Source organism: Nonomuraea sp. B10E15, assembly GCF_039871615.1.
Lineage (GTDB): Bacteria > Actinomycetota > Actinomycetes > Streptosporangiales > Streptosporangiaceae > Nonomuraea.
The window spans coordinates 1,474,007-1,586,904 of record NZ_JBDPMB010000001.1 but is presented as its reverse complement, the minus strand read 5'-3'; the positions used below and the strand labels follow the sequence as shown (position 1 = coordinate 1,586,904).

Genomic DNA, 112,898 nt, shown 5'->3' with positions numbered 1-112,898 from the left:
GCACCGGGACGTCAAACCGGACAACGTGCTGCTCACCAAGGACGGCCGGGCGGTGCTGACCGACTTCGGCATCGCGACCACGGAGGACGAGGCCCCGGTCACCAGGACGGGCATCCTGATCGGCACGCCCGCCTACATGGCGCCGGAACGCGCCGCGGGCGGCCGGGCGGGACCGGCCTCGGACCTGTGGGCGCTGGGCGCGACGCTCTACCTGGCGGTCGAGGGCGGCTCGCCCTTCCAGCGGGAGAACGCCCTGGCCACGCTGGGCGCGGTCATGCACGCCGAGCCGGAACCGCTGTCGCGCGCGGGGACGCTGGCGCCCGTACTGCTCGGTCTGCTGCGCAAGAACCCGGCCGAGCGCATGTCACTGGAGGAGGCCGAGCAGCGGCTGGCCACGATCATCGCGGGCGCGGCGCCCGAACCCACGGGCCCCTTCGCCGCGCCGGAGACGCGCGGGGACGCGCCGCCCCCGACGGTCCCGGGGACGGCGCGACGGACGGCGCGACGGAGGCGCGGGCGGCAGCTGGCCGCGATCGCGGGAGGCGCGCTGCTCGTGGGGCTCGTCACGGGAGGCGCGGCGTGGTTCTCGAACCAGCCGTACAACGTGCCGGCACGCCAGCAGGTGCCCCCCGTGGGGACGACCTCGGGCGAACCGACGCCGGCGGAGGAGCCGTCGTCGGAGGCACCGTCGGAGGAGGCGCCGGAGGAGGCGTCACCAGGGCCGGAACGATCCTCGGAGAGCGGCCCCGACTCCAGACCGGGTCCGTTCTCCGAGCCGGGAGGGAAGACGCCGGCGCCGCCGACGGCCCGTGAGCGGCCGGAAACCCCCCGCGAGGAACGCGGCCGCGGCACGCGCGCGCCCGCACCCACCGAGCCCGCGGAGAAACCGCGCGAGGACGAGAAGGCGGAGCGGCCCAGCCGTACTCCCGGCCAGGTCGAGGGCTCCGGGGACGACAGGGCGGACGACAGGGCGGACGGCGAGAACCAGGAGAGCGAAACCGGGTCCTGATCAGGACTCGGCGCGGACGATGTCGAGGGCCTTCTGCAGGTCCTGCGGGTAGTCGGTGCTGAACGACATCCACTCGCCCGTCGCCGGGTGCTCGAACCCCAGCGCGACCGCGTGCAGCCACTGCCGGGTGACGCCCAGCCTGGCCGCGAGCGTGGGATCGGCTCCGTAGAGCAGGTCTCCGACGCACGGGTGGCGCAGCGCCGACATGTGCACCCTGATCTGGTGGGTGCGCCCGGTCTCCAGCTTGATGTCGAGCAGCGACGCCGCCCGGAACGCCTCGATCGTGTCGTAGTGGGTCACGGACGGCTTGCCGCCCGCCACCACGGCGAACCTGCCGTCACCCGACGGGTGCCGGTCGATGGGCGCGTCGACGGTGCCCCTGAACGGGTCGGGATGCCCCTGGACCAGCGCGTGGTAGCGCTTGTCGACCGTACGTTCCTTGAAGGCCCGCTTGAGGTGGGAGTAGGCGTGCTCGCTCTTGGCCACCACCATCGCGCCGGTGGTGTTGGCGTCGAGCCGGTGCACGATGCCCTGCCGCTCGGCCGCGCCGCTGGTGGCGATCGTGTGCCCGGCCCCCATCAGCCCGCCGATCACGGTGGGGCCCGTCCAGCCGACGGTCGGGTGGGCGGCCACCCCTATCGGCTTGTTGACCACCACGATGTCGTCGTCCTCGTGGACGATCGTCATGCCCGGCACCGGCTCGGCGACCGGCATGGGCGTGGTGATCGGCGGCGGCATCGTCACGTCGAGCCAGGCGCCCGCGTGCACCCGGTCGCTCTTGGCCGGCTGCCTGCCGTCGACCAGCACCTCGCCGGCCCCGATCAGCTCGGCCGCGCGCGTGCGGGAGAAGCCGAACAACCGCGAGAGGGCGGCGTCGAGCCGCTCGCCTTCCAGGCCGTCGGGGACCGGCAGGCTCCGCTGCTCAGTCATCCCCGGCCACCTCCTTGGAGCCGTCGATCTGCACGTTGCGCCAGGCCAGGAGCACGGCGAGGATGCCGCCGCAGACGATCGCGGAGTCGGCGACGTTGAAGACGGGGAAATAGTCGATCACGGGGAAGTGCCCGGGGAACACCTCGATGAAGTCGACGACGTGCCCCTGGAACTGCGTGGGGCGCCCGATGCCCGACGGGTAGCGCAGGAGGCGGTCGGTGAGGTTGCCGAACGCCCCGCCGAGCAGCAGGCCGAGCGTGACCGCCCAGGCCCTGCTGCCCAGCTTGCGGGCGGTGCGTACGATGGCGACCACCACTCCGGCCGCGATGATGGTGAAGATGAACGTCATCCCGGTGCCGATGCTGAACGCGGCTCCGGGATTGAAGATCACCCTGAACTGCAGGACGTCCTGGATGACGACCAGCGGCGCCTCGCCCTCGAGCGTGCGCAACACCACCGTCTTGGTGACGAGGTCGGCCGCGTAGATCACGGCCGCCAGCACGATGAGGACGGCGAAGAGGCGCCGGCGTGGGTTGCCTACCGGCGTTCCTCCTTCTGCTTGCACTTGACGCACAGCGTCGCCCTCGGGAACGCCTGAAGGCGTTCCTTGCCGATCGGCTTGTGGCACGATTCGCACACTCCGTAGGTCCCTGCGTCGATCCTGGCGATCGCACGTTCGTTCTGCGCGACCAGATCGCGCGCATTCAGGGTAAGGGCGATCTCGCGTTCGCGCTCATACGTCTTCGCGCCGGCGTCCGCCTGGTCGTCGCCGGCTCCTTGGGTGACGTCTCCAGAGGCTATCTCGGACTCGTGCCGGAGGATGTCCGCGTTGAGTTCGTCGGTCTCGCTCTGCAGCCTGCCGCGCACCTCGGCCAGCTCCTCGTCCGACCACATCGACGGTGTAGCGGTCTGCGTGACTGCCGCCATGGCTGCCTCCATTGCTGATCAAGGCCGTAATGGTGCGGGCAGCTTAGGATCCGGATAACGGAACGGCAAACGACCCGCCGGACGGTTTACCTCCCCCGTACTATCCCGCCTCGCGCATTCAACTCCTCCTCAGCGGCGTCCATTCCCACAACTTTGTCACCGTTTACGACTTCCGGACTGACATGTCCGAACATCCTTGGCCGTAGCATGCCCCACCAGGGAAACCGGGAAGCCTTCGCCCCCACTCTGCGTTATGGTTTGAATCTGCGAGGCGTTGATGGGGCCCTACTGTGAGGGATATCACCCCGGAGCCGCCGGAAGAACGGCTCGTCCGAGCTCATTAGAACCGGCAGCAGAGCAAAGGAAGAGGGCCCCGCCCAGCGCGGAGCCAAGAAGGGTGGTACCGCGGAGCCGCACGGCTTCGTCCCTTCACGCCAGCCAGCCGGCCGATCAAGCGTGGAGGTCACGCCCGAGATGTCCCCAACATTCCGCTCTCTTCCCGCGCAGGTCGACCTGCCCGCGCTCGAGCGCGAGGTCCTCGACCGCTGGCGGGACGGGAAGATCTTCGAGCGGTCCGTCGAGCAGAACACCGGCAACCCGTCGTGGGTCTTCTACGAGGGCCCACCCACCGCCAACGGCCTGCCCGGCGTCCACCACGTCGAGGCGCGCGTCTTCAAGGACCTCTTCCCGCGCTACAAGTCCATGCGCGGGTTCAGCGTCCCGCGCAAGGCCGGCTGGGACTGCCACGGCCTGCCCGTCGAGGTCGGCGTCGAGCGCGAGCTGGGCCTGTCCGGCAAGAAGGACATCGAGACATACGGCATCGCCGAGTTCAACGCCAAGTGCCGCGAGTCGGTGCTGCGGCACGTCGACGCGTTCGAGCAGCTGACCGAGCGCATGGGCTACTGGATCGACCTGTCCCAGGCCTACCGGACGATGGACCCCTCCTACATCGAGTCGGTGTGGTGGTCGCTGAAGGTCGTCCACGACAAAGGGCTGCTGTTCCGCGACTTCCGGATCACCCCCTACTGCCCGCGCTGCGGCACCGGCCTGTCCGACCACGAGCTGGGCCAGCCCGGCGGCTACGAGACCGTCTCCAGCCCGTCCGTCCACGTCCGCATGCCCGTCACGTCCGGCCCGCTGGCCGAGCTGGGCGCGGCGCTGCTGATCTGGACGACCACACCGTGGACGCTCGTGTCGAACACGGCGGTCGCCGTGCACCCCGACGTGACCTACGTCGCCGCCCGCACCGCCGCCGGCGAGGTGCTGGTGGTGGCCGAGCCGCTGCTGTCCGTGCTCGGCGAGGACGCGACCGAGCTGGCCCGCTACACCGGGCGCGAGCTGGAGCACACCCCCTACTCCCGCCCGTTCGACCTGGTCGACATCCCCGGCGCCCACTACGTCGTGCTCGGCGACTACGTCACCGTCGACGACGGCACCGGCCTGGTCCACCAGGCTCCCGCGTTCGGCGCCGACGACCTGGCCGTCATCAAGCGGTACGACATGCCGGTCGTCAACCCGATCGGCCCCGACGGCCGCTTCCTCGACGACGTGCCCATGGTCGGCGGGCGTTTCTTCAAGGACGCCGACGAGGAGCTGACCGACGACCTGCGCGCCCGCGGGCTGCTCTTCCGCGGCGGCCACTTCGACCACAGCTACCCCCACTGCTGGCGCTGCCACACGCCGCTGCTCTACTACGCGCTCCCGTCCTGGTACATCCGCACCACCGCGGTCAAGGACCAGATGCTGGCCGAGAACGCCAGGACCAACTGGTATCCCGACACCATCAAGTGGGGCCGGTTCGGCGAGTGGCTGCGCAACAACGTCGACTGGTCGCTGTCGCGCTCGCGCTACTGGGGCACGCCGCTGCCGCTGTGGGTGTGCTCGGCCGACGACTCCCACGTGACGTGCGTCGGGTCGCTGCAGGAGCTGGGCGAGCTGACCGGCCAGGACGTCTCGGCCCTCGACCCGCACCGCCCGTACGTCGACGACGTGACCTTCGCCTGCCCCGACTGCGGCGCGCCGGCCCGGCGCGTCCCCGACGTGATCGACGCCTGGTACGACTCGGGCTCCATGCCGTTCGCCCAGTGGGGCGAGCGCGGCAGGCCCGAGGGCGTCTACCCTGCGCAGTTCATCTGCGAGGCCACCGACCAGACGCGCGGCTGGTTCTACTCGCTGATGGCCGTCGGCACCCTCGTCTTCGGACAGTCCTCCTACGAGAACGTGCTCTGCCTCGGCCTCATCCTGGCCGAGGACGGCCGCAAGATGAGCAAGCACCTGGGCAACATCCTCGAGCCGATCCCGCTGATGGAGCAGCACGGCGCCGATGCCCTGCGCTGGTTCATGGCCTGCTCGGGATCGCCATGGGCGTCCCGCCGGGTGGGACACAACACCCTCGAGGAGATCGTCCGCAAGGTCCTGCTGACGCTCTGGAACACCGCGTCGTTCTTCACCCTCTACGCCAACGCCGAGTCGTGGTCGCCGTCCCGGCTGCGGGAGGCCACGCCGGCGGCCGAGCGCCCGCTGCTCGACCGCTGGGCGCTGGCCGAGCTGCACCGCACGGTGGCCGAGGTCACGGCGTCGCTCGACGACTACGACACCCAGCGGGCCGGGCGCAGGCTGGCCGACTTCCTCGACGACCTGTCCAACTGGTACGTCCGCCGCTCCCGCCGCCGCTTCTGGCAGGGAGAGCAGGACGCGTTCGCCACCCTGTACGAGTGCCTGGAGACGGTGCTGCGGCTGATGGCGCCCGTCACGCCGTTCGTCACCGACTACCTGTGGGACATCCTGCGGCCGGGGGACGCCCCCTCCTCGGTGCACCTGGCCTCGTGGCCCGAGGCGCGTGACGACCTGCTCGACCCGGCGTTGCCGGACCAGATGGCCCTGGTCCGCCGGCTGGTGGAGCTGGGCCGCTCGGCCCGTGCGTCGTCGGGCGTGAAGACCCGGCAGCCGCTCCGCCGGGCCCTGGTGGGCGCGCACGGCTGGCCGTCGTTGCCCGCCGAACTGCGCGGTCTGGTGGCCGACGAACTCAACGTCCAGGCTCTGGAGGACATGTCCGGCTTCAGCGCCGATCTGGTGTCCTACTCCGTCAAGCCCAACTTCCGCGCCCTGGGCAAGCGCTTCGGCTCCCAGACCAAGCTCGTGGCCGCCGCGGTGGCCGCCGCCGATCCCACCCACGTGGCCAGGGCCCTGCGCTCGGGCTCCACGGTCACGGTGGAGGCGGGCGACCTGGGCGAGGTCACGCTCGGCCCCGACGAGGTGATCGTCAACGAGCAGCCCCGCTCGGGCTGGGCGGTGGAGACGGGAGCGATCGGCACGGGCACGGGCGAGACGGTCGCCCTGGACCTCGAGCTCACCGACGACCTGCGCCGCGCGGGTCTGCTGCGCGAGGTCATCCGCCTGGTCCAGGAGGCCCGCAAGTCGAGCGGCCTGTCCATCACGGACCGGATCGAGCTGTGGTGGACCGTGTCCTCGCCTGACCTGGCCGCGGCGTTGCGGTCGGACTGGCAGGTCGTGGCGGAGGAGGTGCTGGCGACGTCGGTCGCGGAAGGCACCATGGCAGATCTGCCGTCCCACACCGACGAGGACCTGGGGCTGACCTTCCAGCTCCGCCGCACCTGACACAGGGGCCGGCCGGGCCGTCCACGGCCCGGCCACGCCCGTCCTTCCCAGAGCCCTCGGCAATGCGCGCAAGGAAACCGGCCGGACCGGCCAACGCCCGCCTCTTCCAGAGCCCGCACCACTCGCTCAACCGCAGGTGGGCGCGTACGTCCCCGCCCCTTCCAGAGCCCGCTGCGCTCGAGGACCGTGGCAGTGCCGGTCAGCTGACCGATTCGCGGTCGTGCTGGCAGACCGAGCAGCTCGTCAGCCCGGCCGCCTCGGCCGCGGCGGCGGCCATGGTCTCCACCCCGGACTCGCCCGCACCTCTGATCAGCGGGCAGTTGGTGCTGTGGTAGCGGCGGGTGCCGACGATGACCTTCACCGTGCGGCTGTCGCCGCCCTTGGGTTCGTCGCCCGTCTTCTTCTCGGCGCCCTCAGCCGTGGGATCGGGGGCCGGAGTCTTGGAGCCGGCAGCCTGAGTCTTCGCGGGTGTGCCGCCGGAAGGCTCAGAACCCTGCCGTGGCCTGCCCTGCTCCTGGTCGCCCTGCCCTTGCTGGGGCTTACCGGAATCCTGCGCGCCCTGCCCTGGGCGAGACTTGCCCGGCCCTTGGGCGCCCTGCCCTGGGCGAGACTTGCCCGGCCCTTGCGCGCCCTGCCCTTGGCGAGGCTTGCCCGGCTCCTGGTCGCCCTGCCGTTGCTGAGGCTTGCCGGCAGGCTGGGCGCCCGTGCCGGACGGTTGCGGGCGAACAGCCGGCGAGCCGCCCCTGGGCGTGCCGGTGTCATCGTCGGAGGGCTCTGGTGCCGCGGCCGCCTCCCGCGTGCCAGGCCGGGAGCCGGTGCCGGGCGTCGCGTTCTTCGGGCCGGCGCCGGAGGGGCCTTGCGCTGCCGCGGGCGTTCCGGTCTTCGGGGCCGTGCCGGGCTTGGCCGTCGTGCCCGTGGGACGGCTCTCCGCCGCGGACCTGGCCGTCGTGCCCGTGGGCAGCGGCCCCCTGGGCTTGGCCTCCGATTCGGCCGAAGACGCGGGCCGTTCAGGAAGGATGAGGGTCTGCCCCACCGCTGCGGAGGTGTCGGCGTCCCCGGAGGGGGTCTTCGACGGTCCGGACGCTCCCGGACGGCCTGGCGTGGCGGAGGAAGGCACCCTGGGCTGGGGCGCGGTCGCGGGACCCGCGGAGTCGTCGTCCGCCACCCCGCCCGTGGCGCCCTGCGGACGCTTGCCACCGCTCCCGGGCTGCCCGGGCTTACCACCGGACTGCTGCGAACCCGCCGCGGACTGCCCCGGCTCAGCACCGGACCGCTGCGAACCCGCCGCGGACTGCCCCGGCTCAGCACCGGACCGCTGCGAACCCGCCGCGGACTGCCCCGGCTCACCTCCGGACCGCTGCGGACCCGCCGCGGGCCGCCCCGGCTTGGCGGGGGTCCGCGCGGGCGACCCAGCGGGCGACTCCTGATCTTCGGCGGGTCTCCCCGGCCTGCCCGGGGCCTGTGCCGGCTTTCCCGCGGCCTGCCCGGGCTTGCCCGCGGGGCGCTCGGACGCGCCGCTCGGCTGCCCGGATCCGCCGCCGGGCTGCTCGGGTGTGCGGGCCGGCTGGGCGGGCGACTTGCCGGGTGCGGGCCGGCCGGACGGGCCGGTCTGCGCGGACGTGGGCCGGCCGGAAGGACCGGGCGTCTTCGCGGGCGCGGACTGGCCGGACGTCTTCGCGGGGGTGCCTGGCGGGGTCCCGGGCTTGCCGGGAGAGGCCTTGCCAGGGGAAGGCTTGCCGGTCGACGGCTCGGGCGGCGCGCTGGAAGGCGGCGTCTCGGCCCTGAGCGTGTGCGGCCGGAAAACAGAAGTCTGGGTCTCCGCCTGCTCATCATCCGAGTCGGGGGCGGCGGAGGTGGAGTTGCCGAACCACCCGGCGCCTTCCTCGTGGGCGGCGGCGGGCTCCGGGCTGGGGGTGGAAGCCTTCGTGTCGGGCTTCGGCGGTGCGACCGGCGAACGTAGGTCGCGGGTCTCCGCGGAGTTTTCCGCCCGGCTCTCCGCGCTACTGGCGGAGCCGGGTGCGACGGCGGGCTCGGGGTCGGCGGCAGGCGGCAGTTGCCGTCCGCCGAGCGCTGCGTCAGGCAGGCACGTCGTGCAGGGCGTGAAGCCCTCCTCGCGGGCCTCCTCGTAGGTGAGCTCCTCGTTGGTCCGGCCGCTGAGCTGCCGGCAACCGGGCACGTGATATCTCTTGCGTCCCGGGATCACCAGCACGATCGCATCCGGTGAGATGCCCGCGGCCGCCGGGCGGCGCGGGGCGGTGGCGGCGGGAACGGTCGCCGCGCGCTGGGGTGCCCGCGGATGCGGACGCGGATGCGGTTGGGTGTGCGGGGGTGGCTGGTGAGCCATGGCACCGGTCTGGGTGTACGGCATGCCGGGCGGGGTGAGCCCCTTCGGGGGGGTGGCCGGCGCAGCGGCCTGCCCACCACCGGGAAAAAGCTCGTTTCGCCGCAGGAAGGCCCCGATCACCAGGAACAGCGCGGACAGCACGCTGACCACGATGGACCACATGATCAGGAACGGCTTCGCCAGTACGAAGCCCGCGATCAGCAAGACCACTGCCGCGAGCACCAAACCAGCACTGATGAGGATCACAGAGGGCTCTTTCGAGTGACAGGTCCTAGTGACCCTGTACTTTACCGGCGGTCGTTGTGGGGACCGTCACCGCCGGGGAAGGCGCCCTGCGGAGCCGCCTCGCCGCCGAACGGGTTGGGGCCACCGGGCAGGGGCTGCTGGCCACTTCCCTGAGACACGGCGTGCGACATGGCAGGCGCCGCCGCCTGACCCTGCGGACCGCCGGACATCACCGGGAACCCGCCGCTGCCCTCGGCCGCGACGTTGAGCTCGGCGAGCTGGTTCTCCAGGTAGAGCTTGAGCCTGCTGCGATATTCGCGCTCGAAGCTGCGCAGCTCCTCGACCTTGCGCTCGAGCTCGTCGCGGGTCTGCACCAGCGAGCCCATCGCCTGGCGGTGGCGCTCCTGGGCGTCGCGCTCGAGCGTCTCCGCGCGGGCCCTGGCGTCGCCGATGACCTGCTCGGCCTGGCGGCGAGCCTTGGTGAGGATCTCGTCGGCCTCACGCCGGGCGCGGGTCACCGTCTCGTCCGCCTCCCGGCGGGCGTCGGAGATCGCCTGGTCGGCGGTCTGCTGGGCGAGCGCGAGCACGCGGGCCGCGGTGTCCATGTTGTCCTCCGCCGGAGGCATGTTCATGGCCACGGGGACCGGCTGCTGCACCGGAGGCGGCTCGGGGGCCCGCATGGGCTCCGGCTGCGGCGGCGCCATCATCTCGGGCTTGGGCTGTTGCTCCTGGACCGGGGCGGAGGCCATGGGCATGTTCATGCCGCCCGGCACCTTCCCCCGCAGGCACTCGGCCAGCTTGGCGCGGAGCTCCTCGTTCTCTTGGATCAGGCGGTCGAGCTCAGCCTCCACCTCGTCGAGGAAGGCGTCGACCTCTTCCTCGTCGTAGCCCGGCCGCAACCGGGTGGTACTGAACTGCTTGTTCCGCACATCAGCGGGCGTCAGCGGCATTTTTGGTCTCCTTGGCGCGCTTTGGAGTCTGTCCTGAGGACGGTAACCCGAATCACTTCAGCGCGGACACGAGTTGGATCAAGACCGGCACGACATCGGCCCGTTCAGCGAAGCGCTCCCGCGATCTGGATCAGGATCAGCACGACGATGAACAGGACAGTGAAGCTTAGGTCAAAGGCCACCGTACCCAACCGGAGCGGGGGAATGAAACGGCGGAGGAACTTGAGTGGTGGGTCTGTTGCGGTGTATGTGGCCTCCGCCAGCACCAGGACGACGCCCGTAGGACGCCACTGGCGAGCGAAAGCCTGCACCGTCTCGAAGATCATCCTGCCGATGAGCAGCACCAGATAGAGAGACAGGACAACGACCAAGATCTGACTGACGATCCCCACGGCCCGGCCGCGCCTCCACTTCTGATGTGCCCTCCCGGTCTCGGCGAGACCTGGTTGGGTGCGATAGACATACAGAGACTCTAACTCTGGTTGAAGAACCCGCGCTCCGCGATTCGAGCCTTGTCCTCGGCGGTCACCTCGACATTGGCAGGGGACAACAGGAACACCTTGTTCGTAACACGTTCAATGCTGCCATGTAGGCCAAAGACGAGACCTGCCGCGAAATCCACAAGGCGCTTTGCGTCGCTGTCGACCATCTCGGTCAGGTTCATGATGACCGGGGTGCCGTCCCGGAAGTGCTCCCCTATGGTACGCGCTTCGTTGTACGTGCGGGGGTGAAGGGTCGTGATGCGGGCGAGATCGGTCGTGCGGCGCTCCACGACCGCCGTCGCGGGCCGCGGCGCGGGCACCCCGGCCTCCGCTTCCTCGTCGCGGTCCTGGACCGCGACGGGCCGCTCCTCGCCGGTTCGCTGCACGTCGTCCTCGTAGGCGTACTCGTCCGGGTAGGTCTCATACCTCTCGTAGCGGTCGTCCTCCACGAGACCGAGGTAGACCGCCATCTTGCGCATCGCGCCGGCCATCGCTACGTCGTCCTCCTGCTCATGGTCGCACTCGCTCGGGCCCGTCTCCGGGCGCCGAGGCGGTAGGCGTACCCCCCTGGAGCTCACCGCTGATCGACCTCTACTCGGTCATGGACCTGAAGACCCACTTGAGGGGACATTACCTGACGAAGGGCTTGCGACGGCCGAGCAACGCCGTACCGATCCGCAGGTGTGTCGCGCCGTAGGCGACGGCCTCGGTGAGATCTTCGCTCATACCGGCCGAAACCATCGTCGCCCGCGGATGCTGCTCCTGTACGCGGGTCGCCACCTCCCGCAACCGGGCGAACGCCTTGGCCGGCTCCTCCCCCAGCGGGGCCACCGCCATGACGCCGCCCAGCCACACGCCCTCGGCGAGCGCCACCTCGTCGGCGAGCGCGAGCACGTCGCCGGGGCGCGCGCCGCCTCTGGCCGGGTCGTCGTCGAGCGCGACCTGGAGCAGGCAGCCGATGGTGCGGCCCTGGCGCACCGCCTCCTTGCTGATCGCCTCCACCAGCCTGAGGCGGTCGACGGAGTGGATCACGTCGGCGTACCCGACGACGGAGCGGACCTTGTTGGTCTGGAGCTGGCCCACGAAGTGCCACGTCAGCGGCAGATCGGCGAGCTCGCGCGCCTTGGGGGCGGCCTCCTGGTCACGGTTCTCCCCGACGTCGCGTACGCCCAGCTCGCACAGGATGCGTACGTCACCGGCGGGTCTGGTCTTGGTGACGGCGATCAGCGTGACCTCGCCACGGTCGCGCCCGACGGCCTGGCAGGCCGCCCCGATGCGCGCCTCGACCTCGGCGAGCCCGGCCGCGATCTCGTCCCTTCTCACTGCCTCTTCCTCTCGATTCCGATCCTGTGGCACGTCCGCCGTGAACACGACGGCGCCGCTCCCGTTTCCTCTCGGGGAGCGGCGTCAGGCGACCGGCTATTTGAGGAAGTCGGGGACGTCGAGCTCCTCCTCCTGCTCCTCGAAGACCACGCGCGGACGTTTGGCGGGCTCCGACATGCGGGAGGTGATGGGCGTGGGCGGGTTGGCGGGCTCCGGCGTCGGCCGGGGGATGGAGACGGGGCCGGACGGTTCGTCGGCGACGGCCTCCCCGGCGTCCTGCTCGGAGGCCTGCGCGGGCTCGACGGGCCGCACCGGCTCGGGGCGCGGCTCCGGACGGGACTCGGGGGCCGGCTCGGCCCTGAAGTCGGAGCGCGGCTCGGGCCTGAACTCCGTACGCGGCTCGGGCCTGAACTCCGCGCGCGGCTCAGGGCGGAAGTCGGCACGCGGCTCAGGACGGGCCTCAGGACGGACATCGGCGCGCGGGTCGGCCCTGAAGTCCCCGCGCGGCTCCGGACGCTGCTCAGCGCGCGGCTCAGGGCGCGCCGGAGGTGACTCGGACTTCACGCTGGGCGCCGAGACGCTCGGCCGGGCTGGAGACGACACCGGCGGCGCGGCGGGACGTCCCATCGGACGGGCGGCGGGCTTGTCGGCCGCGGTCGGCACGTCGTCGAACCCCGCCGCGATCACCGTCACGCGCACCTCGTCGCCGAGGGCGTCGTCGATGACCGTGCCGAAGATGATGTTGGCGTCGGGTGCGGCCGCCATGGACACGAGCTGGGCGGCCTCGTTGATCTCGAACAGGCCCAGGTCGGAGCCGCCCGCGATGGACAGCAGCACGCCGTGGGCGCCGTCGATGCTGGCCTCCAGCAGCGGGCTGGAGACCGCCATCTCGGCCGCCGCCACCGAACGGTCGTCGCCGCGGGCGTGGCCGATGCCCATGAGCGCCGAACCGGCGCCCGACATGACCGACTTGACGTCGGCGAAGTCGAGGTTGATCAGACCGGGGGTGGTGATCAGATCGGTGATGCCCTGCACACCGGAGAGCAGCACCTGGTCGGCCGCCTTGAACGCGTCGAGCACGCTCACCTGGCGGTCCGAGATGGACAGCAGCCGGTCGTTGGGGATCACGATGAGGGTGTCGACCTCGTCGCGCAGCGTCTCGATGCCGGCCTCGGCCTGCGAGGCCCTGCGCCGCCCCTCGAAGCTGAACGGCCGGGTCACGACGCCGATCGTCAGCGCGCCGAGCGACCTGGCGATGTTGGCCACGACGGGCGCGCCGCCGGTGCCCGTGCCACCGCCCTCGCCTGCCGTGACGAAGACCATGTCGGCCCCCTTGAGGACCTCCTCGATCTCCTCACGGTGGTCCTCGGCCGCCTTGCGCCCCACGTCGGGGTTGGCGCCCGCGCCCAGTCCGCGCGTGAGCTCGCGGCCCACGTCGAGTTTCACATCGGCGTCACTCATCAGCAGCGCCTGGGCGTCGGTGTTTATCGCGATGAACTCGACGCCCTTGAGTCCCTCTTCGATCATCCGGTTGACGGCGTTCACTCCGCCGCCGCCGATGCCGACGACCTTGATGACCGCGAGGTAGTTCTGCGGTGCTGCCACGACGAGGGGCCTTTCCGCTCGTTGACTTGCCATTTCGGTGCGGATCGTCTCCGCTTTCAGTCAGTTCGGGTAACTCTCAACCTCAAGTTGAGATTTAGATTTATGTCAACCTGAGGATTGATACGGACAGTAGGAGTTACGCTCCAGGCGGGTCAACTAACCGCGCCGCAAGCACGTCCGGCGTGTCGCGGGCTGTCCGTTTCGCTCCGAAGTCGCGCCTGGTCGGGACCCTCCTCTGCCGAACGTCCGCTCTACAGGCTCTCACGTCGTACCCCCCACCCCGCACAGGCTCGGCGATGCTCTTGCCGCACGGTTGCCAGACCCTGACGATCACCGTCACTTCAGCGTCACCACGTCCGGGGAGCTCACGTCGTAGCGGGTGGCATCGCGCTCGCGCCGCAGCAGCGAGGTGAGGATGCGCCCCTTCTCCTTGGGCCGGTCGGCGCCACCCCAGACGACGGTGCGCCCGTCGGACAGTTCGAGGGTGACTCCCTCGGCCGTGCCCGCGCGCACCTCCTTGACCCTGACCGCCACCGACCCCGGCACCACCTGGATGACCTGGAGCGCCGCCATCAGCGCCGGATCGCCCTCGGCGGGGCGGTCCACCTTGATGAGCGGCAGCAGGGTCGGCGCCGTCGTCGTGACCTCGATCACCACGCCCTGTTTGTCGACGATGGCCACCTGGTCGCCCACGGGGACGGCCGCCACGGGCCTGCGCTCGACGACCTCGATCTTGAGCGTGCCCGGCCAGACGCGTTCGGCCTTCGCCCCGGCGAGCCGCCTGATGCCCTTGACACGGCTCTCGACGCCCGCCAGGTCGACGGTGGCAAGAGGATGGAGGTCGGCCACCCCGGCGCGCTGCTTGATCTCGTCGCCGTGCACTGTGACATTTCCCACGATCTCGATCGACCGCACGCCCAGCACGGGAGAGAAGAACACCAGCCACGCCGCCGTGCCCACCACTCCCGCCGTCAGCAGCACCAGGAACGCAGTCCGCGCCTTCATCGCCCTCCCCTGCATGTCGGCACAACCTACGCCGCCGGGTGGGTGAACACCGCGCGCCACGCCCAACGGCGGCGGCTCAAGACAGGCGGGCGACGATCTGCGGGCCGAGCTCGGTGATGTCGCCCGCGCCCATGGTGAGCACGATGTCGCCGGGCCTGGCCCGCTCGGCGATCATCCCGGGCACCGCCGCCCGGTCGGGCGCGTACGCCACCCGCTCGGCCGGCAGCGGCACCCGGCCCGCCACCATCGCCCCGGACACGCCGGGCTCGGGGTCCTCGCGGGCGCCGTAGACGTCGAGCACGATGGCCTCGTCGGCCAGCCCGAGCGCCGCGCCGAACTCGTCGGCGAAGAAGCGGGTGCGCGAGTAGAGGTGCGGCTGGAAGACCGCGATGACCCGGCCGGTGCCGGAATAGGAGGCGACCACGTCGCGCGCCGCGCGCAGGTCGGCGGTCAGCTCGGTCGGATGGTGGGCGTAGCTGTCGAACACGGCGATGCCGCCGGCCTCGCCCTTGGCCTCGAAACGCCGCTTGGCCCCGGTGAAGGCCCCCAGGCCCTGCCTGATCTCCTCGAACGGCAGCCCCAGCTCATCGGCCACCGCGATCGCCGCGGCGGCGTTGAGCGCGTTGTGCGCCCCGGGGACGGCCAGCCGCACGTCGCCCTTGCCCTCGATGGCGAACACGGTGCCGAACCCGTCGGGCGCGACCCCGGTGACGCGGTAGTCCTCGCCCCGCAGGCCGTAGGTCCTGACCCGCAACCCACGCTCGCGCGCCCGGCCGGCCAGCTCGGCCGCTCCCGGGTCGTCCGCGCACACGATGAGCAGCGAGCCGACCCGGTCGGCGAACCTGGCGAAGCCGTCGTGCACCGCCCGCGGGTCGCCGTAGTTGTCGAGGTGGTCGGCCTCGACATTGGTGACCACCGCGATGTCGGGCGCGAGCATGAGAAACGAGCCGTCGCTCTCGTCCGCCTCCGCCACGAACACCGTGCCCTGGCCGTCGTCGGCGCCGAGCCCGGTGGTGACGAGCTGGCCGCCCACGCAGTAGGACGGGTCGGCCCCGCACTTCTGCAGCGCCACGGTCAGCATCGAGGTGGTGGTGGTCTTGCCGTGGGTGCCCGCGATGGCCACGCCGGTGCGCCCGGCCATGACGCTGGCCAGCGCGGCGGCCCGCGGAATGATCCGCAGCCCCTGCTTGAGCGCCTCACCGAGCTCGGGGTTGGAGTCGCGGATGGCGGTCGAGACGACCACGGTGCCGACGTCTCTGATGTGGGAGGCGGCGTGCCCGATGTGCACCGTCGCGCCCAGCTCGCGCAGCTCGGTGATCAGCTCGGAGCTGCGCGCGTCGCTGCCCGACACGGGGACGCCCCGCTTGAGCAGGATGCGGGCGATGCCCGACATGCCCGCGCCGCCGATACCGATGAAGTGCACCCGCCCCAGATCGTCGACAGCGACGGGATCGACCAGCTTCACGAGACTCATCGGGCTATCTCCAACACTTTCCTGGCAAGCATGATATCGGCGTCCTTGCGCCCCAGCCGGGAGGCGGCCTCCGACATGCCGGCGACCCGCTCGGGGTCGTGGAGCATCGGCAGCACGTTCTGGACGATCCAATCAGGGGTCAGGCCCACGTCGTCGACCAGGATGCCGCCGCCGCCCCGGGCGATGCGCTCGGCGTTCATGCGCTGCTCGCCGTTGCCGTACGGCAGCGGCACGTAGGCGGCGGGCAGCCCGACCGCGGTCAGCTCCGCGCACGTCAGCGCGCCGCTGCGGCACAGCGCCACGTCGGCGGCGGCGTAGGCCAGGTCCATGCGGTCGAGGTAGGGCAGCAGGACGTACTGCGGATCGCCGGGCGGCGGCTCGTGCTCGACGGTGTTCGTCGGGCCGAGCACGTGGAGCACCTGCACGCCGGCCCTGCGCAGGGCCGGCGCCGCGGCGAGCGCCGCGTCGTTGACCGACCTCGCCCCCTGCGATCCGCCGAACACCAGCAGCGTCGGCCGGTCGTTCTCCAGCCCGAACCAGGAGCGCGCCTTGTCGCCCATGGACAGCCGGTCGAGGTTGGCGATGTCGCGCCGCAGCGGCGTGCCGATGTATTCGGCCTTGGGCAGCAGCTGGGCCTCGGGAAAGCCGGTGAACACGTGGTCGGTCAGCCGGGCGCCCAGCCGGTTGGCCAGGCCGGGGCGCGGATTGGCCTCGTGCACGACGATCGGCAGGCCGCGTCGCTTGGCCGCCAGATAGGCGGGGGTCGCCACGTAGCCGCCGAAACCGACCAGGATGTCGGCCTCGACCCGGTCGAGTATGGCGGCCGTGGCGTTGATCGCTCCGGCCAGCCTGCCAGGAACCGTCAGCAGGCTCGGAGTGATCGACCTGGGCAGGGGCACGGCCGGCACCAGCTCAAGATCGTAGCCCCTGGCGGGCACGAGCCGCGTCTCCAAACCGCGATCCGTGCCCACGCAGGTGATGCCGGCACTGCGGTCAAGATGGCGCAGCGCGTCCGCAAGGGCTAGCGCGGGCTCGATGTGCCCGGCTGTCCCCCCTCCGGCGAGGACCACCCTCATCTCGGTCACTCCCTAACGTGTCACTCGGCCTTTGGTCGTAGCCCCCAGGCCCAGCCAGCTTAGGGCCCGGGCGGCGGGTCCGGGGCCACGAGCCGCCAGGGCCTCACGCGCGCCGGGCTCGCGCTTGGCGAACGACAGCAGCATGCCGAGCGCGGCGAGCGTGGGCAGCAGCGACGATCCGCCGTACGAGACCAGGGGCAGGGGGATGCCGGTGATCGGCAGCACGCCGAGCACGGCACCCATGTTGACGGTGGCCTGGCCGACGATCCAGGCCACCATGGCGGCGGCGGCCAGCCTGATGAAGGAGTCGTTGACCCGCACGGCCACCCGCAGCCCGGCGTAGCCGAGCAGCCCGAACAGCGCCACCACCATGAGCGTGCCCATCAGCCCCAGCTCCTCGCCCAGGATGGCGAAGATGAAGTCGCTCTCGCCGTGCGGCAGCCAGCTCCACTTCTGCCGGCTGCTGCCCAGGCCGAGCCCGAACCAGCCGCCGGAGCCCATCGCGATCTGCCCCTGGACGGCCTGGTATCCGGCGCCCTGCGCGTCGGCCCACGGGTCGAGGAAGGAGCTGATGCGCGCCATCCGGTAGGGTTCCACCTTGATCATGATGAGGGCGGCCAGCACCGCCAGCGACAGGATGCCCCCGAACAACTTGACCGGCGCCCCCACCACCCACAACAACGCCAGGAAGATCATGAAGAGCACGAGCGTGGTGCCCAGGTCGCTGCCCAGCATGACCATGACGGCCAGGATCGCGGTGCCGGGCATGAGCGGGATCAGCATCTGCCGCCACTCGATCTTCCCCTGCCGCGCCCGCCGGGCCAGCAGGTCGGCCCCCCACAACGCGAGCCCGAGCTTGGCGGGCTCGGACGGCTGGAGGGTGAACGGGCCGATGTAGATCCACCGCTGCGCTCCCAGCTCCGACGAGCCGATGAACAGCACCATGACCAGCGCCAGGATGGACAGCGCCATCAGGGGGTAGCCCGCCCAGCGGAAGAACTTCGTCGGCAGCCGCGAGCAGGCCCACATCACCGGTACGCCCACCGCGGCCGACAACGACTGCTTGATGAACCACGAGAACGGGCTGCCGGTCTTCTGCAGCGCCTCGATGCTGGACGCTGACAACACCATCATCAACCCGAGCGCCAGCAGCAGCGCGCTGCACATGATGATCAGGTAGTAGGTGGTGAGCGGCTTGTCGAGCAGCTCCTTCAGCGAGCCGAGCTGCTCACGGGCCCAGTTGCCGGGCCCCTCCTCAGCGGTCGCGCTCACGTCGCAGCCTCAGCTCGCGCACGGCGCGCGCGAAGGCCTCCCCCCGCGCTGGATACCCGGCGAACATGTCAAGGGAGGCCCCCGCCGGGGAGAGCAGCACGGTGTCCCCTGGCGAGGCCAGCCGCGCGGCTTCGGTGACGACTCTTTCCATCACCCCAGTGTCGCGATCGGCGATGTCCACTACAGGGACATCCGGGGCGTGTCGCGCGATGGCTTCGGCGATCGTGACCCGGTCGGCGCCCAGCAGCACCGCGCCGCGCAGCCGTGGAGCCGCCTGACGCACCAGGTCGTCGACGTCGGCGCCCTTGAGCTGCCCGCCGGCCACCCACACGATCGACGAGTACGACGCCAGCGCCGCCGCGGCCGCGTGCGGGTTGGTCGCCTTGGAGTCGTCGATGTAGTCGACCTCGCCGATCCTGTCCACGTGCGACAGCCGGTGCGGATCGGGCACGAAGTCGCGCAGACCCCGGGCCACGGCCTCGGACGGCACGCCGAGGGAACGCGCCAGCGCGGCGGCGGCCAGCGCGTTGGCGACGTTGTGCGGCGCGAAGGGCCGTACGTCGTCCAGCGTGGCCAGCTCTTCCGCGCCCTCCACCGGGTCGGCGACGAACGCCCGGTCCACCAGCAGATCCTCGACCACGCCGATCTCGCCCCGCTTGGGCACCCGCAGGGTGAACCCCACCGCCCCGGGGTAGGGCGCGGCCAGCCTGGTCGCCTCGGGATCGTCGGCGTTGAAGATCACGGTGCCGGCACGTTCGTAGACACGGCCCTTGGCCGCGGTGTACTCCTCCATGGAGCCGTGCCAGTCGATGTGGTCGGGGGCCACGTTGAGCACGGCGGCGGCGTGCGGGGACAGCGTGCCCGACCAGTGAAGCTGGAAGCTGGACAGCTCGACGGCCAGCACGTCGTACGGCTCGGCGACCGCGCGCACGACGGGGACGCCCACGTTGCCGACCGCCACGGCCTTCTGCCCGGCCGCGAGCAGGATCGAGGTGAGCATGCGCACCGCCGTGGTCTTGCCGTTGGTGCCGGTCAGCGCCAGCCACGGGGCCGGCTGCGCCGGGCGCAGCCGCCAGGCCAGCTCCACCTCCCCCACGACCTCGACCCCGGCGGCGAGCGCGGCGGCGATCAGCGGATGGTGTGGCGCCCAGCCCGTGGTGACGAGCCTGGTGACCCCCTCGGGCAACACCATCTCCCCGAACCGGGTCTCGACGCCGAGCCGGGCCAGCTCGGCCGCCGCGGCGAGCTGCCGCTCCCCCTCGGCCGCCTCCACGACCACGACCCGCTCGCCGCGACCGGCCAGCACCCTGGCCACGGCCGTGCCGGAGACGCCGAGCCCGGCGACACAGGTGAGAGTCATCACCTGGGCATCCATTCGACGTAGAAGAGCCCGAGACCGAGCGCCGCGCAGAGCATCGCGATCAGCCAGAACCGGACCACGATCGTGGTCTCCGCCCAGCCTTTCAGCTCGAAGTGGTGCTGCAGCGGCGCCATCCTGAACACCCGTTTGCCGGTCATCTTGAAGGAACCGACCTGGATGATCACGGACAGCGTGATGATCACGCACAGGCCGGCGAGGATGATCAGCAGCAGCTGGGTACGGGTGGCGATGGCCAGCCCGGCCAGCACGCCGCCCAGGGCCAGGGAGCCGGTGTCACCCATGAAGATCCGCGCGGGCGGCGCGTTCCACCACAGGAAGCCGATGAGCGCCCCGAGCACGGCGGCGGCCACCACGGCCAGGTCGAGCGGATCTCGTACCCAGTAGCAGTTGGGGCCGAGCTGGTCGATGCAGTTGTTGCGCAGCTGCCAGTTGCCGATCAGCACGTACGCGCCGAGGACCACCCCGGTCGCGCCGCTGGCCAGGCCGTCGAGACCGTCGGTGAGGTTCACCGCGTTGGAGAACCCGACGATCATGATGAGCACCCAGATGGTGAAGCCGACGATTCCGATCGACGGGCCGATGTCCCGCAGGAACGACACCCTGGTCTCGGCGGGGGTGATGCCGTAGACGTTCGGGTGGCGGACGACCAGGAACGCGAAGACGGCGCCGACGACGAGCTGGCCGAGGGCCTTCGCGCCGCTGCGCAGGCCCAGGCTGCGCTGCTTGTAGATCTTGATGAAGTCGTCGAGGAACCCGACCGCGCCGAGCCCCGTCATCAGGAACAGCACCAGCATGCCCGACACGGTGGGCGTCGAGAGCATGGCCAGGTGCGACGCGCCGTACGCGAGCAGGGCGGCCAGCACGATCACGGTGCCGCCCATGGTGGGGGTGCCCCGCTTGCTGTGGTGGCCGGACGGGCCTTCCTCGCGGACCTCCTGGCCGTAGCCGCGCCGCGAGAACAGCCGGATCGCCAGCGGGGTGCCCAGCATCGAGAGGATCAGGCCCACCGCACCGGCGACGATGATGTTGGTCACTGGGGGGCACCTCCGAGCACGAGCTCGGCCGTCCGCTCCAGACCCATCGCCCTGGGCCCCTTGATCAGCACCGCGTCACCCTGCCGCAGCCACCCCGCCAGCTCGGCGGCGGCCGCCTCGGCGTCGGGCACGTGCACGATCCGCGTCACGTGCTGCGGGCACGCCGCGTCACCGCCCGTGCTCCCCGCCGGTGCGCCCGGAACCCCGGCGGGTGCGCCAGGGACCCCGGCCGGAGGAGCGCCGGCGGGGGCGCCGGCCAGGGGGGCCACCGGTGGACCGCCTGAGGGGGGACCGGCCGCCGGGACACCCTCGGCGGAGTGCCCGCCCGACGGCGGGACAGGCGCCTGCCCCGCTCCGGACCCGTGCCATCCGTGTGCCGGGACGCCGTGCGCGGGCCCCTGCCGTGCGGGCCGGGCCGCGCCACCGCCCTGCCACTCCTGCGCGGCCTCGCCCTGTCCGGGAGCCTGCCGGCCTGGTGCGGGCTCACCTTGTGCCGGAGACTGCCGGCCCTGTGAGGGCCCGGCGGGCGGGTGAGGCCCCGGGACTTGCGGGCCGGCGGACTGCGGCCCGGCAGGTCCGGCCGCCTGGGGACCGGTGACCGGACCGGCGGCCATCTGCGGGAACGTGATGGGACCGACACTTGGAGGCCTCACGGGCCGCGGGCCTGTGACCGGCCCACCGGCTCCCTGCGGACCGGCGGCCTGGGGGGCCACCGCCTGCGGACCTGGACCTGGACCTGCACCGGGACCTCCGGCGCCCTGCGGGCCAGGAGTCCGCGGGCCAGGAGTCTGAGGGCCGGGGGGCGGGGGCAGGGCGCGGGCTGTCGTGGTGGCCTGGGCGGCCGTGTGGGCGCCCTGGAGCACCGGCTCCGCGTCAGGGCCCGCCACGATCAGCCCGGCCAGCCCGGCGCCGCCGGCCAGCCGGCCGAGCTCGGCGTTGAGCGCCGGCCCGTCGTCGCCGAGCTCCCGCAGCGCCGCGATGACGGCGAACCGCCGCCGCCCGCGCCCCAGCACCTCGAACGCCTCGAACGCCGCCCGCATCGAGTCGGGATTGGCGTTGTACGCGTCGTTGACGACCGTCACCCCGTCGGGCCTGTCGTTGACCTCCATCCGCCACCGGCTGCGCGGCGTCGCCTCGGACAGCTCGGCGGCGATGGTGGCGACGGGCAGCCCGAGCTCGTATCCGGCCGCGGCCGCGGCGAGGGCGTTCTCGACCGCGTGCTCGCCGTACAGCTTGAGCGACACGTGCGCGCTTCCTGACGGAGTGCGCAGCGTGAAGGACGCGCGCCCGCGGGCGTCGAGCACGACGCCCTCCGCCCTGATGGCCGCGGACTCGCCCCGCCCGAAGTACGTGACCCGGGCGTCGGTGCGCGTGGCCATCGCTCGGACCAGCGGGTCGTCGGCGTTGAGCACGGCCACTCCGGTGCGCGGCAGCGCCTCGACGAGTTCGCCCTTGGCCCTGGCGATGGCCTCCTTGCCGCCGAACACGCCCAGGTGCGCCGTGCCGACATTGAGCACCACGCCGATCTGCGGCGGCGCGATGCGGGTCAGGTCTTTGATGTGGCCGATGTTCCTGGCGGCCAGTTCGAGGACCATGAACCGGGTGTCGGCGTCGGCCCGAAGCACGGTGAGCGGGTGGCCGAGCTCGTTGTTGAAGCTGCCGACGGGGGCGATGGCGGGCCCGATGCGGCCGGTGAGCCTGGCCAGCAGGTCTTTGGTGCCGGTCTTGCCCGCCGAGCCGGTCACGCCGATGACGGTGACCTGGGGCAGCGCGCGGACCTGCTCGGCGGCCAGCGCGGCCAGCGCGGCGGCGGCGTCCGGGACGATCACCGCGGGCGCCTCGACGGGCCTGGTGGCCAGGACGGCGACCGCTCCTGCCCTGATCGCCTGCGCGGCGTAGTCGTGACCGTCGACCCGCGCGCCCTTGAAGGCGACGAACAGGGATCCCGGTTCTACGGCCCGCGAGTCGATCACGACGGGCCCGCGCACCACGGCGCGGGGATCGGCCATGCCCGACAGGGCGCCCGAGGTTATCTCGGCGATCCTGGCCAGAGGCAACGGGATCATTAGTGCTTCCTGCTTTCCTTGCGTGCGTCGATCGCTTCGGCGACCACTTCGCGGTCGTCGAAGGGGATCACCTCGCCTGAAACGTACTGGCCCTGCTCGTGGCCCTTGCCGGCCACGACGATCACGTCGCCGCGCCCGGCCCGGGCGATCGCCAGGCCGATGGCGGCCGCGCGGTCGGGCTCAATGATCACATGAGCGCGGTCGTGCTGCGGCACGCGGAGCGCTCCCTCCATCATCGTCGCGAGGATGGTGAGCGGATCCTCCGAGCGAGGATTGTCGTTCGTAAAAATAGCGATATCTGCCAGCTGGGCGGAGATTTCCCCCATGACGGCTCGTTTGCCCTTGTCGCGGTCGCCACCGCAGCCGAGCACGATCGTCAGGGCACCCGCCGTGACCGACCGCAGCGAGCGCAGCACCGACTCCACGGCGCCCGGCTTGTGGGAATAGTCCACGAGCGCCTGGAACGTATCGTCAGCGCCCGTGATGCGCTGCATGCGACCGGGGACTCCGGTCAGGGATCCGACGCCGTGCACGGCCGTCTGCAGCGGCACCCCGGCCTCGACCAGGGTCACGATGGCGCCGAGCGCGTTGGCCACGTTGAACGGACCGGGGAGCGCGATCTGCGCGTCGGCCTCGACCCCGCCCGGACCCACCACCCGGAACGCGCTGCCGTCGGCGCCGAGCCTGGCGTCCAGCACCCGCCACTCGGCCTCCGGATCGCCCTCCGCGGAGAACGTGGTCATCGGCACCTTCGCCAGACCGATCAGCTCACGCCCGTAGCGGTCGTCGATGTTGGTCACCCCGGCACGGCTCAGCTCGGGCTGGAACAGCCGCGCCTTGGTGGCGAAGTAGTCGTCGAAGTCCTTGTGGAAGTCGAGGTGGTCCTGCGAGAGGTTGGTGAACAGGGCCACGTCGTAGAAGATGCCGTCGACCCGGCCGAGCGCGAGCGCGTGGCTGGAGACCTCCATCACGGCCGCGCCGACACCCTCCTCGCGCATCAGGGCGAACAGGCCGTGCAGATCGCAGGCCTCCGGCGTGGTGAGGGTGGGCGCGAAGCGCTCGTCCCCCACGTGGATCTCGACGCCGCCCACCAGGCCGGCCTTGTGCCCGGCCGCCCGCAGGCCGGCCTCCAGCATGAACGTGGTGGTGGACTTGCCGCTGGTGCCGGTGACGCCGAGGATCTGGACGTCGTGGGCCGGCTGGCCGTACACCCAGGAGGAGATCTGCCCCAGCAGGGCGCGCGGGTCGGGCACGATCAACACGGGCAGCCCCGTCGCGACGGCCGCGTCGCGGCCGGCCCGGTCGGTGAGCACCGCGACGGCGCCGCTCGCCATCGCCTGGGCGGCGAAGTCGGCGCCGTGCACGCGGCTGCCGGACAGCGCGACGTAGAGATCTCCCCGCCGGACGGCTCGGGAGTCGTTGGTGACGCCGGTCAGAGCCGCATGGGGCGACCGTGACGTGCCGGAATCGGCGTCGATCATGGTCGCGAGCCCGGTCAGCGGGCGAGGCGGGCTGGTCGTGGGACGCATAGACGACGGGGGACGCACGGCGAGAGCGTACCTTCCCTGGTCACTGTCCCGCGCGCGTCCGCACCGGCGGCGCGGCGGAGCCTGTGGGAGGAATCTTCCTGCTCTTGATGGCGAACGTCATCACATCCTTGAACACGGGGGCCGCCAGCTGCCCGCCGAAATGGCCGTTCTTCGGGTTCTGCAGGACGGAAAGCACCACGAGCCGGGGGTTGTCAGCGGGGCTGAATCCCACGAACGAGGCCGTATAACCGTCATAACGGCCGAGCTCGGCATCATAGCGGTTCGCCGTGCCCGTTTTGCCCGCCACCCGATAGCCGGGGATGGCCGCGAGCTGCCCGGTGCCCTCCTCGCCCACCGCGCCCTCCAGCATGGCCGTGATCTCCTTCGCCGTCGTCTGGCTCACCACCCTGGTCCGCTTACCGGGAGGAGCGGGGACGAACCTGCCCGACGGGTCCGTCGTGCCCGCGACGATCTGCGGGTCGATCTTGACGCCGCCGTTGGCGATGGTCTGGTAGACGCTGGCCGTCTGCAGCGCGGTCACCGACACGCCCTGCCCGTAGGCGACCGTGCAGCTCTGGCTGCCGGACCACTTCTTGTAGTCGGGCAGCAGGCCGGCCTCAGCGCCGGGCACGCCGCCACCCGGCCGCGTGCCGAACCCGAACGCCTTGAGCATCTCGTACAGGCCCTCGCTGCCGACCTTGCGCGCGGCCATGATCGTGGCCACGTTGCTGGACTGCGCCATGGCCTGGCGGAACGTCATCGACTCCGTCTTGTGCGCGTGGGCGTCGCGCAGGACCTGGTCGGCGCACCGGATCCGGTCGGGCACCTCGAACACCGTGTCGGGCCCCACCACCCCCGCCTCCAGCGCCGCGGCGGCTGTGATCACCTTGTTGGTGCTGCCCGGTTCGAAGACGTCGGCGGCGGCCTTGTTGACGTAGCTGCTCGCCGGTTCCTTGCGCCAGTTGTTCAGGTCGAGCTCGGGAGAGTTGGCCATGGCGATGATCTGGGCCGTCCGCACGTCCATCACGATCACGGTGCCGCTGTCGGCACCCGACTCGCGGACCTGCTCGCCGATCGACTTCTGGGCGGCCCACTGGATGTCGCGGTCGATGGTGAGCCGCACGTCACGGCCGTTCACGGGGGCGGTGCGCTGGCTGCTGGTCATGGGGATGCGCAGGCCGTCACGGCCGGTCTCGACGCGCATCTCGCCGTCGCGGCCGGCCAGCAGCGAGTTTCTCGCCTGCTCCATGCCGCCCAGGCCGTCGCCCTCGTCGCCCACGAACCCGATGAGGCTGCCCGCCAGATCGCCTGCCGGGTAGAGCCGGCGGTAGGTGTTCTTCGCCGACAGCGCCGGCACGCGCGCCTGCAGCAGGCGGCTGGCCACGACGGGGTCGACGCCCCTGGCCAGGAGCTGGTAACGGGTGTCGGTCCTGGCCAGCTTGGCGGCGATCTCCTGCTGGTCCTTGCCCAGATGCTTGGCCAGGACGGCGGCCACGTTGGCGCGCGCGGCGGTCGGCACCTTGGTCGGGTCGATCGACACGTCGCGCGCTTCGACGGTCACGGCCAGCTCGTGACCGTTGACGTCAGTGATCGAGCCCCGCTTGGCGGGGATGTCCTCGGTGTGCTGGCGCTGGTCGGCCGCCGCGGCGGCGTACACCTTGGTGTCGAGCCCCTGCATCTGGATCAGCCGCCCGGCGAAGATCGACAACACGAACGTCATGCCGATCAGGCCTATGTTGATGCGCCTGCGCGGGCTGCCCAGCCGCAGCATCAGCGGCGGCCTGGGCGGGCGCGGCGGCGTGGGGGGACGGCGCGGCCCTCTGGGTGGCGGCACGTCTCCGCCGCGGCGCGCCGCCACCCGCTCGCGGCCGCCTCGCGCCTGCTCCGGCCCGGAGCCGCCGGCCTGCGGCCTGGCTCCTCCCGCCTGGGTACGGCGCAGCGGCCCGTCCTCCTGCCGGCTGGCGCGCCGGGGATCGCCGGCGTCCTGCCGGGCGCCGTCACGGCGCGGGCGCTGCGCCGCGCCGGGCGCCTCCTGCCGGCTGCCCCGGCCGCGCGAGCGCTCGTCGCGCCCTCTGAGCCGGTCGGCGGCGTCGCGGCCCTGCGCGGGACGCCCTCGGGACCGCTCCTCGTCACGGCCCTGCGCGGGACGCCCTCGGGAACGCTCTCCCTCGTCGCGGCCCGGCGTGGAACGCCCTCGGGAACGCTCCTCGTCACGGCCCGGCGTGGCCCGGCCGCGGGGGCGTTCCCCCTCGTCCCGGCCTGGGAGGGGACGACGCCTGGGCCCTTCGTCGCGGCTCTGCGCGGCCCGGCCGCGGAGCCGATCGTGCTCCTCACGCCCCTGAGGCGCCCGCTCTCGCGGAGCGTCGCCGCCGCGTTGACCGCGGTCGCGGGCCACGCTGCCCCTCGAGCCGTCGCCGTCGCGTGACGCGCGGCTCCTCGGCTGGTCGCTCTCGTCCCGAGGCCGCCGGCGCGCGGCGTCGCCCGCGCGGCCCCGGCCGGAGTCACGGCCGGAGTCACGACCCGAGTCACGACCCGAGCCGCGTCCGGAGTCACGACCCGAGTCACGACCCGAGCCGCGTCCGGAGTCACGGTCGGAGCCGCCGGGGCGGCGCTCGCGCGAGGAGCCGGGCTCCTGCGGCGGGCGCTCCCTGGCCGCGTCGTCACGCCCGAACGGCAGGTCGAGCGGGTCGGGCTTGCGTGGCCGGCGAGGCGGTTCGTCCGATGGAGCCGGGCGGCCCGTGCCCTCTGAACGGGGGGAGCCGCCCTGCCGTCCTCCCCGTCCTGGGCCTCCCGGCGTACGACGAGCGGCGCCTGGCCCTCCTTGAGAGCCGGCGCCGCCAGCGCCGCGGCCGGGTCCCTGCCCCCTGCCGCTGGAGTCCCTCACCGTTCCCTGTCCACCCGGCTGGCTCGGTCGCCCGCGCTGGTCCAGGCGTTGACGTCATCCCAGTCGGGCTGGTGGCCCTGCTTCTCGGCCATCTCGGCGATGACGTTGGGCTGCGTCTTGCGCTGGTATTCCTGGTCGATCTTCTCGTTCTCCTGGCGGGCCACGGCGATCTCCTCGCGCAGGTTGGCGTCGGTGATCGCGTCCTTGGCCAGCATGGTGTTGAGCAGCAGCAGGCTCACCAGGCCGCCGCAGAGCAGCCCGACCACGAGCAGCACGAACGGCGCGCGCTGCCGGCGCGCGGGCCGTCGTCGTGGCACGGGGCGGCCGGTGTCGGCGCGGGCGCCGTCGGGGAGCCGCTTGGCCTCCGGACGCGCGCGGCCGGTGACCGTCCTCGCGCCCTGGGCGTGGGGACGTGCGTCAGGACGGGGCCGCGGCTTGGACTGGTGCTGCGCTCCGGACCGGCGCGTGCCCGTCTTGGGCACGGCGCGGCGGACGGGCGCACCCCGGCCGAACTCCTGCTCAGTCGTCAACACGGATCCTCTCTGCCGCCCGTAGCCGGGCCGAGGCCGCCCGCGGGTTGCGGGCGAGCTCTTCTTCGCTTGGGAGCTCTGCTCCCCTCGTCAGCAGGCGGAACCTCGGCTGGTGCGCCGGCAGCGGGACCGGCAGCCCTGGCGGGCTGGTGTCCTTGGTTCGCGCCGCGAGGGCCTGCTTGGTGAGCCGGTCCTCGAGTGAGTGGTAGGAGAGCACGACGACTCGCCCACCGAGCGCCAGCGCGTCGAGGGCCGCGGGGAGCGCCGCCTCCAGGGCGGACAGCTCGGCGTTCACCTCGATACGCAGCGCCTGGAAAGTCCTCTTGGCGGGGTTTCCCCCGGTACGCCGGGTCGCGGCGGGGATCGCCGCTCGGATGATCTCCGCCAGCCGCTTGGTCGAGGTTATTGCCTCTTTGGCCCGTTCTCTGATGATCAGGCCCGCGACACGCGGGGCGAATCGTTCTTCGCCGTAGTCACGCAGGATGCGGATCAGCTCGTCCGCGGCGTAGGTGTTGACCACGTGCTCCGCCGTCAGCTCCTGCTCGGTGTCCATCCGCATGTCGAGCGGCGCGTCGTAGGCGTAGGCGAACCCGCGCTCGGCCTCGTCGAGCTGCGGCGAGGAGACCCCCAGGTCGAACAGCGCCCCGTGGACCGTCGTGCGCCCCGCGCGGGCGAGCACCTCGGCCAGATCGGCGGAGGACGCGTGGACCAGGGTCGTCCTGCCGGCATAAGGGCTCAGCCTGCGGGTCGAGTGTTCGATCGCGAAAGGGTCGCGGTCGATCCCGATCAGATGAAGGGAGGGAAAACGGGCGAGCAGGGCCTCCGAGTGCCCACCGAGGCCGAGGTTGGCGTCGACGACCACCGGCGCGGGACCGGACAGCGCGGGACCGAGCAGTTCCAGAACGCGCTCGAGCATCACCGGAACGTGACCGTCCGTGCCGACGTCGTTATGCATCTCCAACCCCCCTCTCGCGTCCTGCTCGCGGATGACGCGTATCGATCGTCTCGCCGGTCTTCCTGGGTCCCCACCCGGCGCCGCCCGGCCAGGTCCCCATCCGCACCCTCTTCGTGGACGCCTGTCATCTGACACCGGGGAAGGTGCATCAGCTGGCAGACAGTGGTTGCGGGTGGAGACCTCGCCGAACGACATCACCGACGGATCGACCGTGGTCACTACAAGATCCCTGGCAGCACCTCCTCCGACAGATCGGCGAACGCCTGCTCCTGCGCGCTGAGATAGGTTTCCCAGGCCTGCGCGTCCCAGATCTCCAACCGGGTGTTGGCCCCGATGACAACGCAGTCACGCTCCAGCCCCGCGTACTGGCGGAGGCTCTGCGGGATCGTGATGCGCCCTTGTTTGTCTGGTTTCTCGTCGGACGCGCTGGCGAAGAAGACGCGGCTGTAGTCACGCACCGCCTTGGCGGTGACCGGGGCGGTGCTGAGAGCCTCGGTTATGCGCTGGAACTCCTCCACGGGAAAGACGTAGAGGCATCGCTCCTGGCCTTTGGTGATCACAAGACCCTCCGCCAGCTCCTCACGGTACTTAGCCGGCAGGAACAGCCGTCCCTTGTCGTCCAGACGCGGTTGATGGGTGCCGAGGAACATCGGCCCCACCTCCCGTGCCTCGTGAAGCGCTCAGCGCTGGCGCACCGGGCCCTCCACTGCGCACCACCATACTCCACTTCTCCCCACCGTCAACTGATTCGAACCGTCTTCATCATCAGTTTCCCTTGCGTTACCGCAGGTCAGAGCGGTGGAGCGGGGTGGAGGGGGGCGAGCGGCCGGTCAACCCTCATGGGCGTGTCGAGGGTTGAAAAGACCGCGGAATTAGGCGGTGTGCGCTTCACGAAGGCAGCAGTGGGGGAATGTGGTGCGGATCATGGTCCGCCCTGTCACTGGATTCGCACCCCTATGCCACAAGAACAGGAACATCGCTGAGGTTCGCTGGAATATCCACAAATGTCGCTCGCGAACCCGCAGCGTCGTAGGGTCGTACACACAATGGAAAAGGAATGGCATGGCTCCCGCAATGGCACCAACGGGACAGCCGTCGCACTTCTCTCATGGAGGCCTGGTGGCAGTTACCCATGACGTCCCTCCCCAGCTCGACGAGCTGGTCTCCACCGCCCACCGGATTCGGCAGGCCATCGAATCGGTGATCGAGGGCAAGAGCGACGCCGTCCGCCTCACGCTGACCGTCCTGCTCGCCGAGGGGCACCTCCTCATCGAAGACGTGCCCGGGGTCGGCAAGACCATGCTGGCCAAGGCTCTCGCCCGGTCGATCGACTGCCCCGTGCGGCGCGTGCAGTTCACCCCCGACCTGTTGCCCAGCGACATCACCGGAGTGAGCGCGTACAACCAGCAGACCAGAGAGTTCGAGTTCAAGCCCGGGCCGGTGTTCGCCAACATCGTCGTGGGCGACGAGATCAACCGTGCCTCCCCCAAGACGCAGTCCGCGTTGCTGGAATGCATGGAGGAGCAGCAGGTGACGGTGGACGGGGTGACGTACCAGCTGGATTCGCCGTTCATGGTGATGGCGACCCAGAACCCCATTGAGATGGAGGGCACCTATCCCCTGCCCGAGGCACAGCGTGACCGCTTCTCCGTGCGGATCGCGATGGGCTACCCGGAGCCGACCGCCGAGTTGGAGATGCTCGACGTGCACGGGAGCGCCTCGCCGCTCGACAAGCTCGAGCCGGTGGCGACGACCGCCGAGGTGCGGGCGCTCATCGAGGCCGTTCGCGGGGTCTACGTCTCGCAGGCGGTCAAGAAGTACGCCATCGACCTGGTCGTGGCCACCCGCCACTCCCCCGACCTGCGGCTGGGCGCCTCACCCCGGTCCACGCTGCAGCTCGTACGGGCCGCGCGGGCGCACGCGGCACTGGCGGGCCGCGACTACGTCATCCCCGACGACGTGCAGGACCTGGCCATCCCCGTGCTCGCGCACCGGCTGCTGCCCAGCATCGAGGCGCAGGGACAGCGCCGGCTGCCCGAACAGGTGGTGGCCGATCTGCTCAGGCGCGTACCGGTGCCCGAGTCGCGAGCGTCGTGAGAGCCGGACTGCAGGCGCTGACCTCCAGAGGCAGATCGTTCCTCGCCTCGGGGATCGCGGCGCTGCTGATGGCCGTGCTCCTGGGCGAGAACGACCTGTTCAGGATCGGGGTGCTGGTGACCGCGCTGCCGCTGCTGGCCGCGCTCGTGGCGGCGCGCACGCGCTACCGCCTGAGCTGCGCCAGGCGGCTGGATCCGTCCAGGGCTGAGGTGGGCGGCGAGGCCACCGTCACCCTGCGGCTGGAGAACGTCACCAGGCTGCCCACCGGCCTGCTGCTCATCGAGGACACCGTTCCCTACGCCCTCGGCGTGCGGCCCCGGTTCGTGCTGGACCGGGTGGAGTCGCGGGGCGTACGCGAGATCGACTACCGGGTGCGCTCCGACCTGCGCGGCCGCTACACGATCGGCCCGCTGTCGATCCGCATCACCGATCCGTTCGGCCTGGTCGAGCTGACGCGCTCGTTCACCATCAGCGACACGCTCGTGGTGACGCCGCACGTCGCGGCGCTGCCGCACGTGCGGCTGTCGGGCGAATGGACGGGCGGCGGCGACAGCCGCACCAGGAGCGTGGCGGCGGCCGGCGACGACGACGTGGCGCCGCGCGAGTACCGGCAGGGCGACGACCTGCGGCGGGTGCACTGGCGCTCGACCGCCCGCCGCGGCGAGCTGATGGTGCGCCGCGAGGAGCAGCAGTGGCAGAGCCGCGGCGCGCTCCTGCTCGACACCCGCAGGCACGCCCACCGCGGCGAGGGCCCGCGCTCGTCGTTCGAGGTGGCGGTCTCGGCCGCGGCCTCGATCGGCGTGCACCTCGCCCGCGAGGGGCTCGGCCTGCGGCTGGTGACCGACCAGGGCGCCGAGCACCTGACCGACACGGGCCTGAGCTGGTCGCTGCTCGACACCCTCGCCGTGGTACGGCACAGCCCCGCCCGCTCGCTCGAGATGGGCGTCTCCGCCCTGCGCCAGGGCGGCGGCGACGGGCTGATCGTGGCCGTGCTCGGCTCGATGGACGCGGAGGAGGCGAGGGAACTGGCCAGGCTGAGGCACAGCGGCATCACCGGAGTGGCGGTCCTGCTCGACGTGGCGACCTGGGACGGCGGCGACAGGAAGGCCGCCGAGGACCTGGAGGCGGTGCAGACCGTCCTGGCCGGGTACGGCTGGCGCATCGTACGGCTGCCCGCGGGCACCACGATCGCGTCCGTCTGGCAGGACGCCGGCAGCCATGGCAGGTACGCGGTCGGCCCGGCCGGAGGTGCGGCATGAGACTCACCGGCGCCTCCGGCGTGGCCGTGTTCACCGCGGCCATCCTGCTCTACCCGCTCTTCCAGGGCGGCGCCTGGTTCTGGGCGTCGCTCGGCGCCGTGCTCGCGGTGGTGGTCGCGGGCCTGCTCACCAGCCGCCTGTCGTTGCCCGCGTGGGCGGCTCCGCTGGTCGCGCTGGCCGCGACGTGGATCTATCTGACCGTGACCTTCGCCTCGTCCGAGGCGTGGGCCCTGGTGGTGCCGACGAAGGGGTCGGTCACGGAGCTGGCCCGGCTGCTGGACGTCGGCTGGACCGACATCCAGCGGTTCGCCGCCCCCGTGCCCGTGACCGACGGCATCACGCTCCTGACCGCGGGCGGCGTGGCCCTCATCGCGATCACCGTGGACCTGCTGGCCGCGCGGCTGCGGCGGGCGGCGCTGGCCGGGCTGCCGCTGCTGGCGCTGGCCACGGTGCCGGCCACGATCCTGGCAGAGCCGATCAGCTGGCCGGCGTTCATCGTCGCCGCGCTCGGGTTCATCGGCCTGCTGATCGCTGACGGGCGCGAGCGGGTGGGGCACTGGGGCCGGGCCGTACTGGTGCGGCGGACCACCCGCGCCGCGCAGTCTCATGACGGAGCCCGCTCCCCTGCCGACACCAGTGGCCTGCGCCTGTCCGGCAAACGCATCGGGTTCGCCGCGATCGCGCTGGCCGTGCTGGTGCCGGCCGCGCTGCCGGCGATGGAGCCCGTGTCGTTCTTCACCTTCGGCGTGGGCGGCAACGGGTCGGGGCGCGGCAACTCGATCAGCATCCCCAACCCGATCGCGAACCTGAAAGGCCAGCTGGAGCTGCCCGAGCGGCGGGTGGTCCTCACCTACAGCAACAACGACGACCAGGCCAGATATCTGCGGATCTACTCGCTCGACAGGTTCGACGGCCAGCAGTTCGGCATGACCGAGCCGAAGGGCGCGCCGCAGAACAGGACGGACAACGGCCCGCTGCCCGACCCGCCCGGCCTCAGCCGGCGGCCGAAGATCAACAACGTGATCACGAACGTCCGGATCAGCGACGAGATCGCCCGGCTGTCGTTCCTGCCGCTGCCGTACCCGGCCCGGCAGATCCGGGTGGACGGGGACTGGCGGGCCGACGTCGACACGCTCATGGTCTTCTCCACCCGTGACGAGGCCGCCGGCCTGGAGTACGAGGTGGCGACGAGCGAGCCGGAGCCCACGCCGGACCTGCTCGACTCGCTCGACGGGGAGCAGCCGAGGGTCGACGACCGGTATCTGGCGCTGCCGGACAACCTGCCGTCCGAGATCGCCGCGCTGGCCGAGCGGGTCACCCGTGGCGCCTCGACCACCTACGAGGCGGCCGTGCAGCTGCAGCGCTTCTTCACCACGGACGGCGGTTTCACCTACAACCTGCGCACGCAGGGGCACGGCAACTCTGCGCTGCGGGACTTCCTGCTGCGGGACCGGGCGGGCTACTGCGAGCAGTTCGCCGCGTCCATGGCGGTGATGGCCAGGCTGGTGGGCATCCCGTCGCGGGTGGCGATCGGCTACACGGGCGGCATGAAGATCGGCGACCGGTGGACGGTCGGGACGAACGACTCCCACTCCTGGCCGGAGCTGTACTTCGAGGGCGTGGGCTGGCTGCCGTTCGAGCCGACTCCTTCGGGGTCGGTCGGCCAGGGCAGCGCGCGCGTGCCGTCGTACTCGGTGCCCCGGCCGAGCACCACCACGGGCGAGGAGTCGACGCCGTCGACGGGAGAAAGCAGTTCGCCGGCCGACGAGCCGCAGGACCCGCAGGCCCGGCGCAACGAGCGGCAGCTGGACCGCGAGGCCCAGGCCGCGACCGGCGGGCTGCCCCCGGACGACTCGATGCCGCTGATCGGCCAGGTCGGCATCGGCGTGGGCGCGCTGCTCCTGCTCCTGCTGATCCCCGCCGGGGTGCGGCTGGTCGCGCGGAACAGGCGGGTACGCACGTTGAAGGGGATGGCGCCGCAGCCGTCCACGACGCCGGCGACGGCGCCGGGGAGGAGGCCGGGGAGGACACGGCGCGGGCAGGACATCGTCCCCTGGGTGGCGGCCGTCTGGGCGGAGCTCGACGACGTGCTGTACGACTATGGGATGGCCCGCGAGGACAGCGAGACCCCGCGGGCGCTGGCCCGGCGGCTGATCCAGCAGTACGAGTTCGATGCGGACTCCGCGGCGGCCATCTCGTCCATCGCCTCCGCGATCGAGCGCGTGTTGTACGCCAGGGACCCGGGCCCGATCGCGCCCATGAGCAAGGACCTGCGCCAGGTGCGGCAGGCCCTGGCGGCCACGGTGTCACGCGGCCGGCGGATCAGGGCGGTGCTGCTGCCTCCGTCGACGCTGCGCCGGCTGCGGGGCATGGGCGAGGGCCTGCTCGACGGGTTCGACCTGCTGGAGAACATCAGGCTGCGCCGGACGGCGGCGCACAAGGGATCATGACCGCATGCTGGGGTGGGTCAGCGCTCGTCGTGGCGACGGCGCCAGCGCTCCTCCATACGCTCCATGAAGGTGCCACGGTTGCCTCTGCGGGGCTGCTTGCCCCGAGGAGCGGCCGTGCCGCCGGGGGCGGCCGGGGGCGAGTCACCGAACCCATTCATACGTTTCCAGCTGGACAAGCCCCACAAACACGCGGCGAGCATGACCACGAAACCGCCGACGCCGAGCGGGATCAGGGCACTGCCACTGACGACCACGCCGACCATCATGACGACGACGCCGAGGGCAAAGCCGATGGAGGCTTTGATCAGGCGACGCTTGTAATGGCTGCGCGGGTCACTGATCCTTACGGTGTTGGCCCACTTCGGGTCCTCGGCGTAGAGGGCCTGCTCGATCTGGTCGAGCAAGCGCTGCTCGTGCTCAGAGAGCGGCACGGCGCCTCCCAAGGACGGCCCCAGGACGGGGAAGACGGCAACGGACGACACGGGGTGTCCGAACCTCGCGGTCGGTCATCCCCAGGATACGAGGCTGTAGACGCAGGCGAAAGCAAACGTCCAACGCAGACCAAACCGGAGGTGACGTCATGGCTCCATTGTGACCCATCTCGTCCCCCTTCCCCCAAAACTGGGGCACTGATGTCCCCCTTAATCTGGACATCGAACGTCATGTCTCTATTTCATCAAGCTTGCCACGTACTAGCGATGCTGGGAGCACCGCGTCGGGACCGAATCTCCGGATCGCCTTGTCCATGGCCTGTTCGGCCTCGCGCCAGCCGGTCTCCCGCTCGCCCAGGCTGAGCTGGCGCACGGCTTCGCCGGCCGGTCGCAAACTTTCCATCCGCACTCCCACCAGGCGCAACCTCACACGTTCGAGGCCGGCGGCGGCGAACAGCTCGCACGCGGTGGCATAGATGACCTGCGCCACGTCTGTGGGCTCGCGAAGCGTCCGCGAGCGGCTGATCGTCGTGAAATCGGCGCGGCGGAGCTTCACACTTACCGTTCTTCCCACGTGGCCGCCCTTACGCATCCGGGCGGCCACCCGCTCCGACAGGCGCAGCAGCTCGCGCTTGATCACCTCGGGATCGTCCACGTCGGCCGCGAACGTCTCCTCGTTGCCGATGCTCTTGTCGGGCACGTGGGCGGTCACCGGCCGCTCGTCACGCCCCCAGGCCAGCGCCGCGAGATGCCCGCCCGCGGCCTGCCCCAGCTCCCGCCGCAGGGTGCCGGGCGGCACCCTGGCGAGGTCTCCGACCGTGCGGATGCCGAGCCGGACCAGCGCCTGCTCGGTGCGCTCCCCCACCCCCCACAAGGCCGACACCGGCAGCGGATGCAGGAAACCGACCACCTCGTCGGCGGGCACCACCAGCAGCCCGTCGGGCTTGCACTGCTTGGAGGCGAGCTTTGCCACGAATTTACTCGCGGCGACGCCGACGGAGCAGGTGATGCCGTAGCGGTCGAGGACCTGCTCCCTGATCATGGCGGCGATGGCCGCGGGCGGGCCGAGCCTGCGCCTGGCTCCCCCCACGTCGAGGAACGCCTCGTCGGAGGCGATCGGCTCGACCTGCGGGGTGATCGCGTGGAAGATCTCCATGACGCCCTTGGAGACCTCGGCGTATTTGCCATGGCTGGGCGGGATGACCGTGGCCTGCGGGCAGAGCCGGCGCGCTCTGCTCATCGGCATCGCCGAGTGCACGCCGTGCGCCCTGGCCTCGTAGGTGGCGCTGAGCACGACGCCGCGCCCGGCGGGCGAGCCCACGATCACGGGCCGGCCCACCAGCTCGGGACGGTCGAGCAGCTCGACGCTGGCATAGAAGGCGTCCATGTCGACATGGAGGATCGGGCAGCCGCTGTCATCGACCCCGGTCCGCGGAGCGGGGCCGATGCCGGTGATCTGCTTGCGAGACACGCCGCCGATTCTATCCGAACAGGAGTTCTACACCGAGAGGAGCCGCCATCGATCTTTTCCTTCCTGGCACCGAGGTGCCGGGGCGATGAGGCGCGATCTCCGCCGCGCTCGTGCCGGTCATCGGGGCTCAGGTCCTGTGACCGAGCGCGTGCAACTGGGTGGCGATGTCTCTCAGCACCGGGTGGGTCGACGCCGCCTGCTCGAGCGCCACGAGCGTGTCCGCGGCGCCTGGCTCACCGTCGACGAGCCTGCTCGGCACCAGATCGGCGAAGACGCGCACGCCGTGGACGGCTCCGATGGAGAAACCGGTGGCGCCCAGCAACTCGACGAGCGTGGCGGCGGCGAAACGCCGGGGCGTGGGATCGCGCTCGCCCCAGCTCCCCTCCGGGTCGTCGAGCACGGACCTGGCCTCGTCGAACTGGCCGGCGAGCGCCCGGTGGATGGCGCTGGCGACCGGGTTGGCGGCCAGCACGCTCACGGCCCCGCCCCTGCGCAACACGCCGGCGACGGCGGTCAGCGCGCTGATCGGGTCTTCGACGTATTCCAGCACGCTGTGGCAGAGCACCAGGTCGGCGCTGTCGCGGCTGAGCAGCTCGCCCAGGTCGGCGACGTCACCCTGCAACGCGCGGACGCCCACGCCCTGCTCCTTGGCCCTGCGCTCGAGTGCGGCCAGGGAGTCGGGGCTCGGGTCGACGACGGTGACGCCGTGGCCGAGCGCCGCCAGGGGCACGGCGAACCCGCCGGTGCCGCCGCCCGCGTCGACGATGTCGAGCCTCTCGCGCCCGGTGGACGCGGCCCGCTCCGCCAGGACGGAACGCAACGCGTCCCAGACGACGGCGGTCCGCACCGCCGGGGTCCTCGTGACGCCTTCAGCACGCAACGTCGGTTCGCCTCCCTTTCCCTCGCGACCGGCGCCCTCGCGAACGCGCACTTCGCGAACGGCTTCTCCGCGGATGGGCCCAGCCTACGCCGTGCGCGCGATCGCCCGCTCCCCGCCGGGCGGCCCGGCGGTCAGGCTCGGGCGTCGAACTCGGCGGCCAGCCGTTTCGGCGCCCGCAGCCGCCAGGCCTCGGTCAGCAGCTCGCCCATCTCCTCGGCGTCCACCGCTCCGAACCGCGCGAGCACGATCGCGTGCCCGTCGTAATGCGGCGTGGTGAAGAACTTGGCGGGCTCGGCCGCGATCAGCCCGGCCTTCTCCTCCTCGGCCGGCACCGGGAGGACGAGCACGTCGCCCTCTTCCCTGATCCGGGCGAACCACTTGCCGCGCACGTAGAAGGCGGGGGTGCCGTACATGCTCTTCTCGGTCGTCCCGGGCAGCGTCAGCGCCAGCCTGCGCACGTCCTCTTCCGTCACCATGAGAGCCTCCTGAGTCGCCTTCGGGCGACGGGGAATCGTGAGCGGGGGGACCAGTCAAGGGGGCCCGAGCGTGCAGGCGGCAGAGTGAAGGGCGCGTCGCGGCTGGTGACGCGCCCTTGCTCCGGATGCCGGACGGGCCCGCACGCGCCGTGCGGGATCGCCGTGGTTGGAACGTACCCCGAACTCGCGGCCATGACGGCGGGCAACAGGGTGTCTAAAGGGTGAGGCTTGGCTTGAGTTGCTTGAAGCGGGCCAGCAGCCCGTTGACGAACTGGGGCGACTCGTCGGTCGAGAGCTCCCCCGCCAGGTGCACCCACTCGCTGATGACCACGCCCTCGGGCACGTCGGGCATCCACAGCAGTTCGTACGTGCCGCCGCGCAGCAGGTTGCGGTCGACCGCCGGCATGCGGTCGAGGGTCCATCCCTCGGCGTAGGTGGTGATCAGCTCGTCGATGCGCTCGTTGTGTCGGGCGACGCCCTCGACGAGGGCAGAGGTGTATTCGTTGACCGGAGGCTCCTGCCGCTCCACCCGCTCGGCGAGGATCTTCAGCGCATCCTCGCCGCGCAGCTCGGCCTCGAAAAGGATGTCGAGTGCCCGCCTGCGTGCTTTGCCGCGTGCCGACACCTCAGGCCCGGCCGAGGTATTCGCCGCTGCGGGTGTCGACCTTGACCTTCTCCCCGGTGGTGATGAACAGCGGGACCTTGATCTCCGCGCCGGTCTCCAGCGTGGCGGGCTTGGTGCCGCCGGTGGAGCGGTCGCCCTGCAGGCCCGGCTCGGTGGTGGAGATGGTCAGCTCGACGGCCGCGGGCAGATCGACATAGAGCGCGGAACCCTCGTTGAAGGCCACCGTGGCCAGGGTGTTCTCCAGCATGTAGTTGGCGGCGGTGCCGACCGTGACGCTGGGCACGTTGACCATGTCGTAGGTCTCGGTGTCCATGAACACGAACTCGTCGCCGTCCTTGTACGAATATTGCATCTCGCGCTTGTCGACGTTGGCCACCTCGACCTTGACGCCGGCGTTGAAGGTCTTGTCGACGACCTTTCCCGAGAGGACGTTCTTGAGTTTGGTGCGCACGAACGCGCCGCCCTTGCCCGGCTTGACGTGCTGGAATTCCACAACGGCCCAGAGCTCCCCGCCGTCGAGCTTCAGCACCATGCCGTTCTTCAGGTCGTTGGTCGTCGCCACTCGTTCTCTCCCGCGTGTGGCCGCTCTAAAGGACGAGCAGCTCCTTGGTCGTCTTGGTGAAAAGCTCCGGCCCGCCCTCGCGTGTCACAAGCGTGTCCTCAATGCGAACGCCGCCCCGGCCCGGGAGGTAGACCCCGGGCTCGACGGTGATCGGAACTCGATCCTCTAGTCTACCGGTCCGAGAGGGACCCAGGAACGGCTCCTCATGGATCTGCAGCCCGACTCCGTGGCCGAGACCGTGCCGGAAGTGCTCTGCGTGACCGGCGTCGGCGATCACGGAGCGGGCGGCGGCGTCCACGTCGCCGGCCGGCGCTCCGGGGGCGAGGGCGTGCCTGCCCGCCCGCTGCGCCGCGACGACCAGGTCGTACAGCTCGCGTTGCCAGGCGGCGGGCGGGCCGAGGCAGACCGTTCTCGTCATGTCGGCGTGGTAACCGCGGTAGCGGGCGCCGAAGTCCATGGTGACCAGGTCGCCGGCGCGCAGCTCCCTGCCGGTGGGAGCGTGGTGGGGGATCGCGCCGTTCTCGCCGGCCGCGACGATCGTGTCGAACGCGGGCCTGTCGGCGCCCAGCTCGGTCATGCGGTTGTCGAGCAGGCGGGCCAGGTCACGCTCGGTCATGCCGGGGGCGATGCGCTGCCGGACGTCGTCGAACGCCTGGTCGGTGAGCTCGCAGGCGGTGCGCAGGAGCGCCAGCTCCGCGTCGTCCTTGACCGTCCGCAGCCCCTCCGCCACCGGTCCCAGCGGGACCAGCGCCTCGCCCGGCCGGTGACCCGGCCGGTGACCCAGGTGGTGACCCAGGTGGTGACCCAGGTGGTGATAGGTGGCCACGCTCATGCTCGCCGCCTCGATGCCGGTCCTGGGCTCTTCCAGGACGCTCGCCAGCGCGCCCGCCACGTCGGCCGCCTCGACCGCCGGCACGTCGAGGGCGCGTGCCACGTCGATGTAGCGGTTGTCGGTGGCCAGCAGCGCCGAGCCGTCGGCCCTGACCAGCACGGCCGCGTTGGAGCTGGCCAGCCCGGTCAGGTAGCGGACGTTCTCGGGCGCGGTGACCAGCAGGGCCTGGACCTCGTGGGCGGGCAGCAGCCCGGCGAGCCGCTCCCGGCGAGCCGCGTAGTCGAAGGTCATTTCGCCAATTTACGCGCTATGTCCCTCATATCACGATTGCCCGCCCTGTCGCGGCGGTCAGCGGCTCGGCAGGCGCCACTCCCCCATGAACTCGACCAGCGGCCCTCCCGGCACCATGCGACCCTTCTCCTGCGCGCGCATCAAGTCGCGGTAGACCCCGCCCACGTGGTTGAGTGCCGGACCGGCGTGGCCCTCGTCGAACTTCCTGCCCGCCTTCCTGATCTTCTCGCGGGCCTTCGCCGCGACGCCGGGATCGATCCCGCCCATGGCCTGCTGGGCGTTCAGCGCCTCGTCGAACGCCTGCAGCCACCTGCCCCATCCGCCCGGAGGGATGGTCTCCCCCAGCGTGGCCTTGGGCGGCACCGTCCCGAGCAGGGTGGTCGGTCCGGTGTCGAGCGTGGTCACGATGCCGGGGGTCGGGTCGCTGGAGGGCGTCTCGAACGGCGTCTCGGCCGGCGCCTCGATCGAGGTGCTGGGCGAAGGGGAAGGCGTGGACACGGCGGCCTGCCGCGCCCCCGACGCCGCCCACACCACCATGACGACGGTCACGACCGCGATGATCGCCACGGCCGCGCCGAGCTGGACGAACAGCTTGCGGTTGGCGGCGCCGGGCTCCGGCCCCAGATCGCCCGCCTGATAGATCGCGGTGTCACCGGCTCTGGGGACGGCGCGCAGGTAGACCTCGGTCGCCCCACCGCCGGGAGCCCCGGCGGGGGCGCCGGTCCTGGGAGGGGCGGCCGGGTTGGCGCGCGGCCTGGCGATGGCCGCCAGCGCCCGCCGGATGGACTCGCCGCCGGCGGGCCGCCTGGCAGGGTCCTCGGCGAGCATGGCCAGCACCAGCCGGTCCAGTTCGGCGGGCACGTCCGGCCGGTGCGCGCTGGGCGGCACGACCCCGCCCCCGCGCGCTCCCGCACCGCCGGGAGCGCCTCCGCCGCCAGGCGCGCCGGTGGCCTGGTCGCCGGCCGCGGGCCCGCCGTCGCCGTCCTGGGCGGCGGCAGACCCGGACGAATCGGCATCAGCGGACGAGAACGACCCGGTGGCGGCAGAGGCGGACGGGCGGGTGGCGGCAGAGGCGACCGAGCCGGGGGCAGCTGAGCCGGCCGGGTCGAGGGCGGCGGGCGGGTGGCCGCAGAGCAACTCGTAGCAGACCGCACCGAGCGCGTACAGGTCACCGGGAGCCTGCGCCGCCTGGCCGGCGACCCGCTCGGGCGCCACGTACCGCTGGTCGCGGACGGGCGGCTCCTTGTCGTGCATCCCGAACCCGACGGCCTTGAGCACGCCGCTCCCGGCCCGGCGGAAGCTGTCCGGGTCCACCTGGCCGTGCACGACGCCGGCCCGGTGCGCGGCGTCCAGCCCGGCCGCGGCCTGCCCGATCAGGTCGCAGACCTCCACGATCGGCAGGGGGCCCCGGGCGGCCAGCTCCTCGCCCAGGCTGAGCCCGGTGAGGAACTCCATCACGAGGAACGGAGCGCCGTCCTCGTCGCCGACGTCGAGCACCATGGCCACGTTGGGGTGGATGACCCGCGCCGCGGCCTGCGCGTGCTGCCTGAGCACCTCTCTCGTGGCGGACCCCGCCGCCTTGGCGCCGAGGACCTTGACGGCCACGACCCAGTCGGCCCGCGTGTCGTACCCCTGCCACACCTCACCCATCGGCCCGCTGCCGATGCGCTCGTCGAGCCGGTACCGGTCAGCGACCAAGGACGGCGCGCGCTCCGTCGCGTCGGACATATCCCCGCCAATAGCTTGAACATCAGTATTTCGACCAACCATAGAGCCACGGAGACTCCGCCGCCCCGCCATCGCCCCGGACGGCGGGCTTCTCACCGCCTTGACGTAACGAAAGTCGTTATTTACGTTTATCGTTATGCCAACCCGATGGATCACCCGGCTCGAGACCCTGCTGACCTTCGCCTTCGTCCTCGGCTGCCTGGCCGCCCTGGCCGCGCTCGCCGCCAACGTGGCGATCGCCTTCATCGGCGCGCCCAAGGGGATCTCCATCCCCCTCCGCGTGTTCGACGTGCCCACCTCGGGCATGGTCCCGGCCGGAGTCGCGATCGACGGCGTCAGCGCCGAGGCGATGGTCCGGCCGCAGGACGCCTCGCCGGTCGCGGGCCTGTTCTACCTGCTGATGTGGGCGCCAGGAGTGGCCATGGGCCTCCTCGCGCTGTTCACGCTCATCCGGGCACTGCGCAGGGCCAGGGCGGGCGACAGGGCGCTGTTCTCCGCCACGACGGCCGATCTCCTGCGCGGGATCGGCTGGATCGTCATCGCGGGTTCGCTCGCGTCGGCCGCGCTCGGGATGGTGGCGGAGGCCGCCCTGGCCGCCATGCTGCTGACCGAGAGCTATGCGTTCTACCCGCCGTCGAGCACGTTGCTCTGGGCCGTCGTCGCGGGCTTCGCCGCGCTGGGCGTGTCGGAGATCGTACGGCGGGGCCTGGCCCTGCTCGAAGAGGTCGAGGCCACGGTCTGATGGGCGAACCGGTCGTCAGGGTGCGCCTCGACGAACTGCTCAAGGAGCGCGGCATGACGCTCACCGAGTTGTCGCACCGCGTGGAGATCACCGTGGTCAACCTGTCCATCTTGAAGAACGGCCACGCCAAGGCGATCCGCTTCTCCACGCTGGCGCGGCTGTGCCAGGCGCTCGGGTGCCAGCCGGGCGACCTGCTGACGTACGAATGACCCGAACGGCCGGCCGCGCTCCGCGCCGAACAGCGCCCCGAACGGGCCTGGCGGGAAGCCGACGGCTTCCCGCCAGGGCAAGCCTGCTCAGGCCGTGGCCGGTTCGGGCGCGCGGGGCGCGGGCCCAGCGGGGGCGGTGTCGAGCGGCTGCGGCGGCGCGTTGAAGACGGCCTCGTCGAGGCGGCCTTCCGAGCGGGCCACCAGGACCGGCACCACCATCTGGCCGGTGACGTTGGTCGCGGTGCGGATCATGTCGAGGATCGGGTCGATCGCCAGCAGCAGGCCGACGCCCTCGAGCGGCAGCCCGAGCGTGCTCAGCGTGAGCGTCAGCATGACGATCGCGCCGGTCAGTCCGGCCGTCGCGGCGGATCCGACCACCGAGACGAACGCGATCAGCAGGTAGTCGCCCACCCCGAGCGGCACGCCGAACACCTGGGCCACGAAGATCGCCGCCAGGGCCGGATAGACCGAGGCGCAGCCGTCCATCTTGGTGGTAGCGCCGAAGGGCACGGCGAAGGAGGCGTAGCCGCCGTCCACGCCGTTGCGCTCGATGGTGACCTTCTGGGTCAGGGGCAGCGTGCCGACGGAGGAACGCGAGACGAAGGCCAGCTCGATCGCGGGCCAGGCGTTGCGGAAGAACTGGATCGGGTTGACCTTGCCCCACACCGCCAGCAGCGTCGGGTAGACGGCCAGCAGCACGATGAAGCAGCCGACGTAGACGCCGACGCTGAACTTGGCGAGCGGCGCGAGCAGGTCCCAGCCGTACGTGGAGACGGCCTTGCCGATCAGGCCGGCCGTGCCGAGAGGGGCCAGGCGGATGACCCACCACAGCGCCTTCTGCACCAGCTCCAGCACGGACCGGCCGAGGTTCAGGAACGGCTCGGCCTTCTCTCCGACGGCCAGGGCCGCCGCGCCGAGCACGACCCCCAGGAAGACGATCTGGAGGACGTTCACCTCGGTGAAGGCGGTGACGACGTTCGTCGGGACGACGCCGGTGACGAAGTCGAGCCAGCTGCCGGAGCTCTCCGGCGCCTTGGCCGCTCCGGTGTCGAGGGTGACGCCCTGGCCGGGGTTGATGACCAGGCCGAGCCCGATCGCGAACGCCACCGACACGAGCGCGGTGAGGAGGAACCAGAGCAGCGTCTTGGACGCGAGCCTGGCCGCCCCGCTGACGTTGCGCAGGTTGGCCACGCTGACCAGCACGGCGGTGAAGACCAGGGGCGGGACGGCGAGCTTGAGCAGCTGGACGAAGATCGCGCCGACCTGGGTCAGCGTCTCGGCGAGCCAGGTCACGTCCCAGATCCTGGCGACGAACCCGAGCGCGACGCCGGCCACGAGGCCGAACAGCAACTGCAGGGAGAAGGACAATCTCTTCACGGGGGAGCTCCGAGGTTTCGCGGCATGCCGAAGGGCAGGCCCAGGGGTGAAGGGTCGTGGGCGGAGCGATCAGAGACAGAGAGAGCCGCGCGTCCGGCACAGGTCGATGTGCAGCCGGCCGACCAGGCGCACGAGCACGACAGAGAACCTCACAAAGCCGGTTAACTACCCTGTATTTATGGATATTCCCCAGTGAGTGTGTTTTAGCCCACTATTCGGCGATCTCCTTGATCGTTTCGATGAGGCGTACGCGCTCCTCGTGCGTCCTGCCGAGCGGCGTCACGTTGAGCGTGGTCACGCCCGAGTCCTTCAGCGCCCGCACCCGGTCGCGCACGAACCCCTCGCTGCCGACCAGAGACATGTTCTCCAGCAACTCGGTGGGCACCAGCGCGGCGGCGGCGTCCTTCTGGCCCTCCAGGTAGAGGTCCTGGATCTGCTCGGCCTCCTTCTCGTAGCCGTAGCGCCGTGCCAGGTCGTTGTAGAAGTTCTTCCCCTTGGCGCCCATGCCGCCGATGTAGAGCGCCGCCATCGGCCGGCCGAACTCCAGCAGCCCCGCCACGTCGTCGCCGATCGCCAGCGACGCCTGCGCGATCACGTCCAGCTCGCCCAGCTCCGGGTCGCGCCCGGCCTTGCCCGCCGCCAGCGAAGGACCCCACACGTCCGCGGCCTTCTCGGGGTAGTAGAAGATCGGCTCCCAGCCCTCGGCCAGCTCGGCGGCCAGCTCGACGTTCTTGGGGCCGATGGCGGCGACCACGATCGGGATGCGGGAGCGTACCGGATGGTTGATCAGCTTCAGCGCCTTGCCCAGGCCCGTACCCTGGCCGGGCGGCAGGGGCAGCGTGTAGTGCCTGCCGTCGTGCTCCAGGCGCTCGCGCCGCCACACCTTCCGGCAGATCTCGATGACCTCCCGTGTACGGCCCAGCGGCGCGGTGTACGGCACCCCGTGGAAGCCCTCGATCACCTGCGGCCCCGAGGCCCCCAGGCCGAGCGTGAAGCGCCCGTCGGAGACGTAGTCGAGGCCCGCGGCCGTCATGGCCAGCAGCGCCGGCGTGCGGGAGTAGATCGGCAGGATGCCGGAGGCGATCTCCAGCCGCTCGGTCCTGGCCGCGATGTAGCCCATCTGGCTGACCGCGTCGAAGGAGTAGGCCTCGGCCACGAACACGATGTCCAGGCCCGCCTTCTCGTAGTCGGACAACTCTTCCACCGACTCCTTGAAGCCACCCGAGTAGTTGAGTGCCATACCGATGCGCATGCCGGGCTCCCGCTGACCGAATGTTGTTCCGTTCGAGTGGGAACAGGCTATCGTGTCGGCTGTTCGGAGCGGGAGCCACTACTCTGGATCAGATGCTGAGCCGGATCGTCGTCATCGTCTCGGCCGCGGTGGCCATGACTCTGGCGGGGCATGGGCTGATCCCGGCGCTGGGCGGGTTCACCCCCGTTCTGGAGAGCCTGCTGCCCTGGATGGGCTGGTCCGTTCCCGTGCTGCTCGCGGCCGCCACGATGGCACGTTCCAGGGCCGCCGCCGCCGCGGCGCTGGTGCCCGGGATCGTGTGGGCGGCGATGTTCGGGTCCACGCTGCTGCGCACGCCGCCGGGCGGCCCCAGCGACCTGGCCGTCGGCACGATCAACGTCGGCGTCACCAACAACGCCTCGGGCGAGGCCGTGCGGCAGGTCGCCAAGGACCTCGACCTGCTCGCCGCCCAGGAGCTGACCCGCGGCGGGCCCGCGGCCAAGCAGCTCAACAAGATGTTCCGCTACCGCTATCCGGTCAGCACGGTCGGCCTGTGGAGCCGCTACCCGATCACCAAGAGCAGGCCGCTCGACGTCGGCATGGGCTGGCCGCGGGCGCTGCGCGCCGTGATCTCCACGCCCAAGGGCAAGGTGACCGTCTACGTCATGCACCTGGCCTCCGCCCGGCCCGGGCACACCACCTCGCGCGACGCCTCGCTCGCGCAGGCGCGCAGGCTCATCGACGCCGACTCCAGCAAGCGCATCCTGCTGCTCGGCGACCTCAACACCGCCACCACCGACCGGGGCATGCGCGGGCTCACGCCGCCGCTGACCGACGCCCAGTCCGCGGCCGGCGACGGGTTCGGCTTCACCTGGCCGTCGGAGTTCCCCGTCACCAGGCCCGACCACATCCTCTACAAAGGCATGACGGCCACCAGGGCGGGCGTGGCCCCCGCGACCGGCAGCGACCACCGCGCGGCCGTGGCCTCACTCCGCCTCTAGCAGGCGCAGGTCCTCCGGCGTGTCGATGTCGGCGGGGTCGCCGTGGCCGTCGCACGGCACCTCGGTGACCAGCTCGGGACGTGCCTTGATGTACGCCCGCGCGCCGACGTCCCCCTCGGCCAGCTCCGCCACCCCGGCGAAGTGCTCGCGGCCGATCAGCACGGGATTCCTGCGCCGGCCACCGTAGGTCGCCACCGCCAGCCCCGCGCCGGACGCGATCAGCGCGCGCACCGCGCCAGGACGGATCAGCGGCTGGTCGACCAGCGCCACCACCACGGACTCCGCCTCCTCGGGCAGCGCGGCCAGCCCCGCCCGCAGGGACGAGCCCATGCCGGACGCCCAGCCGGGGTTGCGCACGGTCACCGCACCCCGAACCTGCACGGTGGCCGCGCCGAGCACCACCACGACGGGATGGCAGCCGCCCTCCTCCAGCAGCCGCACACCCCGGTCGACCAGCCGCTCGCCGGCATATTCCACCAGTGCCTTCGGCGTGCCCAGCCGGGAGCCCCGCCCGGCGGCCAGCAGCAGCCCCGCCACCCCGCCGGATCTCATGGGCCCTCGTGGTGGATGCGGCCCCGCGTGGTGGACAGCGGGGCGCCCGAGCCGCCCCACCGCAACTGGATCAGCTCGGCGGCGATGGCCACGGCCGTCTCCTCGGGGGTGCGCGCGCCCAGGTCGAGACCGATGGGCGAGCGCAGCCGGGCCAGCTCGTCCTCGGTGAGTCCGGACTCGCGCAGGCGCGCGAGCCGGTCGTCGTGGGTGCGGCGCGAGCCCATGGCGCCCACGTAGCCGGCGCGGGTGCGCAACGCCACCTCCAGCAGCGGCACGTCGAACTTCGGGTCGTGGGTGAGCACGCAGATCGCCGTGCGCTCGTCCACCTCCACGGAGGCCAGGTAGTCGTGCGGCCACTTGACCACCACCTCGTCGGCGTCGGGGAACCGCTTGGCGGTGGCGAAGATCGGCCGGGCGTCGCAGACCGTGACGTGGTAGCCGAGGAACTTGCCCACCCTGGCCACGGCCGCGGCGAAGTCGATGGCCCCGAACACCAGCATCCGCGGCGGCGGCGCGAACGACTGGACGAACACCGCCAGGTCGTCCAGCCGGCGCTCCCCCTGGCCGCCGTAGTGCCTGATGCCGGTCAGGCCCTGGGCGAGCATGCCGCGGGCGTCGTCGTCCACGGCCTCGTCGAGACGCTCCAGGCCGAGGCTGCCCGACGAGCGGTCAGGCCAGACGACCCGGCGGGCGCCGACCTGGCCGGGGCCGGAGACGATGGTGGCCACGGCGACCGGCCGGCGCTCCTCGACGGCCGCGGAGATCTCCTCCAGCTCGGGGAACGTCTCCCGCGAGACGGGCTCGACGAAGACGTCGATGATGCCGCCGCACGTGAGCCCGACGGCGAACGCGTCGTCGTCGCTGACGCCGTACCGCTGCATGACCGGCCGGCCGGTCTCCGTGACCAGCTCCGTGGCCAGCTCGAACACAGCCCCCTCGACACAGCCGCCGGACACGCTGCCGGCCACCTCCTCGCCGCGCACCGCCATGGCCGCGCCGGGCGGCCGTGGCGCGCTGCTGAACGTGCTGACCACGGTCGCCAGCCCGAACCGGTGCCCGGACCTCCACCACTCCATGATCTCCGGCAGCACGTCACGCATGGGCGAGCCTTTCGCTGAGTTGCTCGTAGGCGGCCAGGCTGTGCCCGGCCACCAGGTCGTCGAGATGCGGCAGCGCGGCCCGCATGCCGCCGGTGAGCGGCTGGTAGTCCGCGTATCCCTTGTGCGGGTTGACCCAGATCACGCGGTGGGCCTGCCGGGCCAGCCTGGCCATCTGGGCGCCGAGCAGCGCGGGATCGCCGCGTTCCCACCCGTCGGAGGCGATCACCGCGATCGTCCCCCTGGCGCTGTAACGGGCCAGGTATTCGCGGAGTTCCTCCCCCAGGCGGGTTCCTCCGCTCCAGTCGGGAATGGTCCTGGAGACCTCGTTCAGCGCCGTGCCCGGGTCGCGGTGGCGCAGCTCGGCGGTGATCGGGGTCAGCCGGGTGCCGACGGAATAGACCCTGGTGGCCCTGGGCTCGCTCCTGACCAGCGCGTGGGCGAAGCGGAGCAGGGTCTCGGCGTACGGGGCCATGGAGCCGCTGACGTCGACGAAGAGCACCACCGTACGCGGCCTGGTGGTGTGCCTGCGGTGCCTGAGCCGCGCCACGTCGCCCTTCCTGAGCGCGTCGCGGATGGTGCGCCGCTGGTCGAGCACGCCCCGGTGGGCGCTCTCGAACCGGCGCGAACGCCGCCGCGCCCGCCCGCCGCGCAGCAGGGAGAGCATCCGGTGCACCTCGGCCCGTTCGGCCTCCGTCAGCCGGGCCACGTCGCGGTGCCGCAGCACCTCCGCGCGGCTCGCGGTGGCCGGCGCCGCCGTCCCGTCGTCGCCGTCGGCGTCCTCTCCGCCGCTCTCGGCCTGCGCGGCGAGGTGCCGGGTCACGGTGGACGTGCTCGTACGGGCGGCACCCGCCCGCGCCCCGCCGAAGTAGGCGGCGAAGCACCGGTCGTATCGCGGCAGGTCGTCGGGCGTGACGCAGAGGGTGAGCCGCCCGGCCCAGTAGACCTCGCCCGGGTCGGTCACGTCGAGGTGGCCGAGCGCCCTGAGCAGGTTCTGGGTGCGTTCGTGGTCGGCCGCGACGCCGGCCGCGCGCAGCGTCCTGGCGAACCCCGTCATGGTGGCGGCCAGCTCATCCATGGGCGAGCAGCCCGTTCCCGAGCACGGTGGCGACGTCCTCGCGGTATTTCAGCGCCGCGCCCAGCGTGGCCGCGGCCCTGCCCGGATCGAGCTCCTTGGCGCCGAGCGTCAGCAGCGCCTCGGTCCAGTCGAGCGTCTCGGCCACGCCCGGCGGTTTGACCAGGTCGGCCTGGCGCAGCCGCCCGGCCGTCCGCGCCACCTGCCCGGCCAGCGTCTCGGTGCAGCCGGGCAGGCGGCGCAGCAGGATCGCGACCTCGCGGTCGAAGCTCGGATGCTCCAGCCAGTGGTAGAGGCAGCGCCGCTTGAGCGCGTCGTGCACCTCGCGCGTCCTGTTGGAGGTCACCACGACGACCGGAGGCGTCGCGGCCCTGACGGTGCCCAGCTCGGGGATGGAGATGGTGAAGTCGGAGAGCACCTCGAGCAGGAACGCCTCGAACTCGTCGTCGGCCCGGTCGATCTCGTCCACGAGCAGCACGCTCGGCTGCGTCTCCACGGCCTTCAGCAGCGGCCTGGCGATCAGGAACCGACGGTCGTAGATCTCCCCTTCGAGCCGGCTCACGTCGGTGATCCCGGCGGCCTCCGCGGCCTTGAGGTGGAGGAGCTGGCGAGCGAAGTCCCAGTCGTACAGGGCCTGGGCCGCGTCGAGCCCCTCATAACACTGGAGCCTGATGAGCGGCGCCTCCAGCAGCGCCGCGAGGGTCTTGGCCAGCTCGGTCTTCCCGACGCCCGCCTCCCCTTCGAGGAACAGCGGCCGCCCCATCCGCAGCGCGAGGAAGGCCGCCGTGGCCAGCCCTTCGTCGGCCAGGTAGGCGTGCCGGTCGAGGAGCTCGATCAACTTGTCCGGCGACTCGATGTCCATTGCCTTGATTGTCCGCCGTAGCACGCTTTCAGGCTACGCCGCCGCCGGGCGGGAACGGGAGCAGCGGCTATTCCTCGCGTGCCTCGCCGCGCTCGCGGATCAGGGCCGCCAGCTCGGCCGTGGCCCGGCGGGCGCGGGCCTTCTCCGAGCCCTGGATGCCCATGGCGCCGATCGTGCGCCCGTCGGAGAAGTCGATCCGCGGCCACGGGTCGCCCACGAGGAGCGTGACGTCGAGGATCTCCGGCCAGCTGTAGCGGTGGGTGCGGACGGCGTTGACGATCGTGATGCCCTCCTCGTCGGCCTCCACCCGCACCCGCCCCAGCAGGTGCAGCACGTAGGCCACCGCGCAGCCGAACGCCACGATCGCCACCCGGTCGGGCAGCTTGAACGGCGCGGCGATGAGGACCGCCATGACCACCGCCCCCAGCACGATCAGCACGGCGAATCCGTAGGCGACGATCCTCGCCCGGCGTGGACGCCAGGTGATGGGCAGGGGCGGTGCGGGCTGTGACACGAAGGAAACCTACCGCACGCTAACGGAGGTCCCGGAGGAGGAGGGCGGTCTCGAGCGCGGCGACGGCCGACTCGTATCCCTTGTCCTCCTTGCTGCCCGGCAGGCCGGAACGATCAAGGGCCTGGTCGAGCGTCTCGCACGTGAGCACGCCGTTGCCGACCGGCGTCCGCTCGTCCAGCGAGATCCGGGTCAGCCCCGAGGTCACCGAGTCGCAGACGTAGTCGAAATGGGCGGTCTCTCCCTTGATGACCGCGCCCAGTGCCACGACGGCGTCGCAGCGGCGGGCCAGTGCCTGGGCCACCACCGGGATCTCCAGCGAGCCCGGCACCCGCACCACCGTCGCCACCGCGCCGCTGTCGTCGCACGCCTGCACGGCCCGCGCCACCAGCTGGTCGGTGATCGTGGCGTGCCAGCTCGCCGCCACCACCCCCACCGTCAGCCCGGACGCGTCCGGCGCCACCGCCCCTGGCCGTCCCTCACCGCTCATGACGCCTCCCCCGATGTCGTGGCGATGTCGTGGCCGAGCCGGTCGCGCTTGGCCAGGAGATAACGCTCGTTGTGGCGGTTCATGGCCACCGGCATGGGTTCGCGGCCGAGCACCTTGATGCCGTAGCCGTCCATGCCCTTGAGCTTGGCCGGGTTGTTGGTGAGCAGCCGCACCGACTTCACCCCCAGGTCGGCGAGGATCTGCGCCGCGTTGGAGAACTCGCGCGCGTCCACCGGCAACCCCAGCTCCACGTTGGCGTCGACGGTGTCACTGCCGTTGTCCTGCAGGCTGTACGCCCTGAGCTTGGCCAGCAGGCCGATGCCCCTGCCCTCGTGGCCGCGCAGGTAGACGACCACGCCGCGGCCCTCCTCCGCGATGGCCGCCATGGCATGGTCGAGCTGCACCCCGCAGTCGCAGCGCAGCGAGCCGAACACGTCGCCGGTCAGGCATTCGGAGTGGGCCCTGACCAGGACGTTCTCGCCGCCGGACAGGTCACCGTAGACGAGGGCCACGTGCTCGCCGCCGTCGAGCGCGCTGGCGTAGCCGTACGCCCGCCACATGCCGTGCGCGTTGGGCAGCCGCGTCTCGGCGACCCTGGTGACCATGCTCTCGGCGCGGCGGCGGTGGTCGGCGAGCTGCTCGATCGAGACCAGGGCCAGGTCGTGCTCGTCGGCGAAGCGGCGCAGCTGGGGCAGCCTGGCCATGGTGCCGTCCTCGTTGACGACCTCCGCCAGCGCGCCCGCCGCCGACAGCCCGGCCGCCCTGGCCAGGTCGACGGCCGCCTCGGTGTGGCCGCGCCTGGCCAGCACGCCGCCCTCGTGGTAGCGCAGCGGGAAGATGTGGCCCGGGCGTACGAGCTCGTCGGGCTCGGTGGCGGAGTCGGCGAGCGTGCGGATGGTCCGGGCCCGGTCGGCGGCGGAGATGCCCGTGGTGACGCCGTCGCGCGCGTCCACGGTGATCGTGTACGCGGTGCGCATGCGTTCGGTGTTGTGGAAGACCATGAGGGGCAGCCCGAGCCGGTCGAGCTCCTTGCCCTCCATGGCCACGCAGATCATGCCGCTGGTGTGCCGGATCGTGAACGTGCACAGGTCGGGCGTGGCCTTGGCGGCGGCGAAGATGAGGTCGCCTTCGTTCTCCCTGCTCTCGTCGTCGACGACCACGACGGGTTTGCCGGCGCGGATGTCCTCGATGGCGCGTTCGATGGGGTCGAGCTTGATGGTGTTCACTGCGCCACCGCCACCTGAAGCCGGGTCGTACGGGATTCGCGCAGCCATTTCACGAACCCGACGATGACCAGCACGAAGAACACGGCGTACACGTAGCCGGAGACCACGAGCCCCGAGTAGAACGCCACCGGCACCCCCACCAGGTCGACGGCCACCCACACGATCCAGAAGTCCACCAGTGCCCTGCCCTGGGCCCAGGTGGCCATCGCGCTGCCGACAAAGATGTAGGCGTCGGCCGCCACCAGGAAGGCGCCCTCGGGCAGCGGCACCGTGGCGCCCCACGACAGGCCCGTGACATAGAAGAGCAGGCCGACCGCGGCGGTGCCCAGCACCATGAAACCGATCAGGACGAGCCGTTCCCACCACCGCGCCGGGCGGATGGCCAGCTGCCTGCCGTTCTCGGTGCCGCGCCGCCAGGCCCACCACCCGTAGATCGCCAGGCCGGCGAACATCGCCTGCTTGAGCGCGTTGCCGGTGACGTGCGCGCTGATGGAGGCGATGAACAGCAACACCGAGCCGGTGAACTGGACCGGCCACGTCCACATCGACTTGCGGATGGCCAGCAGGACCGTCGACAGGGCGGCGATGTTGCCCACCAGGTCGGTCCACATCACATGCGTGCCGAACATCTCAAATCCGGCGTTGGCCCAGTTCACTTCCCGGTCACCAGCCTCTCCACATACTTGGCGATCACGTCGACCTCGATGTTCACCATGTCGCCCACCTGGCGGTCGCCCAGGGTGGTGAGCTTGAGCGTGGTCGGGATGAGGCTCACGCCGAAGCTTTCGTCGTCAACCGTCGTGACCGTCAGGCTGATTCCGTCGATGGCGATCGAGCCCTTCTCGGCGACGTAGCGGGCGAGCGGCTCCGGCAGCGAGAAGCGCACGTCGTCCCAGCTCTCACCGGGCTCCCTGGACAGCAGCGTGGCGGTGCCGTCCACGTGGCCCTGCACGATGTGGCCGCCCAGGCGCTGGTCGGCGCGTACGGAGCGCTCCAGGTTGACGGCGGAGCCCTCGATCAGCACGCCCAGGGAGCTGCGGTCGAGCGACTCCCTGATCACGTCGACGGTGAACACGTCGTCCTCGACCGTCACGACCGTGAGGCACACGCCGTTGACCGCGATGGAGTCGCCGTGCCGGGCGTCGGAGGTGACGAGCGGCCCGCGCACCGCCAGCAGGGCTCCGCCTCCCGACCGTTCGACGGCCACGACCTCGCCCTTCTCCTCAATGATTCCGGTGAACATCACTGCTCCCTGCCTAGTGGGTGGGCGGGCCGGGCGATCAACCGAAGATCCGGCCCGATGAGGGAAAAGTCATCAAAGGTCAGGCGGTGGATCTCGCCGATCGTGCCCGCCCCCGCCGCGCCGAGCGCCGCGCTCCCCGAGCCGAGCAGCGCGGGCGCCACATAGGCCAGCACCCGGTCGGCCAGGCCCTGCCTGACGAACGAGCCGGCCAGCGTGGGCCCGCCTTCCAGGAACACGCCGACCACCTCGCGCGCGGCCAGCTCCCGCAGGAGGGCGCGCAGGTCGAGGCCGTCCTCGTGGCGGGGCAGGCGCAGCAGGTCGGCTTTGAGGCCGGTGCGGGCGTCGTCGGCCACCGCGACGAGCGTGGGCGCCCGGTCGTCGAGCACCCTGGCGTGCTGGGGGGTGCGGCCCTCGGTGTCGATCACGACCCGCAGCGGCGCACGGACACCCTTGGCGGGGCCGTCGTCCCCGTCGTGTCCGGGTGGCCGGGCGGTGAGGCTGGGGTCGTCGGCCAGGACGGTGCCGATGCCGGCCACGATCGCGTCGGCGGCGGCGCGCATCCGGTGCACGTCGGCCCGCGCCTCGGGAGAGGTGATCCACTGGCTGGTGCCGTCTTCCGCGGCCGACCTGCCGTCGAGCGTCGCGGCGAACTTCCAGGTCACGTGGGAACGCCCGAGCCGCGCGTACGTGAGCCACTCCTCGTTCCCCCGCTCCGCCGCGCCGGCGAGCACCCCCGACGTCACGGGCACGCCCCGCGCCCGCAGCCGCGCGGCCCCGCCCGCCGCCTTCGGGTTGGGGTCGGTCACCGCGATCACCACCCGCGCGATGCCCGCGTCGAGCAGCGCCCGGCTGCACGGGCCCGTCCTGCCGGTGTGGTCGCAGGGCTCGAGGGTCACGTAGGCGGTGCCGCCGCGGGCCCGCTCTCCGGCCCGCGCCAGCGCGACGATCTCGGCGTGCGGCCCGCCGGCGTACGCGTGGAACCCCTCGCCCGCCACCTGGCCGGCCGCGTCGAGCACGACGCAGCCCACGACGGGGTTGGGGCTGGTCGTGCCGCGCCCGTGCCCGGCCAGCTCGATGGCGCGCGCCATGTGCGCGGCGTCCTGATCGGGAGTCTCCACCCGGGTCTCCTACTCGCCAGTAGCTCTTCGCCACGGCGGGCCCCGGGGGACGTGCGATGGTGCACCCGTGCACCACAGCAGGCGCCCGGCTGGGACACCGGACACCTCGCGCGCTTCCTCCCATCCGGACTTTAACCGTCGGTCCCGGAATTTCACCGGGTCAACCGGCCGATGGCATCGGCCGGGTCGCGGACTGTCACCGCCGGTTCGGAATTTCACCGACCCCGGAGCACGCTAGCTCTTCTCGCCTACCAGTCTGCCATGCCCCGATCCGGGCGCGCGACCACCCCGGGCAAAACGGCCAACCGACCGCTTGGTCAACGCCCTCAGGCCGCCATGATGCGGTGCGCGCGGCGGGCCGCCGGGCTGTGGAGCGGGTGCCCGGGGACCAGCCCGATCCCGGTGTGCAGGGTCCGCAGCGTGGCGGTCGCCCACAGGTCGCCGACCGGCGTGGCGGGCAACCCGTACAGCCGCCTCGCCCAGCGCGGCAGCGTGGCGAACGCGAGCAGCGTCAGCGCCGGCATCGCCGGCTTGAGCGGCGTGAGCAGGACCGGGAGCGGAGCGTTGAGCGACAGGCGCAGCGGGTGGGACGCCTCGGGGACGAAACGCAGCCCCGGCCGCTCGGCGTCGATGTAGGCACGCAGCTCCGCCACCGAGCCGGGCACCTCCTCCGCCCGCAACCCCACGACCTCGGCGGCCCGCCGCCACTCCGCCACGAACGTGTCGGCCTCGTCGTCCGTCAGCCGCACCCCCGCCCTGCGGGCGACCGACAGGTAGGAGTCGACCTCGCCGACGTGCACCCAGCGCAGCGCGTCGGGCTCGTCGAGGCGGAACGTGGCGCCGGTGTCAGGATCGTGGGCGGTCAGCTTGGCATGGATCTTGCGGACGCGGCGGCCGGCCCGCTCGACCTCCGCGCGGGTGCCGTACGTGCGCACGCGGACGAACTCGGTCGTGCGGACGAACCGCGACCAGGCTTCGTTCGGATCCATGAGCGCGGAATTCTGCAGCACCCCGCGCATCGCCCTCGGATGCAGCCCCTGCATCAGCAGGGCGCGAATGCCGCCCACCAGCAGAATCGGCTCGCCCATCACCCGCCACGTCACCGAGCGGGGCCCGAAGATGCCATGGTCGCCCATAAGTGGATAGTTACCCCGGCAACCGACATTTCATGTCACGAGGCGGCGCGCTCGGCGGCGGCCCTCAGCCCGTCGACGGCGGCCATGGGGTCGGACGCGCCGAAGACGGCGCTGCCCGCCACGAACACGTCGGCGCCCGCCTCGGCGCAGCGCTCGATGGTCTCGCCGGTCACCCCGCCGTCCACCTGCAGCCACACGCGCCCGCCGTGCTTGTCGACGAGCTCGCGCGCCCGCCGCAGCTTCGGCAGCACCACGTCGAGGAACTTCTGCCCGCCGAACCCCGGCTCGACGGTCATCAGCAGCAGCATGTCGACCTCGCCCAGCAGGTCTTCGAACGGCTCGACCGCCGTGGCCGGGTTGAGCGCGAGGCCCGCCCTGGCCCCGAGCGCGCGGATCTCGCGCAGCGTGCGGACCGGAGCCCGTGCCGCCTCCGCGTGGATGGTGACGCTGCCGGCGCCCGCCTCGGCGTACTGAGGCGCCCAGCGGTCGGGCTCGGCGATCATGAGGTGGCAGTCGAGCGGCTTGTCGGTCGCCTTGCGCAGCGACTCGACCACCGGCAGGCCCAGGGTGAGGTTGGGCACGAAGTGGTAGTCCATCACGTCGACGTGCAGCCAGTCGGCGTTGGGCACGGCGGCGGCCTCGTCGGCGAGCCTGGCGAAGTCGGCGGCGAGGATGCTGGGCGAGATCTGTACGGCCATGATGCGCCAGTCTATTGAACGGCCCGCGCCCGTCTCGCCGGGGCCATCAGCCCGAGCCTGATGAACAGCACCGGCGCTCCCAGCTGCACCCAGAGCGCCAGCAGCGCGTATCCGGCATACAGGACGGCGCCGGTCTGCGGCAGCTGCTCGCGCATGACGTAGAAGACGGACGCGGCGACGAACGTGCCGAGCAGCCAGCGGGCGACGCGCATGCCGAGCGGCCCGCCCGCCTCGAACCAGCCGATCCGGTGCATGATCGACGTACCCGCCAGCGTGCCGGCCAGCAGCCCGGCGAGGATGACGACCCGGTCGAGGTTCTCGGGGTCGATGGCGCCGGCCGGGCTCCACGCCGCGGGCGGCGACCAGCCGGCGTAGGGGGCGTTGACGAGCGCCGCCGCGCCGATCAGCCCGAACGACAGCGCCGCGGAGGCGGCCAGCTGCGCCCACAGCGCCTGCCGCCGCCACCACGCCGTCACGGGGCGTTCCAGCGTGATGACGAGCGCCAGCACGACCAGACCGAGCACCACTCCGGCCACGACGTCGGAGATGAAGTGCACGCCGAGGTAGACCCGGCTCAGGCACACCAGCCCGACGAGCCCGCCCGCCGCCCACCACGCCCACGAACCGCCCGACAGCGAGGCGAGCCGGCCCAGGCCGGCCGTGCCGCTCTGGGCGTGCCCCGACGGCAGCCCGAACGCCCCCTCCGGGGAGAGCGGGCGGACGCGGGCGTCGATCCAGTACGGCCTCGGCTGGTGCCAGGCGAGCTTGGCGAGCGCGTTCGTGGCGCCCGCCACCATCACCGTGAGCCCGAGGCGCAGGGCGAACGCGGGATTGACGCACCAGTAGAGCACGGGCAGGCACAACAGGTAGAAGGTGTCGGTGCCGAGGGCCGACACCAGCTTCATCACCGGCAGAACCCATTCGGGCCACTGCTGGAGCCCGACGATCGTCCCGAGCTCCGCCAGGTGCAACTCGTCCAGGAGATCCACCCTGCCCATCGTGTCCCATCCGCGCGCCGTCATGCCCGGCGCGCCGCTCGCGGCGGCGTGATTCGCGCCGTGCCGGCACGATCAGCCGGGCGGCGCGCCCAACGATCAGTGCCGCTTGCGCAGCAGGGCCAGGAACATGGCGTCGGTGCCGTGCCGGTGCGGCCAGAACTGGGCGTGCGGCCCCTCCCCCAGGCCTTCGACGCCCGGCAGGTAGGCGCGCGCGTCGAGCTGCTCGACGTCCTCCCTGCGGGCCGCGACGTCGCCGACCACGACCCGGGTCTCGGCCAGATGGGGAGAGCAGGTCACGTACGCCACGACGCCCCCGGGACGCACGGCGTCGAGCGCCGTGCCGAGCAGCCGCCGCTGCAGCTTGCCCAGGTCGCCGATGCCGGAGGGATCACGCCGCCAGCGCGCCTCAGGACGCCGCCGCAACGCGCCGAGCCCGGTGCAGGGCGCGTCGAGCATGACCCGGTCGAACACCCCCTGCCGCCAGGCCGGCTCCGTGCCGTCGGCGTTGACCACGCCGGCGTCCCTGGTGGTCTGCCAGACCAGCCGCGCCCGGTGGTACTGCAGGTCGGCGGCCAGCAGCCGGGCCCCTCCTGGAAAGGCGCCAGGGGCTCCGGCGTCGAGCCCGGCGAGGTCCCCGTGGACGGCGATGGCGTCCAGCAGCCCGGCCTTGCCGCCGGGCCCCGCGCACAGGTCGAGCCAGCGCTCCTCGCCCTCGCCCTCGACCGGTACCCGGGTCAGGGCGAGCGCCACCAGCTGGCTGGCTTCGTCCTGCACGGCGGCGCGCGTCTCGCCGACCGCCGCGATCTGGCCGGGATCGCCCTCAGGCAGGTAGGCCGCGTAGGGCGAGTAACGGGCCGGCGCGGCGCCCGCCTCCTCCAGCTCCGCCACCGAGCTGCGCCCCGGCCGGGCGACCAGCGTCACCAGCGGGCGGGCGTTGTCGGCCTCGAGCAGCTCGGTCACCTCGTCAGGGCCGCCCAGCGCGTCGCGGAACGCGGAGACGATCCACCGGGGATGTCCGTGAGCGACGGCGAGATGGCCGACCGGGTCGTCGGCCGGATCGGGGGCGACGATCGGCAGCCACTCCTCGACCGTCCTCGAGCCGACCTTGCGGAGCACCGCGTTGACGAACTTGGCCGCGCCCGCACCGATGCGCAGGCGTACGAGGTCGACGGTGGTGCCGACGGCCGCGTGCGGCGGGACGCGCATGCGCAGCAGCTGGTGCGCGCCGAGCCTGAGGGCGTCGAGCACGTCGGGATCGGGCGTGCGGTCACTGCACGTCTCGATGATCGCGTCGTAGGTGCCGAGGCCCCGCAGCGTGCCGTAGGCGAGCTCGGTGGCCAGCGCCGCGTCACGGCCCCTGATCCCGCGCTCGCGCAGCAGGCGCGGCAGCAGCAGGTTGGCGTACGCGTCGCGCTCGTCGACGGCGCGCACGACGTCGAAGGCCGCGTTGCGCGCCTGATCGCGCGCCGGCTTCCGCACCGATTTCTGCGCCGACTTCTGGGCCGACTTCTGCGCCGACTTCTGCGCCGACTTCTGGGGCCTGCGCGTACGGTTTCCGCCGGCCCCCTGGTGCCCCCTGCTCGTCATGCCCTCAAACTTTCCGCGCGGCCTGGCCGGCGCCGTGCCGGGTCACTTGAAGCTCTCTTCGCCTTCCGGGCGGACCCCTCGGGCCCACTCGACGGCTCCCATCAGCCGCTTGCCCTGCGGCTGCACGTCGCCGAGCTCCACCGCGTCGGTCGCGGTCCCCACCCGGACCGAGGTCTTCGACGCGGCGATCTCGCCCGGCGCGAGCCGCTCGCCGGCGAGCACCCGCACCGGGCCGAGTTTCACCCGCTGCCCTCTGAACTCGGTCCACGCGCCGGGGCCCGGGGTGCAGGCCCGGATCAGCCGGTCGATGTGGAGGGCTGGTCTGTCCCAGGCGACCCGGGCGTCGGCGACGGAGATCTTGGGCGCGACGCTCACGCCCTCGGCCGGTTGGGGCCGGGCCTCCAGGGCGCCGTCCTCGACGCCGTCGAGGGTGGCGGCGAGCAGGCCCGCCCCCGAGACCGACAGGCGTTCCAGCAGGGCGCCGCTCGTGTCGGACGCCCGGATCTCCTCGGTGACCACGCCGTAGACGGGCCCCGCGTCGAGCTCCTTGACGATCTGGAACGTGCTCGCGCCGGTGATCTCGTCACCGTGCAGGATGGCGTGCTGGACGGGGGCCGCCCCGCGCCAGGCGGGCAGGATCGAGAAGTGGAGGTTGATCCAGCCGTGCCGGGGCACGTCGAGGGCTGACTGCGGAAGCAGCGCGCCGTAGGCGACCACCGGGCAGCAGTCGGGCTCGAGGGCGCGCAGCCGGTCGAGGAAGGTGGGATCGCCGGCCTTCTGCGGGCGCAGCACCTCGATGCCCGCCTCCTCGGCGAGCTCGGCCACCGGAGAGGGGTGGACCTTGCGGCCCCGGCCGGACTGGGCGTCGGGACGGGTGACGACCGCCACCACGTCGTGCCGGGGCGAGTCGATGAGGGTGCGCAGCGACGGCAGCGCCGTCGCAGGGGTGCCCGCGAAGACCAGACGCATGCTCTCAGAGCGCCTTTCCGCCGGTGGGGTGCGGCGAGGCCTTGATCACCGGAGCGGACAGCCCGCTCCACTCGGCCTCGCGCACGGCCTTCATGGCGAGCTTGCGCTGCTTGGGGTCCATGCGGTCGATGAACAGGATGCCGTCGAGGTGGTCGGTCTCGTGCTGGAAGCACCGGGCCATCAGGTCGGTGCCCTCGAGGACGACGGGCTCGCCGTGCATGGAGAAGCCCTTGGCCACGGCGCGTACGGCGCGCGGCGTCGGGAACGACAGGCCGGGAAAGGACAGACAGCCCTCCTCGCCCTCCTCGTCGATCTCCGAGGACAGGTCGAGGTCGGGATTGATCAGGTGGCCGAGCTGATCGTCGACGTAGTAGGTGAACACCCGCAGCCCGACGCCGATCTGCGGCGCCGCCAGGCCCGCGCCCGGGGCGTCCATCATCGTGTCGGTGAGGTCTTTGACCAGCTTGCGGAGCTCCTTGTCGAAGTCGACGACCGGGGCCGCCGGGGTGCGCAGCACCGGATCTCCGAACAGCCGGATCGACTGGATCGCCAAGGGGGTCACTCCGTTTCTCGAACGTGGATCAGCCCAGTTTAGTAGAGCATGTCACCTGCCAGAGGCCTCCCGCACCGCCCGCGGCCGGCGGCGGGCGGCTCACCTGCGCAGGGCCGTCGTGCTACGACGTCGTGCGCGGACCGTCGTGCACCAGCGAGCGGGCCTTCATCGCGGCCTTGCGCGCCGCTTTGACCACAGCCTGGTCGTCGTGGGCGGTGGCGAGCATGTCGAGCACCGCGATCGTGTCGGGGTGACCGACCGCGGGCATCTCGCCGACGATCTTGATCAGGTCTTCGCCGGGCTCGGGGGTGTCGAGCCGGCCGGCCGCGTGGCCCGACAGGTGCATGAGCGCGGCCAGGGAGTCGACCGCTATCCAGGTGTGGTCCTCCGGGCTGAGCGCCGGCGCCTCGAGGTCGCGGATGTGCAGCCACGAGGCGGCGTAGCGGCGCATCAGCGGATCGCCGAGCGCCTGCCTGACGGGCTGCTCAGCCTCCGGGCCGAGCTCTTCCAGGATCGCGCCCACCGCGCCGCGCTGCCCCGCCGTGCCGGAGACGGCGATCTCGATCAGGGCGCGGGCGGCCGACTCGGGCGAGCGGCGCTCCAGCCACCCCGCGACGGCGCTCTGCGTGGCCGCTCCCTTGACCAGCTCGTCGACCAGCTCGGCGGCGGACAGGTCCGCGTACACCTCGACCTCGGCCGCGGTCGGCGCGTCGTGCCCCTCGCGCAGCAGGTCGCGGCGGATGGCCCAGACGCCGATCGGGGTGAGGGCGGTGCGGCCCGCGGAGGTCTGCTCGACGAGCCCGCAGTAGGCCAGCAGCGACAGCGCCTCCAGCAGCTCGGCGGGCAGCGCCGCGGCGAGCCTGCGCATCTCGACGGGGCCGGGAGCGCAGGCGACCTCGTGGGACTGGAGGATGCCGCGGGCGAGGTTGGCGGTGGCGACGCCCGAGCGCACGGAGTAGATCGTGGCGAGCATCTCGGCCAGGTGACCGTCGACCACGGCCGAGCCCGTCAGGCCCTCGTCCGCGCGGTCGAGCACGTCCATGACCACGCCGTCCCAGAACTCCAGCGTGGCCTCGACGGTCAGCTGCATCGACAGCGGCCCGCGCGAGGCCCGCCCGCCGAGGATCTGCAGCAGCCCGGTGTTGACGGCGACGATCCAGATCAGGCGCAGCCGGGAGAGCGGCACCCCGAGCTCCCCTGCCGCGGCCCGCGCGGCCGCCTCGTCGAGGTGCCCCTCGGCGGTCACCTGCCGGGTGCCCGCCCAGTGCGTGAGCCTGATGGCGTCGGCGACCAGCGGGACCGTGGGCACCGCCTTGGCCAGCTCGGCGTCGGACGCCAGCAGGACCGGCGGAAACGTCAGCGCCTCATGCTCCACGGGAGTCTCCACAGGAGGCCGTGACGGCACGGCGGCCTGCTCATCGATCAGCTTGCGCAGCTCGGCGAGGTCGAAGACATTGTTGGCCACCCACGAAACTTACTGCACACGAGTCACATGAGCGTACTCAACGGATGGCCCGGGACCGGGCTTTGAACGCGGCCTTGCGGGCCGCCTTGGCGACCGTGCCGTCGGGTATGGAGCGTCCGAGCAGCTCGAGGACGTCGACGACGTCGGGGTGGTCCACCCGCCACATCTCCTCGATCATGTGGGCGGGCGGGCCGGAGGCGGCCATGTTCTCGGCGAACACCTCGAGATCCTCCTCGGCCGCAGGCATCGCGAGCGCGAGCATGTCGACGCTGACCCAGAGCAGTTCCTCCTGGGTGAGCTGGGGCGCGGGCAGCCCTCTGGCGGCCAGCCAGTGGATGGCGTGCGGACGCAGCTCCTGGTCGTCGAGATAGTCTCGCACCTGCGGCTCGGCCTCGGGCCCGAGCCGGTCGACGATGGTGATGGCGATGCCTCGGGCCACGGCGGGCGCGCCGGAGGCCGCGCCCAGCAGCTCGGCCGCGGCCTCGCCCGCCGCCCTTCCGGTCAGCCAGCGGCTGATGTCGTCCTCGGCCAGCTCGGCGGGGACGCCTTCGAGCAGCCCTTCGATGAGGCCGCGGGCGTCGGCCTCGGCCAGGTCGGACGCCTGCGGGGCGTCGAGCCCGAGCGACAGGTAGTGCTCGCGCAACCCCCACACCGCCAGCGGCGTGAGCTCCGCGGTGTCGCCCGTGACCTCGATCATGCCGTGCCAGGCCAGCCGGTCGAGCACGGCGTCGAGGTCGGCCCCGCCGTCGCCGGCGATCTCGTCGAGATAGTCGCCGATCACGGTGACGGGGACCCGCACCTGGAGCCGGTAGAGCATGTCGAACAGGTCGTAGAGGCCCTCGTCGAGCTCGGCCGAGCCGGTGACGGCGCCCCGCGTGCCCGGCTCCAGCATGCGGGCCACCGCCTGCGCCCACGCCTCCATCGGGTCGCCGCCGCTGTCGGCCGGTGGCTGCTCGGCCAGCATCGGCACCGAGGCGAGCCCGGCGCGCAGGTCGTCGGGGGAGGCCAGCCGGGCGGCCGGCAGGGGCGTGCAGCCCGGGCAGTCGCAGGGCGCCTCGCCCAGATCGGGCACCTCGCCGGACGGGATGGCGATCGACTGCTCGAGCGACTCGGGCCCGATGGAGCTGAACAGGCTCTTGGCCATGCCGAAGTTGGCCGGGTCGGCGAGGGCCTCCGGCATGCGCGGCTCGATGTCGTCGAGCCTGCCGCGCATGAGCGCCGCCGTCTCCTCGCCGACCGCGCCGCGCTCGCTGAGGTAGGCCACCAGAGTGCGGGCCGCGGACACGGTCTCACGCGCGCTCTCCGGCGGCGCGATGACCTTGCGCGGATAGATGGACAACAACAGCTCATCGAACGTCTCGGGGGTGAAGTCACCCGGCTCGTTGACGTTGAGGTAGTCGCTGGCGTAGTCGCAGAGCAGGCGGACCTCGTCCGCGTCCACCTCGACGTCCCGCGAGCGCCCCCAGGCACGCAGGTCGTCGATGGCCTGGTTCACCCATTCGATCGACACAGGGGCACGCTAACGGCTGGCCATGAGTTGAGCGAATCGGGGAAACGGTCTAAATCAGGTCGAGCGGGTCGACACTCACCCTCACCACCTCCGGTGTCTTGCGCGCCGCGCGCACCCCGCTGGCGCCCTTGAGCGCGGCCGCCAGCGCGGCGCCCCCGGCCCGGCGCACCCGGATCATGGCGCGTTCCTGTCCCGGCTCGTCCACCGGCACGGGGCCGAGCACCTGGGCGTCGGAAGGCAGGCGTACCTCGTCGAGCATCTGCCTGACCGCGCTCGCCGAACCCGTGAGCGTCGCCATCCGCACCGCGGGCGGGAAACCTAGCTCGGCCCGCTCTCCGAGCTCACGCTCGGCGTGCGTGATGGGGTCCCACCTGACCAGCGCCTGTACGGCGGGCAGTGCGGAGTCCCCGAGCACGACCAGCTCGGCGGCGGCCCGGAGCAGGGCGGCGGCGTTCATCCAGCGGCGCACCGCCTCCTCGGCCGCCCTCAGATCGGCCCGGCCGAGCAGCGCCCACCCGTCGAGCAGCACCGCCGCCGCGTACCCCCCTTCGGCCACGGGCTCCGCGCCGGGGGTCGCGACGACCAGCGCGCGGGTGGACGGCACGGTGGCCAGCACGCCGTCACGGCCCGACGTGCGCACCGGCACGGACGGGAAGGCCCTGCCGAGCTCCTCCGCCGTACGCCTGGCCCCCGTGACGACGGCGCGCAGCCGGGGACTTCCGCAGGACGGGCACCGCCAGCGCGCGTCCACCCGGCCGCACCAGCGGCAGTAGGGGGCGGCGTGGCCGCCCCTGAGCGCCAGCGGGCCGTGGCACAGCGGCCCGCCCTCGCCCGTCCCGCCGGCTCCGGTCACCTCGGCCCGGCCGGGCTCACCCTCATGGCGGGCGGGGTGCTCACGCCGGGCGCCCGCGCCGGGCTGCGCGGCCTGGGACGGGCCGCCGACCGGACCCGCACCGCCAGGCGGCCCTGCCGGGGACGGCTCGGTGAGGGGGTCCGGGCCGCCGAACCTGATCGCCCCCGCCATGGCCGAACCGGGGGACCTCTCACTCGACGGGAGGGCAGAGGCGGCCGTCCTGGTGGGAGGCAGGACACACCGGGCAGGCGCACGGCAGTGCCGGCAGGCCAGGGCGGGCAGGTAGCCGCGTCTCGGCACCTGCACCAGCACCGGGCCTGTCTCCAGACCCTCCCGCAGGGCCCGCCAGGCGATGCTCGGCAGCCTGGCCTGCCGCGCCGCCTGGTCCTTGGCCAGTTCCGCGTCCTCACCCGCCGGGCGTACGCGGGGGGCCAGGCTCCTGATCGTCGTACGGGCGGCCACGATCGGCCTGGCCCAGCGGGAGGCGATGAGCTGCGTGGCCTCCGCGGTGCGCGCGTACCCGCCGATCAGCATCGCCGCGCCGGTCCTGTGCGCCCTGAGCCCGAGCACCTCCCGGGCATGCGGGTACGGGGCCAGGCGTTCGGCGTGCAGATCGTCGCCGTCGTCCCAGATGGCCACCAGACCGAGATCCGCCACGGGGGCGAACATGGCGGCCCTGGTGCCGACAACGGCCCGCACCTGCCCTCTCAGCACCTTCAGCCACCGCCTGTACCGCTCCGCCGGCCCCAGATCGGCCGTGAGCGCCACGTGCCTGCCAGGACCGAGCGCCCGCTCGAATGCGGCGTCCGCCAGCGCCACGTCCTTGCCGTCGGGCACCACCAGGACCGCTCCCCAGCCGCCGTCCAGCGTCGCGTGTACGGCCTCGGCCATAGCCCTCGCCCACCCGCGGGCGCCCGGCAGGGCCGACCACACGGCCCGGGGCGCCCGCCCTCCGCGCAACGCGTCCAGGAAGGAGGGCCCGGTGGGATAGGCGTCCCAGGCGCTCTCCCCCCGCGCCACCTCCCCGCCGTAAGACTGCACCGCCTGCTGAGCACCTCGGCCCACCTGCTCCGACGACGGGGGCTCCTCCACCGAGGACACCTGATCCGGCTGGGGCCGTCCTTCCACACCGCCGGCCTCGACGGGCCGCTCCGCCGCACCGGCGGTCTCGCCGCCCGGCGGCACGGCAGCGGTCGCGTCACCGGGCTGGGGCCGCTCCCCCTCTCCGGGACGTGACGCGTTTCCCGCGGTGACGGGATCATCGAGTCCGGGTCGAGTATCGGTAGTGGCGCGCGCGGCCGGGACGGGCGCATCGGGAGCCGGCCCGGGCGGAGCCGGGGTCTTGGGGGTCTCCGCCTCGACCTTGGCATGGCGCGGCGGGATGGCGAGGCGCAGCACGTCGGTCAGGGTGCCCGCGTACCGGTCGGCGACGGCACGGGCCAGCCCGGCGATCTCCGGCGTGAGCACGCGCTCAGGGGAGACCACACGTTCGAGGGGCGTGAGCCGCCCATCGTGCTCGCTCTCCTCGGCCCTCTCCAGCAGGAACCCGTCCACGAGCTTGCCCGCGAACCGCACCCTGACCCGCACGCCCGGCTCGGCCTTGTCGTGCATGGAAGCCGGGACCAGGTAGTCGAAAGAACGGTCGAGGTGCGGCAGCGGGCTGTCCACGACGATTCTCGCCACCGGCCGCTCGGGAGCGGGCACCGGAGCGCCTTTGGCGTCCTTGGACGACGCTGGAGGCCGCACGGCGTCGAGCGGCAGAAGGGCGTCGTCGGAGTCGGTCACGCCCTACGTCTACCAGACCTCACCACCCGCGGCGTCCGCCGGCCGCACACGGCACGAACGCCGGATGCCGCATCCCCGGACAGGGAATGCGGCATCCGATTCACCAGCCGGCAGGCCGTTCACGAATAGGCGGGGACAGGCGTCACGACCCCGTCGCACGGCGGGAGCCGCCCCGCGCTGCCGGGGGGCGGCACGACCACGCCCCGGCCGTCTCCGCCCGGGGAACATGCGCCGGCCGGCCAGGGCCGTCCGGCCGTACGCCGAACCGGCCCCGGGCCCCGCGGAGCCCGGGCCGGCGCGTCATGCGGACCGGCGGCGTCCCGCGCCCAGGGCCGACCGGCCGGGAGAGCGAGACGCCCGCAGGCTCACAGGCCGGCGGCGGTGCGCAGGGACTCGGCGCGGTCGGTGGACTCCCAGGAGAAGCCCTCGCGGCCGAAGTGCCCGTAGGCGGCGGTCTCGGAGTAGATGGGCCGCAGCAGGTCGAGGTCGCGGATGATGGCGGCCGGGCGCAGGTCGAACACCTGGAGGACGGCCTCCTGGATCTTCTCCACGGCCACCTTCTCCGTGCCGAAGCACTCCACGAACAGCCCGACCGGCTTGGCCTTGCCGATCGCGTAGGCCACCTGGACCTCGCACCGGTCGGCGAGCCCGGCGGCGACGACGTTCTTGGCGACCCAGCGCATCGCGTAGGCGGCCGAGCGGTCGACCTTGGACGGGTCCTTGCCGGAGAAGGCTCCGCCGCCGTGGCGGGCCATGCCGCCGTAGGTGTCAATGATGATCTTGCGCCCGGTGAGCCCGGCGTCGCCCATCGGGCCGCCGATCTCGAAGCGGCCGGTCGGGTTGACCAGCAGGCGGTAGCCCTCGGTGTCGAGGTCGAGCTCCGCGAGCACGGGGTCGACCACGTGCTCCTTGATGTCGGGCGTCAGCATCTCCTTGAGGTCGATCTCGGCGGCGTGCTGCGTCGAGACGACCACGGTGTCGAGCCGGATCGGCGTGTCGCCGTCGTATTCGATGGTGACCTGGGTCTTGCCGTCGGGCCGGAGGTAGGGGACCGTGCCGTTCTTGCGCACCTGGGACAGGCGCAGGGCCAGCCGGTGGGCCAACGTGATCGGCAGGGGCATCAGCTCGGGGGTCTCACGGCAGGCATAGCCGAACATGAGGCCCTGGTCACCGGCGCCCTGACGGTCGAGCTCGTCGCCGTCCTCGCCCTCGCGGTGCTCGTAGGCGGCGTCAACGCCCTGGGCGATGTCGGGCGACTGCGCGCCGATGGACACCGACACACCGCACGAGGCGCCGTCGAAGCCCTTGTGGGAGGCGTCGTAGCCGATCTCAAGGATCTTCTCCCGGATGACGCCAGGGATGTCGACGTAGGTCTCGGTGGTGACCTCGCCTGCGACATGGACCTGGCCGGTAGTGATCATCGTCTCGACGGCGACCCGGCTCTTCGGGTCGTCTTTGAGCATGGTGTCGAGAATCGCGTCACTGATCTGGTCGGCGATCTTGTCCGGGTGGCCTTCGGTGACCGACTCGGAGGTGAACAGGCGACGTGACAACTCAGTGGCTCCTCATGCAGCGGCTGCTGACGTATGTACGGCTCAGGGCCGGCGGGCGGACCTGGGCTTCGCCGAAGTCTAGCCCTACCCGGCGCCCGGCTGCGAAGCCGCACACCGCATGTCGGGCATCACAGGTCGGGCAGTGGATCCGGGGGAAGGGTCTCCGGCGCGAAGACCTCCGCGTCGGCGGCCTTGATCACCGCGGTGTACTCCTCATCGAATTCGAACGCCATCGAGCCCAGCTCGATTATCGGTCCAGGCTGGATGGGGCCCAGCCGCGTGCGCCTCGGAAACGACGCGAACACCGCGACGGGCCGGTCGCTTCTGAGCGTCCTGGTGGCGAGCACCGAAATGGCCGCGTCGGTGACCACGATGAGGAAATGTCCGCTTTCCGTCGTTCCCACCGAGTGGGCGGGGAAGACGTAGTGGAGCTCCCCTTGGTCGCCGAGCAATGTCCTACAACGATCCCTGACAGCAGAACCCACCGGCATTCCATCCCCCCTTGCCCCAAGTATCCGCAGGCGTATGGGGGTGTCGCAACATGCGATTTGGAAATAGGTCTGACACGGTTTGTACGTTCTTCGCCGCCCGCGCCCCTTATGCAACCGTTAGTACGGTCCCCGCTCAGGCGAGACGGGCCGCGACGAGATCCCACACGACGTCGGCGAGATCCTCCTTGGGACCGAGCGGAACCTCGACCGGGTCACCGCCCGCGACGAGCACGGTGGCCGCGTTGTCGGAGGTGCCGAACGCCCTGCCCGCACCCACCTCGTTGACGACCAGCAGGTCACAACCCTTGCGTGCGAGTTTGGCCTGCCCGTTGGCGAGCACGTCGTGCGTCTCGGCCGCGAAGCCGACGATCACCTCGGGGTACGGCTCCCGCACCGCGCCGCCCGCTGCCGCCTCCGGCCGCGCGCCACCCTCACCACCGGTCCCGACGCGCCGGGCCGCTTCATCACCGGACGCGAAACCGGGAACCGCCGCACCACCGGACGCGACGCCAGGCAGCACGCCATCACGGGACGCGACACCGCGGTCCGTCTCGCCCTCGGACGCCGCCCCACCGGCCACCCCAATGGCCGCCCCACCGGCCGGCTCGCCGGACGCAACAACCACGGGCCCGCTCACATCCACCGTGTCCGGCACGCCGGCCGCGTCGGGGACGCGGGCCTGACGGCGGCGGCGACCGAGCTCGGCGAGGATGTCGGGATTTTTCGTCAAGTGGATGGACTCGGGCTCGCCGTCCGTCTTCTTGATCTTCTCGTCGTGCCGCGTCGCGGGCCGGAAGTCCGCCACGGCCGCCGCCATCACCACGACGTCGGCCTCCCCGGAGGCGGCCAGCACCGCCTGGCGCAGCTCGGCCGTGGACTCCACCCGCACCACCGTGGCCCCGGCCGGATCGGGCAGCGTGACGTTGGCGGCGATGAGGGTCACCTCGGCCCCGCGGGCGACGGCCGTGCGGGCCAGGGCATAACCCTGCAGCCCCGACGAACGATTGCCGATGTAGCGAACCGGGTCGATCGCCTCACGGGTGCCCCCGGCGGACACGACGACCTTGCGCCCGGACAGGTCGCGCGGCCGGCCGCGCAGCACGCGCAGGCAGACCTGGAAGATCTCCGCCGGGTCGGGCAGCCGGCCGGGGCCGCTGTCGGCGCCGGTGAGCCGCCCAGCGGCGGGGTCGATCACGACCGAGCCGCGCTCGCGCAGCGTCGCGACGTTGGCGCGGGTGGCGGGATGCTGCCACATCTCGGTGTGCATCGCGGGCGCGAACACGACCGGGCATCTCGCGGTCAGCAACGTGTTGGTGAGCAGATCGCCCGCCAGCCCGTGCGCCGCCCTGGCGAGCACGTCGGCGGTCGCGGGCGCCACCACGATGAGGTCGGCCTGCTGGCCGATCCGCACGTGGGGCACCTCGTGAACGTCGTCCCACACCTCGGGGGTCACGGGATTGCCGGACAGGGCGGCCCAGGTGGGCGCGCCCACGAACTTCAGGGCGTCGCGGGTCGGGACGACCCGCACCTCGTGCCCCGACTCGGTGAACAGGCGCAGCAGCTCGCAGGCCTTGTACGCGGCGATGCCGCCGCTGACGCCCAGGACGACCTTCATCGAAGGGGTCAGACCGCGCCTTCGATGGGCTCGGCGTTGAGCAGGCCCTCGGAGACCTCGCGCAGCGCGATGGACAGCGGCTTCTCCTGAGCATGCGTCTCGACCAGCGGCCCGACGTATTCCAGCAGGCCCTCGCCGAGCTGGGAGTAGTAGGCGTTGATCTGGCGAGCGCGCTTGGCGCCCATGATCACCAGGGAGTATTTGCTGTCGACGATGTCGAGCAGCGCGTCGATCGGCGGGTTGGTGATGCCCTCCGCGGCCGGGATGGTGCCTGCCACGATTGTCAGACCTCTCGGTTGGTGGTTGTCGTGACCCCCTGAGGGTCAGTCATCAAGGCTATCAGCCGGTGGCACACGTCTTGGACACTCGTGTTCACCAGGGTGAGGTCGAATTCGGATTCGGCGGCCATCTCGATCCGCCCGGCCGCCAGACGGCGCGCGATGACGTCCTCGGGCTCGGTGCCGCGCCCGCGCAGCCGCATCTCCAGCTCCTCCCAGCTGGGCGGGGCCAGGAAGACCAGCAGCGCCTCCGGCATGCTGCGGCGCACCTGCCTGGCGCCTTCGAGGTCGATCTCGAGCAGGGTCGGTACGCCCTCGGCCAGCTTCTTCAGCACCGGCTCGCGCGGCGTGCCGTAGCGGTTGCCCGCGAACTCCGCCCATTCGAGCAGCTCACCGGCCGCCACGAGCCGGTCGAACTCGTCGCCGTCGACGAAGTAGTAGTGGACCCCGTGCGCCTCGCCGGGCCGGGGCCTCCTGGTGGTCACCGAGACCGACAGCCACACTTCGGGGTGTGCCCGCCGGAGCTCGGCGACGACCGTGGACTTGCCGACGCCCGACGGCCCGGAAAGGACCGTCAGCCGTCTCTCGCACAGGGGCAGGAAGCCGTCCTCCACTTCCGATCCGACAGTCTCATGGGCACTGACGTCGCCGGACCAGGACCTGTCGGCCACTTCCTACCCCCCGTTGAACCTGCGCTTTCGTGTGGAACAGAGATTAGCTCTCGTTGCCACCGAACTCGCGCTCGAGGGAGGCCCTCTGGTTCGCGCCGAGGCCCCGCACGCGGCGGGACTCGGCGATGGCCAGCCGCTCCATGAGTTGCTTGGCGCGGACCTTGCCCACGCCTGGGAGCGATTCCAACAAAGCCGACACCTTCATCTTGCCGATGACGTCGTCGGTCTGCCCATCCTTGAGCACCTCAGCCAGAGAAACCGCGCCATGCTTGAGCCGGTTCTTGACCTCGGCACGCTCTTTACGGGCCTTGGCAGCCTTCTCCAGGGCTGCGGCGCGCTGCTCGGGGGTCAGGGGAGGAAGAGCCACGCCGGGTCACCTCGAATTTCTGTCGATGTACTCGGACGGGAAGGGAAACTAGCTGGTCATCGCCCCCTAAGCAACGTCAAGAGCACTTTCTCTCGCCACAAAATGCACTTCATCACTGTCCGTGTTTGTAAAATCACATTGTGCTGATCGAATTGCCGCACTTCCCGCTCAGGGCGGCGGCGCGCGACGATGTCGCGAAACGCAATGAAGATCACATTACAGCCGTCCAGCATTGTCCGAAATGCCGCCCGCACCTGGGCCGAAACCTTCTCGGCGATCGGTGCGCGACCGCTTCAGGGATGCCTTATGATCTTGTGAGCGGCACCGGACGGCAAGATCCGTCTTGCCCGCCCGTCCATGATCCACCGACCCATGGCGGCGGGTGCACGGGCAGGCGCGGCGACCACCTCTGACTCGCGCCCGTCAACCCACATCCGTCACCCCGTGCCGGGGGCGCCGCCACCGCCCGACCACACGGGACCGACGCGACATCCCGGCGTCTCGCCGGCATGTGGCCGACGCTGTGCCGCGACGGCACGGAGCCCAGCGCCCCGGCCCCGGCATGACGGCCTGGTCCATGCGTGAATGCCGGGCGCGTGTCCTGCGGCCACCACGACACGCGCTCGACCTGCCGGGTACGCGGCCATCGGCGCACCGTGACCGGCCACGGGCGCGTACCCGGCTGCGGACCACCACGGTCCGGTCTGGCGCGCGTCCCCGGGTGCCGGTCCGCCACGGGCCGGGTCAAGTGTGCGCTCGTCACGGCGAGTGCCACGTGGGCCTTCACGACCGGCCATGACGGGCGGAGAGCGGCGTCGGCGCGTGCGGGCAGGCCAGGCTTGCCGTAAAGGATGGAGATCGTTACCTGTCAGGCGGAACGGCGGAGAGAGGCGGCGATGGCGGCGGCCGCGGCGCCCGGGTCCGGGGAGCCCGTGATGGGGCGGCCGATGACGAGCAGGTCGGCGCCGTCCGCGAGGGCCTGTTCGGGCGTGGCCACGCGCGCCTGGTCCTGCGTGGCGGCGCCCGCGGGGCGCACGCCCGGCGTGATCAGCCTGATCCCCTCCCCCACCTCCGCCCGCACCGCGGACACCTCGTGGGGCGAGCACACGAGCGCCGTCGCGCCCGCCTCGACCGACAGCGCCGCCAGCCGGCGCACCGCGGCGTCGGCCGGGCCGGCGAGACCGACGCGGTCGAGGTCGGCCTCCGTCAAGGAGGTGAGAATCGTCACGGCGGCGATCTCGGTGTGCGGCGCCGCCTCCACGGCGGCCCTGATCATGGCGGGCCCGCCGGCGGCGTGCACGGTCAGGATCGCGGGACGCAGCCGGGCCACGGCGCGGGCGGCGCCGGCGACGGTGTTGGGGATGTCGTGCAGTTTGAGGTCGAGGAACACCTGCACGCCACTCGCTCCCTTGACGGAGGCGATCACGTCGGGGCCGTAGCGCAGGTAGAGCTCCAGGCCCACCTTGACCGTGCTGACGTGCGGCGTCACGAGGGCCGCCCACTGGGCTGCGGTCTCCAGGTCGGGTGCGTCGAGGGCGACGGCGATCGGTGCGGGAGTCAAGACGTGCTCTCCTCAGGTGCTGGAGCGATGGCGGGCGGGGACGTCAGGGGCGCTGGTCCGCCACGGCCGTCATGAGACGGCACGGGGCATTCTCCTCCGCGGCCGGACGGCACAGGACGCTCTCTTCGGAAGTCCGCCGGAAGACGGTACGGGACGCTCACTTCCGGGCCGGCCGGCGGACCTCACGGAGCGCTCTCCTCGGAGTCGACCAGAAGATGCCGGGGCGCGCTCCCCGGAGGACGGTGTGCCAGGCCGACGGCGTCGGCGAGGCGCTGCAGGCCGCGCGCCCTCAGGAGGTCTTCGAGCTCGCGCTCGATACGCAGGCAGGCGTAGGGGTCGTGGAAGAGCGCCGTGCCGACCCCGACCACGCAGGCGCCCGCCAGGACGAGCTGGAAGGCGTCCCGGCCGCTCATCACGCCGCCCATGCCGATCAGCGGGACTCCGGGCAGCGCGGCGTGGACCTGCCAGACGCAGCGTACGGCCAGCGGCAGGACGGCGGGCCCCGACAGCCCGCCGGTGACGGCGGCGAGCGAGGGCCGCAGCGCCTCGGTGTCGATGGCCATGCCGAGCGGGTTGTTGATCATGGACAGCGCGTCGGCGCCGGCGTCCACGCACGCCCGGGCGACCGAGACGATGTCGGCGACGTCGGGCGCGAGCTTGGCGACGACGGGAACGTCGTAGCGCATGATGGAGCGCACGGAGGCGATCACCTCGGCCGCCGCGCTGCCCTCGCGGGCGAAGACGCGGCCGCGGTCCTCCATGTTCGGGCAGGAGAGGTTGATCTCCAGTGCGGTGACCCCGGGCGCGTCGGCCAGCCTGCGGGCCAGCTCGGAGTATTCGGCGACGGTGCCCCCGCCGATCGAGACGATGGTCTTGATGCCCCGCTGGGCCAGCCAGGGCAGCTCGCGCTCCAGGAACGCGTCGATGCCGGGGCCCTGCAGGCCGACGGAGTTGAGCATGCCCGAGGGCGTCTCGGCCATCCGCGGGGTCGGCCGGCCGGCGCGCGGCGCCATGGTGATCGAGCGGGTGGTCAGCGCGCCGAGCCGGTGGAGGTCGAAGAACTGGGCCAGCTCCCGCCCCGAGGACGCGCAGCCGGCGGCCGTGGTGATGGGGTTCGCCAGCTCCACATGCGCCAGAAAAGTCCGCATATCAACTGACATGTCGTGCTCCGCCTCCGGGGGCGCCCAGCGCGTCGAACGGGATGGTTCCCACGTCCTCGAAGCGCACCCGTTCCCCCCGGAACACCGGCCCCTCCGCGCACGCCCTGACCATCCTCGTCGCCCCGTCGTCGCCGATGACGGGGAGCACGCACGTCATGCACACCCCGATCCCGCAGGCCATCGACTCCTCGACCGCCACCTGCACCGGGATGTCGAACTCCATCGCCACCGCCGTCACCGCCCGCAGCGTCGCCATGGGCGCGCAGGCGTAGACGGCGTCGGCCCGCGTGTCGGCGATCACCGAGGGCAGCGCGTCGGTGACGGTGCCGCGCAGGCCGAGCGAGCCGTCCTGGGTGGTCAGCGTGGTCGTCTCGGCCATCCTGCGGGCCCGCATCGCCCCGAAGACCCGTTCGGCCTCGGCTCCCCCGATCACGAAGTCCACCCGGCAGCCCCGCGCCAGCAGCGCGTCGGCCAGCGGGAACAGCACGGCGGAACCGTAGTCGGAACCCACCAGCACGCAGTGCGCGGGATCGCGCGGCAGCGGGAACGGCCGCCCGAGCGGCCCGACCAGGTCGAGCGTGTCACGGGCGCGCCGCTCGGCGAGCCAGGCCGTGCCGGGCCCGCCGGTGGTGAAGACCAGTTCGACCGTGCCGCCGTAGTCGGCCTTGACGTCGTGGATGAAGAACGCCCGGCGCGTCACCATCGAGGTGTAAGCCCCTCCGACCGCCACCGACACGAAGTGACCGGGGCGGTAGCGCTCGGCTATCCCCGGCGCCACCACCGTCAGCGCATGGTAGGCGTCGACGCGGCGCGTCGTCAGCACCGTGCCAGTCACCTGCACCGGAGTGCCGGCCAGTCGTCTTCACCTCCCGCCCCGGGGGTCGTACGGGGTCAGCCCCTGAGTGCCTGCGCGTGTTCCTGCAGAGACCGTACGCCCACATCGCCGCGCACGATCGCCTGGATGCCCGCCGCCGCCGCGGCGAGTCCCGCGACCGTGGTGATGCACGGGATGCCGCGCAGCACCGCGGCGGTGCGGATGTCGTAGCCGTCGAGCCGCGGGCCTGACTGCCCGGGGCTGCCGAAGGGCGTGTTGATGATCAGATCGACCTCGCCGTCGAGAATGCACTGCACGCTCGTAGGCTCACCTCCGGGCCCCGTCCCCTCGCTCTGCTTCCGCACGATCTTGGCATGGACACCGTTGCGGCGCAGCACCTCGGCGGTCCCCTCGGTGGCCAGGATCTCGAACCCGAGGTCCGCGAGCGCCTTCACAGGGAAGATCATCGCACGCTTGTCGCGGTTGGCCACGGACACGAACGCGCGTCCTTTGGTCGGCAGCTCACCATAGGCGGCCGCCTGGGACTTCGCGAACGCCACGCCGAAGAACGCGTCGATGCCCATGACCTCGCCCGTGGAGCGCATCTCGGGCCCGAGCACGATGTCGACGCCGCGGAAGCGGTTGAACGGCAGCACCGCCTCCTTGACCGCGATGGACGAGTCGAGCGGCAGCGTGCCGCCGTCACCGGTCGCGGGCAGCATGCCCTCCTCGCGCAGCGAGGCGATCGACGCGCCGAGCATCACCCGGGCCGCCGCCTTGGCCAGCGGCGCCGCCGTGGCCTTGGACACGAACGGCACGGTGCGGCTGGCGCGCGGGTTGGCCTCCAGGACATGGAGGACGCCGGCGGACATGGCGTACTGGACGTTCAGCAGCCCGCGCACCCCCACCCCGGAGGCGATGGCCTCGGTGGCGGCGCGGATGCGCTTGATGTCGTTGCTGCCGAGCGTGATGGGCGGCAGCGCGCACGCCGAGTCGCCGGAGTGGATGCCGGCCTCCTCGATGTGCTCCATGACGCCCCCGAGATAGAGCTCCTCGCCGTCGTAGAGGGCGTCGACGTCGATCTCGATGGACTCGTCGAGGAACTTGTCCACCAGCACCGGATGGCCGCCCTCCTGGGCCGCCATGTAGGTGGCCAGCGTCTCCTCGTCGTAGACGATGGCCATGCCGGCCCCGCCCAGCACGTAAGAGGGGCGCACGAGCACCGGGTAGCCGATGTCCTCGGCGATCTCCAGCGCCTCCGGGACGGTCAGCGCCGTGCCGTGCTTGGGCGCGGGCAGCCCCGCCTCGGCCAGCACCCGCCCGAACGCGCCGCGCTCCTCGGCCAGGTGGATGGACTCCGGCGAGGTGCCGACCACGGGCACGCCCGCGTCCTTCAGCGCCTGCGCGAGCCCCAGCGGCGTCTGGCCGCCGAGCTGCACGATCACGCCCGCCACCGGTCCTGTCTGCTGCTCGGCGTGCACGACCTCCAGGACGTCCTCCAGGGTGAGCGGCTCGAAGTAGAGCCGGTCGGAGGTGTCGTAGTCGGTGGAGACGGTCTCGGGGTTGCAGTTGACCATGACGGTCTCGAACCCGGCCCGCGACAGCTCGAACGAGGCGTGCACGCACGCGTAGTCGAACTCGATGCCCTGCCCGATGCGGTTGGGCCCGGAGCCGAGGATGATGACCTTCTCCCGCTCGCCGGAGGGGACCTCGCTCTCCTCGTCGTAGGTGGAGTAGAGGTAGGGGGTCTTCGCGGCGAACTCGGCGGCGCACGTGTCGACGGTGTTGTAGACCGGCCGCAGCCCGAGAGCGTGCCGCAGGTCGCGCACCCGCGCCTCGTCGATGCCGCGGATGTCGCCGATCTGCACGTCGCTGAACCCGTGGCGCTTGGCGCGTTCGAGCACCTCCACCGTCAGCTCGGCCGCCGCGGCGACCGTCTCGGCCTCCTCGTGCAGCAGGAAGAGCTGGTCGATGAACCACGGGTCGACGCGCGTGGCCTCGAACAGCTCTCCGGGCGTGGCGCCCGCCCTGATGGCCTGCTGCATGGTGTGCAGCCGCCCGTCGTGCGGCGTGCGGCACTCGGCCAGAAGCTCGTCCTTCGGCCGGAGCTCGCCGGCCCAGGTGAAGGAGGAGTCCTTCTTCTCCAGCGACCGCAGCGCCTTCTGCAGCGCCTCGGGGAAGGAGCGGCCGATGGCCATGGCCTCACCGACCGACTTCATGTGCGTGGTGAGCGTCTGGTCGGCGCCCCTGAACTTCTCGAACGCGAACCGCGGCACCTTCACCACGATGTAGTCGAGCGTCGGCTCGAAGGAGGCGGGGGTCTCCTTCGTGATGTCGTTGGGGATCTCGTCGAGGGTGTAGCCGATGGCCAGCTTGGCCGCGATCTTCGCGATCGGGAAGCCGGTGGCCTTGGACGCCAGCGCCGACGAGCGCGACACGCGCGGGTTCATCTCGATGACGATCATGCGGCCGGTGCGCGGGTCGACCGCGAACTGGATGTTGCAGCCGCCGGTGTCGACCCCGACCTCGCGGATGACGGCGATGGCGACGTCGCGCATGTTCTGGTATTCGCGGTCGGTCAGGGTCAGCGCGGGCGCGACGGTGACGCTGTCGCCGGTGTGGACGCCCATCGGGTCGATGTTCTCGATGGAGCAGACGATGACGACGTTGTCGGCCTTGTCGCGCATGACCTCGAGCTCGTACTCCTTCCAGCCGAGGATCGACTCCTCGAGGAGCACCTCGGTGGTCGGCGACGCGTCGAGCCCCGCGCCGGCGATGCGCCGCAGGTCTTCCTCGGTGTACGCGAACCCGGACCCGGCGCCGCCCATGGTGAACGACGGCCTGACCACCACCGGGTAGCCGAGATCGCCCGCGGCGGCCAGGCACTCCTCCATCGTGTGGCAGATGACCGACCTCGCGGACTCGGCGTTGAGACCGTGCTCGCGGGCGACCTTGGCGACGATCTCCTTGAACCGCTCGCGGTTCTCGCCCGACTGGATCGCGTCGAAATCGGCGCCGATCAGCTCGACTTCGTACGTGTCCAGGACGCCCGACTCGTGCAGCGCGACCGCCGTGTTGAGCGCCGTCTGCCCGCCCAGCGTCGGCAGCAGCGCGTCGGGGCGCTCCTTGGCGATGATCTTCTCGACGAACTCGGGGGTGATGGGCTCGACGTACGTGGCGTCGGCGAACTCCGGGTCCGTCATGATCGTCGCGGGGTTGCTGTTGACCAGGACGACGCGGAAGCCCTCGTCCCGCAGCACCCGGCACGCCTGGGTGCCGGAGTAGTCGAACTCGCACGCCTGTCCGATCACGATCGGCCCGGAGCCGATCACCAGGACCGACCTGATGTCCTCACGCTTGGGCACGGGTCATGACCTCACAGAACTCGTCGAAAAGGTAGGCGGCGTCGTGGGGCCCCGCGGCGGCCTCCGGGTGGTACTGCACGCTGAAGGCAGGCTGCTCCAGCAGGCGCAGGCCCTCCACGCAGCGGTCGTTGAGGTTGACGTGGCTGACCTCGGCCGGCCCGTACGGCGTCTCGAACGGCCCGTCGAGCGGCGCCTCCACCGCGAACCCGTGGTTGTGCGCCGAGATCTCCACCTTCCCGGTGCGTACGTCCTGCACCGGCTGGTTGACGCCCCGGTGCCCGTAGCGCAGTTTGTACGTGGACAGGCCGAGGGCCCGGCCGAAGAGCTGGTTGCCGAAGCAGATGCCGAAGAAGGGCACCCTGGCCTCCAGCACCTGCCGCAGCGCCGACACGTCGGCGGTGGCGGGGTCGCCGGGGCCGTTGGAGAAGAACACGCCGTCCGGCTTCACCGCCATGATCTGCTCGTACGTGGCGGTCGCGGGCAGCACGTGCACCTCGCAGCCGCGCTCGGCCATCCGGTGCGGCGTCATGCCCTTGATGCCCAGGTCGACGGCCGCCACCGTGAACTTCTTCGGCCCCGCCGCGGGCACGACGTAGGGCTCGGCCGTGGCCACCTGGGCGGCCAGGTCGGCGCCCTCCATGCCGGGCGAGCGGCGCACCCGCTCGACCAGCTCCTCGACGGGCTCGGACGGGCCGGTGAAGATGCCGGCGCGCATGGCGCCGCGTTCGCGCAGGTGGCGGGTGAGCGCGCGGGTGCCGGAGATGGCGATGCCGACGACGCCCTGTTCCTTGAGGTAGGCGTCGAGCGATCGGGTGGCCCGCCAGCTGGAGACCACCCTGGACGGTTCGCGCACGACGTAGCCGGCCACCCAGACGCGCGACGACTCGGGATCGTCGTCGTTGACGCCGGTGTTGCCGATGTGGGGCGCCGTCATGGCGACGATCTGCCGGTGGTAGGACGGGTCCGTCAGCGTCTCCTGGTAGCCGGTCATGCCGGTGTTGAAGACCATCTCGCCGAACGTCTCGCCTTCGGCGCCGTACGGGGTTCCGTGGAAGACGCGCCCGTCTTCCAGGACGAGCACCGCCCCTCGGTGGGCTGCGCCCCCCAAGTGCCCCCCGAAGGGCGTGGAGCCGCTTCGCGGCAGGTTGTCATTCACGTCAGCAGGGCTGTCGTTCACACCAGCTTCCCTTCGAGAACGGTCGGCCTGCCGCGCAGGAACGTGGCGACGACCCGGCCGGGCAAAGTCATGCCTTCGTAGGGTGTGTTCCTGCTCTTGGACGCGAAGGCGGAGGGGTCCACCTCGGTGCGCGCGGTCGGGTCGTACAGCATGATGTTGGCCGGCTCGCCCGCCTCGAGCGGACGGCCCTGGCCGGGCAGGCGGCCGATGCGCGCGGGAAGCGCGGACATCCGCTGCGCGACGCCCGCCCAGTCGAGCAGCCCGGTCTCGACCATGGCCTCCTGGACGACGCTGAGCGCCGTCTCCAGGCCGACCATGCCCATGGCCGCCGCCGACCACTCGGTCTCCTTGTCCTCGACCGGGTGGGGCGCGTGGTCGGTGGCCACGATGTCGATCGTGCCGTCGGCCAGCGCGGCGCGCAGCGCCTCCACGTCGGCGCGGGTGCGCAGCGGCGGGTTGACCTTGTAGATCGGGTTGTAGGCCCCTACCGGCGACTCCTCGACCAGGTCGTCGGTCAGCAGGAGGTGGTGGGGGGTGACCTCGGCGGTGACGTTCCAGCCCTTGGACTTGGCCCAGCGGATGATCTCGACCGAGCCCGCCGTGGAGACGTGGCACACGTGCAGCCTGGAGCCCACGTGCGCGGCCAGCAGGCAGTCGCGGGCGATGATCGCCTCCTCGGCGACCGCCGGCCAGCCGGCCAGGCCGAGCCTGCCGGAGACGACGCCTTCGTTCATCTGGGCGCCGGAGGTGAGCCTGGGCTCCTGGGCGTGCTGGGCGACGACGCCGTCGAACGCCTTGACGTATTCGAGGGCGCGGCGCATGAGAACGGCGTCGTCGACGCACTTGCCGTCGTCGGAGAAGACGCGCACGCGGGCGGCCGAGTCGGCCATCGCGCCCAGCTCGGCCAGCTGCCTGCCCTCCAGGCCGACGGTGACCGCGCCGACGGGGTGCACGTCGCACAGGGCGTGTTCGCGGCCCAGCCGCCACACCTGCTCGACCACGCCGGCGGTGTCGGCGACGGGCGAGGTGTTGGCCATGGCGTGCACGGCGGTGTAGCCGCCGCGGGCCGCCGACTGCGTGCCGGTCCGCACGGTCTCGGCGTCCTCCCGGCCCGGCTCGCGCAGGTGGGTGTGCAGGTCGACCAGCCCGGGGAGGGCGATCGCTCCCGCGCCGTCGATCGCCTCGGGCGCGTCCATGCCCGGCGCGACCTCCGCGATCACGCCGTCGGCGATCCGGATCGAGACCGGCTCGCCGCCGAGAATCCTGACGTTCTTGATGATCATCATGCTGTGCCCGTCGGTTGGTTCGCTGCGCTCTTTCACGTGGTCTCTCCTCCGAGCAGCAGGTAGAGGACGGCCATCCGGATGGTCACGCCGTTGGCGACCTGCTCCACGATCGTCGAGCGCGCCGAGTCGGCCACCTCGGCGGCGATCTCCATGCCGCGGTTCATCGGACCGGGGTGCATGACGATCGCGTCGTCCGGCATCTTGGCGAAGCGGTCGCGGTCGAGTCCGTAGCGGCGCGAGTATTCGCGCTCGCTCGGGAAGTAGGCGGCGTTCATCCGCTCCTTCTGCACCCGCAGCATCATCACCACGTCGGACTTCGGCAGCACCGCGTCGAGGTCGTAGGAGACCTCGCAGGGCCAGGTGCCGACGGAGACGGGCAGCAGCGTGGGCGGCGCGACCAGCGTGACCTCGGCGCCGAGCGTGCCGAGCAGCAGCACGTTGGAGCGGGCGACCCGGCTGTGCAGCACGTCGCCGACGATCGTGATCTTGCGCCCTTCGAGCGCGCCCAGGCGGCGGCGCATGGAGAAGGCGTCGAGCAGCGCCTGCGTCGGGTGCTCGTGGGTGCCGTCGCCGGCGTTGACGACGCTGCCGTGCACCCAGTTGGCCAGGCGGTGCGGCGCGCCGGAGGCGCTGTGGCGGATGACGACCGCGTCGGCCCCCATGGCCTCCAGGGTGAGCGCGGTGTCCTTGAGTGACTCGCCCTTGGACACGCTCGACCCCTTGGCCGAGAAGTTGATCACGTCGGCGGACAGCCGCTTGGCCGCCGCCTCGAACGAGATGCGCGTGCGGGTCGAGTCCTCGAAGAAGAGGTTGACCACCGTGCGCCCGCGCAGCGTGGGCAGCTTCTTGATGGAACGTTCCGAGACACTCGCCAGCTCCTCGGCGGTGTCGAGGATGAGCAGCGCGTCGTCCTTGGTGAGGTCTCCGGCGGAGATCAGATGCCGTTTCACCTGCCGCCCCCCTTGACCAGCACGACGGCGTCCCGGCCGTCGATCTCCTGCAGGTAGACCTTGACCTTCTCGCTCTTGGCGGTCGGCAGGTTCTTGCCGACGTAGTCGGCGCGGATGGGCAGCTCGCGGTGGCCGCGGTCGACCAGCGTGGCCAGCTGCACGGCGGTGGGCCGGCCGAGGTCGTTGAGCGCGTCGAGCGCGGCCCGCACGGTGCGGCCGGAGTAGAGCACGTCGTCGACGAGCACCACGACCTTGCCGTCGATGCCGTCGGGTGGCAGCTCGGTGTGGCCGAGCGGCCGGGCGGGCTTGAGCCGCAGATCGTCGCGGTACATCGTGATGTCGATCGAGCCGACGGGGATCTTCACGCCTTCGAACTGCTCGACGCGGTCGCCGAGCCGGCGGGCCAGCGTCGCGCCACGGGTCGGGATGCCGAGGAGGACGACGTCGTCGGCGCCCTTGGTCCGCTCGAGGATCTCGTGCGCGATCCTGGTCAGCGCCCGGTGGATGTCGGGGGCCTCCAGCACGGCGCGGGAATCGGACATGGCGAATCTCACCACCTTTCCCGCCTCACGGGACGGGTCTTAAAGGGTGTTGGTCGGGAGACAGAGTACCAGGGGCTACCAGCTACAACGTGAGCGCCCTTCCGAAGCGCCGCGACGGCTCCCCCTACAGGGGGTGACCGGCCGGGGCGGGTTCCGCCACCCTCATCCGCGGCCCGCTGCCGGGTAAAACTCCCCTCTTCCGCCGTGTCGGCCGTTCTCGCGCGGGCAGGTCACGGAGGGCTGCCGGGCGATCGTTCATGTCCGGCTTTTGGGGGGATAGAGCGAAGATGACCTTTCATGTTGATTCGGAGGTCGGGCGGCTGCGCCAGGTCCTCCTCCACAAGCCCGACCTGGCGCTCAAGAGGCTCACCCCCACCACCAAGGACGCGTTCCTCTTCGACGACGTGCTGTGGGTCCAGCGCGCGATGGAGGAGCACGAGGAGTTCAGGCAGGTGCTGACCGGCCGCGGCATCAAGGTGTACGAGCTGGCCGACCTGCTGCGGGAGACCGTCGACATCCCCGAGGCGCGCAAGCACATCCTCGACGCGGTCATCGACGAGCGCTGGCTCGGCCCGGCCGCCATCGACGACATCCGCAACACCCTCGACGGCATGGACGCGGCCACGCTGCAGCTCTACCTGACAGGCGGCATCACCAAGGACGAACTGGTCGCCATGGGCTGCGCCCCCAAGTCGGTCACCTTCCACACCACGGCCGGCGACGACTACATCCTGCCGCCGCTGCCCAACCACCTCTTCACCCGCGACACGTCCTGCTGGATATACGACGGCGTGTCGATCAACGCCATGCGCAAGAAGGCCCGCATGCGCGAGACGGTCAACATGGAGGCCGTCTACATGTTCCATCCCACGTTCGCCGGCGGCTTCGACCGGCCGGGCCAGGGCGGCTACCACTGCTGGATGCCCGGCCAGGCGGTGGCGCCCGCCACCCTCGAAGGCGGCGACGTGCTGGTGATCGGCAACGGCGCGGTGCTGATCGGGATCAGCGAGCGCACCCGGGCGCAGGCGGTCGAGATGCTGGCGCAGCGGCTGTTCAGAGCCGGCTCAGCGCGGAAGATCGTGGCGCTCGACATGCCGAAGGCGCGGGCGGTCATGCATCTCGACACCGTGATGACGATGCTGGACGTGGGGGTGTTCACCAAGTACGCGGGCCTCGGGATGCTGCGCTCGTACACGATCGAGCCCGGTGAGACGCACAAGGAGCTCAAGGTCACCGACCACCCGCCGGAGGACATGCACAAGGCCATCGCCCGCGCACTGGACCTGGACGACATCAAGGTCCTCACCCCCACCCAGGACGTGTACGCCGCGGAGCGGGAGCAGTGGGACGACGGCTGCAACGGGCTGGCGCTGGAGCCCGGCGTGGTGGTCGCCTACGAGCGCAACACCACGACGAACAACTTCCTGCGCGACAACGGCATCGAAGTGATCACCATCAGGGGCAGCGAGCTCGGCAGGGGCCGGGGCGGCCCTCGCTGCATGAGCTGCCCGCTCGAGCGGGACGCGGTCCAGGAGGCCTGATGCGGGTCATCGTCGCTCTCGGCGGCAACGCCGTGCTCAAACGCGGCCAGAAGGCGGACGCCGACGTCCAGCTGGCCAACGTGCGCACGGCCGTCAGGACGCTCGCCCGGCTGGCCGGCGAGCACGAACTGGTCATTACCCACGGGAACGGCCCGCAGATCGGCATGCTGGCGCTGGAGAGCGCGGCCGATCCCGACCTGACCCGGCCCTACCCGTTCGACACGCTGGTCGCGCAGACGCAGGGCATGCTCGGCTACTGGATGCAGCAGACCCTGCAGAACGCGCTGCCGGGCCGGCAGGTCCTCGCCATGGTCACGCAGACGCTGGTGACGGCCGTCGACCCCGCCTTCGAGCAGCCGGCCAAGTTCGTCGGGCAGGTCTACGACCAGGAGGAGGCCGAGAAGCTGGCCGCCGAGTACGGCTGGACCGTCGCTCAGGACGGCCCTCACTGGCGGCGGGTCGTCCCCTCCCCCACGCCCCGGCGCATCGTCGAGACCCGGCTGATCCGCAAGATGATCCGGGAGGGCGTGGTCGTCATCTGCGCGGGCGGCGGCGGCATCCCCGTCGTCCGCGACGAGTCGGGCCGGTTGATCGGCGTCGAGGCGGTCGTGGACAAGGATCTCACCGCCGCGATGCTGGCCGAGTCGCTCGAGTGCGACGCGTTCCTGATCCTCACCGACGTGCCCCGCGTGATGCGCGGCTTCGGCACGCCCGAGGAGACGGAGATCGCCCACACCACGCCGCACGAGCTGCGGACCATGGAGTTCCCCCCGGGGTCGATGGGCCCGAAGGTGGACGCCGTGTGCCGCTTCGTCGAGAACACCGGTGACATGGCCGCCATCGGGAAGCTTGACCAGGCCGAGCGCATACTCGACGGCTCAGCGGGCACGATCGTCACACCCAACGGCAGGTGGCCGCTGACGAGCACGTTGTAGGGGGTGTCTGATGGCACTGGCCCAGCGGCTCTTGCGTACGAAACCGGCCGAGCGCATCGTGGCCGAGGGTGGACGGGGCGAGGGCGGTGAGCTGCGGCGCACGATGTCGCTGTGGCAGCTCACGCTGTTCAGCGTGGGCGCCACGCTGGGCACCGGCATCTTCGTGATCCTCGGGCAGGCGGTCCCCAAGGCGGGGCCCGCGGTGGTGCTGGCGTTCGTGCTGGCCGCCTTCACCGCGCTGCTCTCCGCCCTGTCGTACGCCGAGCTGGCCGGGACGATCCCGGTGTCCGGCTCGTCCTACTCCTACGCGTACGCGACGCTGGGCGAGCTGGTGGCCTGGATCTGTGGCTGGTGCCTCATGCTGGAGTACGCCGTGTCCGTGGCGGCGGTCTCCGTGGGCTGGGGCGAATATCTGAACTCGTTCCTGCGGTCGTTGTTCGGCTTCACCCTGCCCGACGCGATCACCCGCTCCCCCGGCCAGGACGGCGGCGTGGTCAACGTCACCGCGATCCTCATCGTGCTGCTGGCCACCTGGCTGCTGCTCTACGGAGCGTCCGAGAGCGCCACGGCCAACGCGGTCTTCGTGCTGATCAAGATCGCGGTGCTGCTGTTCTTCTGCGCCGTGGCGTTCACCGCGTTCGACGCGGGCAACCTCTCGCCCCTCGCTCCCATGGGGGTGGCCGGCATCACCGCCGCCGCCTCCCAGGTCTTCTTCTCCTACATCGGCTTCGACGCCGCCTCGACCGCCGGCGAGGAGGCCAAGAACCCCAAGCGCGACCTGCCCCTGGCCATCGTCCTCTCCCTCGCCATCGTCACGATCGTCTACGTGCTCGTGGCCCTGGCCGCCGTCGGCGCGATGCCGTGGACCGAGTTCGACCCCGAAAGCACCGAGGCCAGCCTGGCCTACATCGCCGACCTGGCCATGGGCGCCACCTGGCCCGGCCTGATCGTCTCCTTCGGCGCGGTCATCGCCATCGCGAGCGTCGTGCTCACCGTCATGTACGGCCAGACCCGCATCCTGTTCGCGATGTCCCGCGACGGGCTCATCCCCCGTGTCTTCCAGAAGGTCAACCCGCGCCACCAGGTGCCCGTCGCCAACACCCTCATCGTCGCCCTGTTCATCTCGGTGCTGGCCGGGCTCGTGCCGCTGGGCCAGCTCGCGGAGGCGACCAGCATCGGCACGCTGTTCGCCTTCGCCATCGTGAACGTCGGCGTGCTCGTGCTCCGCTACCGCAGCCCCGAGCTGCCCCGCAGCTTCCGCGTGCCGTTCTTCCCCGTCACGCCGATCCTCGGCGCGATCTTCTGCCTCGTCGTCATGGCGGGGCTCGCCGGGGTCACCTGGCTGGCGTTCGCGTTGTGGATGCTGGTGGGCCTGACCTGCTACTTCCTCTACGGCTACAGCCATTCGCGGCTGAATGTCGAGGTGGGCTGATTGGCTTCCCCGACAGGTCTTCGAGCCGGACACCCGACTGGCCGGCTCCCCAGGGCTGAGGTCCGGGGTCTCCGGCGAAGGAGGAGCCGATGAAGCTGGGGAACGTGCTCGCCGGATACGCGCCGGGACCGCGGGGCAGGGACGGGCTGGCGCTGGCCCTCCTGCTCAAGGAGCAGGCGCGCGGGCGCCTGACGGTGGCGATCGTGCAGCCGCCCGTCTGGACGCCGCCGGGACCCGCAAGGGCCGAGGAGAGCGCCTGGCGCGCCTACCTCGCCGAGCAGGCGGCCACGACGCTCGCGCAGGCCCGCGAGCTGGCCGGCGAGGACGCCGAGTACGTCAAGCACACCCATCGGGGCAGCGGGCGCGGCCTGGTGGAGCTGGCCCGCAAACGCGGCGCGGACGTCGTGGTGATCGGCTCGGCCCCGCGCGGCGGCAGGGGCCGCATCGCCCTGGGCAGCACGGCCGACCAGCTGCTGCACTCTTCCTCCGTCCCCGTCCTGCTCGCTCCCCGCGGCTACGGCGAACGGCCGCCGGCCGCCTTCGACCGCCTCACCGTCGCCTACCGGCGCGGCCCCGGCGGTGACGCGGCGGTCGAGGACGCGGCCAGGGCGGCCGCGACGCTCGGCGTGTCCCTGAGGCTGGTCACGCTCGTGGTCAGCAGCGGCAGGCGGGCGCGGGTCGCGGAGGAGATGCTCGTACGCCTGCGCGACCAGGCCGCGGCCGACCTGCGCACGGCTGCGCGGGGGCACCGGCGGAGACTGTCCGTGGAGGCCGAGGTGCTGGAGGGCCGGAGTGTCCCCCAAGCGCTCGGCACGACCTCGTGGCTCGCCGGCGAGATGATCATATGCGCTTCGAGCGCCACCGGGCCACTCAGACGGGTCTTCCTGGGCGACACGTCCATAAAGATCGTCAAGGCCGCGACATGCCCGGTCATGGTGCTCACCCGCCAGACGTGAGTGGGCACGCTCCCTCGTCAAACTATGACGAAGTACTGGTATTAGTGGGACATCAGAGGCGTTTGTGGCGATTCCTAACGGACCGGATTCGGCATCTTTTTTCCAATCAGCTTGACCTGGGGCGTCCACCCCTTTACCGTCACTGTGCGTAACCGCACTGCGCGGCGTTACCGGGGTAAACCCAGGCCGTGGCTACCGATGGTGCCGAGCATGGCACCAGACCCCCCGGTGGCCGGGGCATACGCCGCAAGGGAGCACAATCTACTAAGAGCGATACATACGAGAGCCGGGGGGCCACACGATGCCGTCTGAGTACGCAAAGTCGCTGGGTGCACGACTCCGCGCCATCCGCACCCAGCAGGGCCTGTCCCTGCATGGAGTCGAAGAGAAGTCGCGTGGCAGGTGGAAAGCCGTAGTCGTGGGCTCATATGAGCGCGGCGACCGGGCCGTGACCGTGCAGAAACTTGCCGAACTTGCCGACTTCTACGGGGTGCCCGTCTCCGAGCTGCTGCCGGGCGGCGCCGCCCCCAGCCCGCTCGGGCCGACACCCAAGCTTGTGATCGACCTGGAGCGCCTGGCGACCCTGCCGAAGGAGAAGGCGGGCGCGCTGGCCCGTTACGCCGCGACGATCCAGAGCCAGCGTGGCGACTACAACGGCAAGGTACTGTCGATCCGCCAGGAGGATCTGCGCTCCCTGGCCGTGATCTACGACAAGTCGCCCAGCGAGCTGACCGAGGAGCTCATCAGCTGGGGCGTCCTCGACGCCGAGGCTCGCCGGGCCGTCGAGTCGTTCTGAGGTCGGCGCCTCAGGGATTGCTCGTTTCGAGGTCACCCGCCTGAGGCATGTGGGGCTCGCCGTGCGCCGGCGAGCCCTTCGTCCTTTCCACGGGCCTCGCCTTCGCCACCGGTCACCATGTGGAGCGGCCCGCACGGCATCCGGTCGAACCCTCTCGGAAGGGCACGTGACCGAGGTCCTCGGAAGCCAGGGCCGGTCGGGACCGGCCGGAGGGGCACGTGACCGAACCCCCGGGAAGCCCGCCAGGAAGGGCTCGCGCGTGAGGGAGCGTCAGCCCGCCAGGGGGACGTCCGCGGGAAGCTGGGGCTGGCTGGGAACGCCGAGCAGGTCTTCGATGGCGCAGACGAAGGTCTCCGCCTCGGCCAGGATCTCGTCGGCGTCGGCCGCGCCGATCCCGCGGACCATGCCCGCCTCGGCGGCGGCCCGCTTGGCGGCACTCGCCGCGAAGTAGGCAGCCCACTCGGACAGGTGCGGCTCCGCCTCGGGCAGCAACTCCCACGCGCTGCGCAGGCGGCGCCTGCGGCCCTCCATGGGCCGCGGGCGGGCGGCCAGGATCGCCGCCGCCGCCCTGAGGGCGGCGAGGTGGGCGGCCACATATCGGGATGCCGGGGTGCGAGCGCCGGTCGCCTCCGCCAGGCAGGAACGTGAATCGATCAGGTGTGCCCGAACCGCAGCCGACAGCCGGGGCCCGGGCGTTTCTCTAGGCCGTGGTGCCATCTTGCGCGCCTCCTCTGGAGTCGTGGGCGGGCGGCCGGCGTTGCGCCGGTGGAGTCAACACTCGCAGACGCCACCGACATTTCCGCCGGGCCGGCCGGACGAGGAGCTTCCCCTCTCCCCGTCCGGCCAGGACACGCCCGCTCGTCTCCGCCGACGACGAGGACGCGCCCTTCGCCCGTGGAACCTGGCCGCGGGGATCGCTTGGGGAAGCGAGCCGCCCGCGACCAGGCCCAGGTGACGCCGAGCCGCGAGCCTCACCGCCACTACTTCGAACATAATTTCGATGAGGTTCGGTGTCAACCACATCCACGAACACAGGTTCGATGACCATGAACGAAACGGCCGGCTGGCCACGCGGGCGACCCGTACGACGAAAGCAGCCGCCACCGCGGATGGGCACGCGGCGGCGGCTCGGGTCCGGAGGGCGCCGAAGCGGCGCCCAGGACGGCCAGGAGGCGCTCAGGAGGCGGAGATCGCCCCCGAGGGACAGAGGGTCACGGCGCGCCGCACGGCCTCCTCCTGCCCGTCCGGCGGCGTCTGGCGCAACAACACCACCGTGCCTTCGTCCTCGCTCTGGTCGAACACCTCCGGCGCCGTCAGCGCGCACATGCCGGCACCGATGCACACCGTGGTGTCTGCCTTGATCTCCATGATGACCTACCAAGTGACAGGGAGGCGGTGCACTCCATAGATGGTCATGTCCGAGCGCATCGGCACCTCCTCGGGCGTTACCGCCAAGCGTAGGCCAGGGAGGCGCCGCAGCAGCGCAGGGTAGGCGATGCGCATCTCGGCCCGGGCGAGCTGCTGGCCGAGGCACTGGTGGATGCCGTGGCCGAAGGTCATGTGACCGCCGGCGGGGCGGGTGACGTCGAGGTGCTCGCCGCCGGGGAAGCGGGAGGGGTCCCGGTTGACGACAGGCAGGTGGACGCCGACCATCTCCCCCTCCTTGATGAGGTTGCCCGAGATCTCGACGTCCTCCGTCGCGAGCCTGAACGGGCCGAGGTGGATGATGGTGAGGTAGCGCAGCAGTTCCTCGACGCCGTTGTCCACCACCGACGGGTCGTCGCGCATGGCGGCGAGCTGGTCGGGGTTGGTGAGCAGCGCGTACGTCCCGAGGCCCAGCATGTTGGCGGTCGTCTCGTGCCCGGCCACCAGCAGCAGGAACGCCACCCCGGTGAGCTCCTCGTCGTCGAGCTCCCCGCCCTCGATGAGCCCGCTCAGCAGGTCGTCGGCCGGCTCCTTGCGCTTGCGCTGGATCAGCCCGTACAGGTAGGCCGAGACCCGCCCGAGCGCCGCCAGCACGTCGTCGGCCTTGGTCTCCAGGTTGACCAGGATCTTGGAGTCCTCCTGGAACTGCGCACGGTCCTCGTACGGCACCCCGAGCAGCTCGCAGATCACCAGCGACGGGATCGGCAGCGCGAACGCCTGGACGAGGTCCGCGGCGCCGTCGGCGGCCGCCATGTCGTCCAGGCAGGCGTTGGTGATCTCGGTGATCCGCGGCTCGAGAGCCTTCATCCTGCGCACGGTGAACTGCCCGGTCAGGAGCTTGCGGTAGCGCGTGTGCTCGGGCGCGTCCGTGCGCAGGAAGAACCCCCGCGGCACCCCGCGATCCCTGCGCTCGCCCACCAGGTCGACTCTGGACGGGATCGGGGCGTGCATCTTCTCCGGCCGGTTGCTGAAGCCGGGGTGGGCCAGCACCGCACGGGCCTCCGCGTAGCCGGTCACCAGCCAGCCGACGTGGCCGTCGGCGTACGTCATGCGGTGCATCGATGCCTGTTGCCGCAGCTCCGCGACCTCGTCCGGCGGGTCGAACGGACGCTGCCTGGTCATGGGCAGGGTGAAGTCGGACATGTCTCTGCTCCTTTCCGAGCGACCTCCCTAGAAAACATCAATCGTTGCAAATTTTCAACCAGTGAAAACAATAAGAGCGTGCAGTATAGTTCCGGCATGGTGGGATTGCGGGAGCGCAAGAAGCAGCGCACGCGCCGGGCGCTGATCGAGTCGGCGCTCCAGCTGTTCGACGAGAAGGGGTTCGAGGAGACCACGCTGGCGGAGATCGCCGCTGGGGCCGACGTGTCGACGCGCACGTTCTTCAGCTACTTCGCGAGCAAGGACGACGTGGTCTTCTACGACACCAACGAGCGCATGGAGCTGGCGAAGTCCATGCTGGCCCGCGCGGAGCCGGGGATGGCGCCGGCCGACCTGCTGAACAGCCTCATCGACAACAGTCTCGCGTGGTCGAGCGCGCAGGAGGATCTCACCTTCGAGGACGCCGAGCTGCGGCTGCGGCTCATCCTGACCGAGCCGACGCTGCAGGCGCGGGCGCTGACCGTGCTGTTCGAGACCCAGCTCGCGCTGGCGCGGACGCTGCACGAGACGTACGCCGACGAGCTGAGCCTGATCGAGGCCTCGGCGGCGGTGGGCGCGCTGTTCGGGTCGGTCAAGCTCGCGGTGATCGCCAACCTGGAGCACAACAGGTCACTGGAGGAGATCTTGGACACCGCTCGCCGGGCGGCCGACGTCGCGCTCGCCGGGATGCGCTCGCTCGGCTAGCACCTCGCCCACGGCTTCTGAGAGGCTGTGCCCTGAGTCGGGAGAGGAGAGCGCATGGCGGAAAGCCGGCGGCGGCCCAACGATCTGGTCCTGCTGGCTCTGGGGCCGGTCCTGGCGGCGGCGTACGCGGCCGCCAATTACGCGGCCATCCGGGCGGGCGTGCGGGCGGAGATCGCCGGCCCGGGGTGGGAGGGCGGCCGGCCCGGCGCCGGCGAGATGACGGCGCTGGGCGCCGACACCTGGCAGCTGACCTGGTGGACCGCACTGTTCGCGGGGATCATGGCGGTGGCCTACGTCGTCCTCGGGGCGCTGCTGCGGCGGCGTGGCCGGGGCCGCACGCCGCTCATGGTGCTCTCGGGCGTCCTCATCGTCCCGTACGCGCTCGCGTTCTTCGTCGCGCTGCTCAACCCCGTACACGTCCTGCCAGGCCTGTACGAGTCCCCCGACTTCGCCGCGGGGGTGCCGGGCTGGCAGGTGGCCACGCCACTCATCGTGCTCGCGGGCGGGCTGGCGCAGGCGGTGGGGATGACGATGGCGGCCTCGACCGGCCGGCGCGCGGCGCGGGCAGGCGTGGAGCCCGCCCGCTGAGCCGCCGCGCACGCGAGCGCCGCGGCGGAGGGATCACGCGCGCCTGAACGTGCCCCGCACGTGCACCGGCACGCCCTTGCCGAGCATGTCGGGAAGTTCCTCGGCCACGTTCATCGGCATGCGTACGCAACCGTGCGAGGCAGGGTGGAGCGGCACGGACAGCGCCCCGTGGAAGGCGATGCCGCCGTTGAAGAAGATCGGGTTGTACAGCTCGCCCAGATAGGACTTGTGCCACCCGCTCGCGCGCCAGGTCGTCCGGTAGTTGCCGGTCGGCGTCGTGGCCGAGCCGCAGAAACGCTGCTGCTTGCCCTGCCACACGGCCGTCTCGCAGTAGGCGATGCCGCTGCCCGACGACACGTGGGTGATGAGCTTGGCCTCGCCCTTGACGTACATGACCATGATCTGCTTGGTCAGGTCGACCTCGGCGCGGGTCGGCCTGCCGTTCCTGGCCAGGACTCTCGGGGCCCTCGGCGTCTCCAGCGCCTCCCAGGTGCGCCTGGCGACGGTGCTGGTCGGCTTGATGCCGTTGACCTTCTGGAACGCCCACACGGCCGCCAGCGTCGTGCCGCCGTATTTCCCGTCCACCTTGCCCGGACGGTAGCCCAGCTCGGTCAGGCGCTCCTGCATCCAGGTGACGGCCTCGCCCTTGGCGCCGAGCTTGAGCGTCCTGCCCGGCGCGGTGACCGTCGCGGCGGGAACGGCGGCGGCCGGACCGCCCGCCGTCGCGGGTGTCGTGGTGGTCGTCGCCGGCGCCAGCACAGGTGACGACGCGTGCGTACGGTGCGGCGCCGGCGTGCCGCATCCCGAGACGATGACGGCGCCGGCCGTCAGGAGAGCAGCTACCCCGGGTAGCCGTCGAGCCCTCACCTGTACCACCTCTCACCCCGGTAACTGGATCAGTGGACCTTACACCACTCACCATCATTCGGTAATCAAGCAGTCATCCTGTTTAGAGTGTGTCCATGTCTGAGAAGTTGCCGGCCAATGCCGTCATTGTGGAATCAGCGCTTCGCCGGCTCAGGGTGACCGGCGAGATCGTCGTTCTGCCGGAGAAGGCCCCCACCGCCGCGACCGCCGCGGCGCAGATCGGGTGCGAGGTCGGGGCCATCGCCAACAGCCTGATCTTCGACGCGGACGGCGGGCCCCTGCTCGTGCTGACGAGCGGCGCGCACCGGGTCGACGTTGAGCTGATCGCCCGCACGGCGGGTGTCCAGCGGGTACGCCGGGCGTCGCCGGAGTTCGTCAGGGCCGCCACCGGCCAGCCGATCGGCGGGGTCGCCCCGGTCGGGCATCCGGCGCCCGTGCCGACGCTGGTGGACACCTGGCTGAGCAAGCACGAGGTGGTCTGGGCGGCCGGCGGGCATCCGCTGACCGTGTTCCCGACCACGTTCGACGAGTTGGTGCGGATCACCGGGGGCACCCCTGTGGACGTCGAGTAGTGTGCGACAGGTGATCGAGTTTCGCGGGGTGGGTCCCGCCGGGTTCACCGAACGGCTGGAGACGGTGATCGGCATCTACACGGCCGCGATGAACCCGCCCGCGGACCAGATCGCCGGCCGCAAGACCATCATGCGAAATCATGGGACATATCCCCATTTTCAGTGTTATTTCGCTGAATTGCGTGATTCATCCCCACAGCTACCCCCTTCGGAACCCCAAATCGTGGGTTTCGCGTACGGCTTCCGGGGCGCGCCGGGGCAATGGTGGCATGACGTGGTTCTCCGGGCCCTGCGCGACGAGATGGGCCCGGAGGCCGCCAACGCCTGGCTGGGATTCGCGTTCGAGCTGGCCGAGATCCACGTCCACCCCGACTACCAGGGCAAGGGCATCGGCCGGGCCATGATCAGGACACTGTGCGCCGGCCGGCCGGAACGCTCGGCCGTCCTGTCCACGCACGACCAGCCCACGGCCGCCCGGCGCCTCTACGCCAGCATGGGCTTCACCGATCTGCTGACGCGGTTCGTCTTCCCCGGCGGCCACGAGGAGTACGCGATCGCCGGCCGCCCCCTGCCTCTCCCCTGACCGGCGCGGAGGAAAGCCGCCGCCCCGGGCGCCGCCTCCCCGACCCGCGGTCTCCCGGTGACAGGGAAAAACCTTGATGACGACGTGACCCGTGGGTTTACCGGGCATGGCCGAGGGCATCATCCATGACAGAAAGTAACCGACCCTTTACTCACCGGCTACCAGTCCCCCGCCCGTCACCCGCCCGGTCCCCCTGCGGGCGGGTGGCGGGCCTTCCTCATGCTCGCTGACCGGCCCACGCCTCGAACCACGCGCCCGGCCCGCGTCGCGCCGTGACGGCGGCCCGCCCCGAGCGGGTCAGCGGGCGTCTCCCTGGAGGCCGCCGGCCCCGGTCGGCGGGTGGCGTGCCGCCGGCCGTGCCGTAACGACAACAAGACCGCGCCGAGCGGAGAGCCACGTCGGGCGGACAGCCGCAGCCCAGCACCACGTCAGGCGGACAGCTGCGCCCCGGACAGTCTCTGGAACACCTCGCGCGTGGCGCTGGAGCGGTTGAACGTGATGAAGTGGATCCCCGGCGCGCCCTCGTCGAGCAGCCGCTGGCACAGCTCGGCCCCGTGCTCGATGCCCAGCCGCCGCACCGCTGCCGGATCGTCCTTGACCGCCTCGAAGCGCGCCGCCAGGCGGGGCGGGAACGGCGCCCCGGACAGCTGTTCCGAGCGCGCGATCGTGCTCATCTGCGTCACCGGCATGATGCACGGGATGATCGGCGTGTCACAGCCCTGGGCCGCCACCCGGTCGCGCAGCCGCAGATAGTCGTCGGCCTCGAAGAACATCTGCGTGATCGCGTAGTCGGCACCCGCCCGGCACTTGCGGACGAAGTAATCGGTGTCGGACTCGATGGACGGCGAGCGCGGGTGCTTGTAGGGGAAGGCGGCCACGCCGACGCAGAAGTCGCCCGCCTGCCTGATCAGCCGCACCAGGTCTTCGGCGTAGAGCACGCCCTCGGGGTGCGGCACCCACTCGGCCGTCGGGTCGCCGGGGGGATCGCCCCGGACGGCCAGGATGTTGCGCACCCCGGCGTCGGCGAAGCGCCCCACGAGGTGGCGCAGCTCGCGGACGGAGTGGTCGACCGCCGTGAAGTGCGCCACGGGCGTGAGCGTGGTGTCGTGGGCGATGCGCTCCACGATGTCGACCGTGCGGTCGCGGGTGGAGCCGCCCGCGCCGTAGGTCACCGACACGAACGTCGGCCGCAGCGACTCGAGCTCCCTGATCGCCCGCCACAACGATCGCTCGCCCTCGTCGGTCTTCGGCGGGAAGAACTCGAAGGAGAACGACCGCCCACCGTCGGCGAGCATGTCGCGGACCGTGGGAACACGTTCGGGGAAGAAGGAAGGTCGACCAAGCGCCATGGTCACCAGGCTACAGTGGCGCCGCGGGACCCGGCAGCCCGAGAGGCCCTGGAGATCCTGACGCCCGCGTCCGGCCATTAGTCTCAGTGTCATGACCATTGACGCCGCCCGCATGGACGTCCTGCGCCCGCAGGTGGAGCGCTCCCTCGGAGACTTCGTCGAACGGAAGTTGCCGGCCGGGGGCGATGCCGCCTTCGCCCCGCTGCGCACGGCCGCCGACGCGCTGCTGTCCGGGGGCAAGCGGCTGCGCCCGGCGTTCTGCTACTGGGGCTGGCGCGGCACGGGCGGCGCCGACGTCCCCGCGATCTTCACCGCCGCCGCCTCGCTGGAGCTGCTGCAGGCCAGCGCGCTCGTCCACGACGACGTGATGGACAAGAGCGACCTGCGCAGGGGGATGCCGGCCGCGCACCGCCGCTTCGAGTCCATGCACGAGCAGTCCCGCTGGCAGGGGTCGGCGCAGCAGTTCGGCGAGGGTGCGGCGATCCTGCTCGGCAACCTGCTGCTCATCTGGTCGGGCGAGATGTGGCGCACCAGCGGCCTGCCGCCCGCGTCCCTGGAGGCGGCCCAGCCCGTGCACGACCACATGCGCACCGAGCTGATGTGCGGCCAGTACCTCGACCTGCTGGAGCAGGCCAACGGGGAGAACACGTTCGAGTCGGCGCTGCGGGTGGCACTGTTCAAGAGCGGCAAATACTCGGTGGAGCAGCCGCTGCGGCTCGGGCTGGTGCTCGCCGGCCAGGAGCGCGCGCCGTGGATGGACGAGCTGTGCACCGGCTACGGCACCCGCGTGGGGATCGCCTTCCAGCTCAGGGACGACGTCCTCGGGGTGTTCGGCGACCCCGCGCAGACGGGCAAGCCCGCGGGCGACGACCTGCGCGAGGGCAAGCGGACGATGCTCGTGGCCCGCACGCTGGCGGCCGCGTCCCCCGGGGCCGCGCAGACCGTCCGGCGGCTGCTCGGCGACCCCGAGCTGGACGAGGCCGGGGTGGCGACGCTGCGGGGGATCATCGACGACACCGGCGCGTTGCGGGAGTGCGAGGACCTGATCGGCGACTATCTGGGCCAGGCGCTGTCCGCCCTCGACGAGTCGCCGGTGACGACCGAGGCCCGCTCCGCCCTGACCGAGCTCGCCATCGCCGCCACGTCCCGCAAGACCTGAGGCGGCCGGGCGGGCCGGTCAGGGACCGCCCGGCGTCGGGCTCAGGGAGACAGGCGTTTGGCGAACTCGGCCGCCGCCGCCCCCGGATCGTCCGCGTCGGTGATCGCGCGTACGACGACCACCCGCTCGGCGCCGTACGACATGACCTCGTCGAGATTGTCGAGGTCGATGCCGCCTATCCCGAACCACGGCCGTGAGGTGCCGAGCCCCGCCGCGTGCCTGAGCAGCGGCGGTCCGGGCGCCGGGCGGCCGGGTTTGGTCGGGGTGGGCCAGATGGGGCCGCAGCAGAAATAGCCGACGCCCTGCTCCACGGCCGCGGCGGACGCCTCGGCGGCGGAGTGGGTGGACCGTCCGATGACGATGTCGTCGCCGAGTATCTCTCGCGCGACCGTCGCCGGAAGGTCGTCCTGCCCCAGGTGGAGCACGTCGGGCCGGGCAGCGTAGGCGATGTCCGCCCGGTCGTTGACGGCCAGGAGTTTGCCGTGCCGGTCGCAGGCGTCGCGGAAGACCTCGAGGAGCGCGAGTTCTTCGCGGGCCTCCAAACCCTTCTCCCGCAGCTGGATGATGTCCACGCCGCCGGCCAGCACGGAGTCGAGGAACTCTGCCAGGTCGCCGCGGTCGCGGCGGCCGTCGGTGCAGAGATAGAGGCGGGCCTCAGAAAGCGAGAGCTTGGGCACGCCGCTTGACCTCCGTGTGACGGCCGGCCCGGATCGCCTCGATGGGCGATCCGGGCAGGGACTCGTCCGGGGTGAAGAGCCAGCGCAGCGACTCGACGTCGTCGTAGCCGGCGTCCTGCAACACGGTCAGCGTGCCGGGCAGGCCCTTCATCACGTCTTTTCCGTCGAGGAACACCGCGGGCACCTGAGGCCCGCCGCTGCCCCTGCGTACGCCGAGCAGCTTGTGGTCCTTGAGGAGTTGCTTGGCCCGCCCCAGCGGAAGGTCGAGGCGTGAGGCCACTTCAGGGAGAGTGAGCCACTCGTCGACGAGCTGCTCGGTCTCCCGGTCGATCTGTGCAACAGAAAGTGTCACGAAACCACAACTACCACATGGCGCGCTTGCTCAAACAACACAATCTCGTAGGGACACTTCGGGATCTACCAGGCGTTTGGCATCGAGGCGTTGGCCCGAGGCGATGACTCTGCGGCCCTGTACGAGGTCTCGCGGCCGGTCGACGGCGAGCACGGCGGCGAGGGCGTCGTCGGCGGTGAGCCAGACGGCCGACCATTTACCCTCCGTGTCACCGCGGTAGAGGAGGCGTTCGCCGGCGGGGTGGTGGCCGGCGTACTGCACCATGTGCCCGAACTGCTCCGACCAGAAGTAGGGCACGGGATCGTAGACGGCCTCCTCGCCGAGCAGCGTCGCGGCGGCGACCTCGGGCGCGTTGAGCGCGGAGTCCCAGTGTTCGACGCGGAGCCGGGTCTGCCAGCGGCGCGACCACCAGGCGGCGCAGTCGCCGACGGCGACGACGCCGGGCAACGAAGCGCGCAGATGCTCGTCGGTGACGACGCCGTTGTGCAGGTCGATGTCGGCGTCGGCGAGCCACTCGACGGCGGGACGCACGCCGATGCCGGTGACGACCACGTGGGCGTCGACGAACGCACCGCCCACCAACCGCACGCCGCCCTCGTCCACGGAGTCGACCATGGCGCCGAGCCGCAGGTCGATGCCGGAATACCAGGGCTCGGTGCGCGCGCCGATCTCGGCGCCGACGGCGGTGGCGAGCGGCGCGGGGCCGGCCTCGATCACCGTCACCGCGCACCCGGCCCGGCGTGCGGCGGTGGCGACCTCGGCGCCGATCCAGCCGGCGCCGATGATCGCGACGCGGGCGCCGGGGACGAGCATGGCCCTGAGCTCGTGGGCGTCGTCGAGGGTGCGCAGCACGTGCTGGGGACCGTCGCCGGGAAGCCTGATCGGGTCGGCTCCGGTCGCGATGACCAGGCCGTCGTAGCCCAGCTCGCCCTCGGTCGTCTCCACGACCCCCGCGCGCAGCGACTTGGCGCTGACGCCGGGCCAGAACTCGACGCCGAGCGCGGCCAGGTCGGCGCCGACGTAGCTGTCGTCGGCCTCTCCCGACAGCACGGCCTTGGACAGGGGCGGGCGGTCGTAGGGGCGATGGCGTTCCCTGCCGACCATGGTGACGCGCCCGGTGAAGCCCTTCGAGCGCAGCGCCTCCACGGTGCGCAGACCGGCCAGTCCTGCTCCGACGACGACGACGTGGTTCACGCTGATGACCATAACGGGGGCGGTGTCCGGGCGTGACACCGAGGCCGTAGGCTGGTGAGGGAAAGACGCGCGGGAGTCCGGCCGTGACCGGGCTGAGAGGAAGGCTTGACCGGGCCTTCGACCGCAAGACACCTGATCCGGGTCATGCCGGCGAAGGGAGCGCATGTGGACGTGATCGTAGGCGGCGGGATCGTCGGGCTGTCGGCCGCCTGGCGGCTGGCCCGCTCCGGCCGGCCGGTCACCGTGGCCGACCCGGCTCCCGCCTCGGGCGCGTCGCACGCGGCCGCGGGGATGCTGGCTCCGGTCAGCGAGGTGACCTACACCGAGGCGCCGCTGCTGCGGCTGGGGATGGCGGCGCTGCGCCGCTGGCCGTCCTTCGCCGCCGAGCTGGCCGCGGACGCCGGGCTCTCCGGGCCGGCCGCACTCGACTTCCGTACGAACGGCACGCTGGACGTCGCGTTCGGCGCCGACGACCTGGCGGCGCTGGACGAGCTGGCCGCGTTCATGGAGAAGCTGGAGCTGCCGGTCGAGCGGCTGACGGGGCGCGAGTGCCGGCGCCTTGAGCCCATGCTGGCCCCCTCCGTGCGCGGCGGCCTGCTGGCTCCCGGCGACGCCTGGGTCGATCCGCGCCGCGTGACGGCGGCCCTGCTCGCCGCCCTCGACCGGCTGCGCGTCCCGCTGGTGCGGGCGCGCGTGAGCGAGCTCCTGCGTGACGGCGGCAGGGTCACAGGGGTTCGCCTCGCGCCACCGGACGTCCCGGCCCCCGCCGTGGCCGATGGCGGCGTGCCGCGGCAGTTGCGGGCCGAGCGGGTGATCCTGGCGGCCGGGGCGTGGAGCGCCGGGCTCGCCGGGGTGCCGGTGCGGCCGGTCAAGGGGCAGATCATGCGGTTGCGCTCCGCCCAGCCCCTGCTCGGCCGGTGCGTACGCGGCACCGTGCACGGCTCGTCCGTCTACCTGGTCCCCAGGGGCGACGGCGAGCTGGTCGTCGGCGCGACCCAGGAGGAGATGGGGTTCGACACCAGGGTGACGGCCGGCGGGCTCTACGAGCTGCTGCGTGACGCCAGGGAGCTGGTTCCGGGCGTCACCGAGCTGGAGGTGGCCGACGTGGTGGCCGGGCTGCGGCCGGGCACGCCGGACAACCTGCCCGTCATCGGCCCGAGCGGCACGCCCGGGCTCACGCTGGCCACCGGGCACCATCGGGGCGGCGTGCTGCTGGCCCCGTTGACGACGGCCATCCTGCTGGGCGAAGAAGGCGAGCTGGCGGCGCTGTGCTCGCCGGAAAGGTTTCAGGAGATTTCATGATTGTGATGATCAATGGGACCGCGCACGAGGTGATCGACGGCACGACCGTGGCGCAGGCCGTGAGCACGTTGACCGCGGCCACCACCGGAGTGGCCGTGGCCGTGAACGACGAGGTGGTCACGCGCAGCGCCTGGGAGACGACGGCGCTCAGCGACAGCGACCGCGTGGAGGTTCTGACGGCGGTGCAAGGTGGATGACCTGATCATCGCCGGGGAGAAGTTCTCGTCCCGGCTCGTCATGGGCACCGGCGGCGCCCCGTCGCTCGAGGTGCTCGACCAGGCGCTGGTCGCGTCCGGCACCGAGATGACCACGGTCGCCATGCGGCGGCTCGACCCGGAGGCCCGCGGTTCCGTCCTCGACGTGCTGCGCAGGCGGGACATCAAGGTGCTCCCCAACACCGCGGGCTGCTTCACCGCGGGCGAGGCCGTGCTGACGGCGCGGCTGGCCAGGGAGGCGCTCGGCACGCCCTGGGTCAAGCTGGAGGTCATCGCCGACGAGCGCACGCTGCTGCCCGACCCCATCGAGACGTTCGACGCGGCCGAGCGGCTGGTGGCCGACGGGTTCGTGGTGCTGCCGTACATCGGCGACGACCCGGCGCTGGCGCGGCGCCTGGAGCAGGCGGGCTGCGCGGCCGTCATGCCGCTGGGCGCGCCGATCGGCTCCGGGCTGGGCATCCGCAACCCGCACAACATCGAGCTGATCGTGGAGGCCGCGTCCGTGCCGGTCATCCTCGACGCGGGCATCGGCACGGCCAGCGACGCGGCCCTGGCGATGGAGCTGGGCTGCGACGCCGTCCTGCTGGCCACGGCGGTCACCCGGGCACAGCGGCCCGACCTCATGGCCACGGCCATGCGGGAGGCCGTGACGGCCGGGCGCCTGGCCCGCCAGGCGGGGCGCATCCCCCGCCGCCGCTACGCCGAAGCCTCCTCCCCGATGACCCCGTGACCCCTCTTCCCGGCGAGGGCTCGCGACCGCTCGCGCGGGCGACGTCGACGGTCGCCGGGGCGCCCCCCGCGCGGTATCACCGCGCGGGGAACGTACGGGCACGGCCCCGGTGACCGGCGCATCCGGCCGGCCCTCGTAGGGGGAGCGGCCGCCCGGACGACACGCCCGGACTGCCGCGGGTGAAGGGATGGTCCGCCTCCGGGTCTCCTGCCTCGGTCCGGAGCCCGGCGACGCGGGGCGCGCGGCCGACCGGTAAGGGCGTGACGCCGGTGAGGCTGTGTCCGCTTCCCCGGGACGAAGGGCGTACGAACGAGAACGTCTCCGCATCGGTTTCGGGCGGCCGGGCCCTGTCAGTGGCAAAACGCCCGTAAACTCAGCGGGGTGGACACGACGACTGCGGACCCCCTGGTCGGGCGGCTCCTCGATGGGCGCTATCGCATTGAGAGCCGGATCGCCCGGGGCGGTATGGCGACCGTCTACCTCGCGCTGGACATCCGGCTCGACCGGACGGTCGCGCTGAAGGTCATGCACCGCTCACTCGCCGAGGACCCGGCGTTCGTCCGGAGGTTCATCGGCGAGGCCAAGTCGGTGGCCAGTCTCTCCCACCCCAACATAGTGCACGTTTTCGACCAGGGCACCGACACCGACGTGGTCTACCTGTCGATGGAATACGTGCCAGGCCGCACGCTGCGCGACATCCTGCGCGACCGCGGCCGGCTGCCGGCCCGCGAGGCGCTCGAGATCATGATCCCGGTCCTGGCCGCGCTCGGCGCGGCCCACCAGGCGGGCCTGGTCCACCGCGACGTGAAGCCGGAGAACGTCCTCATGACCGACGACGGCCGGGTCAAGGTCGTCGACTTCGGCCTGGCCAGGGCCATCGAGGCGACCAACCAGACCCGCACCGGCGTGATGATCGGCACGATCGGCTACATGTCGCCCGAGCAGGTCACCACGGGCGGCGCCGACGTGCGCAGCGACGTCTACGCGGCCGGCATCATGCTGTTCGAGCTGGTGACCGGGCAGCAGCCGTATGACGGCGAGACGCCGATGTCGGTGGCCTACCGGCACGTCCATGACACCGTGCCGGCGCCGTCGTCGTTCGTCCACGACGTGCCGCCGCTGATCGACACGCTGGTGGCGCACGCGACGGCCCGCGAGCCGGGCGACCGTCCCGCGGACGCCACCGCGATGCTGGTGGCCGCCGTCGACGCGCACCGCATGTTGCCGCGGATGACCGGCCAGCCCGTGAGCGGCCCCGTGCCGCCGCGCGTCCACCAGCAGGGCGCCCACCAGCAGGGCGCCGGCTCCGCCGCGCGGTCGCGCCCGCAGGCCGCTCCCGCGCACACGCTGATCCAGCCGCGGGCGGAGGTGCCGCAACGGCGCGCGTTCCGGCCCAACTGGTTCCTGGTGACGCTGGCCGCCGTGATGGCGGTCGCGGTGGGGCTGACCGGCTGGTACTTCTCGCAGTCCGACCCCGTCATCGTCCCCGACCTGGTCGGGAAGGACATGGCGATCGCGGAGAAGAACGCCGCCGCGCTCGGCCTCGTGGTCCGCAAGGCCGACGGCAGGCACGACGAGAAGGTGGCCGCCGGCCTGGTCCTGCGCACCGACCCGGTGGCCAAGACCGAGCTCGACAACGGCGACACGATCACGCTGGTGCCCTCGCTCGGTCCCAAGCGCGTCATCGTGCCCAACGTGGCCGGGATGACCGGCAACGACGCCCGCGTGGCCCTCGCCGACGCGGGGCTGACCGTCGACTCGGTCAAACGCCTGGCCAACCAGGAGGTCGAGCGCGACAAGGTGATCCGCACCTCGCCGCAGGTCGGCGAGAAGGTGAAGGAAGGCACCAAGGTCGACATCTTCGTCAGCGCCGGGCTGGTCATGCCCGACGTGGGCGGCATGCCGAAGGACGAGGCCGCCGGCCATCTCAGCGGCCAGGGTTTCCAGGTGCAGGTCAACGAGGTCGACGACGACGCCGAGCCGTGCACGGTCATCGCCCAGGAGCCCAAGGCGAAGACGGAGGTCGACAAGGGCGCCCAGGTCATGATCACGGTGGCGCGGTGCCAGACGGACTTCTGGGACTGGTTCGGCGACCGCGACGGCGAGGGCCGCGACGACCGGCATCTCCGCGTGGTGCCAGGGGTGCTCGGCAAGGAGCTCAGGGACGCCAGGTCCGAGTTACAGGCCCTGGGCTTCCAGGTGCGGGTGCAGCGGCTGGTCAACGCCGGCGTGGTGAAATACCAGCGCCCGCTGCCCAACAGCGAACGCCCGTCGGGGAGCACGGTCTACCTCTGGCAGTGAGCGCCGGTCCCGCCGGCCCGGCCCGCACCCCTGCCCGCCTGCACGCGCCGGGCACGGTCAGGACAGGTGGCCGTGGAGGCGGATCCTGGCCAGACCGCCGTCCGGGTGGATGTCGACCCTGACGTGGGTGACCGGGCCGGGGTGGTGGAGCCGGAAGCGGTGCGGGGTGTCGGGCTGGAGCCTGGTCCTGGGCAGCAGCTCGACCTCGCGCTCCCCGTCGATCCCGGTGAGCGCGACCGCGCCGGGCGCGTTGAACAGCAGGTTCGTGGTGTCGATCTCGGCCAGCTTGACGACGCCGCGGCCGGCCAGCCGGATCACCAGCCAGTCGTTGCCCTCGTCCCGGCGGCGCGCGGTCTCCCAGCCCTCCGCCTGGTGGCGGGCCAGGCCGGGGGCGATGACGTTGTTGGGGGCGGAGTAGAAGTCGTCGGAGCAGGCGGTGACCAGGCCGCCGTTCGCCAGGGCGGCCAGGTCGAGGCCGAGGCCGTCGTAGGCGGACAGGTCGGGGCGGGCTTCGCCGTGCACGCGCAGGCGGGCGACGCCCCCGTCGGGGTGGATGTTCAGGCGGACGTGCGTGTAGCGGGTCTCGTCGGCGACCTGGAAGTGGTGTTCGGCGTCGCCCTTCAGCGCGGCCTTCGGCACGATCTCCGTCCATGGGGCGGCCAGCAGCTCGTCCGGGGACGGATGGCCGTGGACGGCGGCGGCCTCTACCGAGGCGTACGGCGGGTAGTTGCCCTTGAACCAGGCGGTGTCGATCACCACGGCGCGGATGACGCCCGGGACGCCCAGGCGGACGAGCGCCCAGTCGTGGCCGGGCTCGCGCCTGCGCCGGGTCTCCCACCCGTCGTAGACCTGCCCCTTGTTGCCGAAGGTCCCGGCCTGGAAGCCCGGACGGCCCGGCCTGATCAGGCTCTCCTTCTCGGCGAACGACTCGTCGCTCGCCGCGACCACGGAGCCGCCGAGGGCGCGCCCAGCCAGATCGGGCAGGTTCAGGCCGGGCTGCGCGTCGGAGTGTGACATCTAGTGCTCTCCCAGCAGAAGCCGTCCGCAGGGCTCGCCGTCCACCGGCCTGCCGCGCAGCCAGGTGGTCAGGACGGCTCCCCTGAGGGTGCGGCCGTGGTAGGGGGTGACGGGGTGCCTGTGGTGCAGGAGTGCGGCGTCGACCGGGCCGGCGGCGGCCGGGTCGAAGGCCACCAGGTCGGCATCATTGCCCGGCTTGATGCTCCCTTTTCCCGATATTTCAGCCATTGCGGCGGGGTTGGCGGACATCCAGCGGACCACATCCGCAAGCCCGAACCCCCTGCGCGACGCCTCCGTCCACACCGCGCGCAGCCCGAGCTGGAGCGAGGCGATGCCGCCCCAGGCGGCGGCGAAGTCGGGCGCCTTCAGCTCGGCGGGCGACGGCGAGTGGTCGGACACGACACAGCTCAGGACACCCCTCCTCAGGCCGTCCCACAGCAGGTCGCGGTTGGCCCCCGAGCGGATCGGCGGGCAGCACTTGTACGCGGTGCCCCCCTCGGGCACCTGCTCGGCGGCCAGCGTCAGGTAGTGCGGGCAGGTCTCCGCCGTGACGGCCGCTCCGCGGGCCCGGGCCTCCTCCAGGACGTCCAGGCAGGCGGCGCTGGAGACGTGCAGGATGTGCACCCTGGCCCCGGTCTCCCCGGCCAGCCGGACGACCTGCTCGACGGCGCTGCGCTCCGCCCTGTCCGGCCGCGAGTCCAGGAACTCGCGGTACGTCGGGCCGGACGGCTCGCCGAGCAACGCCGGATCCTCGGCGTGCACCACCATCACCCCGCCGAACCCGGCGATCTCCTCCAGAGCCTGCCGTGCCTCGGAGAGGCCGAGCGGCGGGAACTCCTCCACGCCCGACGGCGACATGAAGCACTTGAAGCCGTGCACCCCGCGCTCGCGCAGCGGCGCCAGGTCCTTGACGTTGCCCGGCACGGCCCCGCCCCAGAACCCGACGTCCACCCGGCACTGGCCGGCGGCGGCACGCAGCTTGGCCTCGAAGGCCCCGACGTTCACGGTGGGCGGGAGCGAGTTGAGCGGCATGTCCAGGATCGTGGTGACGCCGCCGGCGGCGGCCGCCCGGGTCGCCGAGGCGAACCCCTCCCAGTGGGCGCGTCCCGGCTCGTTGACGTGCACGTGCGTGTCGACCAGGCCGGGGAGCAGGGCCAGGTCGCGCAGGTCGATGTCCTCGGCGGCGTCGAGCGGTGCCGCGTGGTCGTACAGGGCGACGATCTTCTCCCCGCGCACGGCCACCGCGGCCGCCCGCTCGCCCTCGGGGGTGACGGTCCTGCGGGATCGCACGACGAGGTCGAACCCGGTCATCCGGCGCCTCCCTGGAGATGGTCGGCGGCGAGCCGGGCGGCGAGGCGTTCGAGCAGCGGGCCCGCCTCGGTCATGCAGCGGTCCTCGTCGGGCTCCAGGTCGGTCAGGGCGTAGGCGGCCTCGATGCCCGCCGCCTTCAGCTCGGCGTCGGAGAGGGTACGGCGGCCGCAGACGGCGACGACGGGAACGCCCGCCCTGGCCGCGGCCTGGGCCACGCCGACCGGCGCCTTGCCGCGCAGCGACTGCTCGTCCAGGGACCCCTCGCCCGTGATCACCAGCCGCGCGTTCTCCGCCAGCTCGCCGAACCCGAGCAGGCCGAGCAGGTAGTCGATGCCGGGCCGCAGCTCCGCGTGCAGGAACGCCAGCGCCGCGAACCCCACCCCGCCGGCCGCGCCCGCCCCCGGCGCTCCGGCCACTCCCATGGCCCGGGGGGTGTCGTCATGCTCGTGCTCATGGTCGCGCCCGCTTCGCTCCTCGTTGGCTCGTTCCTCGCTCTCTCGTCCCGAGCTCCTGCGCTCGACGGCGCCCACCAGCCCATGGGTGGCGGTCGCCACCGCCGCCAGCCGGGACAGGGAGCCCTCCAGGATCTCCACGTCGTCGGGGGTCGCGCCCTTCTGCGGCCCGTAGACGGCGGCGGCGCCGTGGGGGCCGAGGAGCGGGTTGTCCACGTCGCTCGCCACCACGAACTCCACGCCCGACACGTCGAGGAAACCGGACATGTCGATGCGGGCGAGCTCCTTGAGCGCGGCCCCGCCCCGGGGGAGCTCGTCGCCGCCGGCGTCGAGCAGGCGCGCGCCGAGGGCCTGCACCATGCCCGCTCCCCCGTCGGTGCACGCGCTGCCGCCCAGCCCCAGGACCACCCGCTTGGCGCCGCGGCGTACGGCGTCGGCGACCAGTTCGCCCGTGCCGTAGCTGGTGGCGGTCAGGGGCTCGCGCCCGCCGGGCAGCCGGCGCAGCCCGGACGCCTCCGCCAGCTCGACCACGGCCGTGCCGGCCGCCTGCCAGGCGTACGAGGCGGGGATCCGCTCGCCCGTGGGGCCGGTCACCTCGATCGTGACCCGCGTGAAGCCGCCGGCCACGGCGGCGTCGACGGTGCCGTCGCCCCCGTCGGCGACCGGCAGCTCCACCGTGGGGACGCCGAGCCCGGCCGACACCCGGGAGGCCACCTCCGCCGCCGTCAGCGACCCCTTGAACTTGTCCGGAGCGACCAGAACAGGCTGAACCACAACGAACTCCCGCATGATGGTGAACAATGTCCTGACGCGCCTTCCTGCCCGGTGCGAGCGGGCAGGAGGGCGTGACTCATCATCATCACATCCCGGGCCGTTCATCCCATACGCTGCCCGGGCGATCGGCGGGGGCGTGCCGGACCGCTAAGAGACCGCTCTGATGAACTCCTCCAGGCTGTAACGGCCGTCCTGGTCGAGGTCGGCCTCCTGGCTCATCGCCCCGAGGGCCTCGGGCGGCAGGTCGGGGAAGTGCCGCCTGAGCTCGGACTCGCTGATGTAGCCGTCGCCGTCGGTGTCGATCGACGCGAAGGTGCTCTTGAGCCGGGCCAGCCGCTCGTCTGATAGCTCCGCCGCCACGGGACCGCCTTCCGGATGCTCGTTCGTACGGGTGCTCGTTGTCCGGATGTCCCCCACACCCTAGTCATCATTGACCTATGACAACCGGATGGAACCCCGTTTACCGGCGAGCGGAGAAGGGCCGGGAGGATCAGGTCCTGGCGGTGCTGGACGAGTGCGCCGCCTGGCTCGCCGCGCTGGGGGTGCGGCAGTGGCCGGACAGGTTCGAGCGGGCGTGGATCGAGCCGGCCGTCGCGCGGGGCGAGACCTGGCTGGTCCACGTCGGGGACGAGGTGGCCGCCACCGTCACGCTGGACTGGTCCGACAACCTGTGGGACGACGACGGGACGGCCGGATACGTGCACCGCATGGCCGTACGCCGGTGGGCGGCCGGGCTGGGCGCGCACGTGCTGGGATGGGCGGCGGACACGACACGCGGGCAGGGGCGCGACCGGCTGCGGCTGGACTGCGTGGCCTCGAACCGGCGGCTGCGCGGCTATTACGAGTCCGCCGGATTCGCGCACCGCGGGGACGTCGCCGTCGGCGGCGCGCCGGGGCAGCGCGACCCGGACGGCCCGGTCACCCTCGTGAGCCGCTACGAGCTGCCGCTCACGCCGTGAAGCCTTCGTGGACGTGCCTCGCCGGGCGCACGCCGCGCTCCTCCGCCAGCCGCACCAGCCGCCGGCGGGCGGCGGCGCCCGCACGCCCTGCCGCGTCCTGGGAGACGGTCGTCAGCTCGCCGCCGGCCACCACGGTGCGCCCGCCGACCAGCACCAGGGCCGGCGGCGGCGCGGGCCCGAAGACCAGCGCGCACACCGGGTCGGCGACGGCGGCGGCGAAGGGCCCGACCGGCCACAGGACGACGTCGGCCAGCTTGCCCGGCTCGAGCGAGCCGAGCTCGTCCGCGCGGCCCAGGTTGCGGGCGCCGCCCAGGGTGGCCAGCTCCAGGGCCTGCCGGGCCGTGAGCGCCCCGGGACCGTATCGGGCCCGCTGGAACAGCAGCGCCTGCCGCATCTCCCCGGCCAGCGGGGTGAGCTCGGAGGAGGCGCTGCCGTCCACGCCGAGGCCCACGTTCATGCCGCGGCGCAACATCTCGGACACGCGGGCGATGCCCGCCCCGAGCCGGCCGTTGGAGGAGGGGCAGTGGGCGGAGCCGGTGCCGGTGGCGGCGAGCTTGCCGATGTCGGCGTCGCTCAGGTGCACGGTGTGCGCGAACCACACGTCGGGCCCGAGCCAGCCCAGCTTCTCCATGTAGTCGACGGGCCGCGTCCCGAACTGCTCCAGGCAGTGCTCGTCCTCGTCGAGGGTCTCGGCGATGTGGGTGTGCAGGCGAACGCCCTTGGACCTGGCCAGCGCCGCCGACTCCGTCATCAGCTCGGCACTGGCCGAGAACGGCGAGCACGGCCCCACCGCGACCCGCACCATCGAGGAGAACGACGGGTCGTGGTGGGCGTCGACGGCCTCGGCCGTGGCGGTCAGGACCTCGTCGAGCTCCTCGACCACGACGTCCGGCGGCAGCCCGCCCTTCGACTCTCCCATGTCCATGGAGCCGCGCGCCGGGTGGAACCTGAGGCCGATCTCGCGGGCGGCCTCGATGCCCGCCGCGAACAGGTCGCCTCTCCCCTTGGGGAAGAGGTAGTGGTGGTCGCTGGAGGTGGTGCAGCCCGACAGCGCCAGCCAGCCCAGGCCGGCGGCGGCGGCCCCCTTGACCACCTCGGCGTCCATGGCGGCCCACACAGGATAGAGGGCGACCAGCCACTCGAACAGCGTGGCGTCCTGCGCGAGCCCTTGCGAGGCCCACTGGTAGAGATGGTGGTGGGTGTTGACCAGGCCGGGCGTGGCCAGGCAGCCGGAGCCGTCGATCCGGGTCGTCCCCGGGGCGGCGGGCGCGGGCCCGGGACCCACCGCGGCGATGCGATCCCCCTCGATCCTGATGTATCCGGAGGGGATCTCGGGGCCGGTGACCGGCGCGACATGCACGTTCTCGATCACGATGACGGGTTCGGACGTCGAGCCGGTGCGCGGGTCGTTCACGTGGCCGCCTTCCGCCGCGCGGCCAGCCGTACCGCCTCGAGGATCTTCTCGTAGCCCGTGCACCGGCAGAGGTTGCCCGCCAGCGCCTCCCTGATCTCCGCGTCCGACGGCCGCTCGACGCGCGCGATCAGGTCGTGCGCCTGCACGATCAACCCCGGCGTGCAGAAGCCGCACTGCACCGCGCCGCACTCCGCGAACGCCTCCTGCACCGGGTCGAGCCGGTCCCCCTCGGCCAGCCCTTCGACGGTGCGCACCCGCCGCCCCTCGGCCTGACCGGCGGCGACCAGGCACGAGCAGACCGGCACGCCGTCGAGATAGACCGTGCACGAGCCGCACTCGCCCTGCTCGCAGGCGTTCTTGGAGCCGGGCAGGCCGAGCCGCTCGCGCAGCACGTACAGCAGGCTCTCTCCCTCCCACACGTTGTCGGCGCTCTCCTCGCGGCCGTTGACGGTGAAGGTGACGCGCATCAGGCGGCCCTCCTTCCCAGATGGTCGTTCCAGGCCCACGTGAGCGTGCGGCGGGCCATCACCCCGATGGCGTGCACGCGGTAGGCGGCGGTGCCGCGGACGTCGTCGATCGGCGCGGCCGCGGCCGCGCACAGCTCGCCGAACCTCCTGAGCAGCGCCGGGTCGAGCGGCGCCTGCCAGTCGAGCTCCCGCGCCAGCAGTTCCTCGGCCTCGTACGCCCGCCGCGGCGTGGGCGCCGCCGACCCGAGCCCCGTGCCGACCCGCCGCTCCTCGGGGCGCAGCGCGACCGCGAACGAGCACACCGCGATCACCATGGCGTTGCGGGTGCCGACCTTGGAGAAGTACTGGGGCCCCGTGGCGGGCCTGACGTGCACGGCCCTGATGAGCTCGTCCGGTTCGAGCGCGCTGCGCTTGACCCCGAGGTAGAACGCGGTGGCGGGGATCATCCTGACCCCCCGGTCCCGCGACTCCACCTCGACCACCGCGTCGGCGGCGAGCAGCGGCGGATGGCTGTCGCCCGCGGGTGAGGCCGCGCCGAGGTTGCCGCCGACGGATCCGCGGTTGCGGATCTGCGGCGAGCCGACCGTGCGCGAGGCCTGCGCGAGCCCCGGCAGCGGCCCGCCCAGCTCCTCGATGATCGTCGTGTACGGCACCCCCGCCCCGACCCGGCAGGCGCCGCCCTCCATGCCCCACGCGCGCAACTCGGCCACCTGGCCGAGGTCGAGCAGCGCGGCGGGCCTGCGCACGTCGAAGTTGAGCTCGACCATCACGTCGGTGCCGCCCTGGATGGGCACCGCGTCGGGCCGGTCCGCCTTGGCGGCCAGCGCCTCCTCCCACGTCGTGGGGCGCAAGAAATCCATCGATGTCTACTCCCAGGCGAATCCGGCGTCGGGCGCGTCCTCACGCAGCACACTGCCCTCGATCAGGCCGTACGGGCGGTCGGCGGCGAAGAAGACCTCGTTGTCGTTGTCCAGGCCGAAGGGCGACAGGTCGACGGCGAAGTGGTGCTTGTTCGGCAGGGCCAGCCTGACCTCGCAGATCTCCTCGCAGGCGGTCAGCGCCCGCTCGCCCATGGCGTACAGGGTCTGCTGGAGCGAGCGGCTGTGCGTGTCCGCGAACGCCTCGACCAGGCATCGCCGCACCCGCTCGTACGACGAGCCGTAGGAGGGGGTGTCACCGGCGTGCCGCCACCGTGCCTCGACGGCTGTGGCGAGGACCCGGTCGGTGGCGGGCGGCAGCGTGGTGTATTCGTCGGCGATGTAGCCGTGGAACTCCGACCCCGTCGAGTTGAGCAGCACCAGGTCCTTGAGCCCGGACACCACGGTGGCGCGGCCGTCGCGGTCGCGGTGGACGACGCAGGTGCGCACCTCGCCGCCCGCGCGCGCGAACGAGTGCGGGCCCTCGCGGCGCCAGGCGTACTCCTCGATCTCCACCCTGGCGTGGTGGATCGAGGGTTGCGACCCGGCGAAGTGGCCGGCCAGCAGGAGGGCGAACTCCTCGATCTGGCCGACGCCGTGTTTCCTCGCGAACGCGTACACGGTGTTCTTCTGCGTGTCGGTCGGCAGCACGGCGGCGTTGTCGCCGGTCAGGTGGACGGCCTCCATGTCGCCCGACAGGGACGTGCTGACGTTGACGTCCTTGACGTGGTGCACGGGGCCGTCCTTGACGACGTGGACGAGCCGCGTCTCCGCCTTGCCGTAGCGGTTGGGCCCGAGCTTGACGGCCATCTAACTCCCTCGGTAGGTGGAGTAGGCGTACGGGCTGAGCAGCAGGGGCACGTGGTGGTGCCGGCCGGGATCGGTCACGGTGAAGGTGACGACGACCTCGGGATAGAACGTCTCGGGCAGGTAGCCGCCGGTGTCGAAGACGACGCGGTGCACCCCGGTTCCCGGCTCCCAGCCCTTGATCCGGCCGTCGGCGTCGGTCCGCCCCTCGGCCAGGACGCTTCCGTCGTGCTCCAGCCGCACGCGGACGCCCTCGGCGGGGAGCCCGGTGACCGCGTTCAGCACGTGCGTGGAGAAGCTCATCTCCCCTCCTCGATGAGCTTGCGCAGCCGCACCCGCGTGATCGCGGCCAGCTCGGCGCGTACGACGTCGCGCTCGGTCTCCTCGTCGTTGCGCAGCCGGGACGTGAGCTTGGCCAGCAACTCCGCGCCGTCGAGGCCGGTGGCGCAGACGAGGTAGACGTGCCCGAAACGCTCCTCGTAGGCCCGGTTGCCCTCCGCCAGGGCCGCGCGCGACGCGTCGCCGACCCCTGACTGCTCCTGCCGCGACCAGGCCGCCTCCGTGCCGGTGCCGGCCGCCCGCTCGCCGATCCTCGGGTGCGCGCCCAGCGCCTCCAGCACGCCGGACCACGCAAGTTCCCGAACGGCCGCGTCCGCGGCGGCGAGCAGCTCGCCGAGCCCGCGGTACGGTCGCAGGCCCGCGACCTTCACGGTGAAGGCGCGGCAGGCGCAGCAGGCGAGCAGGTCGCGCTCGGCCGCGTCGGGCGGCCGTGCGTTGAAGGCGTCGAGCGCGGTGAGCGTGTCGGGCATGTCTGAAGTACACACATGCGCTACGTGCCCGGTCCATCCGCGAGAACTCCGAACCGGCCGCCCCAATGGCCGGGACTTTTGTGTCATGCTCCAAGTCCCGGGCCAGGGTCAGATCGTGATCACGGTCTTGCCCCTGGCGTGGCCTGCGGCGATGTCGCGCAGCACGGCCGGCGCCCGCTCCAGCGGCACCAGCGACTCGACCCGCACGCGCAGCTCGCCGCCGTCGATCAGCTCGGCCAGGCTCGTCAGGACCTCCGGGGTGACCCGGTTGATCACGTTGACGCCGCGCAGCCCTCTCGCGGCCAGGGCGTCAGGGTCGAGCGCGTGGATGACGCTGCAGATCACGCCGCCCGGGCGCAGCACGCCCGCCATGGCGTCGACGGCGCCGGCCGGGGTGGCCAGGTCGAACACCGCGTCGATCCCGTCGGGCCAGGCGGCGAGCACCTGTCCTGGCACGTCTCCCTTGGTGTGGTCGACCGTCTCGTTGGCGCCCAGGTCGCTCATGAGGTCCTCCGCGTCCGGCGCGGCGGTGGCGATGACGTACGCGCGGCGCAGGGCGGCGAGCTGGGTGGCCGCCTGGCCCACACCGCCCGTCGCCCCGACGATCAGCACGGTCCGGCCCTCGGCCAGTTCAGCCGTCTCGACCAGGGCGTACGCGGTCGCGCTCGCGGTGGGCACGGCCGCGGCCTGCTCGGGCAGCAGGCCCTTGGGCATGCGGGCGACGGGCCCGTCCTGGGCCACCACGCCGTACTCGGCGTAGCCGCCGAGGCCGCGGGCGGGGTCGCTGAAGCGGCCGTAGACCTCGTCACCGGGCCCGTACGCGGTGACCTCGGCCCCGACGGCCTCCACGACGCCGGCGGCGTCCTGCCCCATGATGAGCGGGAACCTGGGCGACAATCCGGTCATGGCGCCGCTCGCGATCTTCGTGTCGACCGGGTTGTAGGCCGCGGCCCGCAGGCGGACCAGCAGCTCGCCGGGTCCTGGCACGGGCTCTGGCAGCTCGACGAGCTCCGGCCGGGCTCCGAAGGCGGAAATGGCGATGGCACGCATGGGCTCTCCCCGTCTGGCCTGCGTTGGCGAACGAAAGAGGCGTTACCCGCCCGCGTGCCCGCCAAAGGGGACAGGCCGGCCTCTTGGAGCAACCTTTGTGCGGGCCACCTCACCCGGCTGCCTCACCCGACCGCCTCACCGGGTCACCCCACCGGGTCACCCCACCGCGTCACCTCACCGCGTCACCTCACCGGGTCACCTCACCGGGTCATACGGGGCCGTCTCACGGGCCTGCTGACCAGACCGGCGCGGTGGCGTACGGG

General features: G+C 71.9%; 105 protein-coding genes, 1 pseudogene and 2 riboswitches (1 of these 108 cut by a window edge). Of the genes and pseudogenes, 23 read left to right on the top strand and 83 right to left on the bottom strand.

Going from position 1 to position 112,898, the window contains the following annotated elements:
• Window positions 1-1,009 carry the 3' portion of a protein kinase gene (locus tag ABGB14_RS07335; protein ID WP_347642763.1) on the top strand. 407 nt of this gene lie to the left of the window's left edge, so the window shows 1,009 of its 1,416 coding nt (coding positions 408-1,416); the start codon falls outside the window, past its left edge; its stop codon occupies window positions 1,007-1,009.
• Here ABGB14_RS07335 and ABGB14_RS07330 read toward each other — a convergent pair whose 3' ends face one another.
• The 3 genes from ABGB14_RS07330 to ABGB14_RS07320 are packed head-to-tail and all read right to left on the bottom strand — an operon-like array spanning window position 1,010 to window position 2,866.
• The gene (locus ABGB14_RS07330) at window positions 1,010-1,939 is read right to left on the bottom strand and encodes an RluA family pseudouridine synthase (protein ID WP_347642762.1); all 930 of its coding nucleotides are present in this window, start codon (window positions 1,937-1,939) and stop codon (window positions 1,010-1,012) included.
• The gene (locus ABGB14_RS07325) at window positions 1,932-2,441 is read right to left on the bottom strand and encodes a signal peptidase II (protein ID WP_347642761.1); all 510 of its coding nucleotides are present in this window, start codon (window positions 2,439-2,441) and stop codon (window positions 1,932-1,934) included. The genes ABGB14_RS07330 and ABGB14_RS07325 overlap by 8 nt, the downstream gene beginning before the upstream one ends.
• Window positions 2,442-2,476: 35 nt before the next feature.
• Window positions 2,477-2,866: a TraR/DksA C4-type zinc finger protein gene (locus ABGB14_RS07320; protein ID WP_347642760.1), complete on the bottom strand. Its 390-nt coding sequence runs from the start codon at window positions 2,864-2,866 to the stop codon at window positions 2,477-2,479.
• 474 nt (window positions 2,867-3,340) lie between these two features.
• Between ABGB14_RS07320 and ileS the strand changes: the two genes are divergently transcribed.
• Window positions 3,341-6,484 carry an isoleucine--tRNA ligase gene (gene ileS / locus ABGB14_RS07315; protein WP_347642759.1) on the top strand — a complete coding sequence of 1,048 codons (3,144 nt, stop codon included), beginning with the start codon at window positions 3,341-3,343 and terminating at the stop codon, window positions 6,482-6,484.
• A 199-nt stretch (window positions 6,485-6,683) separates the two neighbouring features.
• On the opposite strand, the gene ABGB14_RS07310 is transcribed toward ileS, so the two are convergent.
• From ABGB14_RS07310 to mraZ, 18 genes and pseudogenes are all read right to left on the bottom strand, one after another.
• Window positions 6,684-9,074 carry a hypothetical protein gene (locus ABGB14_RS07310; protein ID WP_347642758.1) on the bottom strand — a complete coding sequence of 797 codons (2,391 nt, stop codon included), beginning with the start codon at window positions 9,072-9,074 and terminating at the stop codon, window positions 6,684-6,686.
• Window positions 9,075-9,115: 41 nt separating this feature from the next.
• Window positions 9,116-10,003 carry a DivIVA domain-containing protein gene (locus tag ABGB14_RS07305; RefSeq protein ID WP_347642757.1) on the bottom strand — a complete coding sequence of 296 codons (888 nt, stop codon included), beginning with the start codon at window positions 10,001-10,003 and terminating at the stop codon, window positions 9,116-9,118.
• 104 nt (window positions 10,004-10,107) lie between these two features.
• On the bottom strand, window positions 10,108-10,395 hold the full coding sequence (locus ABGB14_RS07300; RefSeq protein ID WP_132331012.1) for a YggT family protein: 288 nt from the start codon (window positions 10,393-10,395) through the stop codon (window positions 10,108-10,110).
• Window positions 10,396-10,475: 80 nt separating this feature from the next.
• Entirely contained in the window at window positions 10,476-10,976 is a 501-nt protein-coding gene (gene sepF / locus ABGB14_RS07295; protein WP_347642756.1) for a cell division protein SepF, read from the bottom strand.
• A 139-nt stretch (window positions 10,977-11,115) separates the two neighbouring features.
• Window positions 11,116-11,808 carry a YggS family pyridoxal phosphate-dependent enzyme gene (locus ABGB14_RS07290; RefSeq protein WP_347642755.1) on the bottom strand — a complete coding sequence of 231 codons (693 nt, stop codon included), beginning with the start codon at window positions 11,806-11,808 and terminating at the stop codon, window positions 11,116-11,118.
• 96 nt (window positions 11,809-11,904) lie between these two features.
• Window positions 11,905-13,413: a cell division protein FtsZ gene (gene ftsZ, locus ABGB14_RS07285; RefSeq protein WP_347642754.1), complete on the bottom strand. Its 1,509-nt coding sequence runs from the start codon at window positions 13,411-13,413 to the stop codon at window positions 11,905-11,907.
• A gap of 336 nt (window positions 13,414-13,749) precedes the next feature.
• On the bottom strand, window positions 13,750-14,418 hold the full coding sequence (locus tag ABGB14_RS07280; RefSeq protein ID WP_347642753.1) for an FtsQ-type POTRA domain-containing protein: 669 nt from the start codon (window positions 14,416-14,418) through the stop codon (window positions 13,750-13,752).
• Between the two features lie 76 nt (window positions 14,419-14,494).
• A complete protein-coding gene (murC, locus tag ABGB14_RS07275; RefSeq protein WP_347642752.1) occupies window positions 14,495-15,892 on the bottom strand; it encodes a UDP-N-acetylmuramate--L-alanine ligase in 1,398 nt (465 codons plus the stop codon).
• Window positions 15,889-16,968 (bottom strand): undecaprenyldiphospho-muramoylpentapeptide beta-N-acetylglucosaminyltransferase, encoded by a 1,080-nt coding sequence (gene murG / locus ABGB14_RS07270; protein WP_347642751.1) that lies wholly within the window; start codon window positions 16,966-16,968, stop codon window positions 15,889-15,891. The genes murC and murG overlap by 4 nt, the downstream gene beginning before the upstream one ends.
• A 12-nt stretch (window positions 16,969-16,980) precedes the next feature.
• Entirely contained in the window at window positions 16,981-18,240 is a 1,260-nt protein-coding gene (gene ftsW, locus ABGB14_RS07265; protein WP_347642750.1) for a putative lipid II flippase FtsW, read from the bottom strand.
• The gene (gene murD / locus ABGB14_RS07260; RefSeq protein WP_347642749.1) at window positions 18,224-19,600 is read right to left on the bottom strand and encodes a UDP-N-acetylmuramoyl-L-alanine--D-glutamate ligase; all 1,377 of its coding nucleotides are present in this window, start codon (window positions 19,598-19,600) and stop codon (window positions 18,224-18,226) included. The genes ftsW and murD overlap by 17 nt, the downstream gene beginning before the upstream one ends.
• Window positions 19,600-20,655: a phospho-N-acetylmuramoyl-pentapeptide-transferase gene (gene mraY, locus ABGB14_RS07255; RefSeq protein ID WP_347642748.1), complete on the bottom strand. Its 1,056-nt coding sequence runs from the start codon at window positions 20,653-20,655 to the stop codon at window positions 19,600-19,602. The genes murD and mraY overlap by 1 nt, the downstream gene beginning before the upstream one ends.
• Before the next feature lie 836 nt (window positions 20,656-21,491).
• Window positions 21,492-22,721 (bottom strand): annotated as a pseudogene (gene murF, locus ABGB14_RS07250) (UDP-N-acetylmuramoyl-tripeptide--D-alanyl-D-alanine ligase); the annotation flags it as partial.
• Window positions 22,721-24,250, bottom strand: coding sequence for a UDP-N-acetylmuramoyl-L-alanyl-D-glutamate--2,6-diaminopimelate ligase (locus tag ABGB14_RS07245; RefSeq protein WP_347642747.1), 1,530 nt, complete (start codon window positions 24,248-24,250; stop codon window positions 22,721-22,723). The pseudogene murF and the gene ABGB14_RS07245, both read right to left, overlap by 1 nt.
• Window positions 24,251-24,290: 40 nt before the next feature.
• The gene (locus tag ABGB14_RS07240) at window positions 24,291-26,645 is read right to left on the bottom strand and encodes a penicillin-binding transpeptidase domain-containing protein (RefSeq protein WP_347642746.1); all 2,355 of its coding nucleotides are present in this window, start codon (window positions 26,643-26,645) and stop codon (window positions 24,291-24,293) included.
• A 485-nt stretch (window positions 26,646-27,130) separates the two neighbouring features.
• Window positions 27,131-27,664 (bottom strand): hypothetical protein, encoded by a 534-nt coding sequence (locus ABGB14_RS07235; protein ID WP_347642745.1) that lies wholly within the window; start codon window positions 27,662-27,664, stop codon window positions 27,131-27,133.
• Window positions 27,654-28,619, bottom strand: coding sequence for a 16S rRNA (cytosine(1402)-N(4))-methyltransferase RsmH (rsmH, locus tag ABGB14_RS07230; RefSeq protein ID WP_347642744.1), 966 nt, complete (start codon window positions 28,617-28,619; stop codon window positions 27,654-27,656). Before rsmH ends, ABGB14_RS07235 begins: the two co-directional genes overlap by 11 nt.
• Before the next feature lie 218 nt (window positions 28,620-28,837).
• Window positions 28,838-29,269 (bottom strand): division/cell wall cluster transcriptional repressor MraZ, encoded by a 432-nt coding sequence (mraZ, locus tag ABGB14_RS07225; protein ID WP_132511788.1) that lies wholly within the window; start codon window positions 29,267-29,269, stop codon window positions 28,838-28,840.
• 469 nt (window positions 29,270-29,738) lie between these two features.
• Here mraZ and ABGB14_RS07220 point away from each other — a divergent pair, with 469 nt between their 5' ends.
• The 3 genes from ABGB14_RS07220 to ABGB14_RS07210 are packed head-to-tail and all read left to right on the top strand — an operon-like array spanning window position 29,739 to window position 34,425.
• Window positions 29,739-30,716 (top strand): MoxR family ATPase, encoded by a 978-nt coding sequence (locus ABGB14_RS07220; protein ID WP_347642743.1) that lies wholly within the window; start codon window positions 29,739-29,741, stop codon window positions 30,714-30,716.
• Window positions 30,713-31,975 (top strand): DUF58 domain-containing protein, encoded by a 1,263-nt coding sequence (locus tag ABGB14_RS07215; protein WP_347642742.1) that lies wholly within the window; start codon window positions 30,713-30,715, stop codon window positions 31,973-31,975. Before ABGB14_RS07220 ends, ABGB14_RS07215 begins: the two co-directional genes overlap by 4 nt.
• On the top strand, window positions 31,972-34,425 hold the full coding sequence (locus ABGB14_RS07210) for a DUF3488 and transglutaminase-like domain-containing protein (protein ID WP_347642741.1): 2,454 nt from the start codon (window positions 31,972-31,974) through the stop codon (window positions 34,423-34,425). The genes ABGB14_RS07215 and ABGB14_RS07210 overlap by 4 nt, the downstream gene beginning before the upstream one ends.
• Window positions 34,426-34,442: 17 nt before the next feature.
• On the opposite strand, the gene ABGB14_RS07205 is transcribed toward ABGB14_RS07210, so the two are convergent.
• From ABGB14_RS07205 to ABGB14_RS07170, 8 genes are all read right to left on the bottom strand, one after another.
• Entirely contained in the window at window positions 34,443-34,856 is a 414-nt protein-coding gene (locus ABGB14_RS07205; RefSeq protein ID WP_347642740.1) for a DUF3040 domain-containing protein, read from the bottom strand.
• Between the two features lie 229 nt (window positions 34,857-35,085).
• Window positions 35,086-36,327, bottom strand: coding sequence for a DNA polymerase IV (dinB, locus tag ABGB14_RS07200; RefSeq protein WP_347642739.1), 1,242 nt, complete (start codon window positions 36,325-36,327; stop codon window positions 35,086-35,088).
• A gap of 127 nt (window positions 36,328-36,454) precedes the next feature.
• Window positions 36,455-37,174, bottom strand: a complete 720-nt coding sequence (locus ABGB14_RS07195) for a methyltransferase domain-containing protein (RefSeq protein ID WP_347642738.1) — start codon at window positions 37,172-37,174, stop codon at window positions 36,455-36,457.
• Between the two features lie 164 nt (window positions 37,175-37,338).
• Window positions 37,339-37,683, bottom strand: a complete 345-nt coding sequence (locus ABGB14_RS07190) for an MmcQ/YjbR family DNA-binding protein (RefSeq protein ID WP_347642737.1) — start codon at window positions 37,681-37,683, stop codon at window positions 37,339-37,341.
• 214 nt (window positions 37,684-37,897) lie between these two features.
• On the bottom strand, window positions 37,898-38,308 hold the full coding sequence (gene nusB, locus ABGB14_RS07185) for a transcription antitermination factor NusB (protein WP_347621564.1): 411 nt from the start codon (window positions 38,306-38,308) through the stop codon (window positions 37,898-37,900).
• Between the two features lies 1 nt (window position 38,309).
• Window positions 38,310-38,870, bottom strand: coding sequence for an elongation factor P (gene efp / locus ABGB14_RS07180; RefSeq protein WP_347642736.1), 561 nt, complete (start codon window positions 38,868-38,870; stop codon window positions 38,310-38,312).
• Window positions 38,871-38,895: 25 nt separating this feature from the next.
• On the bottom strand, window positions 38,896-39,993 hold the full coding sequence (locus tag ABGB14_RS07175; RefSeq protein WP_347642735.1) for an aminopeptidase P family protein: 1,098 nt from the start codon (window positions 39,991-39,993) through the stop codon (window positions 38,896-38,898).
• 57 nt (window positions 39,994-40,050) lie between these two features.
• Entirely contained in the window at window positions 40,051-41,721 is a 1,671-nt protein-coding gene (locus ABGB14_RS07170) for a serine/threonine-protein kinase (RefSeq protein WP_347642734.1), read from the bottom strand.
• A 136-nt stretch (window positions 41,722-41,857) separates the two neighbouring features.
• On the opposite strand from ABGB14_RS07170, the gene ABGB14_RS07165 reads away from it, so the two are divergent.
• The gene (locus tag ABGB14_RS07165) at window positions 41,858-42,463 is read left to right on the top strand and encodes a hypothetical protein (protein WP_347642733.1); all 606 of its coding nucleotides are present in this window, start codon (window positions 41,858-41,860) and stop codon (window positions 42,461-42,463) included.
• On the top strand, window positions 42,463-42,672 hold the full coding sequence (locus tag ABGB14_RS07160) for a helix-turn-helix transcriptional regulator (RefSeq protein ID WP_132330971.1): 210 nt from the start codon (window positions 42,463-42,465) through the stop codon (window positions 42,670-42,672). The genes ABGB14_RS07165 and ABGB14_RS07160 overlap by 1 nt, the downstream gene beginning before the upstream one ends.
• Window positions 42,673-42,759: 87 nt before the next feature.
• Here the strand turns inward: ABGB14_RS07160 and ABGB14_RS07155 are convergent, their stop codons facing one another.
• Together ABGB14_RS07155 and ABGB14_RS07150 are read right to left on the bottom strand one after the other, a co-directional pair.
• Window positions 42,760-44,049 (bottom strand): dicarboxylate/amino acid:cation symporter, encoded by a 1,290-nt coding sequence (locus ABGB14_RS07155; RefSeq protein WP_347642732.1) that lies wholly within the window; start codon window positions 44,047-44,049, stop codon window positions 42,760-42,762.
• Window positions 44,050-44,260: 211 nt separating this feature from the next.
• Entirely contained in the window at window positions 44,261-45,301 is a 1,041-nt protein-coding gene (locus ABGB14_RS07150; protein WP_347642731.1) for an LLM class F420-dependent oxidoreductase, read from the bottom strand.
• A gap of 92 nt (window positions 45,302-45,393) precedes the next feature.
• Between ABGB14_RS07150 and ABGB14_RS07145 the strand changes: the two genes are divergently transcribed.
• Entirely contained in the window at window positions 45,394-46,281 is an 888-nt protein-coding gene (locus ABGB14_RS07145; protein WP_347642730.1) for an endonuclease/exonuclease/phosphatase family protein, read from the top strand.
• On the opposite strand, the gene ABGB14_RS07140 is transcribed toward ABGB14_RS07145, so the two are convergent.
• The 33 genes from ABGB14_RS07140 to pyrR form a co-directional block, all read right to left on the bottom strand.
• A complete protein-coding gene (locus tag ABGB14_RS07140) occupies window positions 46,267-46,833 on the bottom strand; it encodes a nucleotidyltransferase family protein (RefSeq protein WP_347642729.1) in 567 nt (188 codons plus the stop codon). The two genes, ABGB14_RS07145 and ABGB14_RS07140, sit on opposite strands and share 15 nt — an antisense overlap.
• Window positions 46,830-47,933, bottom strand: coding sequence for an XdhC/CoxI family protein (locus ABGB14_RS07135; RefSeq protein ID WP_347642728.1), 1,104 nt, complete (start codon window positions 47,931-47,933; stop codon window positions 46,830-46,832). Before ABGB14_RS07135 ends, ABGB14_RS07140 begins: the two co-directional genes overlap by 4 nt.
• On the bottom strand, window positions 47,926-49,008 hold the full coding sequence (locus ABGB14_RS07130; RefSeq protein WP_347642727.1) for a VWA domain-containing protein: 1,083 nt from the start codon (window positions 49,006-49,008) through the stop codon (window positions 47,926-47,928). Before ABGB14_RS07130 ends, ABGB14_RS07135 begins: the two co-directional genes overlap by 8 nt.
• Window positions 49,001-49,867 (bottom strand): MoxR family ATPase, encoded by an 867-nt coding sequence (locus ABGB14_RS07125; protein ID WP_347642726.1) that lies wholly within the window; start codon window positions 49,865-49,867, stop codon window positions 49,001-49,003. The genes ABGB14_RS07130 and ABGB14_RS07125 overlap by 8 nt, the downstream gene beginning before the upstream one ends.
• Window positions 49,868-49,934: 67 nt before the next feature.
• Entirely contained in the window at window positions 49,935-50,381 is a 447-nt protein-coding gene (locus ABGB14_RS07120; RefSeq protein WP_347642725.1) for a PH domain-containing protein, read from the bottom strand.
• A gap of 19 nt (window positions 50,382-50,400) precedes the next feature.
• Window positions 50,401-50,868, bottom strand: coding sequence for a 6,7-dimethyl-8-ribityllumazine synthase (ribH, locus tag ABGB14_RS07115; protein ID WP_347642724.1), 468 nt, complete (start codon window positions 50,866-50,868; stop codon window positions 50,401-50,403).
• Window positions 50,865-52,094: a bifunctional 3,4-dihydroxy-2-butanone-4-phosphate synthase/GTP cyclohydrolase II gene (locus ABGB14_RS07110; RefSeq protein ID WP_347642723.1), complete on the bottom strand. Its 1,230-nt coding sequence runs from the start codon at window positions 52,092-52,094 to the stop codon at window positions 50,865-50,867. Before ABGB14_RS07110 ends, ribH begins: the two co-directional genes overlap by 4 nt.
• Window positions 52,091-52,750, bottom strand: a complete 660-nt coding sequence (locus ABGB14_RS07105; RefSeq protein WP_347642722.1) for a nicotinamide mononucleotide transporter family protein — start codon at window positions 52,748-52,750, stop codon at window positions 52,091-52,093. The genes ABGB14_RS07110 and ABGB14_RS07105 overlap by 4 nt, the downstream gene beginning before the upstream one ends.
• The gene (locus ABGB14_RS07100) at window positions 52,747-53,337 is read right to left on the bottom strand and encodes a riboflavin synthase (protein WP_347642721.1); all 591 of its coding nucleotides are present in this window, start codon (window positions 53,335-53,337) and stop codon (window positions 52,747-52,749) included. The genes ABGB14_RS07105 and ABGB14_RS07100 overlap by 4 nt, the downstream gene beginning before the upstream one ends.
• Entirely contained in the window at window positions 53,337-54,455 is a 1,119-nt protein-coding gene (gene ribD, locus ABGB14_RS07095) for a bifunctional diaminohydroxyphosphoribosylaminopyrimidine deaminase/5-amino-6-(5-phosphoribosylamino)uracil reductase RibD (RefSeq protein ID WP_347642720.1), read from the bottom strand. Before ribD ends, ABGB14_RS07100 begins: the two co-directional genes overlap by 1 nt.
• A gap of 106 nt (window positions 54,456-54,561) precedes the next feature.
• Window positions 54,562-54,692, bottom strand: a riboswitch (FMN riboswitch).
• 89 nt (window positions 54,693-54,781) lie between these two features.
• Window positions 54,782-55,591, bottom strand: coding sequence for an oxygenase MpaB family protein (locus ABGB14_RS07090; protein ID WP_347642719.1), 810 nt, complete (start codon window positions 55,589-55,591; stop codon window positions 54,782-54,784).
• Window positions 55,592-55,626: 35 nt separating this feature from the next.
• Window positions 55,627-56,289 (bottom strand): ribulose-phosphate 3-epimerase, encoded by a 663-nt coding sequence (gene rpe / locus ABGB14_RS07085; protein WP_347642718.1) that lies wholly within the window; start codon window positions 56,287-56,289, stop codon window positions 55,627-55,629.
• A gap of 11 nt (window positions 56,290-56,300) precedes the next feature.
• Window positions 56,301-57,278, bottom strand: a complete 978-nt coding sequence (locus ABGB14_RS07080) for a phosphatase PAP2 family protein (RefSeq protein WP_347642717.1) — start codon at window positions 57,276-57,278, stop codon at window positions 56,301-56,303.
• Between the two features lie 105 nt (window positions 57,279-57,383).
• A complete protein-coding gene (locus ABGB14_RS07075; protein WP_347642716.1) occupies window positions 57,384-58,874 on the bottom strand; it encodes a transcription antitermination factor NusB in 1,491 nt (496 codons plus the stop codon).
• A 42-nt stretch (window positions 58,875-58,916) separates the two neighbouring features.
• Window positions 58,917-59,843 carry a methionyl-tRNA formyltransferase gene (fmt, locus tag ABGB14_RS07070; RefSeq protein ID WP_347642715.1) on the bottom strand — a complete coding sequence of 309 codons (927 nt, stop codon included), beginning with the start codon at window positions 59,841-59,843 and terminating at the stop codon, window positions 58,917-58,919.
• A 4-nt stretch (window positions 59,844-59,847) separates the two neighbouring features.
• Window positions 59,848-60,396: a peptide deformylase gene (gene def / locus ABGB14_RS07065; protein ID WP_347642714.1), complete on the bottom strand. Its 549-nt coding sequence runs from the start codon at window positions 60,394-60,396 to the stop codon at window positions 59,848-59,850.
• A gap of 121 nt (window positions 60,397-60,517) precedes the next feature.
• Window positions 60,518-61,861, bottom strand: a complete 1,344-nt coding sequence (locus tag ABGB14_RS07060) for a hypothetical protein (RefSeq protein WP_347642713.1) — start codon at window positions 61,859-61,861, stop codon at window positions 60,518-60,520.
• A gap of 37 nt (window positions 61,862-61,898) precedes the next feature.
• Window positions 61,899-63,371 (bottom strand): hypothetical protein, encoded by a 1,473-nt coding sequence (locus ABGB14_RS07055; protein WP_347642712.1) that lies wholly within the window; start codon window positions 63,369-63,371, stop codon window positions 61,899-61,901.
• Between the two features lie 49 nt (window positions 63,372-63,420).
• Window positions 63,421-66,009: a primosomal protein N' gene (locus ABGB14_RS07050; protein WP_347642711.1), complete on the bottom strand. Its 2,589-nt coding sequence runs from the start codon at window positions 66,007-66,009 to the stop codon at window positions 63,421-63,423.
• 365 nt (window positions 66,010-66,374) lie between these two features.
• Window positions 66,375-67,562: a methionine adenosyltransferase gene (metK, locus tag ABGB14_RS07045; RefSeq protein ID WP_347642710.1), complete on the bottom strand. Its 1,188-nt coding sequence runs from the start codon at window positions 67,560-67,562 to the stop codon at window positions 66,375-66,377.
• Window positions 67,563-67,690: 128 nt separating this feature from the next.
• Window positions 67,691-68,053: a hypothetical protein gene (locus ABGB14_RS07040; protein ID WP_347642709.1), complete on the bottom strand. Its 363-nt coding sequence runs from the start codon at window positions 68,051-68,053 to the stop codon at window positions 67,691-67,693.
• A 133-nt stretch (window positions 68,054-68,186) separates the two neighbouring features.
• Window positions 68,187-69,668, bottom strand: coding sequence for a bifunctional phosphopantothenoylcysteine decarboxylase/phosphopantothenate--cysteine ligase CoaBC (gene coaBC, locus ABGB14_RS07035; RefSeq protein ID WP_347642708.1), 1,482 nt, complete (start codon window positions 69,666-69,668; stop codon window positions 68,187-68,189).
• 8 nt (window positions 69,669-69,676) lie between these two features.
• Window positions 69,677-69,946, bottom strand: a complete 270-nt coding sequence (rpoZ, locus tag ABGB14_RS07030) for a DNA-directed RNA polymerase subunit omega (protein ID WP_132510563.1) — start codon at window positions 69,944-69,946, stop codon at window positions 69,677-69,679.
• Window positions 69,947-69,951: 5 nt separating this feature from the next.
• On the bottom strand, window positions 69,952-70,560 hold the full coding sequence (gmk, locus tag ABGB14_RS07025) for a guanylate kinase (RefSeq protein WP_347642707.1): 609 nt from the start codon (window positions 70,558-70,560) through the stop codon (window positions 69,952-69,954).
• A 100-nt stretch (window positions 70,561-70,660) separates the two neighbouring features.
• Complete coding sequence (gene mihF / locus ABGB14_RS07020) at window positions 70,661-70,984, bottom strand: integration host factor, actinobacterial type (RefSeq protein ID WP_020541698.1); 324 nt, start codon at window positions 70,982-70,984, stop codon at window positions 70,661-70,663.
• Between the two features lie 868 nt (window positions 70,985-71,852).
• Window positions 71,853-72,545, bottom strand: a complete 693-nt coding sequence (gene pyrF / locus ABGB14_RS07015) for an orotidine-5'-phosphate decarboxylase (protein WP_347642706.1) — start codon at window positions 72,543-72,545, stop codon at window positions 71,853-71,855.
• 182 nt (window positions 72,546-72,727) lie between these two features.
• Entirely contained in the window at window positions 72,728-73,705 is a 978-nt protein-coding gene (locus ABGB14_RS07010; RefSeq protein WP_347642705.1) for a dihydroorotate dehydrogenase, read from the bottom strand.
• Window positions 73,695-74,561 (bottom strand): dihydroorotate dehydrogenase electron transfer subunit, encoded by an 867-nt coding sequence (locus tag ABGB14_RS07005; RefSeq protein WP_132510573.1) that lies wholly within the window; start codon window positions 74,559-74,561, stop codon window positions 73,695-73,697. The genes ABGB14_RS07010 and ABGB14_RS07005 overlap by 11 nt, the downstream gene beginning before the upstream one ends.
• A gap of 35 nt (window positions 74,562-74,596) precedes the next feature.
• On the bottom strand, window positions 74,597-77,884 hold the full coding sequence (gene carB / locus ABGB14_RS07000; protein ID WP_347642704.1) for a carbamoyl-phosphate synthase large subunit: 3,288 nt from the start codon (window positions 77,882-77,884) through the stop codon (window positions 74,597-74,599).
• Window positions 77,871-78,965: a glutamine-hydrolyzing carbamoyl-phosphate synthase small subunit gene (gene carA / locus ABGB14_RS06995; protein ID WP_347642703.1), complete on the bottom strand. Its 1,095-nt coding sequence runs from the start codon at window positions 78,963-78,965 to the stop codon at window positions 77,871-77,873. The genes carB and carA overlap by 14 nt, the downstream gene beginning before the upstream one ends.
• A 92-nt stretch (window positions 78,966-79,057) precedes the next feature.
• The gene (locus ABGB14_RS06990; protein WP_347643133.1) at window positions 79,058-80,347 is read right to left on the bottom strand and encodes a dihydroorotase; all 1,290 of its coding nucleotides are present in this window, start codon (window positions 80,345-80,347) and stop codon (window positions 79,058-79,060) included.
• A gap of 32 nt (window positions 80,348-80,379) precedes the next feature.
• Window positions 80,380-81,297: an aspartate carbamoyltransferase catalytic subunit gene (locus ABGB14_RS06985; protein WP_347642702.1), complete on the bottom strand. Its 918-nt coding sequence runs from the start codon at window positions 81,295-81,297 to the stop codon at window positions 80,380-80,382.
• Window positions 81,294-81,839, bottom strand: a complete 546-nt coding sequence (pyrR, locus tag ABGB14_RS06980; RefSeq protein ID WP_347642701.1) for a bifunctional pyr operon transcriptional regulator/uracil phosphoribosyltransferase PyrR — start codon at window positions 81,837-81,839, stop codon at window positions 81,294-81,296. The genes ABGB14_RS06985 and pyrR overlap by 4 nt, the downstream gene beginning before the upstream one ends.
• Window positions 81,840-82,126: 287 nt before the next feature.
• Here pyrR and ABGB14_RS06975 point away from each other — a divergent pair, with 287 nt between their 5' ends.
• The 5 genes from ABGB14_RS06975 (at window position 82,127) to ABGB14_RS06955 (ending at window position 87,499) form a co-directional block, all read left to right on the top strand.
• Window positions 82,127-83,380, top strand: a complete 1,254-nt coding sequence (locus tag ABGB14_RS06975; RefSeq protein ID WP_347642700.1) for an arginine deiminase — start codon at window positions 82,127-82,129, stop codon at window positions 83,378-83,380.
• Window positions 83,380-84,315 (top strand): carbamate kinase, encoded by a 936-nt coding sequence (gene arcC, locus ABGB14_RS06970; RefSeq protein WP_347642699.1) that lies wholly within the window; start codon window positions 83,380-83,382, stop codon window positions 84,313-84,315. The genes ABGB14_RS06975 and arcC overlap by 1 nt, the downstream gene beginning before the upstream one ends.
• A gap of 10 nt (window positions 84,316-84,325) precedes the next feature.
• Window positions 84,326-85,747, top strand: a complete 1,422-nt coding sequence (locus tag ABGB14_RS06965) for an amino acid permease (protein ID WP_347642698.1) — start codon at window positions 84,326-84,328, stop codon at window positions 85,745-85,747.
• Window positions 85,748-85,836: 89 nt separating this feature from the next.
• The gene (locus ABGB14_RS06960) at window positions 85,837-86,703 is read left to right on the top strand and encodes a universal stress protein (protein ID WP_347642697.1); all 867 of its coding nucleotides are present in this window, start codon (window positions 85,837-85,839) and stop codon (window positions 86,701-86,703) included.
• Between the two features lie 301 nt (window positions 86,704-87,004).
• Complete coding sequence (locus ABGB14_RS06955; protein ID WP_026214021.1) at window positions 87,005-87,499, top strand: transcriptional regulator; 495 nt, start codon at window positions 87,005-87,007, stop codon at window positions 87,497-87,499.
• Between the two features lie 270 nt (window positions 87,500-87,769).
• Here ABGB14_RS06955 and ABGB14_RS06950 read toward each other — a convergent pair whose 3' ends face one another.
• From ABGB14_RS06950 to ABGB14_RS06940, 3 genes are all read right to left on the bottom strand, one after another.
• Window positions 87,770-88,216 carry an SAV_6107 family HEPN domain-containing protein gene (locus tag ABGB14_RS06950; RefSeq protein WP_347642696.1) on the bottom strand — a complete coding sequence of 149 codons (447 nt, stop codon included), beginning with the start codon at window positions 88,214-88,216 and terminating at the stop codon, window positions 87,770-87,772.
• Between the two features lie 459 nt (window positions 88,217-88,675).
• Window positions 88,676-88,867, bottom strand: coding sequence for a ferredoxin (locus tag ABGB14_RS06945; protein ID WP_347642695.1), 192 nt, complete (start codon window positions 88,865-88,867; stop codon window positions 88,676-88,678).
• 6 nt (window positions 88,868-88,873) lie between these two features.
• The gene (locus tag ABGB14_RS06940) at window positions 88,874-90,067 is read right to left on the bottom strand and encodes a cytochrome P450 (protein ID WP_347642694.1); all 1,194 of its coding nucleotides are present in this window, start codon (window positions 90,065-90,067) and stop codon (window positions 88,874-88,876) included.
• A gap of 96 nt (window positions 90,068-90,163) precedes the next feature.
• On the opposite strand from ABGB14_RS06940, the gene ABGB14_RS06935 reads away from it, so the two are divergent.
• Window positions 90,164-90,769 (top strand): TetR/AcrR family transcriptional regulator, encoded by a 606-nt coding sequence (locus ABGB14_RS06935; protein ID WP_347642693.1) that lies wholly within the window; start codon window positions 90,164-90,166, stop codon window positions 90,767-90,769.
• Between the two features lie 54 nt (window positions 90,770-90,823).
• On the top strand, window positions 90,824-91,357 hold the full coding sequence (locus tag ABGB14_RS06930) for a hypothetical protein (protein WP_347642692.1): 534 nt from the start codon (window positions 90,824-90,826) through the stop codon (window positions 91,355-91,357).
• A 33-nt stretch (window positions 91,358-91,390) separates the two neighbouring features.
• Here ABGB14_RS06930 and ABGB14_RS06925 read toward each other — a convergent pair whose 3' ends face one another.
• On the bottom strand, window positions 91,391-92,224 hold the full coding sequence (locus ABGB14_RS06925; RefSeq protein ID WP_347642691.1) for a L,D-transpeptidase family protein: 834 nt from the start codon (window positions 92,222-92,224) through the stop codon (window positions 91,391-91,393).
• A 95-nt stretch (window positions 92,225-92,319) separates the two neighbouring features.
• Between ABGB14_RS06925 and ABGB14_RS06920 the strand changes: the two genes are divergently transcribed.
• Both ABGB14_RS06920 and ABGB14_RS06915 read left to right on the top strand, forming a co-directional pair.
• Window positions 92,320-92,796 carry a YbaK/EbsC family protein gene (locus ABGB14_RS06920; RefSeq protein WP_347642690.1) on the top strand — a complete coding sequence of 159 codons (477 nt, stop codon included), beginning with the start codon at window positions 92,320-92,322 and terminating at the stop codon, window positions 92,794-92,796.
• 274 nt (window positions 92,797-93,070) lie between these two features.
• The gene (locus tag ABGB14_RS06915; protein ID WP_347642689.1) at window positions 93,071-93,379 is read left to right on the top strand and encodes a GNAT family N-acetyltransferase; all 309 of its coding nucleotides are present in this window, start codon (window positions 93,071-93,073) and stop codon (window positions 93,377-93,379) included.
• 428 nt (window positions 93,380-93,807) lie between these two features.
• Here the strand turns inward: ABGB14_RS06915 and metF are convergent, their stop codons facing one another.
• A complete protein-coding gene (gene metF, locus ABGB14_RS06910; protein ID WP_347642688.1) occupies window positions 93,808-94,728 on the bottom strand; it encodes a methylenetetrahydrofolate reductase [NAD(P)H] in 921 nt (306 codons plus the stop codon).
• 91 nt (window positions 94,729-94,819) lie between these two features.
• On the opposite strand from metF, the gene ABGB14_RS06905 reads away from it, so the two are divergent.
• A complete protein-coding gene (locus tag ABGB14_RS06905; protein ID WP_347642687.1) occupies window positions 94,820-95,887 on the top strand; it encodes a polyprenyl synthetase family protein in 1,068 nt (355 codons plus the stop codon).
• Window positions 95,888-95,928: 41 nt separating this feature from the next.
• On the opposite strand, the gene thiE is transcribed toward ABGB14_RS06905, so the two are convergent.
• From thiE to ABGB14_RS06890, 3 genes are read right to left on the bottom strand one after another with little or no spacing between them, the layout of a single operon-like run.
• Window positions 95,929-96,564 (bottom strand): thiamine phosphate synthase, encoded by a 636-nt coding sequence (gene thiE / locus ABGB14_RS06900; protein ID WP_347642686.1) that lies wholly within the window; start codon window positions 96,562-96,564, stop codon window positions 95,929-95,931.
• A complete protein-coding gene (locus ABGB14_RS06895; RefSeq protein WP_132510611.1) occupies window positions 96,542-96,916 on the bottom strand; it encodes an Rv2175c family DNA-binding protein in 375 nt (124 codons plus the stop codon). Before ABGB14_RS06895 ends, thiE begins: the two co-directional genes overlap by 23 nt.
• Before the next feature lie 30 nt (window positions 96,917-96,946).
• The gene (locus tag ABGB14_RS06890; RefSeq protein WP_347642685.1) at window positions 96,947-98,110 is read right to left on the bottom strand and encodes an FAD-dependent oxidoreductase; all 1,164 of its coding nucleotides are present in this window, start codon (window positions 98,108-98,110) and stop codon (window positions 96,947-96,949) included.
• 59 nt (window positions 98,111-98,169) lie between these two features.
• Window positions 98,170-98,286, top strand: a riboswitch (TPP riboswitch).
• Here ABGB14_RS06890 and thiO point away from each other — a divergent pair.
• From thiO to pknB, 4 genes are all read left to right on the top strand, one after another.
• A complete protein-coding gene (gene thiO / locus ABGB14_RS06885) occupies window positions 98,276-99,412 on the top strand; it encodes a glycine oxidase ThiO (RefSeq protein ID WP_347642684.1) in 1,137 nt (378 codons plus the stop codon). It overlaps the preceding riboswitch by 11 nt.
• Window positions 99,409-99,609 (top strand): sulfur carrier protein ThiS, encoded by a 201-nt coding sequence (thiS, locus tag ABGB14_RS06880; protein WP_132510617.1) that lies wholly within the window; start codon window positions 99,409-99,411, stop codon window positions 99,607-99,609. The genes thiO and thiS overlap by 4 nt, the downstream gene beginning before the upstream one ends.
• A complete protein-coding gene (locus ABGB14_RS06875) occupies window positions 99,602-100,357 on the top strand; it encodes a thiazole synthase (protein WP_347642683.1) in 756 nt (251 codons plus the stop codon). Before thiS ends, ABGB14_RS06875 begins: the two co-directional genes overlap by 8 nt.
• Window positions 100,358-100,738: 381 nt before the next feature.
• Window positions 100,739-102,658: a Stk1 family PASTA domain-containing Ser/Thr kinase gene (pknB, locus tag ABGB14_RS06870; protein WP_347642682.1), complete on the top strand. Its 1,920-nt coding sequence runs from the start codon at window positions 100,739-100,741 to the stop codon at window positions 102,656-102,658.
• A 57-nt stretch (window positions 102,659-102,715) separates the two neighbouring features.
• Here the strand turns inward: pknB and alc are convergent, their stop codons facing one another.
• From alc to ABGB14_RS06850, 4 genes are all read right to left on the bottom strand, one after another.
• The gene (gene alc / locus ABGB14_RS06865; protein ID WP_347642681.1) at window positions 102,716-103,675 is read right to left on the bottom strand and encodes an allantoicase; all 960 of its coding nucleotides are present in this window, start codon (window positions 103,673-103,675) and stop codon (window positions 102,716-102,718) included.
• Window positions 103,676-104,986: an allantoinase AllB gene (allB, locus tag ABGB14_RS06860; protein WP_347642680.1), complete on the bottom strand. Its 1,311-nt coding sequence runs from the start codon at window positions 104,984-104,986 to the stop codon at window positions 103,676-103,678. It abuts the gene before it with no gap.
• The gene (locus ABGB14_RS06855; RefSeq protein WP_347642679.1) at window positions 104,983-106,227 is read right to left on the bottom strand and encodes a glycerate kinase; all 1,245 of its coding nucleotides are present in this window, start codon (window positions 106,225-106,227) and stop codon (window positions 104,983-104,985) included. The genes allB and ABGB14_RS06855 overlap by 4 nt, the downstream gene beginning before the upstream one ends.
• A 132-nt stretch (window positions 106,228-106,359) precedes the next feature.
• Window positions 106,360-106,629: an EF-hand domain-containing protein gene (locus tag ABGB14_RS06850; protein WP_347642678.1), complete on the bottom strand. Its 270-nt coding sequence runs from the start codon at window positions 106,627-106,629 to the stop codon at window positions 106,360-106,362.
• Between the two features lie 20 nt (window positions 106,630-106,649).
• Between ABGB14_RS06850 and ABGB14_RS06845 the strand changes: the two genes are divergently transcribed.
• Window positions 106,650-107,171: a GNAT family N-acetyltransferase gene (locus ABGB14_RS06845; RefSeq protein WP_347642677.1), complete on the top strand. Its 522-nt coding sequence runs from the start codon at window positions 106,650-106,652 to the stop codon at window positions 107,169-107,171.
• Here ABGB14_RS06845 and ABGB14_RS06840 read toward each other — a convergent pair.
• The 7 genes from ABGB14_RS06840 to ABGB14_RS06810 form a co-directional block, all read right to left on the bottom strand.
• A complete protein-coding gene (locus ABGB14_RS06840) occupies window positions 107,161-108,585 on the bottom strand; it encodes an 8-oxoguanine deaminase (protein WP_347642676.1) in 1,425 nt (474 codons plus the stop codon). The two genes, ABGB14_RS06845 and ABGB14_RS06840, sit on opposite strands and share 11 nt — an antisense overlap.
• The gene (locus ABGB14_RS06835) at window positions 108,582-109,052 is read right to left on the bottom strand and encodes a (2Fe-2S)-binding protein (RefSeq protein WP_347642675.1); all 471 of its coding nucleotides are present in this window, start codon (window positions 109,050-109,052) and stop codon (window positions 108,582-108,584) included. The genes ABGB14_RS06840 and ABGB14_RS06835 overlap by 4 nt, the downstream gene beginning before the upstream one ends.
• A complete protein-coding gene (locus ABGB14_RS06830) occupies window positions 109,052-109,912 on the bottom strand; it encodes an FAD binding domain-containing protein (protein WP_347642674.1) in 861 nt (286 codons plus the stop codon). The genes ABGB14_RS06835 and ABGB14_RS06830 overlap by 1 nt, the downstream gene beginning before the upstream one ends.
• Before the next feature lie 6 nt (window positions 109,913-109,918).
• Window positions 109,919-110,779, bottom strand: coding sequence for a factor-independent urate hydroxylase (gene pucL, locus ABGB14_RS06825; protein ID WP_347642673.1), 861 nt, complete (start codon window positions 110,777-110,779; stop codon window positions 109,919-109,921).
• Window positions 110,780-111,079, bottom strand: coding sequence for a hydroxyisourate hydrolase (uraH, locus tag ABGB14_RS06820; RefSeq protein ID WP_347642672.1), 300 nt, complete (start codon window positions 111,077-111,079; stop codon window positions 110,780-110,782).
• Complete coding sequence (uraD, locus tag ABGB14_RS06815) at window positions 111,076-111,585, bottom strand: 2-oxo-4-hydroxy-4-carboxy-5-ureidoimidazoline decarboxylase (RefSeq protein WP_347642671.1); 510 nt, start codon at window positions 111,583-111,585, stop codon at window positions 111,076-111,078. Before uraD ends, uraH begins: the two co-directional genes overlap by 4 nt.
• Before the next feature lie 108 nt (window positions 111,586-111,693).
• A complete protein-coding gene (locus ABGB14_RS06810; protein WP_347642670.1) occupies window positions 111,694-112,635 on the bottom strand; it encodes an NADP-dependent oxidoreductase in 942 nt (313 codons plus the stop codon).
• Window positions 112,636-112,898 lie beyond the last annotated feature (263 nt).

What these genes read in the sequence shown, in the direction of transcription:
- ABGB14_RS07330 (WP_347642762.1), bottom strand. Translation starts at nt 1,939, where the DNA reads ATGACTGAGCAGCGGAGCCTGCCGGTCCCCGACGGCCTGGAAGGCGAG.
- ABGB14_RS07320 (WP_347642760.1), bottom strand. Translation starts at nt 2,866, where the DNA reads ATGGCGGCAGTCACGCAGACCGCTACACCGTCGATGTGGTCGGACGAG.
- ileS (WP_347642759.1), top strand. Translation starts at nt 3,341, where the DNA reads ATGTCCCCAACATTCCGCTCTCTTCCCGCGCAGGTCGACCTGCCCGCG.
- ABGB14_RS07305 (WP_347642757.1), bottom strand. Translation starts at nt 10,003, where the DNA reads ATGCCGCTGACGCCCGCTGATGTGCGGAACAAGCAGTTCAGTACCACC.
- sepF (WP_347642756.1), bottom strand. Translation starts at nt 10,976, where the DNA reads ATGGCCGGCGCGATGCGCAAGATGGCGGTCTACCTCGGTCTCGTGGAG.
- ABGB14_RS07280 (WP_347642753.1), bottom strand. Translation starts at nt 14,418, where the DNA reads ATGAAGGCGCGGACTGCGTTCCTGGTGCTGCTGACGGCGGGAGTGGTG.
- murC (WP_347642752.1), bottom strand. Translation starts at nt 15,892, where the DNA reads ATGAGTCTCGTGAAGCTGGTCGATCCCGTCGCTGTCGACGATCTGGGG.
- murG (WP_347642751.1), bottom strand. Translation starts at nt 16,968, where the DNA reads ATGAGGGTGGTCCTCGCCGGAGGGGGGACAGCCGGGCACATCGAGCCC.
- murD (WP_347642749.1), bottom strand. Translation starts at nt 19,600, where the DNA reads ATGACTCTCACCTGTGTCGCCGGGCTCGGCGTCTCCGGCACGGCCGTG.
- ABGB14_RS07245 (WP_347642747.1), bottom strand. Translation starts at nt 24,250, where the DNA reads ATGCGTCCCACGACCAGCCCGCCTCGCCCGCTGACCGGGCTCGCGACC.
- rsmH (WP_347642744.1), bottom strand. Translation starts at nt 28,619, where the DNA reads ATGCATAACGACGTCGGCACGGACGGTCACGTTCCGGTGATGCTCGAG.
- mraZ (WP_132511788.1), bottom strand. Translation starts at nt 29,269, where the DNA reads ATGTTCCTCGGCACCCATCAACCGCGTCTGGACGACAAGGGACGGCTG.
- ABGB14_RS07210 (WP_347642741.1), top strand. Translation starts at nt 31,972, where the DNA reads ATGAGACTCACCGGCGCCTCCGGCGTGGCCGTGTTCACCGCGGCCATC.
- ABGB14_RS07190 (WP_347642737.1), bottom strand. Translation starts at nt 37,683, where the DNA reads ATGGTGACGGAAGAGGACGTGCGCAGGCTGGCGCTGACGCTGCCCGGG.
- ABGB14_RS07175 (WP_347642735.1), bottom strand. Translation starts at nt 39,993, where the DNA reads ATGACCTTCGACTACGCGGCTCGCCGGGAGCGGCTCGCCGGGCTGCTG.
- ABGB14_RS07170 (WP_347642734.1), bottom strand. Translation starts at nt 41,721, where the DNA reads ATGTCCGACGCGACGGAGCGCGCGCCGTCCTTGGTCGCTGACCGGTAC.
- ABGB14_RS07165 (WP_347642733.1), top strand. Translation starts at nt 41,858, where the DNA reads ATGCCAACCCGATGGATCACCCGGCTCGAGACCCTGCTGACCTTCGCC.
- ABGB14_RS07160 (WP_132330971.1), top strand. Translation starts at nt 42,463, where the DNA reads ATGGGCGAACCGGTCGTCAGGGTGCGCCTCGACGAACTGCTCAAGGAG.
- ABGB14_RS07150 (WP_347642731.1), bottom strand. Translation starts at nt 45,301, where the DNA reads ATGCGCATCGGTATGGCACTCAACTACTCGGGTGGCTTCAAGGAGTCG.
- ABGB14_RS07145 (WP_347642730.1), top strand. Translation starts at nt 45,394, where the DNA reads ATGCTGAGCCGGATCGTCGTCATCGTCTCGGCCGCGGTGGCCATGACT.
- ABGB14_RS07140 (WP_347642729.1), bottom strand. Translation starts at nt 46,833, where the DNA reads ATGAGATCCGGCGGGGTGGCGGGGCTGCTGCTGGCCGCCGGGCGGGGC.
- ABGB14_RS07135 (WP_347642728.1), bottom strand. Translation starts at nt 47,933, where the DNA reads ATGCGTGACGTGCTGCCGGAGATCATGGAGTGGTGGAGGTCCGGGCAC.
- ABGB14_RS07130 (WP_347642727.1), bottom strand. Translation starts at nt 49,008, where the DNA reads ATGGATGAGCTGGCCGCCACCATGACGGGGTTCGCCAGGACGCTGCGC.
- ABGB14_RS07125 (WP_347642726.1), bottom strand. Translation starts at nt 49,867, where the DNA reads ATGGACATCGAGTCGCCGGACAAGTTGATCGAGCTCCTCGACCGGCAC.
- ribH (WP_347642724.1), bottom strand. Translation starts at nt 50,868, where the DNA reads ATGAGCGGTGAGGGACGGCCAGGGGCGGTGGCGCCGGACGCGTCCGGG.
- ABGB14_RS07100 (WP_347642721.1), bottom strand. Translation starts at nt 53,337, where the DNA reads ATGTTCACCGGAATCATTGAGGAGAAGGGCGAGGTCGTGGCCGTCGAA.
- ABGB14_RS07090 (WP_347642719.1), bottom strand. Translation starts at nt 55,591, where the DNA reads ATGGGCGACCATGGCATCTTCGGGCCCCGCTCGGTGACGTGGCGGGTG.
- rpe (WP_347642718.1), bottom strand. Translation starts at nt 56,289, where the DNA reads ATGGCCGTACAGATCTCGCCCAGCATCCTCGCCGCCGACTTCGCCAGG.
- ABGB14_RS07075 (WP_347642716.1), bottom strand. Translation starts at nt 58,874, where the DNA reads ATGACGAGCAGGGGGCACCAGGGGGCCGGCGGAAACCGTACGCGCAGG.
- fmt (WP_347642715.1), bottom strand. Translation starts at nt 59,843, where the DNA reads ATGCGTCTGGTCTTCGCGGGCACCCCTGCGACGGCGCTGCCGTCGCTG.
- ABGB14_RS07040 (WP_347642709.1), bottom strand. Translation starts at nt 68,053, where the DNA reads ATGCCGGTGGGTTCTGCTGTCAGGGATCGTTGTAGGACATTGCTCGGC.
- coaBC (WP_347642708.1), bottom strand. Translation starts at nt 69,668, where the DNA reads ATGAAGGTCGTCCTGGGCGTCAGCGGCGGCATCGCCGCGTACAAGGCC.
- ABGB14_RS07010 (WP_347642705.1), bottom strand. Translation starts at nt 73,705, where the DNA reads ATGTCAGTTGATATGCGGACTTTTCTGGCGCATGTGGAGCTGGCGAAC.
- ABGB14_RS06990 (WP_347643133.1), bottom strand. Translation starts at nt 80,347, where the DNA reads ATGATGATCATCAAGAACGTCAGGATTCTCGGCGGCGAGCCGGTCTCG.
- pyrR (WP_347642701.1), bottom strand. Translation starts at nt 81,839, where the DNA reads ATGTCCGATTCCCGCGCCGTGCTGGAGGCCCCCGACATCCACCGGGCG.
- ABGB14_RS06975 (WP_347642700.1), top strand. Translation starts at nt 82,127, where the DNA reads ATGACCTTTCATGTTGATTCGGAGGTCGGGCGGCTGCGCCAGGTCCTC.
- arcC (WP_347642699.1), top strand. Translation starts at nt 83,380, where the DNA reads ATGCGGGTCATCGTCGCTCTCGGCGGCAACGCCGTGCTCAAACGCGGC.
- ABGB14_RS06965 (WP_347642698.1), top strand. Translation starts at nt 84,326, where the DNA reads ATGGCACTGGCCCAGCGGCTCTTGCGTACGAAACCGGCCGAGCGCATC.
- ABGB14_RS06960 (WP_347642697.1), top strand. Translation starts at nt 85,837, where the DNA reads ATGAAGCTGGGGAACGTGCTCGCCGGATACGCGCCGGGACCGCGGGGC.
- ABGB14_RS06955 (WP_026214021.1), top strand. Translation starts at nt 87,005, where the DNA reads ATGCCGTCTGAGTACGCAAAGTCGCTGGGTGCACGACTCCGCGCCATC.
- ABGB14_RS06950 (WP_347642696.1), bottom strand. Translation starts at nt 88,216, where the DNA reads ATGGCACCACGGCCTAGAGAAACGCCCGGGCCCCGGCTGTCGGCTGCG.
- ABGB14_RS06945 (WP_347642695.1), bottom strand. Translation starts at nt 88,867, where the DNA reads ATGGAGATCAAGGCAGACACCACGGTGTGCATCGGTGCCGGCATGTGC.
- ABGB14_RS06940 (WP_347642694.1), bottom strand. Translation starts at nt 90,067, where the DNA reads ATGTCCGACTTCACCCTGCCCATGACCAGGCAGCGTCCGTTCGACCCG.
- ABGB14_RS06935 (WP_347642693.1), top strand. Translation starts at nt 90,164, where the DNA reads ATGGTGGGATTGCGGGAGCGCAAGAAGCAGCGCACGCGCCGGGCGCTG.
- ABGB14_RS06930 (WP_347642692.1), top strand. Translation starts at nt 90,824, where the DNA reads ATGGCGGAAAGCCGGCGGCGGCCCAACGATCTGGTCCTGCTGGCTCTG.
- ABGB14_RS06920 (WP_347642690.1), top strand. Translation starts at nt 92,320, where the DNA reads ATGTCTGAGAAGTTGCCGGCCAATGCCGTCATTGTGGAATCAGCGCTT.
- metF (WP_347642688.1), bottom strand. Translation starts at nt 94,728, where the DNA reads ATGGCGCTTGGTCGACCTTCCTTCTTCCCCGAACGTGTTCCCACGGTC.
- ABGB14_RS06905 (WP_347642687.1), top strand. Translation starts at nt 94,820, where the DNA reads ATGACCATTGACGCCGCCCGCATGGACGTCCTGCGCCCGCAGGTGGAG.
- thiS (WP_132510617.1), top strand. Translation starts at nt 99,409, where the DNA reads ATGATTGTGATGATCAATGGGACCGCGCACGAGGTGATCGACGGCACG.
- alc (WP_347642681.1), bottom strand. Translation starts at nt 103,675, where the DNA reads ATGTCACACTCCGACGCGCAGCCCGGCCTGAACCTGCCCGATCTGGCT.
- allB (WP_347642680.1), bottom strand. Translation starts at nt 104,986, where the DNA reads ATGACCGGGTTCGACCTCGTCGTGCGATCCCGCAGGACCGTCACCCCC.
- ABGB14_RS06855 (WP_347642679.1), bottom strand. Translation starts at nt 106,227, where the DNA reads ATGCGGGAGTTCGTTGTGGTTCAGCCTGTTCTGGTCGCTCCGGACAAG.
- ABGB14_RS06845 (WP_347642677.1), top strand. Translation starts at nt 106,650, where the DNA reads ATGACAACCGGATGGAACCCCGTTTACCGGCGAGCGGAGAAGGGCCGG.
- ABGB14_RS06835 (WP_347642675.1), bottom strand. Translation starts at nt 109,052, where the DNA reads ATGCGCGTCACCTTCACCGTCAACGGCCGCGAGGAGAGCGCCGACAAC.
- ABGB14_RS06830 (WP_347642674.1), bottom strand. Translation starts at nt 109,912, where the DNA reads ATGGATTTCTTGCGCCCCACGACGTGGGAGGAGGCGCTGGCCGCCAAG.
- pucL (WP_347642673.1), bottom strand. Translation starts at nt 110,779, where the DNA reads ATGGCCGTCAAGCTCGGGCCCAACCGCTACGGCAAGGCGGAGACGCGG.
- uraH (WP_347642672.1), bottom strand. Translation starts at nt 111,079, where the DNA reads ATGAGCTTCTCCACGCACGTGCTGAACGCGGTCACCGGGCTCCCCGCC.
- uraD (WP_347642671.1), bottom strand. Translation starts at nt 111,585, where the DNA reads ATGCCCGACACGCTCACCGCGCTCGACGCCTTCAACGCACGGCCGCCC.
- ABGB14_RS06810 (WP_347642670.1), bottom strand. Translation starts at nt 112,635, where the DNA reads ATGCGTGCCATCGCCATTTCCGCCTTCGGAGCCCGGCCGGAGCTCGTC.